This is a genomic window from Natronosalvus halobius (assembly GCF_024138145.1).
Taxonomy (GTDB): Archaea; Halobacteriota; Halobacteria; order Halobacteriales; family Natrialbaceae; genus Natronosalvus; species Natronosalvus halobius.
The window spans coordinates 2,933,152-3,046,319 of the sequence record NZ_CP099997.1 but is presented as its reverse complement, the minus strand read 5'-3'; the positions used below and the strand labels follow the sequence as shown (position 1 = coordinate 3,046,319).

Here is a 113,168-nt window from a genome sequence, read left to right as displayed (position 1 = left end):
TCGAAGGAGACACGCGTCCGGGTGCTGGGCTTCTGGAAGAGCATGCCCAGCGTTTGCCCCGGCAAGTCGGCGTGGCCCTCGCCGCGCGTCTGGGCGAGTTTGTAGTCGGCCGCCCGGTCCAGGACGGTAAACAGCTCCTCGCGAGAGAGGTCGTCGACGTCGAGCAGGTGGCGCACGTCACCCTCGTTTCCGGCCGCCGAGCGACTCGCGTGGGCGGGACGACCCGAGTCGTCCGTCATCACGCGTCCTCCCCCCGGAGCGTGTTCCCGACGCGTTCGAGGACCGCGATCGAGCACTCGTAGTCCGCGAGCGAGAGTCGTTCGTCGGGGGTGTGATCGAGGTTCGAGTCGCCGGGGCCGTAGGTAACCATCGGGCAGTCCCACGCGCCGGCGTAGAGATTCATGTCGCTCGTTCCGGTCTTCCGGAGGAGTCGCGGCTCGCCGCCTTCCTGCCGAATCGCGACGCGGAACGCCCGCGCGATTTCCGTGCGTGGACTCTCCATCACCGGTGGGATCGGCTCCCTCCAGGAGACGGTGCCGACCTCGAGCGTGGCCTCCGCGACCTCCCTGACCGCCTCGGCGTCGAGACTCGGCGGGATGCGGAGTTGTGCCTCGAGGGTCGCCTCGACGGAGAGGCCGTCCTCGGTGGTGCCGCCCTCAAGCGAGACGGGTTTGGCGGTCACTTGCTCGAAGACGGGTTCGTAATCGTCAGACTCGAAAGCCTCCTCGACGGCCGACCACCAGCGAATCGCCTGCTGGATGGCGTTCGGTTCGGGCCGGGAGGTGTGGCCGGACTCGCTGGTGGCGACGTAAGTGCCGGCCAGGAAGCCGCGATAGCCCAGTGTGATGCCGTCGGCGCCGGAGGGTTCGCCGTTGACCACGGCTTCGGGTGCGTCTCGCTCGGTGACGAGATGTCGTGCGCCCCGCGAGTCCGTCTCCTCGCCGACGACGCCGACGAAGGAGACGCCGGTGGTGACGGCGGCGACGGCCATTGCGGCCAGCGGGCCGGTGGCGTCGACGCTGCCGCGGCCCCAGAGGACGTCCTCGCCCGCGGCCGCGACCTCGGCGTCCACGTCCTCGTCGCTCGCCGGCTCGACCCGAACCGGAATCTCTCCCGGGACGGTATCGATGTGGGAGGTCAGGAGGACCGCGTCGTCGGCCGGTGCGTGCACGTTGCCGACCTCGTCGATCCGGACCTCGCGGTCGTGGGCTTCGAAGAAATCGACGAGCACTTCGGCTGCCGCGTCCTCCTCGCCCGAGGGTGAGGGAGTCGAGACGAGGTCGATCAGCAGTTCGTGTGCCGCCTTCCGCGAGACAGCCGCCGCGCTCGAGTCGAATTCGGCGCTCGTCTCGCTTCCGTCGGCCTCGTCTGCCTCGTCGGCAGGAGTAGCCGCCGTTTCGTCAGTCTCGTCCACGTCGTTCGCGTCCATTGCTGTCGTGGCCTGCGTCATTGTTCTTCCATGTCTCGAGTCATTGCTCTGCCGTGGGTGTGAGGATTGCCGACAGTGCGTCGACGACCTGGTCTGCGTGTTCGCGCTCGAGGACCAGCGGCGGGAGCAACCGAACGACGCTTCGGCCCGCTGGCAAGGCGAGTATCTGGTGCTCGAGTGCGAGGTCGCGAAGCACACGGTTGGCACCGCGCTTGACTTCGAGGCCGAGCATCAGGCCCTCGCCGCGGACGTCCCGGAGGGGCACGTCGGACGCCTTGAGTTCGTCTTTCAGGTAGTCGCCAACCTCCGCGGCGTTGGTCGACACATCCTCGTCGACGAGGACGTCGATGGTGGCGTTCGCGGCGGCAGAGACGAGCGGATTCCCCGAAAACGTCGAGCCGTGTGGACCGGCATCCTCGGCGATCCAGTCGGCACACAGGGTCGCCCCGAGCGGGAGCCCGCTGGCGAGCCCCTTCGCGGTCGTGAGGATGTCGGGTTCGACGGGTCCCCCGAGGGCCTCGTTCTGACAGGCCCACGTCGTCCCCGTCCGGCCGAGTCCCGTCTGAATCTCGTCGAAGATCAGCGCCGTCCCCGTCGCCTCGGTGACCTCGCGGGCCGCCTCGAGGTAGCCCGCCGGCGCGGGGTGGATGCCACCCTCGCCCTGGATGGGCTCGAGGATCACCGCGGCGGTGTCGTCGTCGACGGCCTCCGATAACTCGCCTGCGTCCCCGTAGGTGACGAACTCGACGTCCTGGAGCAGCGGCTCGAAGGGCTTCCTGTACTTCGGTTTCCACGTCGCGGAGAGCGTCCCCGCCGTCCGACCGTGGAAGGCGCGCTTGGCGGCGACGATCTTCGTCCCGCCGGTCGCGCTCCGTGCGAACTTCAGTGCCGCCTCGTTGGCTTCGGTGCCCGAATTGCAGAGCCAGACGTTTTCGAGGTCGCCGGGGGCGAGCGCGGCCAGTCTGGTGTGGAGATCGGTCCGGGACTTGACGGGGTACGAACCCTGGACGAACAGCAACTCGCCCGCCTGCTCCTGGATCGCCTCGACCACCTGCGGGTGGCAGTGTCCCGTCGGCGTGCAGGCGTAGCTCGCACCGAGGTCGAGGTAGTCGATTCCGTCCTCGCTCGTGAGGAACGCGCCCTCACCCGAGGCGATCGAGATGGGCTTCTCGGAGAAAACGAACCCGCTCATTGGTTGGTCACCTCGAGCGCCGCCTTCTCGTCCGCGTCGGTATCGTCCGTTTCGCCATCGTCCGCGTCGCCGCCGTCGAGCCCCAGACCCAGCGCGCCAGGGGTGATCGTCGTTCCGTGACCCGCGAGGGCGTTCGAAACGGGATCGTTCGCGTTCGCATCCGCGACCACGACCGAACTCGCGCCGGTCTCGAGGGCCTCTTTCGCGGCCATGACCTTCTTCGTCATGAAGCCCTCGGCGGCGTCCTGGACGGCCGCGAACGACTCTTCGTCCGTCGCTTCGTCGATCTTCGTCGCCTCGTCCTCGGGATCGGCGTAGATCCCCGAGACGTCCGTCAGGAGCACGAGGTCGGCCTCGAGCGCCCCCGCGACGGCCGCGGCCGTGCGGTCGGCGTCGGCGTTGACCGCGGTGTAGCCGCCGTCCTTCTCGGCACCGAGGACGGGTCCGCCCACGACGGGCACGTACCCGCCCGCGAGCAGGGTCTCGAGGAGATCCGAATTGACGTCCTCGATGGTTCCGGAGTGGTCGCCACGCTTGATCTTCTTCTTGCCGCCCTCCTGGACGCGGACAGCCGACTTCCGTTTCCCCGAGAGGAGCTGGCCGTCGACGCCCGAGAGACCGACGGCGTCGACGCCCTCGTTCTGCAGGGCCTCGACGAGGTCCGTATTCAACTTCCCGGGCATGACCATCTTGAACACGTCCATGGTGCGCTCGTCGGTAAAGCGTCCGACGACGCCGCCGGGGGTCTCGACGTAGGTGGGTTCCTCGCCCAGTTCCTCGAGGGTCTCGTCGACGGCGGTGGAGCCGCCGTGAACGACGATCACATCTTCACCGTTGGCGACGAGATGGGCCACGTCGGCCAGCGCTCCTGCAGGGTCGACGGCGCGAGCGCCGCCGATTTTCACGACTACCGTCTCGCCCTCAGTGTACGGATTCGTCGTCATCTCAGGGCGCCCCCACGGGATGCAATCCCGTAAACTCGAGTCCCGCGGTTTCCTCGAGCCCCAGCGCGATATTCGCGGCGTGGACGGCCTGGCCGGCCGACCCCTTCATCATGTTGTCGATAGCCGAGAAGACCACGATCCGTTTGTTCGAGGGGTCGAGTTCGAAGCCGACTTCGGCGATGTTCGTTCCCGCGACCGCTTTGGGTTCGGGGTAGCGATAGACGCCGGAGCCGCCGGCTGCCATGCGGACGAACGGTTCGTCCTCGTACGTTTCGCGGTAGGCTTTCCAAAGGTCGCCCTTCGAGACCGGCCCCGAGGGGAAGACGTGACTCGTCGCGCTCGCGCCCCGAACCATGTCCACCGCGTGGCAGGTGAACGCCACCGATGTGCCGAGGAACTGCTCGATCTCGGCCTCGTGACGGTGGCCCGTCGGGGCGTAGGGGCGGACGACGCCCGAACGTTCGGGGTGGCTCGAGGCCTCGCCGCCCCCGGCGCCGCCCTCCGAGGAGCCGACTTTCACGTCGACGACGATCTGTTCTCCCCCCTCGAGGATGCCGTGCTCGAACAGGGGGTACAGTCCCAGGATCGTGGCGGTGGCGTTACAACCGCCGCCGGCGATCAGGTCCGCGCCCGCGAGGTTCTCGCGGTTGATTTCGGGGAGGGCGTACTCCGCGCGCTCGAGGTACTCGGGCGCGCTGTGCCCGTCGTACCACTCGTCGTACTGTTTTTCACTACCGAGGCGGAAGTCCGCCGAGAGGTCGACCACGGTGTCTGCAACGTCGAGGAACTCGTCGATCTGGCCCATCGAGACACCGTGTGGCGTCGCCGTAAAGAGCACATCGACGGACTCGAGGTCCTCGGGGTCGCTGAAGCGCAGATCACTCCCGCGCAGGGGCGGGTGCTTCGAGCCGACGCTCTTTCCCGCCGCAGAGCGGCTCGTGGCCTGCCGAATCTCGAAGACGGGGTGGCCGGCGAGCAGACGGAGGAGTTCACCGCCCGTGAAGCCGGTGCCGCCGACGACGGAGGCGGTGACGGTCTCGGCGTCGGTCGCGGTCGCGTCGTCCGCGGCTTGTGCGCCTGTTGCCATCACAGCGTCACCTCGAGTTCGGCGTCGTTCGCCCCGTCCTCGTCGGTCGTGGCCTCGGCCTCGGCTTTCGCCTCGAGCCAGTCGACCACGGTCCCGGGGACGTCCACGTCGACGGCATCGTTGAGCGCCTTGAACTCGACGGTGTGGTTGACCTCGTGGACGGTGTATCCGTCATCGGCTTCCATGAGGTCGATACCCAATAGACCCCCGCCGACGGCGTTGCTGGCCTTCTCGACCAGCTCGAGCGCCTCGTCGTCGAGCTCGAAGGGGTCGGTCGTGGCGCCCTTCGCCGCGTTGGTGAGCCAGTGGTCCGAGGAACGAGCCATCGCCGCCACGGGTTCGCCGTCGACGGCCAGGACGCGCACGTCCCGGCCCGGTTTCTCGACGAACTCCTGGACGTAGAACACCTTGTGCTCGTAGTGACCCAGGGTCGCCTTGTGCTCGAGAATCGCCTCCGCGGCACTCTTCGAATCGATCTTGGCCATCAGGCGCCCCCACGAGCCCACGACGGGCTTGAGGACGCAGGGGTAGCCGAAGGATTCGATGGCCTCGAGAGCGCTCTCTTTGGTGAACGCTACTTTCGTCGCAGGCGTGGGGATACCCGCGGACTCGAGCGCAAGGCTGTTCTTCACTTTGTCGGCGCAGATTTCGGCCGTCTCGTTGCTGTTGACCACGGGAACGCCGTAGGCCTCACAGAAGCGCGTGGCGTAGAGGCTCCTGCTGGTGGCGAGACAGCGGTCGACGACGAGGTCGAGGTCAGCGAACGTCTCGCCGGCCTCGGCGACGTCGAAGGTCTCCGTGCGCACGTCGATCTTTTCGACCTCATGGCCGCGCTCGCGAAGCTCGTTGAGGAGGAGCTTCTCGTCCTTGCGGATCCGGGAGTAGAGGATTCCTACGTGCAAGGTCACTCACCCCAGTCCTCTTCGAGCTCGGGGGCTCGCTCGAGGACTGGCGGCTCGGTGTCGATGACTTCGAGTTCGGCTCCGCAGGTGGTACAGTCGACGATTTCTCCGACTTCCAGATCGTCGTGCAGGGTCAGGTCCGCCCCACACTCGACGCATTCTGTCATTGTACTCCCCTCTCGGGGACGATACACCTTAAATCCTTCGAACCTACCAAATATATTATGAAACTATACCCGACTCTAAAGGCGCCAAAATACTATTTTCCCGCAAATCTTGTTTCGAATGTCATCGAAATAGTATAGTGTCCCCCGGCGGGGACGGCGGCGATCGCGGCGGCCGTACCGCCCGGCCAGGACTGACGGGACGACGCTCACGCATACGTCATCACCTCGGACCGTAGCTCGTCGTGGGCCGTCTCGAGTGCGGTCTCGAGGTCGTCCACGGCCGCCTCGTGGCTCTCGAGCGCGTCGCGAGCGGACTCGAGCTGCGACTCGACGGCGTCGGGCGCTGGCCCACCCATCGAGTCGCGACTGGCCACGCTCGCTGCGGGGTCGAGCGCTGACCGGACCGCCCCGGAATCGGCGTAGGTCTCGAGCGGTTCGCCGAGTACGTCCTCGGCAGCCGCTTCGATGGCCGCGTAGTCGCCCCCGTTCTCGGCGGCGACGGCCACGATCTCGTGGGCCGTCCGGAACGGCACCCCGTTCGCCGCCAGCAGGTCCGCGACGCCGGTCGCCGTCGAGAAGCCAGCCCCTGCCTCCGCAGCGAGCGCCTCCTCGTTCCACTCGGCGGTGGCGACTGCACCCGCAGCGACTCGGGTCGCCTCCAGGACGGCGTCGACCGTCGACCACGCGTGCGGGGTGGCACGCTGGAGGTCGCGGTTGTACGCGCGTGGGAGTCCCTTGAGCGTCGTCGTCAGGCCCTGCACCCCGGCGGCTGCATCGCCCGCGACCGCGCGGACGAGTTCGAGCGTGTCGGGGTTCTTCTTCTGGGGCATGATCGACGACGTCGAGGAGTAATCGTCCGAGAGGTCGACGAAGCCGCGGTTGGCGAAGAGGATCACGTCCTCGGCCAGCCCCGACAGCGTCGTCGACAGCGTCGACAGCTCCTGGACGGTCTCGAGCAGGAAGTCCCGGCTCGAGGACGCGTCCATCGAATTCTCGATCACGCCGTCGAACCCGAGCAACTCGGCCGTCCGTTCGCGATCGATATCGAAGGTCGTCCCCGCGAACGCGGCCCCGCCCAGCGGCGAGACGTTGATCCGCGCGTAGGCTTCGAGCAGGCGCTCGGTGTCGCGGCGAATCGCCCCCTCGTAAGACAGCGCCCAGTGGGCGACGGTCGTCGGCTGGGCGGGCTGGAGGTGGGTGTAGCCGGGCATCGTCGTCTCGACGTGCTCGCTCGCGACTGCCGAGAGGGCCTCGCGCAGCGCGAGCGTCGCTTCGAGCGCCTCGAGGACGTCCTCACGGAGGCGGTACCTAATACAGGCCGCGACCTCGTCGTTGCGACTGCGGGCGGTGTGCATCTTCCCGCCGTCGGAACCGACCGCGTCGATGACGGCCGTCTCGATGGCCTCGTGGACGTCCTCGCCGTCGGGGAGGCTCGCGTGCCCGTCGACCTCGATGGCGTCGAGCGCGCGCAGAATGTCGCTCGCAGTGTCGTCCTCGACGACCGCGCTCTCGGCGAGCATTACGACGTGAGCGCGGTCGACCGCGAGGTCCGCCTCGAAGATGCGCTCGTCGGCCGCGAGCGAGGAGAGGAACCCGCGTGCGGGGCCGCCGCTGAAGCGATCGCGGCGGACGACGCTGTTGGCGTCGCTCTCGTCGGTCGAACTCGAGCGGGGCGCATCGGTGGCGTCCTGCAGGGAATCCTCTCCGGTCATGTTCACTCGTCGGTCGTCTCGTTGGCTCCGCCGTCAGTCGCCATCTCGAGGCTCTCGCCCTCGCCTTCGAGCGACTTGTTGGCCAGGCGGCGCTGGAAGCCGTGGTACTTCGCGACGCCCGTCGCGTCCTCCTGGTCGATCTTGCCGACGGTTTCGGTGTCGAAGGAGGCGTGGGCCGCCGAGTACGCCGCGTACTCGCTGTCGCGGGCGACGGGGCGGGCCTGGCCGCCCTCGAACTTGATCGTCACCGTGCCCGTGACGCGTTTCTGCGTCTCGGCGATGAAGCCCTCGAGCGCGCTCACGAGCGGCGCGTCGACCAGGCCCTCGTAGCCCTTCTGGGCCCATTGTTGGTCGACTTGTTGTTTGAACTGACGCTCCTCCTGGGTCAGGACGAGGCCCTCGAGCGACTCGTGGGCGTTGAGCAGCGTCGTCGCCGCGGGATGCTCGTAGTTCTCCCTGACCTTGAGCCCGAGCATGCGGTCTTCCATCACGTCCGTGCGGCCGACGCCGTGGGCGCCGGCGACCTCGTTGAGGTGCTCGATGAGGCTGACGGGGTCCATCGCCTCGCCATCGACGGCGACGGGGTACCCGTTCTCGAACTCGATCTCGATCAGTTCAGTTTCGCCGGTGGGCTCCTGGGTCCACTCGTAGATGTCCTCTGGCGGGACGTAGCTGGGGTCCTCGAGTTTGTCACCCTCGACCGAGCGACTCCAGAGGTTGGTGTCGATCGACCAGTCGCCCTCGTTGCCGCCCTCGACGGGGAGGCCCTTCTCCGCAGCGTACTCCTGTTCCCACGTGCGCGTGAGCCCGAGTTCGCGGATAGGCGCGATGACCTCGAGGTCCGAGTCGCGCCAGACGGCTTCGAACCGGAGCTGGTCGTTGCCCTTGCCGGTACAGCCGTGAGCGATGCCCGTACAGCCGTGTTCCTCGGCGACCTCGAGGATCTTCGAGGCGATCACGGGGCGAGCGAGTGCGGTTCCGAGCGGGTAGCCCTGGTAGGTCGCGTTCGCGCGAACGCCCTCGAGACAGAGCTGGGCGAATTCCGCTCGCGCGTCGACGACGTAGTGCTCGAGACCGAGGGCCTCGGCGGTTTCTTTGGCTTCGGCGAACTCCGAAGCGGGCTGACCGACGTCGACCGTGACGCCGATGACGTCGTCGTATCCGTATTCTTCCTCGAGCAGCGGGACGCAAATTGTCGTGTCCAGTCCGCCCGAGAACGCGAGTGCAACGCGTGTCATATCGTACTCGAGTGCAATCGCTTACGGGACTTAAATTCGTTGGTTTGTAGATTGTAAATTAATGATAGAGCGGGTGCTGACCGAGAAAAACAGGAATTCCTGCAAGGTTGAACAATACCGAAATCTGGGGATGAAGTAGTAGTGGGCCTAGAGGCCCGGTCGTCGTCGCGGGGCGACGGCACTCGCGCTACCGAAGAGAACGAGGACGGTAGTGGCGAGTGCGCTCATCTGGACGAACGTAGGATACTCGAGCTATTAAAGGCTACTGGGTGGGCAAATGTTACGTTTGCGCTCCGGGTCACGTATCCGACTCGTTCGCGGCGACGCCATTGGCCGACTCGGCCTCGTCCGCGAGCGTCAGTACGTTTTCCCGACCGATCCGGAACGCCTCGATCGTCCCCTCCTCGCGGAGCCCGCTGACGACCTGACTGGTCTTCGCCTCGGTCCACTCGAGCGTCGAGACCACCTCCTGTTGTTTCATCCGGCCGCCGTGTTGCTCGAGCAGGCGGACGACGCGCTCTTCGTTGCTCAATAACGCGTCCGGCGGCGTCGGCTGCTGGCGCCGAGGCGTCGACTCCGGCTCGGACGGCTCCGGCTCGGGTTGCTCCCTCCAGGATCGGGTTGCAAAGCCATTGGAATCACCGTTGCGCAGGGCGAACCAGCCCACCGCAGCCACGATCGCGAGGGCGAGGAGCCCGAGGGCCGCCAGCCACGATACCGGGAGGGGCGATTGCTCGTCCGATTCGGGCGGTGACGGCTCCGAGGTCTGCACCATGAGTTCGACGAACGGTTCGTCCTCGAGAAAGTCCGTCTCGTCACCGTTCCAGATGGCCGCCTGGTCGCGCCGGTCGTTGGGGAAGGGTTCGATCGTCTGAGCGCGGAAGTCCGCCGGCCAGGTGACGATCAACTGCGTACGGTCGTCGAGTTCGAGGTGGCCGAAGGCGTCGCCGATCCGGATCCGATGGTTGAGTTCGACGTTCGCGAACTCCTCCCACAAGAATTGGACGCGGACGTAGCCGGTTTCCTGAGGCGTCGACGTCTCCTCGAGCGAGACGCGGTAGCCGCTGGCGGTCATGTCCCGGCCCGTCTCCGCGGCGGCAGCGTCGACCCGCTCCGACCAGTTGGACTCGACGTTTTCGAGGTACGTCTCGTTTTCCGCCTCGATCGTCGACCGAACCGATTCCCACCGGTCGCTGGCGTTTTCCTCGCCGTCGAGTCGGTACCGGTACTCGAGGGTCCAGGTGGCCGATCCGTTCTCGTGGACCGTCACCTCGATCGAGAGTTCGTCGTAGCCGGGCGGCGTCGCTCCCGTAATCGCGCTCTCGTTACCGGTCTCGTTGGCCGTGGCACCGTCGGTCTCGTTGGCCGTGTTCTCATCCGTATCGTCGCTTTCGTTGGCGTCTCCGGCGTCGTTTGTGTCTCCGGTGTCGCTCTCGTCGTCGGTCTCGTTGGATTCCTCCTGGAGAGCAGTACTCTCGAGTGAGTACACCGGCAGTCCGGTCAGAACGGTCGCGTCGCTCACCGATCCTGTTGCCATCGCGGCGTCAGTCGAACCGTCCAGGACGAGGCGTGCACCCGCCTCGGCCTCGAGGTCGCCGCCGTCGGCGACAGCGATCGATGGAAATCCCGCGCACAGACACCCGAGCACGACGAGCACTCCGAGGAGCGCCCGGTGCTCCCTCGCATCCATCGTTCTCCATTGGCATGGCCGGACAAATAGGTCTTTCCGACCCGGAACCGGTTGCGTCCACTCGAGCGGCGCTCTTTCGCTCGTTCTCCCGACGGGTTTTGGGTGGGCTCGCGAGCAGTGTGGGACGGTCGACTCCTCGAGTAACTACTATACAAACTATAGTTTGGACGACTGTTCACCGAACACCGCCACGCTCATACCGTCCCAAGAAGTACCTCGAACCAGTGTACAGCGTCAACGTCCCCGTTCCCGGCCGCGTTCGGGCGCTCGCGGCCGACCTCTATCCGTCCCTGGTCGGCTTCGACACCGTGCGGGACGACCACTCCCTCCTACTCAAGCGTCTCGGCGACGCCCCCCAGGTCGACCGCCTCCAGCACCGCACCCACCGCGCCCTGGAGGGCGCCCCTGCAGTCGAGGCCGCGGTCACCGGCATCGACTACTTCCCGGAGCCGCCGCTCGGCTCGGCGCCCGTGGTCTACCTCGCCGTCGAGAGCCCCGGCCTCGAGCAGATTCACCGCGACCTCGCCGAGGTATTCGACCCCGTGGAGGGACTCGAGGGCCCCGACTACGTGCCGCACGTAACGCTAGCCCGGGGCGGCGACCTCGAAACGGCCCGCCGACTCGCCGACCACGAGATTGACCAGGTGACGTGGACCGTGAGCGAACTCGAGTTCTTCGACGGCCAGTATCGCCTGCCGGTGAGTCGGATTTCGTTGCCTGCTTAAGTACGGCCCTGAACCCGCGAGAGAGCACGAAAAACGGCGAGAGGCGGTGGGAGTCCACGCCGCCCTCTCAGGGTGCCGGCGGCTCCCCCGCGTACCGATCGTGGTCGCCGTAGAAGTTCATCATGGCGAACTTGAGCTTCTCGGGGTCCAGGTCCATCAGTTCTTCCCGTTCCTCGTGTGGGAACGTGCCGTTGACGCTGTAGGTTCCCAGGTCGGATTTGGCGCGCCTCGAGTACCGCCGGTCGAGGAGGGCGCGGACGCCGACGTCCTCGGGCGAGCGGATCACCCGGCCGAGCGCCTGCCGGGTCTTCCGAACGGTGGGGATCTCGACGGCGTAGCGCCACCCGGTGTCGGTCCCCTCGAAGGCGGTGTCGTAGGCCTCTTGCACTGCTTCGGCGCGATCGTCGAGGTGCGGGTAGGGAACGCCGACGACCAGCACCGTGTGGGCGTCGTCGCCGTCGAAGCTCACACCCTCGGCGAGGGTCCCCCAGAGCGATGTGCAGCAAACGGCACGGTCGTCGGCGACGAATTTCTGGCGAAGTTCCTCGGCGCCGACGCCCGGTTCGTCCAGGTAGACCGTCGCGTCGGTTCGAGACTCGAGACGCTCGGCGTACCGGGCGGCTTCGCCGTAGTTCGGGAAGAAGGCGAGCGTGTTCCCGGGGGTCATCCGGACGGCGTCGTAGATGGCCTCCTCGACCTCGTCCTGGACGTCGGGGTCGTCACGGACGGAGGCAAACAGCGCGGGCGTCTCGACGGCGTAGGTCCGCCTGCGCTCGGCGGGAAACTGCAGCCCGTAGGCCATCGTCACGCACTCCTCGAGGCCGAGGACGTCCTCGGTGACATCGAACGGCTGGATGGTCGCACTCATCAGGACCGTCCCGGAGACGGCCTCGAAGAGCTGTCCGGTGACGTGGCGGGGGAGACAGCTGTACAGCTCCGCCCGGCCGTAGACCTCGTCGGTGCCCGCATCCCGGCGGACGGAGACGACGGGGTACAGCCCCTGATCGGCCCCCTCGTCCATCCAGGCCGCGACGAACGCGGCCGCCTCGAGGGTTTGGCACTCGGTTCGGGTCGCGGTTTCGCCCTCGCGGTAGGCCTCCTCGTACTCCTCGTCGAGTTGCTGGCCAAGTTTACGCGCGGCCTCGAGGTCGCCCTCGATACCCTGGCCCGAGTACGCCTGCAGGAAGGCGAGCGTGAGGTCGTCTCGGCGGTCCTCGTTACTGATCGAGACGTCCTCCCAGTTGTCGCCGACCGACCCGCGCTGACCGAAGCCGAAGCTGTCCTCGTAGGTCTCGACCAGCGCGTCGCGAAACGCCTCGAGGACGTTCGTGGCGTCGTCAGCCCGCGGGTCGTCCGTTTCGGCGAGTTCGTCCAGCGCGCTGTCGAAGGTTCGCTCCGAGCAGGCGCGGCTGGCGTGGTCGCGCGCGGCGTCCTCGACGTTGTGGGCCTCGTCGAAGACGGCGATAACGTCGTCGGGGTCGCGCCCGAGCCAGCGGAAGAACTGCTCGCGGATCATCGGATCGAGCAGGTGGTGGTAGTTACAGACCACGAGGTCGACCCCCTCGAGGCCCTCCTTCAGCAGTTCGTAGCCACAGAGTTCGCGCTCGTCGGCGTACTCGTAGATCTCGTCGGGCGTGCGGACGTCCTCGAACAGCCAGCCGAAGAACTCGTCGGTGGCCTCGGTATCGAGCAGGTTGTTCCGGTAGTGGTCACAGACGTTGGCCTCCCCGAGGTCCTCGATCTGTTCCTCGAGGTTTTCGAGTTCGTCCATCACGGCGCTGCGGGCCTCCGCGGCCGACTCGCTGCCCGCCTGGCTCTCGGCCAGCAGGTCGCGCTGGCGCTGTTCGAGCTGGCTGTGGTCGCTCTCGGCCTCGACGAGCGCGCGGGTGTTGTCCCGCAGGGTCTGGCACTCCTCGTAGCCGACGTCGGTGTGACACATCGAAGCTTTCCCCTTGAAGACAACCGCGCGGATGGACTCCTCGCGGGTGATCGCCCGGGCCTCGGCGACGAACTGGCGCATCTGCTGGTGGACGTTCGTCGTGATGACGACCGTCTTGTCCTGTTCGCGGGCCACCTCGAGGGCGGGCACGAGCGCCGAGAGGGTCTTGCCGGTCCCGCAGGCGCCCTCGAAGAGAACGTTCTGTCCACGCACGAGGGTGTTGTAGATGCGGTCCATCGCCTCGCGCTGGTTCTCGTAGGGCTCCTCGTACGGGAAAAAGCGCAGGTACTGGCCCACTCCTGGCACGACTGATGATTGGGCACTCATCCGATAAAAGGGTTCGTCTCGCCCGTGAGTTCGTTCGGTCGAGTAGTCCGATGGGCTCGAGTTCAGTCAGGCCGACTCGAGTGCGGTCAGAGTGATACGAGTCCGGTCAGGACGATTCGGGTCCCGTCAGGGCGACCCGAGTCCCCCCGTCTCGGGTTCGATGTAGACGCGCTGGATCTGACCGTCGTGTTCGCGCAGGGCGTCCTCGATGTCCGTGATGCGGTCGTCGATGGTTTCCGTATCGAGAGTCGGATCGAACGCGACGTCGGCGGTGACCAGCAGTTCCTCGGGACCGAAGTAGACCGTCCGGAACTCGACCAGACTGACGACGCCGTCCCAGCCAGCGACGATGTCGCGAAGTTCGTCCTCGGCGGGCTCGGGGAGGCTTTCGCCGAGGATGAGCCGCTTGTTCTCCCAGGCCAGCGCGACCGCGAATCCCATGAGCAGGATACCGATGACGAGGGCCGCACCCGCGTCGTAGATTGGGTTCTCGAACGTTCTCGAGAGGTAGATCCCGAAGAGGGCGATGCCGGCGCCGGCGAGAGCGATGGCGTCCTCAGTGAGCGCGGTCAGCGTCGTCACGTCACTGGTCTTGCGGAAGGCCTCGCGTAGGGTCTCCCAGCCGTGCTCGTCCATCTGAGCGGTGATGCCCTGGTAGGCCTTCCAGAAGGCGTAGGTCTCGAAAACGATCGCCCCGATCAGGACCGCGTAGTTAATGTAGATCGGATCGACCGAGGCGCCGAGTATCGGTACGGGTTCGCTCGCTCGGTGGACCTCGCCCGCTTGCAGCGCCTGGTAGCCGTGTTTCGCGCTCTCCCAGCCGGCGATGCCGAAGAGCATGATGCTCACGAGAAAGCTGTAGAAGAACTGCGCCTTGCCGTGGCCGAACGGGTGCGACCGGTTCGCTTCCTGGGCGCCGTAGCGGATGCCAATCAGCAAGAAAACCTGGTTCCCGGTGTCGGAAATCGAGTGATAGGTCTCCGAAAGCATCGCAGGGCTCCCGGTGAGTGTGAAGCCAATGAATTTGAGGACGGCGATCGCCCCATTTGCGAACAGCGCGGCGAGCACGACGGAAGTGCTACTGGCCATCAACTTCCCTTCGAGACAGGTCACCAAAGAAGTATGCCAGTCGAATCGGGTCGAGTGATTTCGATCGGCCGTCACCGGAACGCCCCTCGAGCCGCGTCCCGAAAACGGACAGACACTTTTATCCGCTCGTTGCCCCGAGAGAGCACAATGGGAATCGGGAACACACGGGTTGCGGTCGTCGCTGCGTTCGTCGCGCTTATCGTCCTCTCGGGGACCGTCGCCGGGACCGTCGGTGCGGTCGCCCCCGCTGCGGACGCCAACGGGACCGACGGAACGACGCTCGAGAGGCAAACGGCAAACGAGATAGCGCTCGAGGGACAGACGGCGGATGGGACAACACTCGAGGGACAAACGGCCTCGTCCCTCGAGACCGCGACCACCCAGGACGACGGCGACCTCGTCCAGGCGTGCGCCGCGAACCCGCCGGACGATTTCGCCGCACCCGCGGACGGAAACGAAACCATCGGCTGGTTCGACGGCTACTGGTACAACCAGCCCCTCGAAGTCGACGCCTCCGACGGTCTGACCCAGGCGGAACTCGAGAAGGTCAGCGCCCGGACGGCCGCCCGAATCGAGGCACTCCGGTGTCTCTCCTTCGAGACGCTGCCGCCGGTCGAAATCGTCGACCGCGAGACGTTCGCCGAGGAGAGCGCCGGTCAGTACGAGGACGTCGACCAGCGAACTCGACAGTTCGACAACGCCCAGTTCGAAACCCTGCTGCTCATCGGAAGCAACGACGACGCAGTCGACGTGCGCCAGGCCGACCGAAGCGCGACCGTCGGCGGCTACTACGACTACGTGAACGACGAAATCGTCGTCATCTCCGAAAACAGCGAGCAACTGCAACTCGACGAGGCCATCCTGGCCCACGAACTCGGCCACGCCCTCCAGGACCAGCACTTCCCGCTCGAGGAGTACGTCCGCAACACCACCGACCGCGACAACGCCGTCCTCGGCGTCATCGAGGGCGACACCCACCGGATGGAACAGCAGTACCTCGAATACTGCGAGAACGACCGGTGGAACGAGCCCTGTATCCTCGACGACGGCGTCGACGGAGGGGAGGGCGAGCAATCACAGGCGCCCCCGAACTGGGGGCTGTACTTCATGCAGTTCCAGCCCTACAGCGACGGCCCCTCGTTCGTCCAGTCGGTCCACGACGAGGGCGGCTGGGATGCCGTCAACGCCCTCTACGACGACATGCCCGACTCGGCCGTCGAAGTGATCTACCCCGAGCGCTACGGCGAGTTCGAGGCGAACGACCTCGATGTGCCCGACCGATCGAGCGACGACTGGGATCGACTTGCGTTCGAGGAAGGGCCGAATTACAACGTGATCGGGCAGGCAGGCCTCTCGGCGATGTTCATGGACCCCGCCTACGACGGGACGCCGGTCGTTCCCCCGGAATCGTTCCTGAATCTCGAGGCCAGCGGTGAGATCAACACGACCAATCCCCTGAACTACGACCTCGAGCCCACGAGCGGCTGGCAGGGCGACAAACTGTACGCCTACGAGAACGGTAACGGCGAGACGGCGACCGTCTGGGCCCTGGAGTGGGAAGACGCCAACGAGGCCGCCACCTTCGTCGAGACCTACGAGCGACTGATCGACGTCCGGGGTGGCGATCGCGTCGACGGCACCGCTCACACCTACGCGTTCGGCGATGGCTCCGAGTTCGACATGGCGCTGACGATCTACCCCGAGGACGACCGGCTCTTGATCGTCACCGCGCCCACCGTCGACGACCTGACGGCCGTCCACGACGACATCGAGGTGCTCGAGGACGGCGAGAGTCCGCTCCTGGACGGCAACGGCGAGACCGACGATTCAAACGACTCGAACGACTCCGAGAACGACGCAGACGGTGACGACTTGAGCGCCGACGAATCGACTGACGACAGCATTCCCGGGTTCGGAATTGGTGCCGCCGTGAGCACCCTGCTCCTCTCGTTCGCCGGGCTCGCTCGCTTCCGGCGGAATCGATAGGAACGCCTTACTCGCTGGCCGCCCTCGAGGGCGACAATGCGAACGCGCGGCCACTTCGTTCTCGTTACCGTCGGCCTCACCCTCCTCGTCGTCCTCGCCGGTTGTGCAGCCCCCTTGACGGCGCCGAGCGACGCGCCCGCCTCCGCCGAGCGCGACCTCGGAACGATCTACGGCTACAACGCGACGAGCACGCTCGACGTCGACGATCCCGCGCGATTGAGCCCGGCCGAACTCGAGGCCGTCACCTACCGCGCGATGGCCCGCCTCGAGGAAATTCGCGGGCTTCGCTACACTGAGAACGTCGAGGTCGAGGTGTGGTCCCGCGAGGAACTTCGCGAGTGGTACGGCGAGAGCGAGCCCGCGGATGCGTTCACGAACGAACTCTGGCGCGCCGCGTTCGTCGTCGACGGCGAGACCGACGTCAACGCGGCGTTCGACTCGCTCTACGGCGATTCTGTGCTGGGCTTCTACGTCGACGATCGAATCGTCGTCGTCACCGACGACCCCGACGCCGACCGTCTCCAGATCGATCGCACCACGCTCGTCCACGAACTCGCCCACGCCCTCCAGGACCAGCAGTTCGGCCTCGAGCGCCGGGGAACGACCGTCGACGCGCGCCGCGCGGAAAACGGCCTCATCGAAGGCGAGGCGACGTTGCTCGCCCACCGCTACGAGCAGCGGTGTCGCGACGATCCAGCGTGGGAGTGTCTCCCCGAAACGAGCGACGGTGGGCTCGAGGGAGACGGCGGGTCGAAGAGCGGCGGCGAGCCATCGGACGGTGACGACGCCGGCGAAACGAGCCGGTCGCTGAACGTCGGGCTCTACCTCTCGATCTACGCGCCGTACGCCGAGGGACCGACGTTCGTCCAATCGATCTACGACGCCGGCGGCTGGGATGCCGTCGACGCTGCGTTCACCAATCGACCGACGAGCACCAGCCAGCTCGTCCACCCCGAGCGCTACCCCGACGACCGGCCGGTCGACCTCGCGGTCGACGATCGCTCGAGCCCCGCGTGGTCGCCGATCACCGACGACAACGGCGAAACCCGAACCGAGACTGTCGGCGAGGCAACCCTCTTTGGAGCGCTGTGGGCCAACGGCGTCCTGGACCACTCGCTGCTCGAGGAGGGAAGCGAGTTATCGCCGTACAACTACTCACATCCCGCCACTGCGGGGTGGGCTGGCGACACGTTCGTCGCCTACGAGGCGACGGACGGTGGTTCGACCGACGACGAGATCGGAGCCACCGGACACGTCTGGGCCCTCGAGTTCCGAACGCCTGCGGCCGCCGACCGCTTCGCCAGCGCTTACGAGCGCGTACTCGAGAACCGGGGTGCGGAGGCGGTCGCGGGGAACGGGACGGGCGAAACGTACCGAATTGGCGACGACGAGCCCTTCGCCGGCGCCTATCGAATAGAGGTCGACGACACCCGCGTCGAGCTGGTCGGGGCGCCGACGGTCGGCGACCTCGAGGCGATACGACCGGCCGATCGGGCGGCTGTGACGGCCAGTTCGAGCCTCGATCGGGCGTCACCCGCCCCCACCGGGGTGCCGACCGCCCTGATCTCGAGGGTCGGGTAGCAGGCGACGGCGACGAAGTTTATAACCGAGCAGGGCATAGGACCGTTCGACCGAATGGAAGAGAGTATTTCGGGATTCAAAGTCCGCGGCGACTGGGGCGACGTCGTCGAACACGGCGAGCGAATTACCCAGGCCCTCCGCGAGGCGGGCGTCGACGATCCCGACCTCGACGCAGGCGCACGGTTAGCCCGCGCGTTCGAGGAGTGGGACGAGTGGCGACCCAAGGCCCACGAGCGCCTCGAGACCGAGGTCAGCGAGAAGACGGCCGAACAGGCCAGCGTCGAAGAGGGCAAGGGCGAAAAGGCCGGCAAAAATCCCGACGAGGACCTGAAAACGGCCGGCGAAAAGCTCTCCGCCTCCTACGAGGCGCTCGAGGCCGACGAGGCCGACGAGGCCGTCGACAGCTGGCGGGAGTCGGTCGATTACGTCGCGCGCGCGGCCGACACCGCCGGTCGAAAGGCGATTCGGCGTGTCGAGGACACCGTCTACCAGAAGGTGATGACCCAGCTCGCGCCGTACTACTTCGACAACGAACTCGTCAGCGCGAACATCCAGCAGAGCGGCCGGGGTAACGCCGATCGGTTCGTCTTCGAGGTGAACGTCAACGACGACGTCCTCAAGTCCGACGTCTCGGAGCTACTTGCCGAGTTCGAAGACGAGGTCGACCGCTGGCACGTCGAGACCGAGAAGGACACGGAACGAGCCGAGGCCGTCGAGGGCGTCGAACCGCCGCCAGAGCCCAGCGACGGGTCCCGGTCGACGACGAACTGACAGCACCGTTCGATCGATTCACCCAGCTCGACCGGACGACCGCTACTGATCACGCCCCACCTTCAGTATCAACACCTGCCAATCGCATCGCTCCGTCCCGGCCGTGTCCGCTGGAAGCGGGCCCGGAGGTCGGCACACACTTGTATCCCCTTCGAGAATACGCGGGCAGATGGTCGAGATTGCGACTCTCCTGACCTTCGCCCTCGCCGCCCTCGCCAGCCTCTTCATGGCCTGGGCGATCGGCGCCGGCTCGAGCGGCTCCACCCCGTTTGCCCCGGCCGTTGGCGCGAACGCCATCTCGGTGATGCGAGCGGGCTTTCTGGTCGGGTTACTCGGATTCGCCGGTGCCGTCTTGCAGGGCGCGAACGTCTCCGAGGCGGTCGGCGCGGAACTCATCGACGGGGTCGTCCTCTCGCCGGCCGCCGCGACTATCGGGCTATCGATCGCCGCCGTCCTGGTCGCCATCGGCGTCTTCACGGGCTACCCCATAGCGACGGCGTTCACGGTGACGGGGTCGGTTATCGGCGTCGGCCTCGCAATGGGCGGGGCACCGGCCTGGCCCAAATACCAGGAGATTGCCGCACTGTGGCTGCTCACGCCGTTCGTCGGCGGCGGTATCGCGTACCTGATCGCCCGGCTACTCCGGGACGAGCCCGTCTCCGAGCGGACGCTCATCGTCGGCCTCGCCGGCCTCATCGGCGTTCTCCTCGCGAACATCGAGTTCGCCGCCTTCGGCGGGGCCGGCGAGAGCGCGTCGCTGGCACTCACAGTGGGCAACGCCGTTCCGGGTCCCGCACTCGTCGGCCTCCTCGCAGTGACCGCTCTCGTCGCCGTCTTCTGGGCGCTCCTCTTCTGGATCGACACGCGCGAGACGATCGAACGTGGGGAGCGACACTTCCTGCTCGTCCTCGGGGGACTGGTCGCATTCTCGGCGGGCGGCAGCCAGGTCGGTCTAGCAATCGGACCACTGATACCACTCTCGGGCGACCTCGAGATACCTCTCACGGCGCTGCTGGTCGGCGGCGGCGTCGGCCTCCTGGTCGGCTCCTGGACGGGCGCCCCGCGGATGATCAAGGCGATCTCCCAGGACTACTCCTCGCTCGGACCTCGTCGCTCGATCGCCGCGCTCATCCCCTCGTTCGCCATCGCGCAGACGGCCGTACTCTACGGCATCCCCGTCTCGTTCAACGAGATTATCGTTAGCGCGATCATCGGGAGCGGCTACGCCGCCTCGAGCGCCGACGGCGGCGGGGTGAGCGCCCGAAAGATGGGGTTGACCGTGCTGGCGTGGGTGCTCTCGCTGGCCGGGTCGGTCGTCCTCTCGTACGCGGGCTTTCGACTCGCTGACTGGGTCATCCTGTGATCGGACGCGGATCGAACGGATTTTGGTCGCTCGGGCCTGACATCGAGTATGGCAGACGCCCAGCCGATCCAGTGGCGGCGGGACGCGACGACCTCGCGCGCGGTGCGAGCGCTCTGGGCGTTCGGCGTCGGGACGTTCTTCGCGGTCATCTCGATCGTCGCCGTCTGGCGGGTATTCGACCTGCTCGGACAGGCCGGATCGACCATCCTCTCGGCGACCGTCGCCGGCACCGGGTTCGATCTGACGAGTCCACAGGCCGTCCTCGTCGCCGGCCTCCTCGGCCTCGCCGCGTCGATTCTCGCCCTCGCCGCAAGCGCCCACAGGCAGGCGCACATCGAGCGATTCTTTGCAGGTCTTCCGCTTCCGGTGTCGACTCCCAGCGAGCGCGGCCTCCAGCGAGCGATAGACGCCGCCCTCGGCACGCTCGCCATGGTCGGCGTCGTGGGCGCACTGATGCTCGCCGGCCGTCTCGTCTCTCAGGGCGACCTGCTCGCCGTTGGGGCCGGCCCGTTCACGTTTCTCGCCGCGTTCACGCTCCCGCTCGCACTGATCGCGCTCGTCGGCTCCTCGTTCCTGCGCTCCGTGGGGACCATTGACGCCGACGAGGGCGCCATCTACCTCCACGATCCCGAGGAACGGATCGCCCTCGAGCACCTCCAGGACGCGTCCGTACGAACGGTAGGCGACACCGCAATCGTCACCCTCGAGTACGCCACCCCCGAGGGGCGGTACGTGCCCGGCCCGCGGCGACTGGTCGTCCCGCCGGTCGTGGCGCAGGAACTCGAGCTTCTGGTTGGGCGGTCGCGGTAGCGCGGGATTCGGTTCCGATGTTCGAGCGTCTTTCCTCATCGCTCGAGTGTACCCCGTCATCGTCCAATGTTCGAGCGTGCCTCATCTCCGGTGTTCGAGCGTGTGCCTCATCTCCGGTGTTCGAGCGTGCCTCGTCGCTCGATGTTCGAGTATGCCTCCCCATCGTTTCGGCATTCGAAGTGCCTCCACACGACAGAACAGGGCCGCTTCGCGGGTCGGGTCCGTCGATCCGACCGATCACTCGTCTTCGATCGGTACGCTCTCGTCCGTGTCCGCGTTCTCGTCTCCGTTCCCGTTCCCGCCTCTGTTCCCGCTTCCATCGCCACCGTCGCTATCGTCACGAGGCTCGTCCCCGTCCATATCGGCCGCTTCTTCGTCATCCTCGAGGCCCAGTTTCTCGAGTCGGGCCTTCATGATCCGGGTGTTTTCGACCTCTTCGACGGTGATCTCGACGCCGCCGTCCTCGTCGTACATGATGGTTTCGCCCTCCTCCACCAGGCGCCCGGCACGGTTGAAGATGAACCCCGCGATGGTCTCGAACTCCTCGCCCTCCGGAAGTTCGATGCCGAGGGCCTCGTTGACCTCCTCGATGTTGACCTCGCCGCGGACGACGACGGTGTCCTCGTCGACCTCCTCGACCGGTTCCTCCTCGCCGCCCTCGAGGATCTCGCCGACGATCTCCTCGACCATGTCCTCCATCGTCACCAGCCCCTCCGTGGTGCCGAACTCGTCGATGACGATGGCCATATGCATCCGGTTTTCGCGCATCTCACCCAGCAGTTCGTCGACGTTCTTCGACTCCGGCACGTGCAGCGTCGGACGAATAACGTCGTCCATCGTGAGATCCGTCGACTCGCCGTAGTTCAGATCCCGGACGAGGTCCCGGATGTGGACGACCCCCTGGACGTTGTCCAGGCTACCCTCGTAGACCGGGATCCGGGCGTGACCACTCTGGATGCTCGTCTCGATTGCCTCGTCGATGCCGGCATCTCGCGGCACGGCCGTCATGTCGAGTCTGGGCGTCATCACCTCCTTGACGATGGTGTTGTTGAACCGGAAGATGCGGGTAAGCATCTCGTGTTCTTCCTCCTCTAAGACGCCCTCGCGCTCGCCGGATTCGATCATCTCCTGGATCTCGTCGCGGGTGACGTAGGGCGTCTCGATAGCGCCGGTCGCCGAGCCGGTCAGGCGGTTGATCTGGCGGGTGAGGTAGTCGAAGAGGACGACGAGCGGGTAGAGCAAGTACTCGGTCGCCTTGAGCGGTTTCGCCGTCCGAACGGACCAGGTTTCGGTGTGCTCGACGGCGTAGGACTTGGGAGCGCTTTCCCCGAACAGGAGGACGATGGCGGTGATGCCGAAAGTCGCGATCAACACGCCCACGAGGCCGCCGAAGTGGATGGACAGGACAGCGGTTGCGATGGACGACATGGCGATGTTGGCCACGTTGTTGCCGACCAGAATAGTTACGAGGAGGCGGTGTGGATCGGATTTGAGCGCTTGTACCCGTTCCGCACCGGGGACGCCCTCCTCGACCATCCCCTCGACGCGGTGTTTCGGCAGGGAGAACATCGCGATCTCCGATGAGGAGAAGAAGGCGGAGACCCCGATGAGCAAGATCACGGTGATCCCACCGAGGATCGTCACGATCGATTCGTCTATCTCCAGCCCCAGTCCTGGGACCGTGTACGCGAACACGACCGCTTCGAACAGCGAATACACCATTAACTCCCTGTGTGTTATCACCGGACTGATTAACGTTTTACCCTTTTGAGCCCCGACACCGTTTTTGCACTCGTCTCCCAATCGGGAGCTATGTCAACTCCGACCGACTCGCCGCGAACGCTGTACCGACTGCAAGGGTGTCCCTACTGCGAACGAGTCGTCTCCCGACTGCAGACATACGGCCTCGAGTACCGATCGCGCTTCGTCGAACCGATGCACTCGCGCCGGAACGCGGTCAAGCGCGAGGCCGGGGTCCGGTCGGTTCCCGTCCTCGTCGACGAGGAAACCGGAGTCACGATGGCCGAGAGTGCGAACATCGTCGACTACCTGGATTCGGTTTACAGTGACGGCGCTGGAGGGACTGTAGACGCTGCAGGCGCTGTGGAAAGCCGGGGTGACGACTAGTGGTCGACTTCGACGTCGTCGACCTCGGCCCGGCCGATCACCCCGAAACGGGAACGGCAGCGCCGGGCTTCACCCGACCGTTCGTCTCGAGTGAGTTCTGGGAGGATCGGTCGCTGTCCGACCTCGCGGCCGAGGAGGGTGGTGCAGTCGTCGTGTTCACCCCAATGATCGGCTCGTTCGTCGCCCAGTACGTCTGGACGGAACTCGCCGAGCGTGAGTGGGACGAACGCGCCCGCGTCGTCGGCGTCTCCGCTGCGAACCCCTACGGCATCGCCGGCTTCCTCGAGGAGCGTGATCTGCCGTTCGAGATCGCCGCCGATCCGGGCAACGACGTCGCCGAAGACTACGGAATCGCCCACGACCTGGACGGCATGGCCGGCCTCGGCGAGCCGCGAGTCGCTTTCTTCGCCGTCGATGCCGACCTCACGGTGACGGGGTCGTGGGTCGCCACCGAGTGGCCCGAGTTCCCCGACTACGACGCTCTCGAGGAGACGCTGGGACTCGAGTAGCGTACGGGCGCCCAGAAACTGTCCAGCAACCGGCCGTACGAACGCTCGAGTGCCCGAGCGCCGCAGAAACCGGTCCGGTACGAACGCCCGAGCGTCCGCTCACCGCGAGTCGAGGCCCGGATAATCCACGATGATCCCGTCGACACCGACCGATCGCAACTGGTCGAACTGGATCCAGGTGTCGACCGTCCAGACGTTGATCGCTCGTCCCTCGTCGCGAGCGACGTCGAGCAGGTCGGCCGTCGGCAGGGTCCTCGAGTCCCTCGAACCCGTCGAATCCGTCGGCAGCACCGTCCCGGCGATCGCATTTCGCGGCGGATGAATCGCCTCGCAGTCGTATTCGCGGGCGATCTCGAGGCCCATCTCGAGGTCGTCTTCGACGAGCGCGCCGATGGGATACTCGGGTGCCACGTTCCGGGTAGCCGCGAGCGCACCGACACAGAACGACGAGAAGAGCACATCGCCGGCGAAGCCGTCACAGACATCGACGACGCGCTCGACGAACGGCTCCCAGATCTCTCGGCGTCCGTCGTGCACACTCGACGACAGCAACTCCGCCGGACGGATCGACGGCGTCCCCGGATTCTTGAGTTCGACGTTGACGCCGACGCCGGGGCCGACGGCCTCGAGGAATGCCTCGAGGGTCGGGACCGCCTCGTCCGTCTCCAGGACGCGAGCGTTCGAGAGGGCTTCGAGAGTCTGTTCCCACACCAGCCCCTCGGAATCGGTGAGCGGACGCCCGTCGCGGGTCCCCTCGAGTCGGTCGTCGTGAATCACGACCGGCGTTCCGCAGGCGGCGGCCTGGACGTCGATCTCGATCATGTCCGTCGAGGGGTGCTCGCTGGCGACTCGTGCCGCCTCGATCGTGTTCTCGGGGGCGACGCCGGCGAATCCGCGGTGAGCGATGACCGCTGGCTCGGGCATGGCTGGCAGGATGGCCGGAGACGTGTTGTAGGTTCCGAGTCCGAACTACTCGCGAAGCGTCGCCAGCGTCGCCGCCGCCTCGTGGGCCGCCTCGAGGCACGCCTTCGCGTACCGTGGGTCGTCGGCCTCGGCGGCCGCCCGCGAGAATCGCTCGAGCGCAGTCACGAGTGCGTCGGTTCCGGCCTCGAGGTCGTTGCCGACGTCGATACCCGACCCAGGACCGCTTGACGAGACGGCCGACGGCGCTCGACTGGTTTCGGCGGTTTCGGGGGTGTCGGCCGTCTCGCGAGGGCCCCCCGGTCCTGGCCCCTCGTTCACCGTGCTGGAAGTGGCACGGGTTTCAGGCGTCGCGTCCGATCGGTCTGCGTCGCCAGCGTCGACGCTCGAGGCCGCGTGCTCGGGGTCGTTCGCGCCTCCCGTCTCCTCGGCAGGTACCTCGCTCGAGGGGTGTTCGTTCACGCTCGTCCCTCCAGTCGACCCCGCTGTCGTGGCGCGGTTCTCGTCGCTTGCACCGTGGTCGACCGACGCTTCAACGCCCTCTGGCCCGCCGTGACAGCTCGGGCAGAACGTAGTCCCCTGGTAGCGAAAGAGGGGATCACCGCAGACGTCGCAGTGGGTGTTGGTCATCGTGGCCCCCTTGAGCAGGAGGTCGCTCATCCGCTGGGTCGCCTCGCGGTCGGCCTCGTCGCGCTCGTACTTCTTTCGAAGCTTCTCGCGTTCGGCTTCCTTATCGAAGTCGCTCATATCCGGTGTGTGGGGGCCAAACGTCCAAAAAGCTACGGACTGGCACCGGATTCGAAGCCGAGTCGCCTTGCCCGCTCACTCCACTCGGCGATACATTCCCTTCGAGGCCGGCCGGGTCTCCTCGAAACCGAACCGCTCGTAGAACCCGTCGACGTCGGCCAGCAGGTTGACGTACGCTGACTCGGGCGCCGTCCCCTCGATGTAAGCCCACAGTCGGTTCATAATGTGCGTGCCCAGCCCCCGCCCCTGGTGATCGGGGTGGACGGCCATGTCTGAAATGTGATAAACTGCCCCATCGTCGCCGACGATGCGACCCATGCCGACCGGTTCGCCCGAGGGGTCGTGGATCACGTGCACCGCGAACACCGAATTCGCGAGGCCGCGCTCGACGGCCTCGAGCGATCGCGGGGCCATGTCCGCGGCCTCCCGGAGGGCGACTAACGCTTCGGGGTTCGGCGGCCGGGGAATGAGGGTGTACGGCCCCGGGAGGCCGGCTTCGAGCCCCTCGACCCACTCGGCCCCTTCAGCCCCCTCGGCTGCCGCGCCGGTCGTCTCACCGAGCACCGCTCGTTCGACCGCGTCGACGGCCGCAGTCGGCGTCTCGACGGTCTCGACGCCGGGAACGTCGTGGGTTTCGAGACCGACGACCGGGCGACCGTATACGAGGGCAAAGCCGATCTCCGAGAGCGTTCCAGGGCCGCCGGAAAGTGCGACAAGCGCGTCGCCGTTCAGCGGGACGAGCGCGTTCCGGGCGTGGCCCATTCCGGTCGCGATAACCGTCTCGACGAAGGGATTCGCATCCGCGCGCTCGCTCGAGGGGAGGATGCCGATGGTTTCGCCGCCGACCTCGCTCGCGCCGCGACAGACCGCCTCCATCGTTCCGCCGCGGCCGCCGCAGACGACCGCGTGGCCGCGCCGGCCCAGTTCGCGACCGACCGTGACCGCCCGTTCGGTCTCCTCGTCCGTGATCGACCCGCCGCCGATGACGCTGACGCGCATACTCGAGGGAGGGGTTCGAGCGACCAAGGCTGGTTCGGTTCCCGACGAATGCCAGCGACTCGAAGCGTGTCCGCCCACGGAGTTCGGCCGCCTGGACGGCTTCTCGAACCCGTCTTTCCGACGGATTTAACGCCCTGGCAGGTGACGAGGAACGTGGTATGACAAAAGTGAGCGTGGTCGGCGCGGCCGGCACCGTCGGGGCTGCAGCGGGCTACAACATCGCACTGCGTGGGATCGCTGACGAACTCGTCTTCGTCGACATTCCGGACAAGGAAGACGACACGGTCGGCCAGGCGGCCGACGTCAACCACGGCGTCGCCTACGATTCGAACACGGTCGTCCGCCAGGGCGGTTACGAGGACACCGCGGGATCGGACGTCGTCGTCATCACGGCCGGCATCCCCCGCCAGCCCGGCCAGACCCGGATCGACCTCGCGGGCGACAACGCCCCGATCATGGAGGACATCGGCTCCTCGCTCGCCGAACACAACGACGATTTCGTGACGATCACCACATCGAACCCGGTCGACCTGCTGAACCGGCACCTCTACGAGACGGGGGATCGAAGCCGGGAGCAAGTGATCGGCTTCGGCGGCCGCCTCGACTCCGCCCGGTTCCGGTACGTCCTCTCCCAGCGCTACGACGTCCCCGTCCAGAACGTCCAGGCGACGATTCTCGGCGAACACGGCGACGCACAGGTTCCCGTGTTCTCGAAAGTGCGCGTCGACGGCGAGGATCACTCGTTCTCGGACGACGAGAAGGAAGAGATCCTGAACGAACTTCAGACCTCTGCGATGAACGTCATCGAGAAGAAAGGCGCCACCGAGTGGGGGCCCGCCGCCGGCGTCGCTCACATGGTCGAGGCCGTCCTCCGTGACACCGGCGAAGTGCTGCCCGCCAGCGTCGTCCTCGAGGGCGAGTTCGGCCACGAGGACACCGCCTTCGGCGTCCCCGCGAAACTCGGCTCGAACGGCGTCGAAGAGGTCGTCGAGTGGGACCTCTCGGCCTACGAGCGCGAACAGCTGGGAGAGGCCGCCGAAAAGCTCACCGACCAGTACGGGAAGATTGCCTGAAACGGCCTCGAATCGCGTTTTGACGACGAATTTCGAGAGTGGACTCGATAACAGGGAGCGACAGGAGTGGAATCCGACTCAACGAGCGAATGAAGGGGACGATCGCGTCACCGAGAGAGCCGAACCAGCCGTCCTCGAGAGACCGCAACTGGCTTCTCAGAACGGGCCGCCGCCACCCATACCGCCCATGCCGCCGCCACCCTGCTGTTGCATCTGCTGCATCATCCGTTGCATCTCCTTGTCCGATCCCATTCCCTGGAACTGCTTGAGGGTCCGTTCCATCATCTTGAACTGCTGGAGGAGTTCCCGAACGCTCTCCTCCGAGGTCCCGGAACCGCGAGCAATCCGGCGAATCTGATCGGCGCCGATCGCCCGCGGGTACTCCTTCTCGGCGTCGGTCATCGAATCCATGATTACCTCGAAGGTCCGCATCCGATCCTGGGTGACGTCCATCGCGTCGTCGGGCAACTGGTCCTTGATCCCGCCGCCGAAGCCGGGGATCATGTCGAGCACCTGATCGAGGGGGCCCATGTTGTTCATCGCCTCCATCTGCTTTTGCATGTCCTTCAGCGTGAACTGTCCCTCGAGCATGTCCTCGGGGTCCCAGTCGTCTTCCTCCTCGCCGGTATGTTCCATCGCGCGCTCGACGCGCTCGGCGAGCTGGGCGAGGTCGCCCATCCCCAGAAGTCGGGAGATAAACCCGTTGGGTTCGAAGCGCTCGATGTCCTGGACCTCCTCGCCGGTCCCGAGAAAGGCGATGGAGGAGTCCGTCTGGTCGACCGCCGTCAGGGCGCCACCACCCTTCGCCGTTCCGTCGAGTTTGGTGATGACGACGCCGTCGATGCCCACAGACTCGTCGAACTGCTGGGCCTGGTCTTTCGCCCCCTGACCGATCGCGGCGTCGAGCACCAGCAGGCCGACGTCGGGGTCGACCACGTCCTCGATGTCCTCGATTTCGTCGATCAGATCGTCCTCCAGGGCGTGGCGACCTGCCGTGTCGACGATGTGAACGTCGGCCTCACTCGTCGCCTCGAGGCCGTCGCGGGCGATCTGGACCGGGTCGTCGCCGTCGGGGTCGCCGTAGAAGTCGACCTCCGCGCGGCGGCACATCTCTTTGGCCTGCTCGTAGGCACCGGGCCGGAACGTGTCGGTCTGGATCACGGCGGGCCGGAGCCCCTTCGTCGAGAACCACCACGCCATCTTCGCGGACGTAGTCGTCTTCCCCGACCCCTGGAGCCCCGCCAGCAGGATGGTCTGTTCCTCGAGGGGCAGGTCGGTCGACTCGCCGATGAGATCAACCAGTTCCTCGTAGACGATGCGGAGGACGAAATCGCGGGCGGGCGTTCCCGCTGGCGGCTCCTCCTCGAGCGCGCGGGTCTTGATGTTGTCCGAGAGCTCCATCACGAGGGAGACGTCGACGTCGGCCGACAGCAACGACCGCTGAATCTCCTTGACGACCTCCTCGACGTCCTCCTCGGAGATGCGTGACTTGCCGCGGAGTTTGTCGAGGGTGCCTCGGAGGGAACTTCCGAGATCGTCGAGTACCATTTGCATGCCGATAGGCGACGATGCGGTTAAAGCCTTGTCCGTTGGCCGCAGTCACAGCGCCGCCAGTTCGTCAGGCGCGCCAAAGGCGTGAATCCGGTCGCCTGCGCGAATCGGTTCGCGGCCCGCCGGGAACGGGTGGAGGCCGTCGTCGCGTTCGATCACCAGGACGGTTCCCGGAACCCACTCGACGAACTCGCCTTCGAGGTCGTTCCCGGGCTCGACCGTTCGCGTCGAAATTGTCTCTGGCGCGCGCTGGATCTGCCGAACCAGTTCTCGTCCGTCGTCGGAGTTCGCAGCCCGGATCGCGAGCCGGTAGCGGTGCTCGTCCTCGATATCCGCCGCCACACTGGCCTCGACGAGGATCGTCGCGGTAGGGCCGTCGACCCCGCACAGAACGCCCGTCGCGACGAGGCGACCGTCCTCGTCCCGGACCTCGAGGGGATCCCCGTCGCTCGCCGACTCGGCGTTCCGATTCTGGGCATTGTCTGCACCCGGTGTGACGCCGTTCCGTCGGGGCTCGAGGCCCGTCTCGGCGTCGAAGCGCTGGGGGCCATTCCCGAGGTGGAGGCGTCCTCGCCGCTGACCGCAGATGCTGCCACCGACGCGTTCGACCGCGTCGTCGACCGATTCGAGCGATTCGGGTTGACGACCGCCGGAAATGCCGACCGTGGACGACTCTCCTTCGGCGTCGACGGGGTCGACCGTGCGCTCGGCGGTGGCGTTCCGGCCGGATCGATCGTGACGCTGATGGCGCCACCCGCGAGCCAGGTCGAACACCTCCTCTACGGAGTTACGGCCGTTCGCGGCACGCTGTACATCGTAACCGATCGTTCGAAGGCGCAACTCGAGCGGGCGATTCGGCGGACGCCCCGGCGGACGGGGACGCCAACGATTCGATCGCTTATGGGCGAGCATACCGAGGACGACCTGGACCGGGTCCTCGAGTTACTGGAGAAGCTACCGGAGGGGGCGACGGTGATCGTCGACGTCGTGGATGCCCTCGAGCGGGCGGATTGACGAGTCTATCGAGAGTTTCTCTCGTCGGTGGCCGAACGAGTGGTCGAGACAGAGAGCGTGGTCGTCCTGTACGGTCTGTGTGACGGCCACGAGCCACGGAACCGGCGGCTGACGGTACAGGTATCGGACGTAGTGTTCGAGGTCTCGTCGCCGAATCGTGGTGGTGTCGTAGGAACCGATCCGCGGGTACGGGTCAGCAAGTGTCGTTTCGGGCGTACGATTGCCGAACCCGCCACCGGTGAACGGGGGTCGCTCGAGGAGCCGACGGCCACTGGAAACGAGGGTGATCCCGTCGAGTCCGATTGACTCTGGGACGGGTGATTCGGTGACTCGAGCGGTGCCGGTGTCGTCGGTCGAGTCCAGGTGGTATCGGCGAGTCCAGGCGGTGCTGGTCGGGTACAAGCGGTGTCCTCGGTCGGAGTACAGTATCAGGCCTCCCGCTCGAGCACCTCGACGCCGACCAGCGTGTCACCCGTGAGCGCCCGAACGTAGGCGCCGCCCGCGATGGAGACGTGAGAGAAGTCGGCCTCGTCGAGCCCGTACAGTTCGATAGCCCGTGAGGTGTCGCCGCCGCCGACGACCGAGAAGCAGTCGGTTTCGGCGATGGCCCCGAGGATCTCGACGGTCCCGTCCGCGAAGCGCTCGTCCTCGAAGACGCCCAGTGCGCCCTTCACGAAGACCGCCTCGGAGTCCTGGACGAGGTCGGCGTACGTGTCGGCGGTGTCGCTGCCCACGTCGAGGTAGGAGGTGTTCTTCTCGAGACCCTCGACGTCGGTTTCGGCGCGGTCACCGTCGTCGCCTTCGTAAGCGAGGTCCGTCGCGAGGGTGAGTCGGTCGCCGTAGGTCTCGAGGATGCGCTCGATGGTGTCAGCCTGGTCGCCCCACTGGTGGTCGAAGAACTCGGTGCCGTCGACGTCGTAACCCACGTCGTGGCCGGCCGCCCGGAGGAAGAGCTCGCCGACGATGCCACCCAGGCAGAAGCGGTCGACCGTCTCGTCGACCTGCTCGATGACCGGGATGAGGTCCTCGGCCTTGGTTCCGCCCAGTACCATCGTCACGGGGCCGTCGAACTCGCGGTCCTGGATGGCGGAGTTGGCGGTGTACTCGGCGTCCATCACCGGCCCCGCGTAGGCGTCCATCACGAGGGGGAAGCCGACGAGAGAGGCGTGGGCGCGGTGGGCCGCCGAGTAGGCGTCGTTGACGTAGGCGTCGAAGTGCGGGGCGAGGGTTCGTACGAACTCGCTGTCGGCGTGTTCCTCGGGGTCCTTCTCGGGGAGTTCGTCTTCGCACATACGGACGTTCTCGAGCACCAGGACGTCGCCGGCCTCGAGGTCGTCGATGGCCTCGAGGGCCGCCTCGCCGTAGGTGTCGGCGACGAAGTCGACGGGTCGGTCGAGGTGGCCGGCGAGGATTTCGGCGTGACTCTCGAGGGAGATGAACGTGTCCCGACCGGGTCGGCCCTGGTGAGCCATGATGGCGACGGCGTGGTCGTCCTCGAGCAGCGCGCGAATCGAGTCGGCGTGGCGAGCGAAGCGACGGTTGTCCTGGGCACGGCCGTCCTGGACGGGCGCGTTGAGGTCGACGCGGACGAGCAGTCGTTGGCCGGGTTCGATGTCGTCGATGGTGTCGAACATATCCGTACGCGCGTCACGCGATCGCTTAAAAGGGACGGAATTACCAGGTGTTTCGTCCGGACCGTCGCGAACGACGACTCGAGTGGGGCTACTGCGTCGGGGCTTCCGCTTCAGCCTCGTCCTCGGCGATCACGTACGTCGCGAGGTCGAGCATGCGGTTCGAGAAGCCGTACTCGTTGTCGTACCACGTGAGGATCTTCACGAGACCGTCCTCGAGCACCATCGCGGACTCGAGGTCGACGTACGAGGAGAACGGGAGGCCGACGATGTCCCGGGAGACGATTTCCTCGTCGGTGTAGCCGAGCACGCCGGCGAGGTCGCCGTCGGCGGCTTCGCGGATGGCGGCCTCGAGGTCCTCCCTGGTGACGTCGGCCTCGAGATCGACCGTCAGGTCGGTGATCGAGCCGTTGGGGACGGGGACGCGAATCGCCATGCCGTCGAGTTTCCCCTCGAGTTCGGGGAGGACTTCGGTCGTGGCGATGGCGGCGCCGGTCGTCGTGGGGATGATATTCTCGGCGGCGGCGCGACCGCGGCGGCGCTTCGATTCGGGGCCGTCGACGAGCGACTGCGTGCCGGTGTAGGCGTGGACCGTGGTGAGCAGGCCCGAGGCGATGCCGAACTCCTCGTCGAGTACCTTGGCGACGGGGGCGACGCTGTTCGTGGTACAGGAGGCGTTCGAGAGGATGTCCTCGCCCTCGTACTCGTCGTGGTTGACACCGTAGACGAACATCGAGACGTCCTTCTCGCCCTTCGGGGGTGCGGAGATGATGACCTTGTCGGCGCCGGCCTCGATGTGCATGGCAGCGTCGTCGTGGGAACGAAATAGGCCGGTCGCCTCGAAGGCGACGTCGACGTCGAACTCCTCCCACGGCAACTCGGTGGGGTCGCGCTCGTTGAGCAGTCGAATCTCCTGGTCACCGACGAATAGGGTGTCATCGTCGCGCTCGACGACGTCGAGTCGACCGTGGACGGAGTCGTACCGGAGCAGGTACTCCATGTCGTCGTTGTCCATCACGTCGTTGATGGCGACGATTTCGATCCCGTCGTACTCGAGGGATGCGCGCAGGACGTTCCGACCGATTCGGCCAAATCCGTTGAGGCCGACGCGAACCACGCCGTCCGTGGAAGTGTCTTCGGCGAATGAATGTTCACTCATATCTGAGTACTAAGCTATCCAGGGTTAAAGTAGTTGCCCTGGCCCTCGACACCGTCCAACGTACCTCGGGATCGATACGAACAGGCAGAGCGTAATTAACACCAGGAGTTTTCGAGCGTTCTATCACACGGGATCGACGTGCTGGAGGGTCGATATCGGAGTGGCTAAACCCCATTTATGAAAAAATTAAAAGATATGTGTTCGGCTGTGAGTGTCGTTACCAACCCGATGCTGTACGTCGATTATTCGCTAGAGTACTCAATTACGAGTTAACATCTATCAGTCTGTCCGAAACAATTATACCCGTCGCCGGTGGAGTGGACCTCGTATGCTCCGCGTCGGAATCAACGGATATGGAACCATCGGGAAACGCGTCGCGGACGCCGTCACGGCGCAGCCCGACATGGAACTCTGTGGCGTCGCCAAGGTCAGTCCTGATTACGTCGCCATCGGCGCCGTCGAGGCCGGCTACCCCCTCTACGTGGTCGACGAAACGCGGATCGATGAGTTTCGTGAGATCGGTGTCGACGTCGCCGGCACCGTCGACGAACTCGTCGAGGAAAGCGACGTCGTCGTCGACGCAACGCCCTCCGGGATCGGTGCCGAAAACCGCTCGCTCTACGAGCGCCACGACACGCCCGCGATCTTCCAGGGCGGCGAGGACGCTACCGTCGCCGAAGTGAGTTTCAACGCCCGCGTGAACTACGACGAGGCCGAAGACGCCGACTACGTCCGCGTCGTCTCCTGTAACACGACCGGACTCTCCCGACTCGTTGCCCCGCTCCAGGAGGCCTACGGCATCGAGAAGGTACGAGCGACATTGGTTCGACGCGGCGGCGACCCGAACCAGACCGGACGCGGCCCGATCAACGACGCCGTCCCCGACCCCGTCTCCATCCCCTCCCACCACGGCCCCGACGTACAGACGCTCTTCCCGAAACTCGACATCGACACCATCGGCCTGAAGGTGCCGACGACGATGATGCACGTCCACGCCATCAACGTCACCCTCGAGAACCCGCCTGCGAGCGAAGACGACGTGCGCGACCTGCTGGCGGCCCAGGAGCGAACTATCATGGTCCCCGAGTACGCCCGCATCGACGGCGCCGGGACGCTCAAGGACATGGCGGCCGACGCCGGTCGACCCCGCGGCGACATCTGGGAGAACTGCATCTGGGAGGAGTCGGTCACCCTCCAGGGTTCGGACCTCTACTGCATGCAGGCGATCCACCAGGAGTCCGACGTCGTTCCCGAGAACGTCGACGCCCTGCGTGCAATCTCCGGTCACCTGTCGGGTCCCGAAAGTCGGTCGCTAACGAACGAGACGCTCGGCATCGGCTTCGGAGGGCTTCGCGACCGTCCGGTGAAGCGACTCGATACGCAGACGGCCGACGACTGATTGCTGGCGGCTGAACCAACGGCTGACGGCTGACAACCCGACGCTGACGACTGCCGACTACCAACCACGTTCCATTCTCCACCACGCCGTTTCACACCGAGTCGCCAGCGACAGCAGAGTCGCCGTCACTCGAGCACATCGATCCCGTTCTCAGGATCTCGCCTCGAGGAATACCTTTTTGCACCTGCCACTTCTAGAGTCCCTCATGCGCCGAGACGACCGCGACGAACCCTTTGACGACCTCTTTCGAGAGATTGAGCGGATGATGAACGACATGATGGCTGGCGGAGACGTCGGCTTCGAGTCGCGGACGGACACCGACGCCGGCTTCGGCGCCGACACCCACGTCGACGTTCACGACACCGAGGAGGAAGTCCGCGTCATCGCCGACCTCCCCGGCGTCGAAAAGCAGAACATCGAACTCGAGTGCGACGGCAAGACGCTCACCATCTCCGCCCGGAGTGACCACCGTGAGTACGACGAGCGCGTCTCCCTTCCCCGCCGGGTCAACGAACACACCGCCTCCGCGACCTACAACAACGGGGTGCTCGAGGTCGTTTTCGAACCCGCCGAGCAGTCCTCGGACATCAGTCTCGAGTAACCGGTCTCGCCAGCGGTCTCGGTACGCAGTCGACTTTTTCTCGGTCCGTGCGATCAGTTCCCCACCAGCGATTACCAGCGGTCACCAGCGGTCGGCGAATCACCTACGGTCGTCGAACGCAGACGCACGCGCAACGATCAGTGACTGCAACTGTAAACAGTTATCCGACTGCGCGCGCAACCCACCCACAAGATGGCCAAGGACGTCAAACCCACCCGGAAAGAGTTGATGCAGATCGAGGATCGCATCGACCTCTCCGAGCGCGGGCACGGGACGCTCGAGAAGAAACGCGACGGGTTAATCATGGAGTTCATGGACATCCTGGACCAGGCCCAGGACGTCCGCGGCGAACTCTCGGAGGACTACGAGCGCGCCCAGAAGACGATCAACATGGCGCGTGCGATGGAAGGCGACGTCGCCGTTCGCGGGGCGGCCGCCGCCCTCCAGGAACATCCCGAGATCACGACCGAGTCGAAGAACATCATGGGCGTCGTCGTCCCCCAGATCGAGTCCTCGAAGGTCACGAAGAGCCTCGACCAGCGTGGCTACGGGATCATGGGCACCTCCGCGCGCATCGACGAGGCCGCCGAAGCCTACGAGGACCTCCTCCAGAGCATCATCCTCGCCGCCGAAGTCGAGACGGCGATGAAGAAGATGTTGCGGGAGATCGAGACCACCAAGCGCCGCGTCAACGCCCTCGAGTTCAAACTCCTGCCCGACCTCTACGAGAACAAGGAGTACATCGAGCAGAAACTCGAGGAGCAAGAACGCGAGGAGATTTTCCGGCTCAAGAAGATCAAGGAGAAGAAAGAGGCAGAGGAAGACGAAGAGGAGGAACTCGCCCGCACCCAGCGCGACGCCGAGGAGCGCGAACCCGCGACCGCCAGCGGCGTTCCCGGCACCAACTGAGGACCAGTACCGTCTCGAAGATCGTCGACACGTGTTTTCATTTCGATGAACTGCTCCTGTGACGTCGACCCGATCACCTTCGTGGTTTCGCCCTCGCTTCGAGCCTACGCTCCCGAAGAGACCGACACGGCGGCAATCTGTCCGCACTGCCTTCGCGTCGAGCCCGCCAGCTCCGGGGCGGGCGATCCCGACTTCTCGCGCGTGAGTGCTTCGTTTCCGTCGGGCGACGCCGGCGTCGCGCTCGCGCTCGCGATCGGTCTCTGTGAGTCACTAGCGACGAACCGCACGAAACTCGAGGGCGTCCTCGAGGCGGTCGAGCGCCACGGGGCCGACCCACTGCTGGCCATCGATCGGGTGCTCGCCGAGCCGTCGGTCGAGCCAGAGGTCGACCTCGAGCGCCGACGTCATCAGCTCGAACAGCTGCTGTACTGATCGGGCGAGCGGCGCTGCGAGCCACGGGGCTCAGGGGCTACAGGGTCTCGAGGCTACAGTGGCTACAGGGCTACTCGAGCGACGTCACTCGGTTCTGGAACTCGTGCACAGTCTACTCCGGCGGCTGCAACGCCGTCGCCGTAGAGCGAACCTGTCGAAACACCTCACGGCCCCACTCGTAGGCCGCCTGCGAGTCGTTCTCGATGACCCCCTGGACGTCACCCTCGTCCGTGAGAGTGACGAACGTGTACGTCTTCGCCGGCGTCTCGAGGACCGCCAGCCCGTACGGAATCTCCTCGACCGTCGCCGCTTCGAACGCATCCACCTCGAGGAAGCGCTTGAGGGCATCAGTGGAGGTCTCGAGGAGAAACGATATGAGGTCGTCCGTCAGAACTACCTCGACCGCGAGGTCGCCGTCGGCCGTTTGATCGGTAATGATGCGACGAAACTGCGGCGTGCGTTCGGTGGCGCCGAGTGCCCAGACCCGGTCCGCGTCTCGCATACGGTCAGCGATCCGTTCGACCGGGGCGTTCGGCACGTGCGAACTGGGTTCGTGGATCGTCGCCCCCTTCAGGACGGCCATCGATAGCGGCGCATCGGACGGGGCGAACTGCAGGACGTGACTGGCCGCCGTGATACACTCGAGTGCCTGCTGGCTCCGTCGATGCTCCTGGAGGGCGAGTCGACCCGCGCTGGTCAGCCGTACTGACCCGTCGCGACGCTCGAGGAAGTGGTAGGTCTCGAGTTCGCGGATGGCTCGGTCGAGCGTCGACGACGAGCAATCGACGGTGTCCTGGAGGTCGCCTTTCGCCCGCGGTCCCGGTTCGAGCGCTGCCAGCAGCGAGTGACGGCGGGACACCACCTCGAGCGGTTCGGCGGGCGAAGGTACGGTCATCGTTCGTCATCGACTCCTCTGCTCGCGGTAAAAAGTCTCTCGGTCGTTCACAGCTCGCGGTTCACGGACTCGTGCCCAGTGGCTCGAAACTCGTGATCCGTCGTTCCAACTGGCAACGGGTCGAGAGAGAGCTATTGGCGGCTACCGCCACTCGAGGAGGCGACAGGAGGGTCGGATCGCTAGCCGTCTAGAGGTAATTGCCTAAGCCGCCTAGATGCCCGTATCGTACCGGAGGATGCCCGCAATGCCGCCGAAGGCGTTATAGAGCTGTTCGCCCTTCTCGAAGTCACTCGAGATGAACTTGGTCTCGGTGCCGCGCTGTTCGGCGATGGTGATGAGGTGCTCGATGGAGTCCTCGCGGTCCTCGTCCGTGGCCTCGACATCGGTACCGCACTCACTGCACTCGTGAGAGGGCGTGGCCTTCCGGCGGTCGATCAGGTCGTAGTCGGTATTGTCACAGGCTTCGCAGTCGAAGGTGACGACGTCCTTGCGGAGGTCTTCGCTGATCAGAAGGGTCTCGACCGAACCCATCACGAGGTTTCGCCGGGTCTGGTCGAACCCGTAAGTGGCGAGTTCCCCGCTGTGGAGTTCCTTGAAGAAGCGCTCCATGTGCTTCTTGTCCTTCATCACCTCGGCGTCGGCCAGGGCGTCGGAGGCGTTGTCGACCAGGTCCTTCAGGCCGGACTCGTCCGTGTAGGAGACGTCGAATTTTCCGAGTACCGTATCTTGAATCTCGTGGTGGAGGTAGTCGCCGTCGAGGAACTCGTCCTTCGTCGGGGAGGGACCGCCGACCAGGACGCCGTCGAGTTCGTGACGCTTGGGGACGAACAGGTCGTTGGCCATCCCCGCGACCTCCTGGTAGAAGTTGTCGATGGCCTCGAGGCGCAGGCGGGCGAATCGCTGGGCGGACTGGCCACCTTTCCGCTGCTTGCCGGGGACGAGCGAGGAGGCGGACTTGACGGGTTCGATGCGCTTGCCCTTGAGCCAACCGACGTTGGCCTCCCGGCGGTCCAGGACGATCAGCCCGTAGAGGCCGTGGTCCTCGAGCATGTACTCGAGCGGGTCGGTCAGGAAGTTCGAGTCGCAGTGATACCGAAAGGACTCGACGGGATCGGGCGGGCTCTCGAGGACGCGCGTGATCATCTCGGTCTGGCCGCCGCCGGAGTCGACGGCGCCCGAGAAGAGGACCATACCGTTCTCCGGCGGAAAGGTGTCGTAGTAGCGGAGGCGATCCTTGATGCTCTTGAGGGCGTCCTGGACGTTCGTCCGGGTCTGTTTGGACTTGATGTTCGCCGCCTCGCTGTGTTCCTGGGTAACGTGGGCGACGACGTCGCTGACCTGGCGGTCCTCGGGGACGTAGATCGTTACGAGTTGCGTGCCCGACCCCTCGTAGTTGTCGAGGTCCTCGATGACCTTCCGGAACTCGTACTTTTTCCGGTCGGAACTGGCCTGCTCTCCCTCCTGACTCATTGTCTCTCTAGAACGGAGCCGCAGGTAAGTACCCTTTGACACGTCGTGGGATGCAGTGTCACCGGCTATCGGTGACGCCACCCGAAGCAAGCGCCACCACCCGAAACATTACGTTCAAGCGTGCTGTCACGACAGCCATGCAACGCCGCGCCCTCCTCACCGGGTCCGTCGCCACCCTCGTCGCCGGAGTCGCTGGAGTCGCCGGCTGTCTCGGTGAGATCGGACCGACCTCGAGCGCCCGAGCGAAGGGCATTGAGCGCGAACTCGCGCTGGTCGAACAGGATTCGGTCCCCGGCGAGTACGGGTTCTCGATCGAAGCGACGCTGCTCGAGGAGACAGTAACGGAAGATCGACCGGCACGGCTCGAGGTACGGACGACGAACGAGGGCGACGAACGGGCGCTCTCCGTGGGCGAAGCCGGGTGTAGTCTGTTCAACCGGTCGCGTGGCGGAAGCGACGACCCCGAGGGATTGTGGCTCTACAGGCACACCGACCACCTCGAGCGCGTCGACGGCAGGTGGGTCGAGAACCGCGATGCAGAGGAACTGCGAGCGTTCACGAATCAAGGCTGTCCGCCTCGAACGTACGACCCCGACGAGTCGGTCGTCACCGAGTACGAGGTGTGGCACGACTTCCAGGTGGAGGGCTACTTCGAGCCCGGAACATACCGCTGGAGCCAGCGCGTTTCGGGGTGGGACGGCCCGGACGTGAGAGGAGACGCGGACAAAGCCTTCTCGCTCGAGTGGGGGTTCGCGCTCCGGGTTTCGAACCGAGACTCGTGACGACAGCCGCACGAAGGGACGACAGCCGCACGAAGGGACGAACGTCTCCACCCACGAGCGAACGGAGTGAGCGAACGGCCTCTTTAACTACTGTGTACGTCCCGAAGCCGCTTTACCCCTCGAGACGCTTCCTCCGGTAATGAGCCAGCCGACGCCCGAGGTCTACGAGCAGGGCAAGGGCATGGACGCCCACAACCAGGTGATGCGCGAGGTTCGCTCGCGCAAAGAGAAGAGCTACGACCCCCACGAACCGACGCGGGTCTGGCTCGACGAGGACAACACGCCCAACGGCGTCAGGGAGAGCCTGACGATCATCCTCAACACCGGCGGCTGTCGCTGGGCGCGGGCGGGCGGCTGTACGATGTGTGGCTACGTCGCCGAGAGCGTCGACGGCGGGACGGTCCCCCACGAGGCGCTGATGGACCAGATCCAGGTCTGTCTGGATCACGAAGCCGACGAGGCCAACGAACCCGCGCCGCTGATCAAGATCTACACCTCCGGGTCGTTCCTCGACGAGCGCGAGGTGAGCGCCGAGTCCCGCAAGGCTATCGCCGAAACCTTCGGTGACCGCGAGCGCATCGTACTAGAGTCCCTGCCCGACTTCGTCGACCGCGAGAAGATCGGGGACTTCACGCAATACGGCCTCCAGACCGACGTGGCGATCGGGCTCGAGACGGCGACCGATCGGGTTCGCCGCGATTGCGTGAACAAGTACTTCGACTTCGAGGCGTTCGAGGACGCCTGTGCGGAAGCGGTCGCGGCGGACAAGGCTGGTGGCGCCGAAACCGATGTTGATGCCCATGTCGATGTCGACGTCGAACCTGACGCCACAGGCAACGAAACTGACAGCACAGGCGAAACCGGTGAAACCGGCGGCGCCGGCATCAAAGCCTACCTCCTCATGAAACCCCCCTTCCTCACCGAATCGGAGGCCCTCGAGGACATGGTCGCCTCCGTCGAACGCTGCCTGGCCGTCGACGGCTGTCACACCGTCTCGATGAACCCCTGCAACGTCCAGCGCTACACCATGGTCGACGACCTCTACTTCCAGGATGGCTACCGCCCGCCGTGGCTCTGGTCGGTCGCCGCCGTCCTCGAGCGGACGGCCGACGTGGCGGGCATCGTCGTCTCCGACCCCGTCGGCCACGGCACCGACCGCGGCGCCCACAACTGCGGGGAGTGCGACGACCTCGTCCAGAAGGCGATCAAGGACTTCGACCTGCGACAGGACCCGTCGGTGTTCGAGCAAGTTTCGTGTGAGTGTGAGGCGACCTGGGAGGCCGTTCTCGACCTCGAGACGGGGTTCAACCAGCCGCTCACAAGGTAGCGGGAAAGCAGAGCGACAGTGTCAGAACAGCGGGTAGAACAGGCCCCGACTCGAGTCCCAGTAGACGGTGTCGCCCTCGATGGGCAGCAAGTTCTCGAACTCGACCAGTGACTCGAACTGCACCCCCGACATGGTCACGTGGAACGGATTGCTACAGAGTCGGGGTTCGACATTGAGCGGCCCCGGTCGCCAGATGAAGCCAGCCTCGGGAATGTAGGGATAGGCCTCCACCTGGTAGGTGAGCGCGTCACGGGCTTCCACGACGGCGGGGACGCAGTAGAGGTTCAACATTCTCGCGAGTTGCTGATGGGCGTCGCCGAGTGCGATAACGTCTCCTCGCTCGTCGGCAGGGAGAGCGGCGTATCGAACCGTCTGGTCGACGGTGAGTCCCTGGGCAAACAGTCCGAGCAGTCGCTCGCGGTAGGCCGGATTCAGTTCGCCCGTTCCCCGGACGAACCCGCCGACGCTCCCGCGTTCGATGCAGGTCTCGCCTGCCTCGAGCGAATCGTACCCGTCGAGGAAGAAGAGCCGAACGTGTGATTGGTCGAGGGTCTCGAGTCGTAGCGTGCCGTCTGGACACGACAGTCCGTCTCGACAGTCGCCGACGAAGTGCAGGAAGTCGGCCCCCCGTTCGAATTGCTCGCGCAGGTCGGCACACGAGAGGTCGGTGCGAACCTCGAGGTCGATGTCTGCGGGGCCGGTGGCGCGGTAACGATTCACGGCAGCCCCACACTCGTCGGTTCGACTCGCGTCGTTGCAGACGACGACGACGCTTCCGGCGGTTTCCGCGCGGTCGACGTACTCGGGCCGGTTAACGAAGCCCGCCGGCGATGCGCGAAACAGCGTCGGATCCGGCGGCGCGCCGTCGGCCATCCAGACCGCGGCGCTCCCGTGAGGACCGCCCTCGACGAGTCGCCGTGGAACGGTGTCGGGTGCCCGTTGCCAGCGTCGATGTGCCTCGCCGCCGGACGTCGATCCCGGCACGGCCGCAGGATGGTAGATCGTCGCCAGGTACTGGAGCAGGTATGGGATCGCCTCGACGTGATCCAGCGTTGGCTCGACGTAGCCGACGAAGTGCCAGTCCGGCAGGGCGTGGCTGATTCGCTCGAAGTCGGCCTCAAGGTAGTACGCGAGCTGGGGGCCCGGTTCGAGGTCGACGCAAGTAGCGGGATCGAACTCGAGGAGCGAGAGCAAGTCGAGTTCCTGGGATGGAGTCTCGGTGTGCTGATCGCTTCGCACCAGCATGTCGAGCAGGAACACGCGTCTGAGCAGGGACGCACACTGGTACTGGAACCCCGGCATCGACTCGAACCGGTACCGTTCCGTACCGTCGATCGAGAGGACGGGATCGCCGGGTTCGAGGCGAATCCTGGCCCCCAGATAGTAGACGAGCGGGGCGGCAGAAAACAGGTACTCGAGACTGGATGGAACCCGCAGTTCGATTCCGGTTTCGGGGGTTCGATTGCGAACGGCATCCGGTACCTCAAGCGAGTCACCGTATCGGATTCTCGGCGGGTGAGGTCGGTTCATGGCCGTGACTTTTTGCGAATTAGACGCTCGAATCGACGCCGACATGTGTGAGAGTCCCGTCGCGATCCCCTCGGGCGTTCGTGGGACGGTGATCGTCTCTCGCGGGCGTTTGAGCCAGGTCGTGAAGCCGACGCTCACTCGCTGTGGGTGGGGAAACGAAATCGTGAGTTCGCCGTCGGTGGACCTGATCGTGGCCTCGCCGTCGAACCGGATCGTCACCTGGACCGGCGTCTCGATCAACATCTGGTACGAGCCGGAATCGATATCGAGTCGGCTTTCGTCGTCGATGGCGGCGCGTCGACGGGAGGTACCGTCGGCGAAGACTTCCGAGAGGAGTGGAAAGTTCGCTGGCAGCGTCAGTTCGGATACACGAGCAGAGATCACGTCGTCGACCGGTTCGACGAAGGTGTAGTGATTGTCGATGCGATCCCAGCCGACGACGTCGAGTTCGACGCTGTTGTCGGCCGGGTCGGTCGCACGGATAGTCGTATCGATCACCGAGATGTCGATCATTAGTTCCGATCACCAGCCCCGCCGGTCAGCGACTCGAGGCCACCGTGTCGACTCTCGTCAATCGAAATCTCGAAGCGAGCGCCGCCATCGGTGCCGTCGACGACGTCGACGCGCCACCCGTGTGCCGCCGCGATTTCGGAAACGATCGCCAGCCCGAACCCGTTTCCGCCCTGTCCTTTGGCCGTCGAGACGCCCATCTCCAGGACCTCGTCTTTCAATGCGTCCGGAATGCCCGGGCCGTCGTCTTCGACGTAGAAGCCGCCCTCGCTGGTCCCGACAGTAACGGAGACCTGGTCGCCTCCGTGAAGGACCGCGTTTCGAAACAGGTTCTCGAAGAGGTGCTGTAAGCGGTCGGCGTCGCCCTCGACCACTGGCACCGACTCGATCGACAGGGTCGCGTCGGCGGTGTCGACGCCGTCCCACGAGCGCTCGGCGACGGCCTCGAGGTCGATGGGTTCGATGTCGCCGATCGAGTCGCCCTGGCGAGCCAGTTGCAGCAGGTCTTCGATCATGTCGTACATTCGTTCGTGTTCCTCGGCGACGACGTGAAGGTGCTCGCGGTTCCCCGTGTCCAGGGCCGTCTCGAGGTAGCCGCTGGCGATGGACAGCGGGTTTCGCAGGTCGTGACTGACGACCGAGGCGAACGTATCGAGGCGTTCGTTCTGGCGCTCGAGTTGGCGTTCGCGCTCGACGAGTTCGCCGATGTCAGTGTAGATGAAGTAGCCGCGCTGGTCGTCGCCGTCGGTTCCTACGGGGGCGCTCCGGAGCAAGAACGGGGCGAGTCCGTCGACGCCCAGTCGGGTTACCTCCGCCTCGAGGCGTTCACCCTGGGCGACGGTGTTGTAGAGCGACCGAGCGGCCTCGAGCGCCTCGTCGTCGTCCGGGACCAGCAGGTCGCACGTCGACTGGCCGATGGCGTCCACCGGCTCGTAACCGAACAGCCGCACGAACGCCGCGTTGACGGCTTCGATGATGGGTTCGGGCTCGCCGGACTCGTCCGTCTCGACGACGTACTGGACCGCTGCATCCGGCACGTTCTGGAAGAGTGCCGCGAAGCGGTCGCGTTCGCGGGTGATCGTCCGGTCGTAGCGAACCCGTTCGATCGCGTGGGTGGCGTTGGAGACGAGCAGTTCGGCGAGTTCGCGATCGGTATCGCTGAAGGCACGAGGCTCGATCGACGCCGCCTGGAACACGCCAAACTCGCCGACCGGGATCGAGAGCCCAGACCGGTAGCGATCGTCGGTCGATCGGGCGACCGGGTCGTCGCGAATGTCGTCGACGACGATCGATTTACCCCGGCGAAGGGTCTCCCCGGCGATTCCGTCGTCGGCGGAGCGGTATTCGAGTGACTGAGATGGGTCCGACGCGGCCGCCGCGAGCGGGACGAGTTCGTCGTCCACCCGTTCGGTGATCGAACACGCGTCGAACTCGAGGACCTCGGCAGCAGTTTCGACCGTCCGTCGACAGATGAGAGACTCGTCGTCGTACTCGTCGAGTTCCGAAGCGATTGCCGAAAGGCGATCGAGTTTGTCCCGGGTCTCCCGGGGGGTCGTCTCCGGTACCGGTCGGTATCGGGCGATGCCGAATCGCCCCTCGAGGTCCGGTACGGGCATCGTTTCGACCGCGTACGGCCGTCCACGGAGTCGAAACTCCCGCCGACGAGCAGTTCCCTCGAGTGCGGCGACGTAGTTGGCCTCGAGGTGGGTGCAGGCCCCGGGGTCCAGGCCGGTCTCGGAGCGGTCGTCCGAGTCGACGGACCCGTCGGCTGCCAGCTCGTCGATCGCAACGCCCTCGAGCGACGACGCCTCGAGGCCGCGACCGAGCGCCCCGCCGACAGCGACGACGTGTCGTAACTTCGCGTCGAACAGGCAGTGAAGTGCCGCGTCGGTTCCGTGAGCTCCGTCGTACAGGGCACGCGAGGCGATCCGTTCCAGGACGTGGTCTCGAGCCACCTCGAGTCGCCGGCAGAGGAGCGGACCCCACGCCTCGATCGGTCCCGCCTGGACGACGTAATCGGTGGCCCCTGCCTCCAGAATCGCGGCCGGGTTGGAAGTGGGCTTGTTGGCGGGGTCTGGGTCTGGACCGGGGTCGGTGATGGGATCGGTGGTGAGGGAGGAATTGGAATCGAAATTAGAATTGGAATTAGAATTAGAATCAGAATCAGGAAGCAACGCCAGAACCGGAACCAGTGGTCGAGCCTCCTCGAGCGTCGAAACTGTCTCGTGGGGCGAATCCGTCGCCACGAGGAGACAGTCGACCGAGTCCGACGAATCCGCCACGAGTTGCGCGCGCGCATCCTCGACAGTCGATTCGGTTCGTACGGACCACCCCGCCTTCGACAGTACGGACGTGAGGTCGTCCCTGCAGGGGGGCGAACCGACCAGCAGGAGCGACATATTGGGGGTATCCATGATAATAGCGATCGATTCCCACTTACTAAAGCCGTTGTGGCTCTCGAATCGCCGTCGTGGCCCCTCGAATCAGTCGCTCGTCGCCGTACCGTCGATCGACGCTGACCTCGTCGGTACGTCTGCCGTCGGGATCTGCATCCTGACGACGGTCCCCCGGGGATCGTTCTCCTGGAAGGTCAACTGCCCGCCGGACTGGGTGATCACCCAGTTGACGAGCCACAGTCCGAGCCCGCTGGCGTGGCGGAGCTGGGTGATCTCTTCGTCTTCCTGCAAGAGCGCCCGTTCCTCCCCGGGAATGCCGGGGCCGTCGTCGGCGATTGTGAGCGTAAGCGTGTCGTCGTCGTCCACCTCGAGACCGATCTCGATCGTCGGTTCCGCCCGGTCGCTGTGTTCGATGGCGTTCTCGAGGACGTGAAAGATCGCGTCCCCGAGGAGTTCGTCGGCGCGAGCGTGCGCCCGGTCGGGGAGCGCACAGCCGATGTCCACGGCCGGGTACTCCGCGTCGATTCGGCCGAGGGCCGTTTCGACGCAGTCGACGACGTCGACGGGGCCGGCCGCTGCGCCGTCACGGTCCAGCGTTCGTTCGACCGCTCGCGTCTTTTCGGCGAGGCTGATGAGTTCGCCCGCCCGTTCCTGGATCGCTTCGGCAAAGTCCCGGTCGTCCTCGTCCTCGACGGCTTCCGCAAGCATCTCCGCGCAGCCGTTGATGATGTTCATGCCGTTTCGCAGGTCGTGTCGGAGGACGCGGTTCAGGATCTCGACGCGCTTTTGGTGCTGTTTCTGGGCCGTGATGTCGGTGTAGAGGCCGAAGGCTCGGTCGGTCGAGCCGTTCGTGTCCATCGGGACGACCCGCATCATGAAGTCGCGAAGCCCGTCGCTCGTTCGACGCTTGACCTCCGCCTCGACGGCTTCCCCTCGCGTCCCGCGTTCGTTGATCTCCTGGGCGTGCTCGAAGCGATCGGGGGGTACAATGAACGAGTCGAGCGGTTTCTCGAGCAGTTCGGACTCCTCGTACCCGAAGATTCGCTCGAACGCCGGGTTCACCTGCTCGACGATCGGACCGTCGGGGACGCGCTTCGTGCTGACGATCGCATCGGGGACGTTCTCGAAGAGCGCGGCGAAGCGGTCGCGTTCCGCCTTGAGTCGGGTTTCGAACGCGAGGCGGTCGAGCGTGTCAGAGACGTGCGAGAGCAACAACTCGGTCAGTTCCTGGTCGGCCCGATCGAACGCACCCACGTCCGTCGAGACCGCCTGGAAGATGCCGCGGTCACCGATCGGCGCGCTCAACACCGATCGGTAGGAGTCGCGTTCGGGCGTCGCCTCCTCGTCGGCTCTGAGGTCGTCGAGCCGGTACGTTCGGTCGTTTCGATAGGTCTTGCCCGCGATGCCCTCGTCGATCGGCGCGCGACTCGAGAACCCGTCCTCGTGGATCGTCGAGGAGACGGCGACGGTCTCGAGGTACTCGCCGTCGACGCGGTCGACGACGCAGACGTCGAACTCGAGAACGTCCTCGGCGGTTTCGACGGTGAGGTCGTAGACGTCCTGGGCCGTTTCACACGAGTCGAGGCGAGACGCGATCTCGTGAAGCTTCTCCATTTTCTCCCGGTGGTCGACGAGTTCCTGTTCCATCAGCTTGCGATCGGTGACGTCCCGGAGGATGCCGACGCTGCCGGAGAGGTCGCCCTCGCCCTCGAGGAGCGTAGTGTTGACCTCACAGGGGACGAGGTCGCCGCTCGCGGTGACGATGTCGACGTCGTAGGTCGCTACCTCGTCTCCGTCTCCGTCGCTGTCACCAGCAGCGAGTCGCTCGACTTCGCGGACCCCGCGCTCGAAACTCTCCTCGGTGAGGACCTCGGAGGCGTGGAGTCCGACGAGGGTGTTCCGGTCGTAGCCGGTGATCTCGACCATCGTGTCGTTGACCGTGACGAGCGTCCCCTCGGTGTCGACAGCGTACAGGCTGTCGCCAACGGCCTCGACGACCGTCTTCGCCCGCTCGAGTTCGCGTTTGCGGGCGGCCTGGTCGAAGGCGGCTTCGGCCGTCGCCGCGAGAATTCGTATCAGGGTGAGATCGATCTCCTCGATCGTGGCGGTGCCGGACGCGGCGACGGTCAGCAGACCGTAATCGCCGAGCGGGTAGATCACGGCGTTACCGACTTCGTCGGTGAGATCGTAGGGGACCATCTCCGCAGAGGCGTCCTCGATGACGGTCGGCGATCCCGAAGCGTACGTCGACCACAGCGGGTCGTCGCCGGGACCGACCGGCGTAAACTGTGCCGTCTGCTCCTGGAGTCGATCGCTCACCGCGACCAGGTCGAGTCGGTTCGCGTCCTCGTCGTAGACCCGAATACCGGCGAGGACGTCGTCGATAATCTCGTCCGTCGCGTCGATGACGAGCGCGCCGATTTCGGTCTCCGAGCTCGTCTGCATCAGCGCCTGGGTCGTCTCTTGGAGCGTCTCGAGTGCGAGCGAACGCCGGAACTCCGACGTCGCGTCGCGGACGAACGAGAGGGCCCCCCTGACGGTGCCGTCAGCGTCGACGAGGGGCGTCGTGGACCACTCGCACCGAAACGACGTTCCGTCTTTGTCGACGTTTCGCGAGATGCCGTGGTTCGTGCTCGGCTCGTCGTCGAGCCAGGTCGACCACCAGTCGGTAATCGCGTCGTGTCTCTCCTGGGGGACGACGAGGTCGGTCGCGTGACGACCGACAGCTTCCGCTGCGGTGTAGCCGAACAGGTCTGCCGCGGCTTCGTTCCAGTGGCGGACCTCGAATTCGGGGGTCCATTTGATGATCGCGAACGGCGACTGTTCGACGATGAGTTGGACGTGATCGGCCGACGACTCGAGGAACGGTTCGTTGCGCTCGTCGTGCGTTTTTGCGATCGAGAACGGATCGCTGGATTCGGAGTCGGGGTCGGGTTCGGAGTTGGAGTCGGATTCAGGGTCGGAGTTGGGGCCGGATTCGGAGTCGTGACCGATGTCAGCGCCGGTTTCCGTCTCGACGATCGCCTCGAGAACGCGAGTCACGAGGGTCTCGACGCCCTGTGACTTCGGAACGTAGCCGGCGACGCCGGCAGCGAGTGCCTCGCCTGCGATGGCTTCGTTGCCGGCGTCGGTGTAGAGCACGACCGGAACGTCCGGCGCTCGCCGACGAATCGCCCGGTAGAGGTCGAGGCCGGTTCTCGCGGCGGGTCCGAGGTCGTACTCCGTAATGACGCAATCGGCGGACTCGAGTCGGTCGAGACAGGCCTCATCGCTCTCGACGCACTCGAGGTCGAGACCGACTGCTCGAACGGCGGGGGCGACGCTATCGTTGCAGTCGGGGTCGACGTAGACGATGTGGGTTCGTGTGTCCATGACTCGAGTCCAGAACGGGTGCTGTCGTTCAGTTGTAATCTACCAAGGAACGGCCCCGTCTTTAGTGTTCGAGTCGACTCAGGGATTGAGTCCACTTTAAGCTATGGGAAATTAACGGTGATGGGGGCTCGCGAAGCGTTTTCCGGCTACCATCGCTGGAGACCATCGAAAGACCGCCGCGACAGCCTGCAACACATTTATAATCACTTGCGCAGTTAGTATTGTATAAGATGAGCAATACTGATATCGACGCGTCCGAGGTCGCGCGCCGCATCGTTGACGACGATACCGAGAACCTGTTCGTCCTCGACGTCCGCAACGAGGATGACTACGAGGAGTGGCAGATTCCAACCAGCACGAACGTCCCGGTCTACGACGAACTGCTCGAGTACGACTACTCGGGGCTCGAAGATCACCTCGAGGAACTCCCCGAAAACGAGGAGATCGCCGTCGTCTGCGTCGCGGGCGTCACGTCCGCCCGTGCCGCCGCGTTCCTCCGCGACCACGGGTTCGACGCGAAGTCGATCCCCGACGGGATGAACGACTGGGGCCGCGTCCACCTGGAGTACGAGATTCCCGATGCAGAAGGCGTCGTACAGATCGTCCGACCCGGTACCGGTTGCGTCTCCTACCTCGCACACGACGGCGAGGAAGCCGTCGCCGTCGATCCGACCCAGTACGTCGATCGGTACCTGGGCCTCGCCGACGACCATGACCTCGAAATCGTTGGCGTCGTCGACACGCACGCCCACGCCGACCACGTCTCCGGGGCGCGTCGACTGGCCGGCGAACTCGACGTCCCGTACCACCTCCACGCGGCGGATGCGGGCGAACTGGAGTCGATCACAGCTCTGGCAGACGGCGATACGATTTCGGTCGGCGACCGGGACCTCGAAACGATGCACACGCCCGGCCACACGCCCGGGAGCGTCTCGTTGCGCTTCGGCGACGCACTCCTCTCCGGGGACACGCTGTTCCTCCGGAGCGTCGGCCGCCCCGACCTCGAGGACGGGTCCGAGGACGCTATCCGCGAGGCGTCCGGCCAGTTGTTCGACAGCCTCGACGGACTCCTGGACCTCCCCAACGAGACCGTCGTCCTCCCCGGGCACTTCAGCGACGAGGACGTGCGCCCGCTCGCGACCGAACTCGGCGACCTCCGGGCGGAGACGACGAACGAACTCCTGGGGTACGTCGAAGACGGTAACGAGGAGGCGTTCGTCGAAACCATCGTCGAGAGCCTCTCCGACGAACCCGCGAACTACAACGAGATCAAGCAGATCAACTGGGGTAAAGAACAGCCCGGCGGCGACGTCGAAACCCTCGAACTCGGACCCAACAACTGCGCCGCCAACTGAGCCGTCGTCGATTACCGCTCGAGGTTGACCCCGTCGTCGTTCATCCGCTCGAGGTTGACCCCGTCGTCGATTACCGCTCGAGGGCCCGTTCGAACCCGCGCAGAATCTCCTGTCCGTCCGTCCCGCCGACGTCCGGGAGCGTCGCCCGTTCGGGGTGAGGCATCAATACCGCCACCGTCTCCGTCTCGCCCAAAACGCCCGCAACACTGTGTTTCGAGCCGTTCGGATTGGCGTCGTCGGTGAGGTTGCCCTCGGCGTCACAGTACCGAAAGAGGACGCGGTCCTCGGTCTCGAGGCGCGTGAGGCGATCCTCCTCGATCTCGAAGCGGCCCTCGCCGTGTGCGATCGGAATCTCGATCACGTCGCCCTCCTCGAAGGCGGCCGTCCAGGGCGTGTCGGTTCGCTCGACTCGCAGGAAGACGTGTTCACACTGGAAGCGGGCGCTCTCGTTCGTCGTGAACGCCCCCTCGGTCAGGCCGGACTCGCAGCCGACCTGGGCGCCGTTACAGATCCCGAGGACGGGGACGCCCTCGGCGGCGGCCTCACGTACCTCCTCCAGGATCGGGGATCGGGCGGCCATCGCGCCCGCGCGAAGGTAGTCGCCGTAGGAGAAGCCGCCGGGGAGGACGATCCCCGTCGTGTCCGTGGGGAGGCCGTCCTCGTGCCAGACGATTTCGGCGTCGATGTCCAGGTGCTCGAGGGCGGCTTCAGCGTCGCGGTCGCAGTTCGAGCCGCCGAAGCGGACGACGGCGACCGTCACCGTCGACACCCCCTGGTGTGGCGACTCCCGGTCGGCGTCGGGTTGACGGCGACCGTCACCGTCGGCACCGTCGGCTTCTCGGTGTGGCGACTCCCGGTCGGCGCCGGGTTGGCGGAAACAGTCATCTATCGCTCGTCGACCGCCACGTCGTAGTCGTGGATGGTCGGGTTCGCGAGCAGTCGTTCGGCCATCTCGTCGGCTCGATCGGCCGCCTCATCGGCCGACGCCGCCTCGAGGTCGATCTCGAAGCGATCGGCCGAGCGAAGCGCCTCGAGCGAGAACCCCAGTCGCTCGAGGGCACGACGGGTGGTCTCGGCCTCGGGGTCGAGGACGCCGCGTTTGAGTCGGACGGTCACCGTGGCGGTGTAGGCGGTCATCGTCTGAATCCCCGCATCCGTGCTCAAAAACGCTTTCGGGTTCGCCTCGTCATACACGTTCGTGGATAGCATCGACCGCCGCTCGAGATTCCGGCGGTTCCCGACTGCGGACTGGACGTTCGACGACCGAAGGGAGCGCCAGGGGTTCGGTTCGTGTCGTGGTAGCGGCCGTCTCTCGTTCGACGGCGTGGCTCGACGGATTTCGACGCAGAATCGAAAAGACGCCGTTCGTGAGGACGAAAACGGACGTCAGACCAGCGCGGCCTCGAGTTCGGCGACCGCGCCGTCGACGGCGTCCTGGTCCGCGTCCGGAATCGAAACGCGGTCACCCCGGAGGAGCGAGATGAGTTTCTGGCCCTGTCTGACCGTAATCGTGTCGTCGTCGGCCTCGATGGTCTCGACGACCTGGACGAGCCACGCCGGGATGGTTCGCTCGTCCTCGAGGTACGTGTCGGCACGCTGGACGAGGGCGTGGTGAACGACCCAGCGCTCTTCGCGCGAGAGGTCGACAGTGCGGCTATCGGCTTCCTGTGGAGGTGTACTCATCGTGTCACGGGTCGGCTCTACCGACCGCTGGCCGACAGTAAGGACCGTCCACTAATAAGCCTTGTCGCTTGTTAACATACCTGGCAGGTCGCTCACCGGGTATCCCGTCGCATCGCGATCTCGAACCAGGGGCACAGGCGAAGCTGTCGGTACCACTCGGGATGGGTCGAGAGCCGTTCGTACGGCACCCACATGAGCCCCGCGACCTCCTCCTCGTCCGGGTCGAGCGTCGTGTCGTGGAGTGTCACCTCCAGGACGGCACAGACCTCGTGTTCGACGCCCGCGTTCTCGAAGTACCGCTTGTACTCGAAGCGGTCGGTGAGGCGGACGTCCTCGTACTGATCCGGTGTGATGCCGAGTTCCTCCTCGAGTCGCTGGCGCGTCGCATCCTCCTGGCTCTGGCCCTCGACAGGGTGGGAGGCAACCGTCCCGTCCCAGTAGGTCCCCCAGAGGCGCTTTCCGGGGGCCCGCTGGGCGAGCAGGATGTTGTCGTCCTGGTCGAACACGAGCGACGTGAACGCCCGGTGGCGCGTCCCCTCGCCGGTGTGAGCCTCGAGACGGTTGACCAGGCCGAGTTCGGTGTCGTCAGCGTCGACCGCGATGACGTCCTGGGCGGCGTTCTTGTGTGGCAGTTCTCCGGATTCCGTCGACTCGTTCATACGACAACTGAACGGGGCTTCCGTGAAACCAGTATCGGCTTTCGGGAGGGGGAGACCTCGCGATTTGGGAGGAGGTAATCTCACGAGGTTCAGAGGAGGTAATCTCACGAGGTTCAGAGGAGGTAATCTCACGAGGTTCAGGGGAGGTAATCTCACGAGGTTCAGGGGAGCGGAAGGAGTCCCTCGAGGCCCGCCCTACCAGCCCGCACCCTCGGCATCCGGGTTCGACGCGTAGTTTTCGCCCACGACGACCGAAATCGCCCCCGGGAGAGTCTCGAGGTCGAGCTCCTCGGCCCCGAGAACCTCCCCGTCGAGGCTGTAGGTGATCGGTTCGTCGTGGAGGCTCTCGATCGTTACCCGCGGCACGCGGTGACGGACGATTCCGTCTGCATCCAGGTCGAAGAGGTGATCGAGTGCCGTCGCGCCGACCATCGACGGCATCGACGCGTTCTCGACGAGGGTCACCTCGAGCAACCCATCTTCGGCGTGGGCCTGCGCCTGGCGCCGGCCGAACCGGCGACAGTTCCCGATGAACGCGAGCGCGACGTCCCCCTCCCAGACGACGGACGTCTCTGCGTCGGCGTTCTCGAGGGTGACCCGCAACGGTGCCCCGTCGTAGTTCGTCGCCGTCTCGATCGTCTTGAGCACGTACGCGAGCACGCCGAATCGTCGTTTGCTCTCGGAGTCGGTCTCGAGGCTGGCTTCGGCGGTCAGCCCGCCGATACAGGAGTTGAGGAACGCGCGGTCGTTAGCCCGTCCGAGGTCGAGACGCCTTCGTCGGCCCGACTCTGCCAGCGAGAACGCCTCGCCGATGCTCTCGATGCCGAGGTTCGACGCGGCGTTGTTCCCCGTCCCGGCGGGGACGATCAGTAGCGTCGGCCAGTTCTCGACCCCGGAGTCGACGAACCCGCCGACGACCTCGTTCACCGTCCCGTCGCCGCCGGCCGCCGCGACGAGTTCCGTCCCGCTCTCTGCCGCTTCGAGAGCGTACTCGTGGGCGTCGCCTTCGGCTTCGGTCACGCGCAACTCCCATCCGCCGTCTGCCGCGAGGCCGTGAACCTGTTCGAGGTGGTCCTCGCTCCCACTCACCGGGTTGCAGATCACGACTCTGTCGGTCGGTTCGGCGACCCCAGAACCGTCTGCTCGGACCGATCCAGGAGGGACCCTCGGGACGTGCATGCCAACATCAACTGTCCCCAAAACAAAAACCCTCCCCCATCGTTGTCCAGGGTATGTTCGCCGTCGATTTACACGCACACACCCGGTTCTTCCACGGCCATCGGGGACTCGGGGATCGATACGATCCAATCGGCGTCTCGCTCCTCGCTCGAACCGCCCGCTGGCGCGGACTCGACGGCGTCGCGACGACCAACCACGACTACTACACCCCCTTCGAGCGCGAGACAGCAACCATCGTCCCCGGCATCGAGGTCACGACGACGCGCGGACACGTCCTGGTCGTCGGCCCGGATCCGCCAGAAGAGACGGTCCCGCTCGAGTACACCCCCGCAGAGGTGGTCGACATGGCCCACGACCGAGGTTGCGCGGCTATCGTCGCTCACCCGTTTCGAAACAGTACGGTGACCGACGTCTCGGACCTCCCGTTCGACGCCATCGAGATCAACGGCAAACACCCACGGACGCAGCCGCTGGTCGAGCGGCTCGTGGCCGAACACGACGTTCCGCTCGTCGCCGGGAGCGACGCCCACTATCCGGTCGAGGTCGGCCGGGCGTACACGCGAATCGACGCCGACGAATTGACCCCCGAGTCGGTCGTCGAGGCGATCCAGGACGGTCGGGTCGAGGCGGTCGTCGACCGACGGCCAGTCGACCGATTCATTCGACGCTGGTATCGGGCGATCCACAGCCGAAAACACCCGAACGACCTGCTCTCGAAGCCGACGCCCGGCGTCGGTGAACCACCGCAGAGCTAGTCGGGTTTCTCGAGACTCAGCCCCACCTTCTCCTCGAGACTCAGCCCAGTTTTTCCTCGAGGATCAGCCGCGTCTTCGTACTCACGACCTCCTCCTGCTCGCGCGCCTGCGTGATGAGTTCGTTGACGCTACGCGTGTCGGCGGCGTCGACGACGAGCACGATGTCCTGTTCGCCCGAGACCTGCCAGACGAAGTCGACTTCCGCCCACTCGGCCATGCGCTCGGAGACGCTCGCGGTGTCGACGTCGACGGCGACGCTGACCTCGATCATCGCCTTGACGTTCCCCGTGCGCGTGGTGACGGTGAATCGTTCGATCACGCCGTCGGCGTTCATGCGTTCGACGCGGTTTCTGACGGTCCCCTCGCTCGTTCCAACCTCCTCGGCGATCTCCGTGTACGGCGTGCGGGCGTCTCGCCGGAGGATGTTCAGGATGTGTCGGTCGAGATCGTCCATCGAGATCTAGCCCTACGGGCAGCGCCTACTTGGTGATTACGAATTTCGTAACTTCGCTTCGAAGACAACACTTATGGTGGACGGTACAATACGTATCTCGTAATGAACCCGGCCTACGTTGCGCTGGAGAGCGGTCACGTACTCGAGGGACGTGCTCGTGCTCCGGGTACCGCACGCGGGGAACTGGTTTTCACAACAGCATACACCGGCTACGAGGAGAGTCTCACCGACCCCTCCTACGAGGAACAGATCCTCACCTTCTCGTACCCGCTGATCGGCAACTACGGCGTCCGCGAAGAGCGCTTCGAGTCCGATCGAATCCACCCGCGAGCCGTCCTGGCCCGCGAGCTCACCGACGACGTCGCCGAGTGGCTCGCGTCCGAGGGCGTTCCGGCCGTCGACCACCTCGACACTCGCGACGTCGTCACCGACGTCCGCGAGGGCGGCGCCATGAAGTGTGGCATCGCCGTCGGCGAAGACGTCACCCCAGACGACGCCCGCGCGGAACTCGAGCAGTGTGAGGCGATGAGCGACCACACCGAGATCGGCGCACAGGTCAGCGTCGACGAACCCGTCGTCCGCGGCGTCGACAACGACGGCCCGACTGTCGCGCTCGTCGACTGCGGCGCGAAGGGATCGATCGTCGACTCGCTGGTCGCCCGCGACGCCACGGTTCACGTCGTCCCACACGACGCGAGCACCGCCGACGTCGAGGCCGTCGACCCGGACGTCCTGTTCGTCTCGAACGGTCCCGGCGACCCGGTCAACTTCGAGGCCGCGATCGACCTCGTCCAGGAATTCGTCGAGGACACGCCCGTGGCCGGCATCTGCCTCGGCCAGCAGATCGTCGCCGAGGCCCTGGGCGGGGCCACCGAGAAGATGACCTTCGGCCACCGCGGCGTCAACCAGCCCGTCCTGGACCTCGAGTCCGGCCGGGTCGTGATGACGACCCAGAACCACGGCTACACGGTCGCCGAACCCGGCGACCACCTCGAGGTCACCCAGATCAACGTCAACGACGACACGCCCGAAGGTCTCGACGGGATCGAGTACGACGTGCTCACCCGTCAGTACCACCCCGAAGCGAACCCCGGCCCCGAGGACACCCTCAACTTCTTCGACGACGTCCTCGCGATGGCGACCCCTCGACGCTCCCCTCGTGCGATCCCGGCTGACGACTGAGCGAACGCGTCAGCCGTAGGCCGGTTCGTCCCCGCCGAACCGATCACGACTCACGACGATCGTATTCTGATCTCCGACTCACCGTACACGGACACCGTATTCCGGTCAGCGTCGAACCGACGTCCACACGACAGTATGTCCACTGAAAAACGAAAGATGATAGCCGGGGAGCTGTACGACCCCGCCAACCCCGAACTCGTTGCCGAGCGCGAGCGCGCTCGAGCGCTCACGCGTCGCTACAACCGGGCAGGCGAGAGCGGTGGCAACGACGGTAACGACGACAGTGACGGCGACGACGACAGCGACGGTGACAGCGACCACCGACGACAGATACTCGAGGAACTCCTCGGATCGATCGGCGGCGAGTGCCGGATCGAGCCACCCTTTCGCTGCGATTACGGGTACAACGTCCACGTCGGCGAGGACTTCTTCGCGAACTACGACTGCGTCGTCCTGGACGTCTGTCCCGTGGAGTTCGGCCGAAACTGCCTGCTCGGGCCCGACGTCCACGTCTACACGGCGACGCACCCGCTCGAGGCCGCCGCGCGACGCGAGAGCCTCGAGTACGGCAAGCCGGTCGCGGTCGGCGACGACGTCTGGATCGGCGGGCGGGCGGTACTCACCCCTGGCGTGACGGTCGGCGACGGCGCCGTCGTCGCGGCCGGCGCGGTCGTCGTCGACGACGTGCCGGCGGGCGTCGTGGTCGGCGGGAATCCCGCGCGGGTGATCAGGGAGGTGCCGTCGGCGGAGGGAGTTGAAGCGAACGAGGGCGGAGACGGAGACGAGGCAGAAGAAGAAACGTAATCACTTGCGAAGGACCAGGGCGACCAGCACGACCGCCAGCAGCGCCGCCCCCAGCGCCGCCGCCGCGAGCCGTCGATCGACGACGAGGACGTCGCTCGCCGCCCAGCGGTAGAGGCCGACGGTCCCGAGTGCGACCGCGCCACCGGTCGCGACCGCGCTGAGCGCGTGGACGAGTTCGGCCCGCATCGTCGCCGCGTCCCGCCCGAGTTCGGCGCGGAGCCCGTCCGCGTACTCGCCGACGTCCCAGACGACGAACGCGCCGGCGGCCGTCCAGATCGCTGCCTCCGTCCGGCCGATGACCACGAGCGAACCAGCGAGACCGAGAATCGCCATCGCTGCCAGCGCCGAACCGACCGCCCGCGGCGGCAGGAGGCGAATCGCTCGAAGCAACGAGACCGTCCCGAACAGCGACGAGAGCATCCCCAGCGCAACGAGCAGGACGGCGACGACGAGCGCGATCGGCGGGAACTCGAGCAGCAGATCCGCGACCACCTGCGGTTCGATCTGGCGAACCAGGGCCTCGAGGGACGCCTCGACGGCAGGCGTGGCGAGCACCGACGCGAACACGAGCGTCAGCACGACCCCGCCGACCATCGGAGCCGCCAGTCGAGCGAGTACCACGGCCAGGCCGCGCCGTAGCGCCCGCCGAGACCACTCGAGGGCGGCCACGAGCACTGCGACGGCGAGGACGACGAGAAACAGGGTTCGAAGCTCCCGCGCGACGACGATCGCGGCCAGCGCCTCGCCTGCCGGTGCCGGTACGATTGTCGCGAGTTCCCGAGGCGAAAGCGGAACGTCCGAGAACTGCTCGAGCAGCGCCGGAAGCATCACGACCCCGGTGAGACCGACCAGCGTCGCACGAATCGCGATCGAGTTGCCGCGGCGAACGTCGCCGACGACTCGCGAGACGGTCTCGCGCCGATCGGGCGGGACGAGGCGTTCGATCGGGACGTAGCCGACCGTCACGAAGACGGTCGCGGCGGTCGCCAGGACCAGCCCGAAGAACGAGACGGTCGCCAGAGTCTGGCCTGGCTCGAGGAGGACGCCACTGGCGACCCCCGTCACTTCGGCAACCGCCGGCCCCACACGCTCCCTGACGCCGGCCTCGGGGAGCACGCGAACGACGACCACGGCCACGACCCCGAGTGCGGCGAGCATCGCGCCTCTGGCAGCCGCATGGACCCCGCCGTCGCCCAGTCGGTCCCAGGACGCCAGCGTCCCGGCGAGGGCGGCGACGACGAGCGACCAGACGGTCACCGCCGCGAACGGGCCGAAGCCGGCGACGCCGACGGCGAACGCCCAGGCGACCGTCACGGGAACGGCGACCAGGACGGCCGCGGGGACGGCGAGCGCCCCGCCGACGGCGCGACGAACTGGGCGATCGCTCCCGAGCAAGGTGGCGACCAGCGCCGCGCCGACGCCACCGACCGTCGCGACGGCCGCGAGACGGGTGCCGATCAGGGACCCGCCGACGGCGAGACAGATGGCGAGCGTGAGCAGGAGGGTCGCGACGTCGCTCGTCGTCGGCTGCGTCAGGGCGCTTCGAACGGCCCCGAGTAGGGCACTCGTTCCACGTTTCCCGGCCGCGCTCGCGGCGGTTCGGGCCGACTCGAGGCGCGAGTGGACGCGCGTCCCGTGATTGCCGCCCGAGACGACGCTCGAACTCGACCTCGTAGCCGAACCTGGACTCGTATTCGGATTCGAACGCGTATTGCCGACTCGAGGCGACGTACCTGGTTCGGCCCCGCCATCGGTCCGTGTGCGAGAGCCGCCTCCAGCGGCAGTCCCGTTTCGGACGGTTTCATCCGCACTCGCGTCCGGGTCGGACACCGTCATCGAGCACCCCCCATCGCACGGATCGCCCGGGCCAGCTCGACCGACAGTGGGTCGGCCAGGTCCCAGTCGACGACGACGGAGCCGAGTCCCCGCAGGTCGTCGACGCGATTCCGGCGTTCGATGCCGGCGATCGCCGTTCCTGACGACCGCTCGCCGCCGGACACGCTGGTCGTCATGTCCGGGCTCACGACGGTCACCGTCCGTCCACGGAGACGGAGCTGTTCGACCAGGTCGACCGCCGCGTCGTCCGTGAGTGGGCTACAGAGGACGACCTGCGCGTTGCGAGGGAGGCGCGTCTCGAGGTCGGTCGCCAGCGTCCCACCGTCGGCGGCGAGGCGGGTGGGGGCGCCATCGCCACCGGCCGACTCGCCGACCGCGTCGTCCACGCGCCGACGAACGTCGTCGCCCCCGCCGGGGTCGACCCACACGTCGTCCGCGAGCGTCGCGAACCCGGTTCGGTTGCCGTCCTGGAGGGAGGCGAGCACGCCGCGCGAGGCGGCGTACAGCGTCAGGTCGTGCGAGTCGGGGCCGCCAGAGCGCGACTCGCAGTGGACGCCGGCGCGGTCGTCGACGAGGAAGACCATCGTGACGGCGCGTTCCTCGCGGTGTTCGATCGTCGCGAGATCGCCCGTCCGGGCGAGGCGGTGCCAGTCGATCCGGTTGATCGGATCGCCGTGGCGGTACTCCCGGGCCGCGTAGAACTCGATCCCGCTCCCGCCCTCGTCGGTCGGCGTCCGCCCGACGAAGCGGATCGTCCGGTCGCGAACGGCGAACGAGTCCAGGAGCGTCTCGCAGGTTAGCGAGCCGTCGCCCCCAGCGTCGGGCTCGAGCGTCTCGAGCGCACTCGCGGCCAGGTTCCGGACGCGAACGCGGGGCGTGCCGAACGCGTACTGACCCCGGGGCGGCAGCACCACGTACTCGTGGCTGACGGTTTCCCCGGGTCGGATTGCGGTCGCGAACGCACTCGATCCGTCGACCACCGGCACGTTCTCGGGGACCGCATCGACGACTCGCACGTCAGGGAGCACCTGGTCGCCCTCGTTGGTCACCGAGAGGGTCACGCAAACCGGCTGGCCGGGCCGCGGTCGATCGTCGTCGAGGGTTCGCTCGACGGCGATGTCGGTCGACGGGGCGCCGCTCGCGACGCCGACCAGGACGTACCCCAGCGGAACGACGGCGACCACGAAGAGTGCGGGCGCCCCCAGCACCACGGCGAGGAGACAGATCGCGAGGGCGACGACGACCGCACCCTGCCAGCGGGGAACGCGGCTCATCGCGAGCCCTCGCGTCGTTTGCCTTCGATCCCCGCCCTCACAGGGCGCTCCCGAATCGCCTCGACGGCCTCGATCGCGTGCTCGAGCCCGCGCGTGAAGGGATCGGCCGTACTGCAGAGGTCGATCAGCCAGAGCGACAGCGGCGTCGACGGGCCGTCCTCGTCGGCGAGGAAGGCGGCCGCCCGCTGGTCGTCAGTCCAGGTACCCGCCCGGATCGCCGCCAGCGCGTCCGCCCGGTCCAGCCCGGCGCGAGTCGCGTAGGTGTCGGCCGCGACCAAACGAAGCGCGTCGACGAGTTCCGTTCGAGCTCGTTCGCGAACCGAACGGGGCTCGTCGTCGTACGCCGTCGCGCGGTCGATCCAGTCGTCGTAGACCGCACCAGCGAGTCGGGACGAGGTATCGGACAGCGAGCGAGCGCCGGCGAACGGCTCGGTCGAACTCGCATCGAGTGGCCGCGGCGCGTCGACCCGGAACCGGCCAGCAGCCGTGATCGTCGGGGCGACGACCAGGAGGACGAGCGCGAACGCCAGCACCAGGTGGGTCGGGTCCAGCGTCGAGAGCGCCGCCTCGAGTTCGGGAACCGCCTCGAGCACCGTCGCCGGGCGGTACAGCAGGCCCGTACCGAGTGCGAGCAGTCCGGTCGCGAGGGCGGTTCCGGCGAGCAGACCGAGCGTCGACGGGCGACGGCTCACGGGTCACCCGTCGAGTTCTCGCTCTCGTCACCGTTCGCGTCGTTCGTTGCATCGTCCGCCGATTCGTCGCTCGTTGCGTCGTCCATCGACTCGTCGTCCGCCGCCAGCGACGACCGAATCGTCGCTCGAGCGGCCGTCGTTCGCTCGAGTCGCCGTTCCGGATCCCGTCCACCGTACTCGACGTCGCGGAAAGCGTCCGTAATGGTGTCGACCGGTTCGACCGGCACGCCCCGGGCCTTCGCCCCCTCGGCGACGTCCGTGGGGGTCGCGACCCGCACTCGGGACACGGTCGATATCGTGGCCACGTCCGCGAACGCCTCGCGGATGCGCACGCGAGCGGTCGGTCGGTCGCCTGGCGTGGCGGTCCCGGCGTCGGTTCCGGTCGCCTCGTCGCCGACGAGCGGGAGCGACGCCCGTACGGACCGAGCTTTCGTCCTCACTTCCGCGAGGATCCCGGCAACCGCTCCGAAGAGGAGTCCCGGCAACTCGGCGATCGATCGAAGTCCGCACAGCGCCGCGTAGGCCCGCTCGAGTGCTCGCGAGCAGGCGACGACGACGCCCATCGCGAGCGCCAGGAGGCGGCCGGGGAGCGCTCGAAGCGTCGCGATCGGGTCGTCCGTTCGCAGGAAGACGTAGCCGACGACGACCGCCAGCGCGACGGCCAGGAGCGTCAGTATCGGTCGCTCGCCAGCCGGCCCCAGCGAATTTTCGAGCGAGTCGGTCACGCTGTTCGTGTCTTCCTTGGCGCTATCCGATTCTTCATCTTCTGCGCCATTTGTCTCGTCATTCGAAGCGTCCGAAGCGTCCGAAGCGTCGGTAGCGCCGGTGGCGTCGCTCGCGCTCGAGTCTTCGGTTCCGCCCGACGTCTCGGGGTCCGACTCGCCGCTGCCCCGACTCGCGTCCAGGTCGTCGGTCGAGCCGTCGTCGGGGACAGCGCCCTCGTCCCACGCCTCGTCGCCGGCGTTCGCGTCGAACCCGTCGCCCGAGTCGGGTTCGTCGCCCGTACTCGAGCCATCGGTCGCCTGGTCGTCGCCCCACGGGGACTCGCTATCGAGGCTCCCACCATCGCGGCTTTCGCCATCGAGACCCCCATTAGAACCGGTTACCGTCGTCTCGCCGCCGGCCCCATCGCCCTCGAGCGAAATCGACCCGGCGCGCTGGTCGGTCACGAGGTCGCCGTAGCCGCCCTCGAGTCCGTTCGCCGAGGTCGGCACGTCGAGCAATCCGCCGGACGTCGTCGGCTCGTCGCCCATCCCAACCGCGTCTTCGGGAGCGGTTCCCTCGAGATTCTCGGGGTCGTCGTATGCACTCGGCTCTAGGTCCCCGGGGTCGTCGTACGCGCCGGGATCGGAATCGGCGGCACCGGCGGCGAAATCGCCCGGCGAGCCACCGATAGCGGCGTAGATGCCCGCGAGTCCGAACAACGCGTCGCTCACGACGGGATTCGTCAGGAGGTCGTGCTGGCCCTCCATCGCCGAGAGGGCCGCTGCCTGTACGAGTTGGTTGTCGAGGGCGCCAGCACCAGCACCGCCACTGGCGCCAGCTCCTGTACCAGCACCGGAACCCCCCGTTCGAAGTCCGTCGCCGTCCGCGCCCGACGCTCCGAGTTCGTCAGCCCGTCCAGCGAGGTCGCCATCGCCCTCCGCGGCCGCCTCGAGCATCGCCTCCTGGATCGCCCGGTCGCGCTCTGCGCTCGTCTCACCGTCGCCGAGCGCGGTCGCCACCGGGGAGTCCGCGGCGAGCATCGGCATCGCGCTCGCGGCCAGGACGATCCCGCCGATGGCACAGCCGACGGCGAGAACGGCGAGGAGGCGAGGTGCTCCGTCCGATCCAATCGTCATTCACGTGTGACATACCAGCAGGTCTACTTACGTCTTATTGCAGTTTGCAGTGCGCAAGCGACGACCGAAGAATACGTGGCGGCGGCTCTACGAAGGGTCTGTCCACCCTGGCAGCCCGCTCAGGAGCCCCAGAAGTTCTCGCGACTGCCGAGTTGCTCGCGTCGTGGGCGACGCCCGCCCCGCTCGGAAGCGTCTTCCTCGTTGTCGGCGTCCGCCCCGTCGGCGTTCTCGTCGTCGTCATCGTCATCCTCGTCGTTATCCTCGTCCTCGGACTCCTCGGGCTCGAGCGGCAGTCGCTCGAGGACGTCGGCACGTGCGTGATTACTGTGGACGCGGGTGATTTCGGCCTTGACCCGGGCCTCCGGGAGGACGCCGTCGATCATGACGATGAACCCGTCCTCGGTTCGGCCGACGCCGGCGCCGCTCTCGTGCATGTCGACGACGTCGACGACCACTTCCTCGCCGGATTTGACCGGCTGGGTCTTGAGGTCCTGGATCGGCTGGTTGTAGTGGTTACACCACTCTTTGCCGCCGCGGTCGCCGTAGTGCGTACACCCCATTCCGCTGATTCGCTCGGAAAAGCTGGGGCAGTCGTCTGCGAGTGGACAGTCCGCCATGGACCCTAGTACCTGTGGTATCGTTAAACCGCTTCCGGAACCGGCTTCCGGAATCGAGACGAACGCCGGGAAAACCCACCGTAGACGCGTCCGGAAGCGTGATACTCTCGGTCGGTGAGAGACAGTCGCGAGTCCAGGCGAACCCGAATCAACTGAAGGTCCACGACGCGCGGTTTCGAAAACGTTTACGCCCGGGGGAGCACAACCAACGATGATGAAGGTACTCGTACCGGTCAAAGAGGTTGCAACCGTCGAAGACGAGTTCGAAATCGACGGCACGACCATCGACGAGCGGTATCTCGGCGCCGATCTCAACGAGTGGGACGACTACGCCATCGAGGAGGCCGTCCAGCTCGAAGAAGACGGCGTCGTCGACGAGGTCGTCACCGTCACCATCGGCGACGAGGAGACCGAACAGACCATCCGCCAGGCGCTCGCCAAGGGCGCCGACCGCGCCATCCGCGTCTGGGACGACGCCCTCGAGGACGTCGACCTCCTGGACGTCGGTGCGAAGGTCGCCATCCTCGAGGCGGTCGTCGAAGCCGAGGATCCCGACCTGGTGCTGACGGGCGTCCAGTCGGGCGACGACAGCTTCGGTGCGACGGGCGTCGCCCTCGCGGAAGCCGTCGGCTACCAGTGGGGCGCCGTCGTCAACCAGCTCGACCTGGAGGCCGGGGACGAGACGGCGTCGGTCCACCGCGAACTCGAGGGCGGGATCGAGGAACTAACTGACATCGACCTGCCCGCCGTATTTACGATCCAGACGGGGATCAACGAGCCCCGCTACGCTAGCCTTCGCGGGATTCGGATGGCTCAGCGCAAGGACCTCGACCACCAGACGCTCGCCGACCTCGGTGTCGAGGCCGACGCCGTCGCGGGCGACCTCCGACTGACGGCGATGAACGAGCCCGAGAGCGAGAGCGACACCACCGTCTTCGAGGGAGGGGCCGACGAGACGGCTACGCAGTTAGCTGATCTCCTGCGGGAGAAGGGGGTGGCCCAATGAGCGCCGACGTGCTGGCCGTCGCCGAGCATCGCCAGGGCGACCTCCGGGACGTCAGCCGCGAGGTCGTCACCGCGGGCGCCGAACTCGCCGGCGAAACCGGCGGCGACCTCCACGTGGCCGTCGTCGGCGGCGACGTCGAGACCTTTGCCGACGCCCTGAATCTGGAGGGCGTCGACACCGTCCACACCGTCGCCTACGGCGAGGAGTTCAACCACGACGTCTACACGCAGGCCATCACCCAGCTGGCGGACGCGCTCGAGCCCGCCTACCTGGTGATGCCCAACAGCGTCAACGGGCTGGACTACGCGCCTGCGGTCGCCACGCGTCTCGATATTCCGCTCGTCACCGACGCCGTCGGCCTCGCGACCGAGGGCGACACCCTCGTCGGCACGCGCGAGATGTACGGTGGCAAGGTCGAGACGACCACCGAGGTCGACGCCGACAAGGTCGCCGTTACGATCCGCGGGGCCGAGTGGGAACCCACCGAGGCCGCGGGCGAAGCTGTGGTTGAGGCCTTCGAGGCCGACATCGACGAGGACGCCATTGGCTCCTCGGTGACGGGATTTGAGGAGGTTGCCGGCGGCGACGTCGACATCAGCGAGGCCGATCTCCTGGTCTCCATCGGACGCGGCATCGAAGAAGAGGAGAACCTGGACCTGATTCGCGAGTTGGTCGAGGCGCTGGACGCGACGCTCTCGTCGTCGCGACCGATCGTCGACGCGGGCTGGCTCCCGGCCAACCGTCAGGTCGGGCAGTCCGGCAAGGTCGTCACGCCCGACGTCTACATCGCCATCGGTATCTCCGGAGCGGTGCAGCACGTCGCCGGGATGAAGGGCTCCGACACTATCGTCGCGATCAACACGGACCCGAACGCGCCGATCATGGACATCGCCGATTACGCGATCCACGACGACCTCTTCGATGTCGTGCCGGCGCTGATCGAGCAGTTCTCCTGAGCACCCGCGCGAGCGGTGCGCGGTGCGGACGCGAGCGCGGTTTTTCGATCCACACTCACACCAGAGATTCTAGAGCAGAAACTCGAGTCCGCGATTCCACGTCACCTCGAACCGAATATTACGCGGATGGCAGGGCTTTTACCCACCCGTGGCATGAGCAAGAGGTGATGTCTACTGCACCTCTCGAGCGGTGGTGGTGTCGATGACGACCGATCTGACCGAGATCACGGTCGTCGGAGACGACGACACCGGGCTAATCGCCAACGTCACGACACTCCTGTTCGAGCGCGGGTGTAACATCGAGGACCTCGACCAGGCGGTTCGCGACGGCGTCTTTCGGATGAACCTCGCCATCGACACCTCCGGGATGGTCTGCACGGAGGCCAAACTCCGGGCAGATCTCGAGGACCTGGGCGACGACCTGGGACTGGACGTCCAGGTCCGGTTCCCGACCGACCGCGACAGCCAGCAGATCGCCGTCCTGGTCACGAAGGAGAGCCACTGCCTCGAGGCGCTGTTCGAGGCCTGGGCTAACGACCGCCTGGGCGCCGACATCGGCGTCGTGATCGGCAACCACGACACCCTCGAGCCCCTGGCCGACCACTACGACGTGCCCTTCCACGATGTCGGGACGGAGAACGGCCAGCAGGACGAAGAACACCTCCTCGAGTTGCTCGCCGAGTACGACGCCGACCTGATCGTCCTCGCGCGGTACATGCGGATCCTGAGCCCCAACGTCGTGTTCCGCTACGAGGATCGCATCATCAACGTCCACCCCTCCCTGTTGCCGTCGTTCCCCGGCGCCGAGGCCTACCGGCAGGCCATCGAGGAAGGCGTCCGTGTCGCCGGCGTCACCGCCCACTACGTTACGACGGACCTCGACCAGGGCCCGATCATCACCCAGCGGGCCTTCGACGTCCCCGACGATGCCGACCTCGCGGAGATGAAAGCCCGCGGGCAGCCACTCGAGGCCGAAGCGTTACTCGAGGCGGTCCAGCTCCACCTGAACGGCGACGTCTCGGTCCACCGCGGCCGGACGACGGTGCGGGAAAACGGCGACGCCTATCAGCTCGGATTGCCCAGGGAACTCGAGGACGTGACCCCCGACCGGCCGATCGACGGGATCACGAGCGCACTCGACGACTGAGGTTACGGCGAGTCGCGTTCGATTTTTTCGTCGCTCGCTCACTCGCCGTTCGTTCACTCGTTCACTCACTCGAGCGACTGCCACGTTCGGCCATCATCCGGGCCGCTTTAGCCGCCCAGTCGCGCTCGAGGTACGCCCAGGAGACGACACACAACGCCCAGAGGTAGTACAGGAAGACGCCGGCCGCGACGCCGAAGACGCCCCAGTCGAGCGAGATTGCGGCGACGTAGGAGAAACAGAGGTAGAACAGGAACAGGCCACTCGAGCGCGCCAGCAAGGGGTAGATCGTCTCGCTAGCACCCTGGAGCGCGCCCGCGATGGCGACGTAGACGACGAGAAACGGCGCGCTGAGGCCGTAGGCTCGAGCGAAGGTGACAGCGTGGTCGGCGGTTTCCGGATCGTCGGTGAAGATTCGGACGAACTGGGGCGCGAAGACCGCGAGGAACAGCCCGATGACGCCGACCGTCGCCAGTCCCAGGCCGGCGATCGCCCAGCCGTCGAACCGGGCCGTGTCCGGATTGCCTTCCCCGAGGTGCTGGCCGACGACGATGCTCGCAGCGACGTGGTAGCCCCGGGAGAGGGGACTCGAAATCTGTTGGTAGACCCGACGGCCGATCTGGTAGGCCGCGTTGGCCTCCGTGCTGATCAGGAGGAGGATCGAGTTGAACGGGAACTCGATGGCGGTCGCGATCAGGCCCTCGGCGATGCGCGGCGCGCTCACCGCGAGCAGTTGCTTCGCGATGATCCAGTCGGTGGGCCTGACGAGCGAACTCGCTCGCCACGGCCCCGCGAGTATCCCTAGCAATGCCAGCGCCGTGAACACGTTGGCACCGGCCGTCGCGAGGCCGACGCCGACGACCTCGAGGCGCGGAGCGCCGAGCAGGCCGAGTCCCAGCACGACCGACCCGGTCACGTTGAGGACGTTAGCGAGGACGTTGACGACCATCGGCGAGATCGTGTCGCCGGTCCCCTGGAGGGCTCTCGCGGCGATGATGCCGACGTGGCGGGCGGGCGCGGTGGCCATGATGATCGCGAGGTACACCGATCCGTACGTCACGACCGCCGATTCGGCGCCGAGAACCGCGATCGCGTACTCGCTGAGCAGGATGCCGAAGAGCACGAACGGGACGCCGGCGATGGCTCCGAGAAGGATCGCCTGGGTGATCGCCTCGTCACGGGTTTCGGTCGCGCCGCTGCCGGTGTCCTGACTCGAAAGCGCGATGGCGCCGCCGCCGAGGCCGAGGCCGATTCGGAGCGGCAGGCGAGCGTAGAGGTCCGCGAGGCCGATGGCAGCGATGGCGGCCGGCGAAAAGAGGCCGGTCACGATGATGTCGACGGTCCGCATCAGCGTCCGCGTCGTCTGCTCGGCCATGATCGGCCACGCGAGTGCGAGGACTCGTTTCCAGACCGAGAGCACCCGCTCGCGTCCCGATGGTTCACCGCCGGACCCACTCGCGCCCATATGGCCGAACCGTTTCCGGGGGCGTTTATACCTCCGAAAGGAGCAAGCTGCGCGAGTTTTAGTTCACGCGGTAGAAGTGGCAAGAAGGAGTATCTGACGTGTCACCGAGGCACGAACGACAACCGTCTGCTACCCGTCAGACGCCAGTTTCACCCCGCTCCCGTCTATCGATTACACTTTCGCTCCGGCTGCATGAGATTTATATATCTCCGGTCCTCCTATACAGTCGCACGTCACACGCCGTGCATACCCTGTATTCCCTGTCGTGCTGTCGCTTCTGACAGCACGTTTTCCACACGAGGCCAGCGGCGCTGTTGTCTCCGACCGGATCGGCGAACAGCTGGGCCGTCGCCAACAGCAATCCTTTACAATACTTGCCCGATACTCGCAGGTATGCTCGAGCTTGCCGACGTCCTCGAGGCCCGCGAACGGGTTCGAGAGACCTCGCGTCACACCCCGCTGACGTACTCACACACCTACTCCGACATGACCGGCGCGGCGATCCACCTGAAACTCGAGAACTTCCAGCGGACCGGCGCGTTCAAGATCCGTGGGGCGACCAACCGCATTCAGACGCTCTCGCCCGAAGAGCAGGCCGCCGGCGTCGTTACGGCCAGCGCGGGCAACCACGCCCAGGGCGTCGCGCTCGCGGCCACGCGGGCGGGCGTCGACTCGAAGATCGTCATGCCCGAACAGGCCCCGATCGCGAAGGTCAAGGCGACCCGGAGCTACGGCGCCGAGGTCGTCCTCGCAGGGGCCGACTACGACGCGGCCGCCGAACGCGCCCACGAGATCGAGCGTGAAGACGGCCGAACTTACGTCCACGCCTTCGACGACGAGTACGTGATGGCCGGCCAGGGGACGATCGGCCTCGAGATCCTCGAGGACTGTCCCGACGTCGAGACTGTGGTCGTCCCAATCGGCGGCGGCGGCCTCATCGCCGGCATCGCAACGGCCGTCGAGGCAAAACGGCCCGACGTCCGCGTCGTCGGCGTCCAGTCGGCAGGTGCCTCGAGCATCGCGGCGTCCCTCGAGAAGGGGTCGGTCGTCACCATCGACGGGGTCGACACGATCGCGGACGGGATCGCGACCAGGAGCGTCGGCGAAAAGACGTTCTCGGTCATCCAGGAGCGCGTCGACGAAGTCGTCACCGTCACCGATGAACAGATCGCGATGGCCGTCGCCCACCTCCTGGAGCGCTCGAAGACCGTCGTCGAGGGCGCGGGTGCCGTCCCGCTCGCGGCGATTCTCTTCGAGGCGTTCGACTACGACGACGGCGAGGTGATCGTTCCGCTCCTCTCGGGAGGGAACATCGACCTCAACATGCTCACCACGGTGATCGTTCGCGGGTTGATCGAAACCGGCCGCTACCTGAAGATCCAGACCGTGCTCAAAGACCAGCCAGGTGCGCTCGAGGAACTCCTGGCGATCATCTCGGGCCACCGCGCGAACATCTACGGGATCCAGCACGATCGCACCTCCAGGGACATCAAGATGAGCGACACCGAAGTCGAGATCGACCTCGAGACGCGCGGCCACGACCACGTCGAGGAGTTGCTCGCGGCCATCGAGAATCACGGGTACGCGGTCGAAGTCCTGGTATAGTCCCGAGAATCGAGCGTCGTCCGAGGAGGAAGTCGAAGCCGTTCCGAACCCTATTTAGTGTCGCCGAACGTGAATGTTCCCTCGGTGTCGGGCCCCGAGTCGTCTGCAGTTTCGCGCTCATCCTCGACGTCCTCGATGGTTTCGTCTTTGTCTTCGTCTCCGTCTCCACCCACCTGCACGGGTTCGTCACCAGTCGAGTCGTGGGGCGATTCCGTTGCCGACGCGTCGTCGAACTCGAGCGGCTCGTCCGACGCCGTCGATGCGTGGGCTGTATCGGAGTCCGGAAGGGCCCCAGCCCCAGAGCCGTCGATCCCGACGCCCGCACCATCCGTCTCGAAGCGCTCGAGGGCGGCGCTCAACTGGCTCGCCTGGTCAGTGAGCGAACTCGCGGAGGTCGTCACTTCGGAAATCGCGGAGGTCTGTTCCTCGGCTGCGGCGGCGACGTGCTGTGACTCGTTCGAGGTCGCCTGGGAGATCTCGGTTGCGTTCGAGACCATCGCTACGGCCTCCTGGGTCGAGGCCGCCTGTTCCTCAGTCGCCGCCGAGATCTCCTGGACGCCATCGTTCGTCCGCTGGGCGAACTCGGCGATCTCGTCGAGTGCCGTCACCGCGTTCTCGATCGACTCGCTGTGCTCGTCGATGCGCGTCGCCGTACCCTCGATCTGGGCAGCCGTCTCGTGGGTTTGAGAACTGATCGACTCGATGCGCTCCTCGATGTCCTCGGCCGTCTCCTTGGCGTCGGCGGCCAGTTCCTTGACCTGCGCGGCGACGACCGCGAACCCGCCGTCTTCGTCGCCGCTAGTTCCGCCGCGGGAGGCCTCGATGTTCGCGTTGAGCGCCAGCATGTTCGTCTCCCTGGCGATGTCAGAGATGAACTCGACCAGGTGGTCGATCTGGGCCATCTCCGCCTCGAGGGCGTCGATCGCCTCGACAGCCTCCTCGGACTCCGCCTCGATCTCGTCCATGCCGTCTTTGGCCGCCTGAGCGGCCTGCTTCCCGCGGCGGCCGGTTTCCGCCGTCCGCGCCGCGATGTCGGCGACCTCGTTCGAGGAGGCCGCGATCTCCTCGGTCGTCGTCGAGAGGCCCTCCATCTCCCCGGAGACGGCCTGCAGTTCCTCGTGCTGTCTGTCCGCACCGTCCGAAATCGCCTGGATCGACTGCGTGACCTGCTCACTCGCGGAGCGCACCTCCTCGCTCGAGGCCGTGACCTGCTCACTCGCGGTGGCGACCTCGTGGGCGAATCGCTTGACACCGTCGGTCGTCTCCTCGAGTTCCTCGAGCATTGCATTGAACGAGTGAGCGATGTCGGTCATCGCCTCGCTCCGGCTCTCGGGGTCGAGTCGTCGGGTGAGGTCGCCGTCGGCGGCCTCCTCCATCACGACGCGGTACTCGTCGGCTTTCGTCTCGAGGTGACGGGCCATCGCCTCGGATTCGGCGCGGGCTTTCTCGGCGTCCGTCCGCGCCCGCTCGGCCTCACGAATCTGCTCGCGAAGCGACGTTCGCATGCTGTCGAACGCCACGAACAGCTGTCCGATCTCGTCGACGCGGTTCGTCTCGAGGTCGACCTCGAGGTCCCCGCGTTCCATGTCCGCCGCTCGATCCCGGAGGCGCCCGAGCGGGGCGACCGTCTGCCGCCCGAGGACGACTGCGACGAGCCCCAGCGCGAGCAGGCTCACCAGGAGCATCGCGAGGACGTTCTGGCCCACGTCCGTTGCCACGCCGTAGGCCGCGTCGGTGGGCACGCTCGAGACGGCGACCCACTGAGTGTCAGCGACGGGGACGTACGCGCGGACGTAGTCGCCCTCGTTCTCGACCGTCATCCGTCCGCCGAGGGCCGCTTCGACGGCTTCCCCGTCGAGGTCGTCGCCGTCGAACGCGAGCGATCCCGGCGCCAGCACCCCGTTTCGGTCGCCGTCGACGATCATCGTCGTCGACGCCGCGCCGGGCTGGTCGAGCTGGTTGACGCGGTACTCGAGGGTGCCGATCAGCACCACCACGCGATCGTCGTCGCCAGCGACCGGGCTGACGAAGGCCATCACCTGATCGCCCAGAGCCTCTGACTCGTAGGCCTCCTCGGTGTTCCAGACCGCTTCCTCGTTGCCGAGTTCGCTCGCGAAGTCGGCGTCTGTCCAGGGCTCCGAGACCGACTCGAGGGAGACGTCCCGGTACTGGGAACTCGTGCTGGTCTCGATCGTTCCCGTCTCTGCGTTCACGACGTGGATCGCCCGGACGTCGACGGAGAGGCGCGCCTGCGATTCGACGATCGCCCCCTGCACTTCTTGCACGTCCTCGGAACGCAGGGTCTCGTCGGTCGAACTCGTTCGCGTCTGGACGCGCATCGACTCGACCCAGTCGCCGATCCCCTCCGCCTGCAACTCGGCCGTCGAGGCGAGCTGGTCGGTCGCGTCGTCGCGAACCGTTCGGTCGATCTCCGTGTAGCTGACCGCGCCGACGGCGCCGATCACGAGCGTCACGGCGAGAATCGAGATGACGAATTTGAGCAGGTACCGCCGGCGAATCGGGCCCGGAACGAGTCGCGAGAGACGGCTCATTCGAGACTCACCTCGTCCAGACTGGCGATGCCGCCGTCGGCACTTTCGTCGAACTCCCAGTACTCGAACGTCGCGTCCACCGTATCACCGTTCGTATCGAAGACCACGGAACTCGAGGCCCCCTGGTACTCGACGGGGTCGCCGGCGGCGGCTCGCTCGAGGCCGTCTGCGAGGCTCGCGGGCGTCACGGTCGTTCCGGACCCGCTCGTGACGGCGTACATCGCGCTCCGGATGGCCGTCCCGTCGTTCTGCCCGGCGTACGCGTTTGCGAGCAACAGCGCGGCCGACGCGTCGTAGGCGTGGGCGGTGAAGATGCCCGGATCGGCGTCGTAGGCATCCGTAAAGAGGTCGGCGAACTCGTCGGCGTACGGACCGGCCGAGAGCGGGGCCGTCCCCCGGATGCCGTCGAGGGAGTGATCGACGGCCTCGTGGAGCGTCGGATCCCGCATCCCTTCGGTCACCAGCACGTCTGCCTCCCCGCCGGCGTCGAAGAAGTTCGTGAGGATCCGCGCGCCAGTGAGCGGGTAGCCGATGAGCACCAGCAACTCCGTATCGTCGGCCTGAGCGGACTCGAGTTCGTCCTCGTACGATCGGTCGTCCCCCTCGTCCTCGAGGGGTTCGAACGGCACCCGGTTCGTCACCGTTCCGTCGTGTTCCGTCTCGAACGCCTGGGTGAACGCCTGACTCAACTGCCAGCCGTAGTCGTTGTTGACGTACAGGACCGCCGCGCTGTCGTGGCCCAGGTCGCTCGCAGCGCGTTCGGCGAGGACGACCGCCTGCATGGAGTCCGAGAGCGCCGTCCGAAAGACCAGCCCACCGTCGTTCAGCGACGTAATTGTCGGGGTCGTACTCGCCGGCGAGCAACAGACTGCCCGGTACGGAATCAAGACCTGCTGGGTCGCCTGCAACGTGACGTCTGAAGCGGCCGGTCCGTTCACCATCGGGTACCCCGCCTCGACGAGTTCGACGGCCCGCTGGACGCCGGTCACCTGATCGGCGGCGGTGTCGACGACGCTGTAGTCGACACCCATATCGACCGCGTCGGCGACCTGATCTGCAGGCAGGATCGCCGCGTCCCGAATCGGCTTCCCCACTGCCTCGAGGTCGCCCGTCAGTGGTTGCATCACGCCGAGTTTGATCGTTCGATCCGTTTCATCCTGGCTCTGGCCGTCGCTCGAGGGAACGAACTCGCGAACGTCGTTCAGGCAGCCGGCCAGCGCGGTCAGACTGCCGGCACCAACGGCAGCGAGCACCGCACGCCTAGGGGGTGAAGTCATACCGCTGTATTAGAGGTCATATTAATAATTGTTTATACAAACATTGGGGATATTACAGCAATTGTGAGATAACGAATGTATTTGTGAAGAGATATTACAGCAGTTGTTCAGCAAAGGTTCTGCACCGAAAAGCCGCTCACTTACGCCGCTCGCTCACGGGTCGAACACTACGCCAGCGGCGTCCGCTCGACTACCTGGCCGTCGTACGTCGGATACTGCTCGACGATCTCGCCGTCGTCGACGTCGCCCGCCTCGATCATCTCCTCGAGCAGCCACCAGGCGACTTCGACGTGGTTCGACTTCACGGTGTAGAACTCCTCGGGGACCCCGAGCGCCTCGAATCTCGAGGGGGCGGCCCGCGTCTTTCCATAAACGAGCGTCCCGTCGTCGGTGACGTCGTCGAATTCCCGGCGGACCGTGCGGGCCATTCGCTTGAGTCGCCGCCGGTGCTGGGCCGCGTCCTTGAACACCGAGGTGCAGAAGTAGACCTTCGGGTGATCGCCCATCACCTCCAGGATGCCGTCGCGGTCGTTGTCGACGGCGCTCATGTGCCCCTCTTTGAGTTCGAAGCCCTCCGCCTGCATCCGGCGGTAGTTGCCGTGGGACATCTCGAACTCGTTGACGTTACAGAAGTCGGCAGCGCCCTCGTCCAGAAAGTCGAGGAACTCCGTCTCGGGGCGAATGCCGGGGATCTCGAAGGCGGGGGTGAGCCCCTCCTCCCGGGCGACGTAGAGGATGTCCTCCCACTCGGTGCCGTGGAGGTCGCCCCACTGCTCGAGCGGTGGGTGGAATCGAATCTCGTCGAGGCCGGCCTCCGAGAGCCGTCGCATATTCTCTCGGCCCCCCGGAATGCCGGTGTAGAGGTGGGTGTGGTGGTCCTCGCCGAACTCGTCTTTCAGCAAGGAAAGGTAGTGGCAGGTTCGCTCGAGGGCCTCCTGGGGTTCGCCGCCGGTGATGGAGGTGCCGAGGGCGTCCATCCGGTGGGCCTCGGTGAGCACGTCCTCGTCGGACTCGACGAGGCGCTCGTTGGCGTAGACGTCCGTGACGTTCTTGCGGTTCTCGCCGAGCGGGCAGTAGAAGCAGTCGCGCTGGTCGCAATAGCCGTAGACGAACAGCACCATCTTGCCGCCTTTCGCACACTGCTCACAGCCCTTCGAGATCATTCAATAGCATCGGTTCGGTCTCGAGGGCCAAAAGCGGTGCGAATCGCCGCGTGCGAATTGTTCTCGTACGTTCTCCGTGGTCTTCCCCGATCGTCTCCATGAAGGGAGGCGAACGAACCGACAGGAGTTCCGGCCGGTGTCGAAGTACATCGAGAATTTCGTGATTTTATACCGGCCGGGTCCGTGTCGTCGACGCATGAAGTCCGTACGCGTTTCCCTCGGTCACGATGCGGAGGCGCTCGCGCCGATTCACGCGGCCATCTGCGAATCGCCCGCCATCGACCGCGAGGTCGTCCTCGGCGGGCAAGCAGTCGACGGTGTCGAGACGATTACCTCGTTCGTGTACGGGAACGTCGACGCCTACGAATCGATCCTGGACGCCCTCGAGACGGTTCGCGAGTACGACACGACGCCCACCGAGGACGGGTTCTTCCTCTACCTCCGTCGAGACCTCGGGCCCGAAGGGACGTCGTTGCTCGACGCGCTCTCACAGGAGACCGTCGTCGTGGTTCCGCCGATCGAAATTCGGTCCGATCGGACGATCCGAGCGACCCTCGTCGGCCACTCGAACGACCTCGCGACCGTGATCGAGGAACTCGCGGGCGGCGTCGCGGTCGACGTCCGCTGGACGAGCGATTCCGTGACGGTGAACGAAACGGTGGCTTCGCAGCGACAGTTGACGGCGCTCGAGACCGCCTGGGAGGTCGGCTACTACGAGGTTCCTCGCCGCAACGGCATCGAAGCGGTCGCCGACGAACTCGGGTGTGCCGTGTCGACGGCCTCGGAACTGCTCAGGCGTGGCGAGGCGAACGTCGTCGGTCGGGTGCTCGAGACGCGACGGTGATCGCACGGGCGTCCGCTAGCGGTCGTCTCGAGCGGTGGAATCGGCGTCGATACCCGGATCGACACCGACGTCCGGGTCGTCACCAACCCCCGGATCGACACCGACGTCCGGGTCGCCACCGACCCCCGGATCGTCTCGAGCGCCCGCGTCGACACCGCCATCCTGATCGAGAGCCTTCCGACACCGTACCGTGTACCCGATTCCCGCGGCGTACGTCGCGACAGTCTCGCGCTCGTCGAAGACCGCCCGGAGCGACTCGTCGACGTCGCCGTCGGGATTCCAGTTCGCGTACCAGCGAAGGAACCACCGGAGGAACGGATTCGCGACCCGGGCAGGCCCCGCCGAGACGACCCCGAGGTCGAACACGACGAACGATCCGCCGGGAACGAGGAGTCGGTGCACGTTCTCCACCGCCAGGCGCACATCGGGCATGACGCTCATCGAGAGGGTCGCGACAGCGGCGTCGAACCGCTCGTCGAACGCGACGGTCGTCGCGTCGGCGCGACGAACCTCGACGTTTTCCCACCCCTGTCGGTCGATCCGGTCTCGAGCCTTCGCGACCATCGCCGGACTGTAGTCGACGGCGACGAGGCGTCCGTCCTCCCCGATCGCCCGCAGGATCGGTTCGAAGTTCACTCCTGGACCGCAGCCGACGTCGAGCACCAGATCCCCCGGCCGAAGGTCCAGGTGGTCGATCGCGGCCTCGCGGATCGGCTCGAAGTCGCGTTCGCTCATCGCGTACCAGTCGCTCCAGCGGTTCCACACCTTCCGACTGCGTTCCAGGTGAGCCTCGCGTTCGGCGTTCGAGACGTCACCGTCCGCTCCCGTCGCGTCCCTCGACCCCGTCGGTTCGCTGCCCATAGTCGTGGTTTCGGCTGTATCGGCCGAGTAGCTGCTCGCGAAGCCTATCGGTCAGTTATATACTAGCGAACCCGAATTCACGTCACTCGAGCGGACACTCACGAAAAACCTCGCAGAAATTCAAGCCATTCGCCGGTGACCGGAGTGTATGGAAGAAGTCAAACTCAGCCGCGTCGAACACGCCCTCTCGGAGCTCTCGTACCCGATCACGCGAGCCGACGCTGCCGTCGAGTTGAACGACGTGACGCTGTTGCTCGCCGACGGCGAGGCCAACCTCGGGTCGCTCGTCGAAGACACGCACAGCGAGGAGTACGACTCCGCGGACCAACTCGAGGATTCGCTGTACAACGCCCTGCCGATGGAGGCCGTGGGCGAACCCTACCAGTCCGAGGGGGAAGGATAGATCGGCTCCGCCCTGGTCCCCGTTTCCGCTCTCGCTTCCGCCGTCGCTCGCGCCCTCGCCCGGCGTTCGCGTCAATTTCCGGTGTACGTGTCCACGTCCGGTGTTCGCGTCCATCCGTACGACCATTCGCCCGCTTGCCCGTTCGTCCGACCACCCGCCCACACACCGCCGACTCGAGGCCACTGGACCCGTCGAATAGGGAACGCTCGAAGGAAACTCGAAACCCGCCGTGAGAATCGACCGAGATACTGAAACCGTGCAAATGAGTCCATCCAAAAGACTGACGTCGCCAGACGGAGGTTCGAATAGTATGACCGAACGTTCCGCGATCGTGCTCGCGGCCGGGGAGGGAAGCCGTCTCAGACCGCTGACCAAACACCGGCCGAAGCCGATGTTGCCGGCGGCGACGAAGCCGATCCTGGAGCACGTCTTCGACGCGCTAATCGACGCGGGCGTGACCGAGATCACGACAGTCGTGGGCTACCAGCGAAACCGCGTCCAGTCACACTTCGGGCCGACTTACCGCAACGTCCCGATCAGATACGTCAAACAGGAGAAGTTGCTGGGAAGCGGCCACGCGCTCTTGGCCGCGGAAGACGCCCATCGGGACCACCGAGGGCCGACGCTCGTCGTCTACGGCGACCAGCTCGTCGACGGCGACATCGTCGCGGACGTGCTCGAGTCCCACGACGAGGGATCGGTCGCGACGCTCGGCCTGATCCCGACCGACGACGTCGGCGAGTACGGCGGCGTCCTCACGGACGACGGCGAGGTGATCGAGATTGTCGAACGACCGCTCGACGACCGGGAGTACACCCTCAACGCCGGCGTCTACGTCTTCGACGAGCGCATCTTCGAGGCGATTCGCGGGGTCGACCCGCGCGTGGGCGAACAGTCGCTCATCGACGGCATCTCGAGCCTGATCGGCGACGAGACAGCCAGCGTTCAGGGTGTCGTCTCCGACGGCCTCTGGGTCGACGCGACCTACCCGTGGGACTTACTGACTATCGCCGAGGACCTCCTCGCCAGCGGCGGCGTCGAGAGCCAGGTCTCAGCGGACGCCTACGTCCACGAGTCCGCGACGATCGTCGACCCCGTCGTCGTCCCCGCCGATTGCGTCGTCGGAGCGGGGTCAGTCGTGGGGCCGAACGTCTGTCTCGGCGAGAACGTGACGGTCGGGTCGAACGTTTCCCTCACGCACGCCGTCGTCGACGCCGACACGCGAATCGAAGACGGGGCGACGGTTCGCGACTGCGTCACCGGTCGCGGGGCGCGAATCGGCCCCGGGTCGACCGTCGTCGGCGGGCCGAGCGACGTGCAGATCAACGACTCGGTCCACCGCGACGTCGACTTCGGCGCGCTGTTCGCCGACCACGCCCACGACGAGGGCGGGTCGACGTTCGCCCCCGGCGTAATCGTCGGCGCCGACGCCTACGTCCAGGCGGGGTCGACGCTTCGCGGAACGATCGAGGACGACGTGGAGGTGCGTTCCTGATGTGTGGCATCATCGGCTTCGTCGGCAACGGCGAGCACGACACCGACGCGCTCGACGTCCTGATGACCGGACTTTCGGGCCTCGAGTACCGGGGGTACGACTCCGCCGGCGTCGCTCTCGGGGATATGGACCTCCGCGTCCACAAACGCCAGGGCGAGGTGTCCTCGCTCGAGGAGACCCTGGAGGCGAACGAACCGGGCGGCGAGTCCGTCGGCATCGGCCACACCCGCTGGAGCACCCACGGCCCGCCATCGGACGTGAACGCCCACCCGCACACCGACGCGGAGGGCCGGGTCGCCGTTGTCCACAACGGCATCATCGAGAACTACCAGTCGCTCCGGACGGAACTGCGCGAGGCCGGCGTCACGTTCCAGAGTGACACCGACACCGAAGTCGTTCCCCACCTGATCGCCCGCGGCCTCGAGGACGGCCTCGACCCCGAGACGGCGTTCCGGGCGGCCATCGAGCGCCTCGAGGGGAGTTACGCCATCGCCGCCGTCTTCGAGGGGTCGGAGACGGTGTACGCAGCCCGTCACGAGTCGCCGCTGGTGCTCGGCCTGGGCGAGGACGGCCACTACCTGGCGAGCGACGTCCCGGCGTTCATCGAGTACACCGACCGCGTGATCTACCTCGACGACGGCGAGTTCGCGACGCTCACCGGCGACTCGATCCGGATCACCGATTCGGCAGGCGAGGTCGTCGAGAGTAGCGTCGAGACCATCGAGTGGGACGCCGAAGACGCCGGCAAGAGCGGCTACGACCACTACATGCTCAAGGAGATTCACGAACAACCCACCGCGATCCGGGAGTGTCTCCGCGGGCGACTCAACGAACTCACCGGCCGGATCGAACTCGAGGAACTGGCGGACATCGCCTTCGACGGCCCCGTGACGTTCGTCGCCTGCGGGACCTCCTACCACGCCGCGATGTTCGGCGTCTCGCTGTTGAACCGCTGGGGCGTCCCCGCCCAGGCGGCCCTGGCGAGCGAATTTACGGCCGAGACGATGCCGCTCACGGACCAGTCGCTCGTCGTCGGCGTCACCCAGAGTGGCGAAACCGCCGACACGATGCGCGCCCTCCGGGAGGCGAACCGGGCGGGCGCGACGACGCTCGCCGTGACGAACGTCGTCGGCAGTTCGGCCGCCCGCGAGACCGATCACGTCCTCTACATCCGGGCCGGCCCGGAGATCGGTGTCGCCGCCACGAAGACGTTCGCGAGCCAGCAGGCCGCCCTCACCATGGTCGCCGCCGCGCTGAGCGACCACCGTTCTCGCGAACTGATCCAGTCGCTCCGATCGATCGCCGACGCCATCCAGCAGGTGCTCGACACCTCGAGCGCCCGGGAGATCGCCCAGGTCTACGCCGACGCCGACGCGTACTTCTTCATCGGTCGCGGCCTCCACTATCCCGTCGCGCTCGAGGGGGCGCTGAAGCTCAAGGAAATCTCCTATGAGCACGCCGAGGGCTTCGCGGCGGGCGAGTTGAAACACGGTCCGCTCGCGCTCGTCGGCCCGAACACGCCGGTCTTCGCGCTCGTGACCGGCGACGGCGAGGAAGCCGAGAAGACCATCGGTAACGTCAAGGAAGTCGAGGCCCGCGGCGTTCCCATCGTCGCGGTCACGGATGGCCAATCGGATGTCGAACGTTACGCGGATCACGTCCTGGAGATCCCAGCGCTCGAGCACGTTGCGAGTTCGGTCGTGGCAAACGTTCAGCTCCAGCTTGTATCGTACTGGATCGCCAACGAACTGGGGCGGTCGATCGATAAGCCCCGTCACCTGGCAAAGAGCGTGACCGTCGAGTAGCAGTTTGACTCGTCGAGACTCGACCCATCGATTTGCCGATCTACCGATCTACTGATCTACCGACCTACCGACCTACCGATCTACCGACCTACCGACCAAGCCACTCGAGCGGGCGCGTAACCAGCGGTCGGTAGTCCTCGTGGGGATCGTAGGCGGCGAACGAGAGGCTATTCGTCATGACGCTCACGCTCGAGGTCGCCATCGCCAGGCCGGCCAGGGCGGGGTTGAGCAGTCCGAGCGAGGCGATCGGAATCAGCGTGGTGTTGTAGATCAACGCCCAGAAGAGGTTCTGTCGAACCTTCGTGATCGTCGCCTCCGAGATGCGGATCGCCTTGAGTACGTCGGCGGGGTCGTCACGCATCAACGTTACGTCGGCCGATTCGATGGCCACGTCGGTCCCGGACCCGATGGCGACACCGACGTGGGCCGTCGTGAGCGCGGGGGCGTCGTTGACGCCGTCGCCGACCATCATCACTCGCGTGCCGTCGCTGCCGTCGCCGCCAGCCGACTGTAGGTCCTCGACGTGGTCCGCCTTGTCCTCCGGCAGCACGCCTGCCCGGACGTTCTCGGGGTCTATACCCACTCGCTCCGCGACCGCTCGAGCGGTTCGCTCGTTGTCGCCGGTCAGCATGACGACCTGGATGCCCCGCGCTCGCAGGGCGGCGACGGTCTCCGTCGCGCTCTCGCGAACCTCGTCCGCCACCGCGACGACGCCCAGCAACGCGCCGTCGACGGCGACCGGAATCGCGGTCTTCCCCTCGCGCTCGAGGCGCTCGAGGGTCTCTTCGGCTGGCTCGGGGTCGATCCCCTCGTCCTCGAGCAGCTTTCGTCGGCCGACCACGACCGTCCCGCGGACCGTCTCCGCGCGGATCCCGTGACCGGGGACGTTCTCGAAGTCCTCCAGGTCACCCATCTCGACGCCGCGCTCAGTGGCGCCCTCGACGATGGCGCGTCCAATGGGGTGTTCCGAGCCCGATTCGGCGGCCGCCGCGGCCCCCAGGACGAACGATTCGAGGGATTCCTCGCGCGTCTCGAGGAGGCCGCCGTCGGCGCGGGAGTCGGTACCGCCGTCCGCTGCGACTCCGCTCGCTTCGTCGTGCAGGACGACCACGTCGGTCAGCGTCATCTCGCCGTGGGTCAGCGTCCCGGTCTTGTCGAAGACGACGGTGTCGATCCCACGGACCTGCTCGAGGACGTCGCCGCCCTTGAAGAGGACGCCGTTGGTCGCGCTCAGCGTGGATCCGACCATCGTCGCCGCGGGCGTCGCCAGCCCGAGCGCGCAGGGACAGGCGATCAACAGCGCTGAGGCGAGCACGACGACCGAGAACTCGAGGACGGGCACGCCGCCCACAACCGGGCCGCCCCCGACCGGCTCGAGGATGGGGATCCAGGAGCCGAGCCAGGCCGAGGCGCCGTGGAGGGCGTCGGGGAACAGCGCCCAGAGGACCGCCCAGACCACGGCGTTGACGATCACCGCGGGGACGAAGTAGGCGCTCACTGTGTCGACCACCCGCTGTATTTCGGGCTGGCGCGACTGGGCCTCCTTGACCCGGTCGACGATCTGTTGTAAGGCCGTCTCGGAGCCGACTTTGGTCGCCTCGACCAGCAGGACGCCGTTCTCGTTGATCGTGCTCCCCACGACGTCGTCGCCCTCGCCCTTCTCGACGGGAACGGATTCGCCGGTCAGCATCGACTCGTCGACGGCGCTCTGGCCCTCGCGGACGACGCCGTCGGTCGGAATCCGCTCGCCCGGTCTGACCTTGAGTACGTCGCCGACCTGGACGTCTTCGAGGGGGACCTGCACTTCAGTACCGTCTCGCACGACCGTGGCGTCCTCGGCCTCCATCTCGAGGAGTTCCCGCAGGGCGTTGCCCGCCCGCGCCTTCGAGCGGACCTCGAGCCAGTTGCCCAGCGTGATGAACCAGAGGATGAACGCGACAGCCTCGAAGTAGAGGTTGCCGGTCAACCCGATCGTGAGCACGGCCGTCGAATAGACGTAGCCCGCGAGGGTGCCGACGGCGACGAGGGTGTCCATGTTCGCCCGTCGGTTGTGCGCAAACGCACGATAGGCGCCGACGAGAAACTCGCGGCCGAGGGTCGCCATCATGACCGTCGCGATGGCGAACTCGGTCCAGTCGACGACTCCCTCGCCGATTCCGAGCACTTCGTGGAGAGGCGGGATCAGCCCGAGCATCGCGAGCATGATCGGGACGAACGGCAGGGTGAGCAGGCCGCCGCCGATCACCAGCCGTCGCTGCCGGGACAGTTCGCGCTCGACAGCGCGCTCGCGCTGGCCCTCGTCTTCCTCGTCCTCGCCGCCCGCAGGTTCGTACCCCGCCTCCTCGATCGCTCGTCGGATTTCGGCCAGCGAGACGTCCGACGGGTTGTATCGAATCCGGGCCTCGTCCGAGGCGAAGTTCACGTCCGCCGCAACGACCCCGGGAAGGGCCTCCGTCGCCTCCTGGACGGTCCCCGAACAGGTTGCACAGGACATCCCCATTACGGGAATCGAGGTGGTTTCGGTCGCGACCTCGTAGCCCGCGTTCGATACCGCCTCGACGATCGCCTCCAGGCTGACCACGTCGGGATCGTACGCGACGACCCCCTCGTCGGTCGCGAAGTTCGCGCTCGCCTCCTCGACCCCCTCGAGATCGCTCAGGGCGTCCTGGACGGTCCCCGAACACGTCGCACAGGACATTCCGGTGATTTCGAGGTGGGCGCGTCGTTTCGTCATGGTGGAGACTACGGGCTACGGATTCAAGCGAGTTGTGCCTTTCAATTACACGTTATTCCACCATCCGAATTTCGATTGTAAACCACCACGCCCGGTGGATTGATGAAGTGAAAGTGAGTGGGCCACTCGTCGTCTCGAAAAAGAACCCGCCGCTCGAAGAACACAGCGGGCGAAATTACGCGACCGGGCTACATCGAGTTCTCGTCCGATCCGAGCTCCTCGGCTCCTTTGAGTACTACCTGGTCGTCGGTCACGCGCTCGATCTCCGTGGCATCGACGGGGAAGGCATCGTCGTTGACGTCGCCCCAGTCGAGCGCGGCTTTGATCTTCTCGGTGATCCCCGGGTGGGCATCGACGTACATCGTTTCGCCGCCGTCTTCGACGTCGGTAACCATTCCGAGTTCCTCGCCCGCGGTGTCGACGACCGCTTTTCCGATTTCGTCGTCGGAGAGGGTTACTCGCTCGGCCCCCTCCGTAAATTCACCTTCAGAGGCCCCCATCGGTTCTCCTTCGGTGGCCCCCATCGGTTCTCCTTCGGTAGCCCCCATCGGTTCCTCTTCGGTAGCCCCCATCGGTTCCTCTTCGGTAGCTCCCATCGACTCCCCTTCGGCACCCTCGACGACCCCGCCCTCGGTCGTGCCGGTCGGCATCGTTCCGGATTCCTCGGTAACGATGTCCTCGGTGTGAACGGTCTCCATCGCCAGGAGTTCGCCTCCGGTCACGTCGGCGTACAGGCGCTTCCGGTCGACCACCTCGTCCTCGACGACGTGTTCGCGGGTGAAGTAGGTGTGAATTCGGTTGTCTTCCCTCACCTCGGATTCGATCTCGTACTCCGTGAGCACGTTGTCGGTCGACACGTCGACGTCGAGAAGATTGCTCTCGGCGATTGTGCGCTGGAGTCCCTCGATATCGATGTCGCGGTCCTCGACGGTGTCGGTTTCAACCACATCGGTGCCCGCGACGTGGCTCTCGACAGTGAATCGTTCGGTGAACTCGCGAGTGACCGACCACATCTCCTCGACGTCGAGTTCGGCGGAGTACGGGACGTCGGTAGTGGACTCGATGGAGCCTGCCCCGGTGTCTGCGGGCACGGGCTCTGACCCCGTACGGTCGACCGCGTCGTAGTAACGGTCCTCGTCGAACCAGTCCGCGTGATCACGATCACTCCCTCCCTCGTCGACGAGCGTACAGCCCGTACACTCACGTTGCAGGAGTTCGACGTCGACCACGCTCTCGTCGATCACCTCGGTGTCGACGAGTTCGCTCTCGATACTCGTCTCCTCGACGACGACGCTCTCGACGACGGTGGTCTCGGTAATCTCCGTCGTCACCGTCTCGCCCTCCAGGAGGCGCTCTTTCAGGTCCTCTCGATCGACGCTGCTTCGCGTGAGGGCCTCTTCGCGACGGGTCACTTCGAAGGGGTCGGACGCCTCCGTACCGTGGTAGATTACGACCTGGTCGCCTTCGTCGAGTCGGCCGAAGAAATCGTCCCACTCGACCGTCTCGTGGGACCCCATCGTTTCGGACTCCGGGAGGATGCGATAGCGATCCGGTTCGTCCTCGTGTCGAACGGGGGTCGCGGTGTGTTCGTCCGCCCAGCGGCGGATCGTCTCTCGGTCTGCCGACAATCGACTCTCCTGGGGTTGGTCTGTGGGTTCGTCCATAACACCTTCGAGATGCACGGTCGGACGTAAAGCGAGGCGGATCGTTTCGTCCAAAGATCGATATTAGAAACCGGAAACTGACGGATGCAATCGACTACGAACGGGTAAAAGTGCGCTTACCGATCGAGAGCTGAGTGATGGACTCGCTGGAGTAATCGAGCCGTTGCCCGCTTCGAAAGCGATGAAACCTCGGTCGCCCGCTTCACTAGAGTGTTTTCGAGACGGGCCAGAAAAATCTCGACCGCGGATTAGTTTCCACGTCTCGACAGTCGACTGTAGGCCTTCGACTCACTTCCCTCTCAATTTCCGTTAACCGTTCCGTAATCAGTGTACTCGAGAGCCGATTCCCGGAATCGGACTAATCGAGCTGGCGATTTCTCCGTCGACTCGGGACGATGCGACCTCGCCTGAATCGGGCAAACGCGGAGCAGTTGCGATGGAAAGACAGTTCCCGCCGCGCATCCAATGACCAGTAAATGCGTCTCGCCGTCCCCAACAAGGGCCGCCTGCACGACCCGACCATCGACCTCCTGGAGCGGGCCGGCCTCCACCTCGAAAACGGCGCCGCCAGAAAGCTCTACGCCGACACCGTCGACCCCGAGGTCACCATCCTCTTCGCCCGGGCCGCCGACATCCCCGAGTACGTCGCCGACGGGGCAGCCGACCTCGGAATCACCGGCTACGACCAGTACCGGGAAGCCGACATCGCCACCGTCTCGGAACTGCTCGACCTCGAGTTCGGCCGCTGTCGACTCGTGCTCGCGGCGCCCGAGGACGGAGACATCGACACCGTCGAAGACCTGGCGGGCAAGACCGTCGCCACCGAGTTCCCGACCGTCACCCGGCAGTTCTTCGACGAACGCGGGCTCGAACCCGCAATCGTCGAGGTTACGGGCGCGACCGAGCTGACGCCGCACGTCGAGATGGCCGACGCCATCGTCGACATCACCAGCACGGGGACGACCCTGAAGATGAACCGCCTCGCCATCGTGGAGGAGGTCCTCTCGAGTTCCGTCCGCCTGTTCGCCCGCGAGGACGTCCTCGAAGAACCCAAGGTACAAGAGATTCGAACCGCACTCTCGTCGGTGCTGGCCGCCGACGGCAAACGGTACCTGATGATGAACGTTCCCAGAGACCGGCTCCAGGACGTCCGCGAAGTCATCCCCGGCATGGGTGGCCCGACGATCATGGACATCGCCAACGGCGGCGGCGAGTCCGTCGCCGTCCACGCCGTCGTCGACGAGCGCGAGGTGTTCGAGACTATCACCGACGTGAAGAACGCCGGCGCGAGCGACATCCTGGTCACCGAAATCGAGCGACTGGTCGAGTAGGGCTCCTCGAACGCGACCGATAAATCGCGGCAACACGGCAGGTTCAGAACGTTCATTGTCCTCCTCCTACATCCTCAACCAGTGAGCGACGAGTCAGACGCCTCGAGCGACCGGCCAGTCCAGGACGGCGACGGCGACGCCGACGTCGGCGACGATGGCAACGACGACGCCCCAGCCGACCACACTCCCGCCGACACCAGCGCATCGATCACCGAGGGCAGCCTCGTCCGACCGCTCTTTCGCCTCGCCTGGCCCATCGTCGTCATCCAGTTGCTGCAGGTCACCTACAACGTCGTCGACACTCTCTACCTCGGCCGGCTCTCCGCCGAGGCCGTCGGCGCGATCAGCCTCGCCTTCCCGCTCATATTCTTACTTATCGCTATCGCCGGCGGCTTCACCACCGCCGGCGCGATTCTCGTCGCTCAGTACACCGGTGCAAAAGGGGATCGATCCGCGGGTCTCGTCGCCGGCCAGACCCTCTCGTTCGTCGGCCTCCTCTCGGTGTTCATCGGCATCGCCGGCTACTTCTACACCCGCCCCGCCCTCGAGCTCCTGCCCAGCGACCAGGAGACCGCCGCGTCGGTGATTCCGCTGGCCGCAGACTACATGGAGGTCATCTTTCTCGGCATCCCCCTCATGTTCGGCTTCTTCGTCTTCTCGGCGCTCATGCGCGGCTACGGCGACACCCGAACCCCGATGCTCGTGATGGTCGTCTCCGTCTTCCTCAACGTCCTGCTCGACCCGTTCTTCATCTTCGGGTTCGCCGACAACCCCCTGTTCGTCTGGCTCAACCTCGAGGGCCTCGAGGCCGCCCTCTACGCCTGGACCGGCTTTTCTGGCCTGGGGATCCAGGGCGCCGCGTTCGCGACGATCGCCGCCCGTGGCGTCGCGACCGTGATGGGACTGTGGATCCTCTTCACCACCGCGAGCGGGCCGGCCGTGCGCTTCGAGCACCTTCCACTGGACCGCGAGATCATCGGGGACATCGTTCGCCTCGGCGTGCCGAGCACGGTCGAACAGACCACGAGCGCGATGGCGATGATCACGCTCACCGCCATGATCGTCACGTTCTCGCCGCCGGTGGTCGCCGCCTACGGCCTGGGCAACCGGCTGATCTCGCTCGTCTTCCTGCCCGCGATGGGGCTCGGCCGCGCCATCGACACCATGGTCGGCCAGAACCTCGGTGCCGACCGGAGCGACCGCGCCGAACGCTCGGTCTGGCTCGCCGCCTCGACTGGCGCCGGCGTAATGGTCGTCGTCGCCGTGATCGCCGTCGCCTTCACCGAACCCATCGTTAGCGTCTTCCTCGGCGACGTCCCCGACGCCCCCGCGACCATCGCCTACGGCGTCGAGTACGTCCGCATCCGCTCCGTCGAGTTCGCCTTTATCGGTGTCTCACAGGTGATCCTCGGCGCCTTCCGCGGCGCCGGCAACACGAAGACCGCGATGGTCATCTCGATGCTCACCCTCTGGGTCGGTCGCGTCGTGAGCGTCCTCGTGCTGGCGTTCTCCTGGTCGGTCACGATTCCTGGCGTCGGGATTACCCTGGCCGCTCTCGGCTGGGGCGAAACCGGCGTCTGGACCGGCATGGCCCTGGGGAACGTCCTCGGCGCCACCGTGGGGGTCGCCTGGTTCACCCGCGGTACCTGGAAGGAGAAGTACATCGACGACGCGGACGTGGGTGATGTCGGGGAGGACCAGGGGCTCGAGGTGGGTGCTGAAGGCGACGCAGTAGGAGAAGCGGAAGCAAAAGGAGACGGTGGCAAAGTGGGAGACGAAGTAGGAGAAAACACAACCAAGGCCGAACCCGAAACCGAACCAACGACCGCTCGAGACGAAGACTAGCCGACGACAGAAACGTTATACAGTCGTAGTCAATCTGTACCGACGAGGGCGCGTAGCTCAGTGGACAGAGTCCCTGGTTCCGGACCAGGATGTCGCGGGTTCAAATCCCGTCGCGCCCGTCATCCTATCGAACGATTCCGAACCAACAGACGATGTCGACTCCTTTTTAAGTAGAGACATTGGTTCGGAATTGAGTTGATGATGTTCACTCGCGAGGGTCGCTCTCCTCATGCGGTCTATAAGAACCAATCACGGCAAGCTTACATATTCTTTAGGGTCTCAGGTTGGGAATCTGGTAGTGGATTTGGAGGTCATCTCCATATTCTGGAACGCAATACCGAAAAGTGAATTCAGCTATATCATCAGGGAGGGTGGCTAATTTGAATGGGCATCAGTGGAAGGTGCTCCTATGGAGGCTTGTCGTTAGTACCCAACACACGGTTGGAAACGTTTGACACACGGTCAATGAGAAAACGGTCAGCACACGGTACACACGGTTCACCGTGTGGAAATAAAATTATGAAAGGGAACTCATCTTCGTCGCTTCAAAAAGGCATTCTGTAGATTAGACGAATCAAGAGTGTCCTAATTCGTATAATTCCTCAACTATGTCATCATCCCAATTGTGGACCGCTTTTGTTTGCTTGTGGTAGCGTATTACGCCTATATCCTCAAGACATGGTAAATGACTATGTATGAGTCTAAGACGAATCGCTTTGTGGCTCATATGTTGTTCACTGTTTTCCGAGATGTAATCGATAAGTTCTGCTTGAGTACACCAACCATTCGCGTGTGAATACAGGAACTCAATGAGAAGTCGTCGTTGCTCGTCGGCACACAATGCGTGCATTACGGATTTGCTGGGGAAATCGTCCTTAGTAGTTGTAGAACCCATAATATATGTACGTCATTTATTACTATTAAATTATTGTGAATGTGGTATAAATATGGGGTTCAAGGATAACGGGCCACAACTATACACACCATGTCTCCACGCTAGAATCCAGTTGGTCGGGAGCAAGCGCATAGAATCAACTCAAACATCCGTCCAATGCCCACCCTATAACTCGCCGTTTGTGCCATCAAATAGAAATTGTAAAGTCAAGGACAAATATTCGTTCTTGAATAGAATCTACTTCGCAGGCCCTTTTCTGCTGGAAATCAACGGTATACACTCGGATTGAGGGGTGTTGGAGACCCCACTATTTTTGAAAATTGATTATTCTGTAATTCAATCTAAAAACGGTAATCACATCTAATTCCAAAAGCATTCAAATTCCAAAACCTCACACCATCTCAGTTATATAATTATACTATAGAGAACATTAGGTGTGGAAGTGTAGAAGAACAGGTAACAGTTTTACTCGACTTGGTCGAAAAGTACCACCGAAATAAGGTGCTGAAAGCAGCGTACTCCGCTGATAATAAAACTGGCCCGTGACTAAACGACCCCCAACGCTGTCAAGAGAATATATTGAGTCTAATTAGCGCCAGTTAGATGTAACATGGCCGCAATGGCAGATATATGACTATAGAGGATGCAGATAGAATTCGTAGTACACTCGAAGATGCGATTGACCTGCTCGATGATGTCGCAATGGAGGAGGAAAGGTCTGCAGACGAGCGACGGACGTACTCAAGGACAGCTGGTCGTCTGAGGAAGATTGCTAAGTCAATACCTGAGGCAAGAGAAGAGCAATAGGACCGTTATAATCCCTTCAAATCGGCTAGCGGGTCAAATTTCTTGCTATCTTCGTCTTCATTATCGTCAGCTATCCTGGTCTCTACTTCGTCAGCTATCTTGTCGAACGGACTCACATACTGGTTATCCTCAGTCTCGTTATCGTCACCGTCAGCTATCCTGGCCTCTACTTCGTCAGCTATCTTGTCGAACGGACTCACGTACTGGTCATCCTCAGTCTCGTTATCGTCATCGTTTGGCGTCTTTGCCATAGTCAATACATCCGCCCAGAGGTGATATAATTAATCATCAATTAGCATTTAGAGTTAATAGACCTAAGTATCCTTAGAAACCTCTAGAACCTAAGTATCCTTAGAAACCTCTAGAACCTAAGTATCCTTAGAAACCTCTAGAACCTAAGTATCCTTAGGAACCTAAGGTTGTCTAAATATCGTATGCACAACAACAGCAATGAGATAATGGGCTTGGAAGATGGCGGGTTTACTACCCCCTCCTATTTGATTATAATAATTGATGAAATGAAAATGGACGTCTGAGATAGCGGGAGAAGCCATCTAACAAGTTGTATAGAAGAGATAAACAGAGCATCTATAATATTTGATGACACTCAATCAGGCATGCCCGAACGTGAATCACCGTTTGAATCCTTAGAACAGTTCGATGTATTTGACCTTGAGGATATGGTCCAACGGCGTCTTGCTGCTTATGCTCTCCGTGATTTCTATGGTTCATCAATGAGTAAAATTGGTCAGGAGTACTTGGAGTTTCCTCCAGATTTCCGAAAACGGAGCCCAAAATTTCAATGGATTAAAATCAAAACCCGATTAGAATGGGTAGACGGAGTAGATGTTCCAAACAATATAGACTCTCATCCAATTGTTGTGAACAAAGTAAGCAATGACGTAGACCATGACTTCGATGAAAACCCGCCGATTGAACCCCTACAAAATGCCCGAGATAAAGCACAAGATTGGTACGAGTGGTTGTTAGACGAAGCGAAGAGATACCGAGAGAGTGTTGCCAATATGAACTCTCGTGAGATGATGTTACGAATGGCAAGAGAGAAAATTAAGTCTGCTAAAGAAGACCCCAGTAGTCGATTTAGTGGTCTTCAGAATCAGCAAAATGACCTGAATCAAGAGGCAGAAGCTCTCCAGGAAAGGTTGGAGGTAGTTGAAGAAAAAACAGAGAGAATCCCCAGTGAATTGGTTCTGATTCTAACAGAGGCTCTTGAGATTGAGCAGTGGGAAAATTCCTTGAACGACATTGAAGAAGACATGGCACGAGATGCAGCTTTATCAGATAAGTACGATATGTATAAGGGGAGATAAGTTGCCCTGATTAGGCGGGTTTATAAGAATACCCGATGCGTAGTTGAGATAAGATGGGTCAGTACGAGATTGCGAAAATGCTCTACAGTTCTGATAGAGAGGTTCGCTTTGAAAAAATCCAGCGGCATACTGGTAATGTTGAGTCATCTGTCCGAACATCTCTACATAAATTGATGAAAAAGGACCTCGTGGTCGAGGAGAAATCTGGGAAAGTCTACAAGTGGAACCCAGAGGCCACTAAAGAGGATTTAGAATCAATTCGTACGTATACGATAGATGAGTTGCGGGATTGACTCGATAATATGTTAGATGCCGAGCAGACGAATGAAGATTATCTATCTGAAGACGTATCTATCGCGAATATCGTTGCTTCTGCTCGGTTTGATATGGAAATCGAGTTATCTGCAGTAGCTGGAGAATTAGTATCACTTGAGAGTGGATTGGTGGAAAAATTTGAACACCGATACGAAAAAGGCAACAGACTCATAATAAGTATATCTAACAATAATGCAGTAGTCATACTCACCGCTTCGGGCGTACATGTTCTTACAGGCGCAAAATCCCATGAGGAACTGATTGATGCTCGGCAAAAATTCTACCTAGTACTAGAGGAAATCAGCTTACTTCACTCAGCTGAAGTCGAGGATATTAGATTCATAGACAAATTTAGCGTGAGAAACCTGGTTTGTGTAGGTGAACTCGACTCAGAGGTGAATCTAAATGCTGCATCAATTGAATTGGGTCTCGAGAATACGGAATACGAACCCGAGCAATTTCCAGGGCTGATATATCGTCCTGATGGAAGTTCTGAGACTCTCTTAATATTTGCATCTGGTAAAATAGTTATCACTGGTAGCAGTGACACAGAAACATCTCAAGAGCTCTTCGAACAACTCAGGAATAGGTTGAGTGAATTGTTAGAATAGACCTCTGCTCGTGAAGAGGTAAGGTTAGTTACTTCGAATCGAACTCGTATTTCCAGACTCGCTCAGTGCTCACCTTGTCGTCCCCGTCCTCTTGGTAGACTTCGAACTCGAACAGGTAGAAGTGGCCGTTGTCGTCCAGTTTGACGGCGAGTGTTTCTACTGAGTTCGGATAGTCCGACTTGTGTTCGATACCTCGGGTGTTACGGATGAGCTGGTTGCGATTCAGAGTTTCACCAGCACCTTTGGCTTCCACCGCGAGCGCGTGGTGGTTATCTTCTTCATCGACACCGACATAGAGGTCGTCCAGTTCAGCTTCGCGACCCTTAACTCGCATCCGCAGGTGGCTCTGCAGATGGTACGTCTCCAGACCTGTGAAGTCATCTAGCAGCCCTGCGTACCGTACTTGCGTGAGTGCTCCCTGTTCGTCTTTCCCGATGTACTCCTGCACGGGACCAGGTAGGTCCCCAGCGCTTGTGGTGAACGTTGCGTCGATTTCATCATCATCGGGGACAGGAATCAACTGTTCCTGCTTGGTGAACATGTATGTTGGGTCAGACCCTTCACGAGTGTCATCGATGATGACAGCGGTGTATCCGTACTCTGCGATATCCCTGGGAAGGGGACGGCGGCTTCGGTAGGCGTACGGGATATCTGGTACGTTTCCCACGCTGATATCCAACTCGTCCATTGCGTCTTCAATATCACTACGACGGAACGGAATTTCCTCCTCCGTTCCGAACTCTTCGGCCTTCTTCTCGAAGACCCGCCTGATAACGGGTTCGTATTTTGCCATTACGACCAGACATTCACAGAGAGGGGCACTAAACATGTCGTCGATTTTACATACGTTCAAAGTCATATAACAGAAGACTTTGAAGAAACTCGGTAGACGAAAAAAGAAAACTTAGAAATCAGCCGTGCCTGCGTCCTCAAACATAAAATGGTAATCGTCGGGAACTAATTCGAACTTAAGCGACTTCCCGTCCTTTGGTACCGAGAATTCTTTCCTAGGGCGGTTTCCAGGACCACGCACGGTCTTTGATTCAAGAAGCCCTATGTTCTCAAGTCGGTTTAGGTTGTTCACTATACTCTCAGCTGTAATATTGAATTCACCTGATTTAGCTAAATCAGGTGCAGAGATTGGCTCCCCTTCCGCTGCTTTCTTCAGGAGCCGCAAGCGAACCTCTGAGGCGAGAACCTTGTATATGGATTCTTGAAAGGTGAAATCCTCCGCTTCATCAGTCATAGTAGCGCATCCAGAGCGTGAGTTTAAAACACCATTCTTGATTTGACCTATATAAAAAGTTATATCAAGACTCTCTTCATAGAGTCTCGGTAGTAGAGTCGAAAGATAGCAAAGAGAAGAACCAAAAAGACCTACTCGAAACCATGAATACGACTCAAAACAACGAGGTTGATACGTTGAAGCACCAGAGCAATATTGGACGACTCGATGATGTGAGTATTCATAGTTGGTATAGATTTGTCTATGCGTACTCAGATAGGGTAATTACAGGGTTAGCTGAGGAATTTGGTATCACTCAGGATGACCTAATCTTAGACCCATTTAACGGGACAGGGACCACCGCTCTCGCGGCGAAAAAGCTCGGTATAGATGCGATTGGTACTGATACCAGTCCAGCCAGTGTGCTATCTGCGCGTGCGAAGACGAACTGGGACGTTGACTTAGACAAATTCAGGAAACGACGGACCGAGCTATTAGACACACTTGAGCCTATTTTCCGTCAGATTAGTTCAGAGGAGAATAAGACGCTTTCCGATTTCACCGACGAAGAAAAGGAAGAAATCTCGCTCGAGAAATACGATTTTAGCGAGCCAAAGAAAATACCCAAAGGCTGGTTGAGCGAGAAGCCTTTGAAGAAGATGAAGGTCTTGCGATATCACGTCGAGGAAATGCCAGACGATGAGGTAACAGACCTATTCAAATTGGCGATGATTGCCATCCTCCCTGAGGATGTAGGCAATGTCCGCTTCGGCCCTGAAGCTACTCGCGACCGTAAGCAAGAGGGTGACAAGGATGTTTTCATGTTCTTCGAGCAAAAGCTGCGCCAGATGGAGGACGACCTCAAGAAAGTCCAGCGAACCATGCACAAGGATAATGTGCAACTTGGCAAAGTTGAAATCATCCAAGGTGACGCTAGGAAGATTGGTGACAAACTCAAGGAGGAGTCTAAGCTTCTGAACAGTGAGAAGCACGAAGGTGAAATAGACTATCTCATCACCTCACCGCCTTATCCTGCCGAACACGACTATACCAGAAACCAGCGCCTCGAACTCATCTGGTTAGGTGCTGCCGATAACAATAAAGAATTGCAGAAAATCAAGAAGTCGAATATTCGCTCTCATACGAAGAACATCTATGTAGCTGATAATGAAGGAGAGCAGGTCAACATCCGCGAGAACGACCACATTAATGAAATCGTTACGAAGATGGAGAACTACATCGTGGATGAAGATATTTCACACGGGTTTGGAAATTACTATCCTCGGGTGATTGAGGAGTACTTTGCGGGTATGCAGCATCACTTCGAACAGGTCTACGATATCATGGCTCCAGGTGGGAAAGCTGCCTATGTTGTCGGCGACTCGGGCTCCTACTGGCAGTTCGAAGTCCCGACCGCGAAAATCCTCGGGGAGCTTGCTGAGAACCGTGTTGGTTTCGCAGATACAGAAATCAACCTCTGGAGAAACATGGCGGCCACTACAGCAGACTACGACGACATCGAAGAGAATATTCTCATTCTCACGATGCCCGAGTAGACTACTCTTGTGGCTCAGGTGCGTGGCTTAGCAACACCAAAAGAGGCTGATTTTGTTACTCGCTTTCGAGAAGTTCCTCGGCGGGAGTATCGCCTGAGCTAATGATTGAAGTATTGATTTGAACGGTAGAGTCAGAAATCTCTCGACCACGGGTTGTGACTCTTCGACGCTCGCCATCTCGCTTTGGCTTATAACCTGTCTGTCGTTCACCCATCAGTACTTGCTTCAGATTCGTTCCACTGGTTGACTCATTAAGCGGTCGGCCAGATTCGTCAGACCCACCCGTGATTTTGAGTGTGTATCCGTCAAGTCCCACTGCATCACCGTCGACTTCGTCATTGATTGATTTCCCGACGAATCTATTAGCATCCTGACCATCTACTTCAAGCTGGTACGACGAGCCTGTATCGGAATCACCGACCACAATAGTGTAACTAACCATACTTGTGAAAAACAGGCAGCAGCCAAAAATACGTCGATAGAGGATACGGTGGTCCAGACTGAGTTTCATCTGGGTCTATGAAAATACTCATTGTGGGATTAGGTGCCATCACGGGGGCACATCTGTCTATGCATTTGGGGTGTGTTGAGTCGACTGGTCGGACATATTCTGTTGAGGAGTACCAGTCGCTTTCCCATTTCATTTCTAATGGGAAAACAAATCCGTTCAAATCATCTATTCAGCCCTAATCAGGCCAAAATCACCCACCAAAAATACCCGACATATTTACATTCTTCCCATTCGTCTAGACTAGTGGGAAATGAGAGTTGAACGGAACGCGGATGGAACGTACAACGTGTGGATGAGTCGCAATGAGTATCAGCGATTAGTCCGCTGCACCGAATCCACTGAAGAGGAAATCGCTCTTCGATTGATGGGGGACTGTGGTCTTCGCAGCAAAGAGGTCCTCAACGCTCGTTATTCAGACGTCAAACGCTCTGGAAACGGTAACAGCTACTTCCTCCGTGTTCGGCACGGGAAGGATAGCACGGGAGAGAAGCTTGGTGGTAAGTACCGTGAGACCTGGCTTCCCGACGACCTCGAAATGCGTTTGTATAAATTCAAGGAAGAAAATGACCTCGAACATGATGAACCACTTGTCCAGGTCTCACGTCGAACCCTGAACAACTGGGTGTCCTACGCTGGCAATGATGCAGCCAACCAATACAACGACGAGGATTACCACAAGGTCTCGACACACGACCTCCGTCGACAGTGGGCACAGCATCTGTTGGTCGAACAGCGTGTGAACCCTCGTGTGGTCATGTCTCTTGGTGGGTGGGGGTCATATTCGGCCATCGAGCCATATCTGAACGCGCCATCGGAGAAGCACATCGTTGAGGAGATGCACGGGATTCTGTGAGTTACAACCGTCTATTTTTAAATAATGGAATGAGAATTGACTGTATGTTTTCGGAACCTATTGAACGCAAATCTGTGAAGGTAGACCTCTTCGACACGTCCGCGGATGTCGAGGTCTGCCTGACAGAGTCAGGGTCAATCAACACCAATATTCCTGAGAAGGTAGCGATAGACCCCGATGAAGATGTAAACGATTTCTTTGGGAAGAATGAACCGAAGTTGTACAAATTTAATGGAGAAACCGATTCTGGAGTGTCAGTAGAATTTCAGAAAACGATTCTTGGTACTAATATTACGCTCGGTCCGAATGGTGGTCTCTTTGTAAAAGAGATGAGTCCTGCTATCATGGTTTTTAACTCATCAGAGAACTTTCCAATAGTTAACAGCAAGGTCACTGTCGAATTTGACTTTCTCTGTCTCAAGCCAACTATACCATTTATCGAACGCAGCGAACCTGTGACGCTGCTGGAACGGGACGGATGGTCTATCTCCGCAGAATCCTTGGAAGACAGAGAGGAACGTGTAGACCTAATTAAGGAGTATCGACGTCCGTTACGAACAGCAACTTTGGAAGTTACCCAAGAAGTGAGTGGACCACCATGTATTCAGGTTGAGCGGGCTCTCGATACACTAGGAGATATCATCGAATTGTTGTCCTTTGTCCAGGGAGTGAAGCCGTGTCCATTCCGCGCAAGAGTAACCAGAATAGATGGGCAAGAGACAGACTTCAGATACGAGAAATGGATTACCAATTACAGCAAGGCAGTCGGGCATGCTTTCGTAGGACCGAGAATCGTTTGGTCATCTGATATCACACAGTTCCTTGATGAAGCGTACGATGATTATGCTGAGGGTTCTCGGGACCGATACCGACTCAATATGGTTATCAACTGGTATCTTGACGCACTAAATAACACTCGTACAATAGATGCGAAATTTGCGTCTATCTGTTCAGGTATTGAACTCCTTGCAAAGAGGTACTCTGACCTCGGTCCTGAGCACTCAGCGACGGAAGACCGAATAAAGCATTTGGTAAATGAACTTGGTGTAGAGGTTCGAGATTTAGCCGAGTTCGCAGGTTCGTTCGAGAATTCGAAACTTGATGATGATGAGTACGCGAATGAGTATTTCCACTACCAAGCGCGACAATACGTGATGCATGGAGATAATCTCCGTATTCCCTCTAACGGGTTGTTCAAAGACTACGAAGCAGGAATCCGTTACTTCCAGCGGTTATTACGGAATCAGCTCGTTGACCCAGGCGACCTTGATAAGTATAGTAGCCTCAGCGAACTAATGCCAGAAGATAATAGATACAAATGATAGTATTTTAGAGCACAAATTCGGTCTGAAACGTTCTTGAACCCGTGGCAGAGCATCATACTATAGGGTTTCTTGACAGTCTAAGAAATAGCATAGACGCTAGTTTTGAAGTCAAGAATTTAAATATGAAAACGCGGCCAGTCCTGTTCATGACTTGTTACGGTTTGGGAAATCACGTTCGTATTGATATTCCTGATACAACAGACCCTGACTTCAGATATCACGGAGAGAACGGTATCGTAACTGGTGTTGACATCGATGAATTGGGGATACGTTACGAGGTCGGGTTAAAGGACTACAACATAACAATTGACGCACGTCCGCATGATATCAGACCCCCGTTCTACGAGACTACGAACAGGAGTTATAGTAAAATAGAACGGAAGTAATGATACTCTCTATGTTCACAATACTACCCGAATCCGTGGTCATGCTTCTTCCAGCTCTCTCGCTACTCTTCATTGGTCACGCTGTGGAACGTCACTATGTTGGGAGGATTACGTGCTTCACAAATAGTCTGGCCCTCGTAGTGCACTATGTCACGGTCGATGACCCTGGACTTCTGCTAAGACTGCATGCAAACATCGGGCTTCTCCTCGGTGTTATCGGATTCATCGCGTACTACAAGCATCGGTCACTACCAGGGGCGTACTATTCACTTTCATATCTCGGATATGGTTCGCTGGTTGTTGGCACTATCATACTCTATCCACAAATTCTCTGGTTGTTTGGGCTTATATTCACTAATTCAGCCCCAGGGGCGGCATTATTCGCCTTCCTAGTGATAGTCTACAACACAGGATTGCTGTTATTCACGGGAGGGGCGCTTATTCACATGGGAGCACGTCCAGCATCTGTTGATGAATTCATACAACGATACGAGGTTGCAGTGCCTGATGGTCGAGGGTACGTGGTCATGACGCCGCTCACTCACTGGTTTGACGACTAGGAGAAGCGACGGAACCGAAGGTGTGTCTACGAACCGTCTTAATTCTTCGTCGCAGTAACTTCACCTCGAGTCGAAAATTCCACGACATCGAATTCATTGTTAATGCATCGTTCCCAAGCCTTACTAAGTATATCTGGGAGGTGAGTACACTTATTGTAGTAGGGGCAATGTCGGTTTTGGAATGTGGATGAATGGGAGTTTTTCTACGAACTGGTTGGGTAGTGGAGAGGAGTTGTACGAGTCTCCTATGATAGACATAGAGGCGGGCAGCACCTGCCCTTCAGTCCTGCACGGCGTGGTAGCTGACCTGGCCGAGCAGTTGCGTCAGCGCGTGTTCGAACGACAGGGTCTGGTCTGGCGCTCCGCTCATCGGGTGGGCCACCTCGTGGAGAACGGTGGCGAGGAACTCTTTCGGGTCGGCTAGCACGTCTCGCTTGACGATGATGCGTCCCTCGACGCCCTCCCAGACGCCGAGCGTGCTGTCCTCGTCGTGCATATCAGTCACCCGTAGCGTCTCAGAAATCCGCATATCCTTAACGAGTGGCGGGCGGTTCACTATCTCGAACAGCGGCTCTTGGAGCTCCCACACTTCTCTCTCTGCGTCCGTGAGGTCGGTTTCATCGACCCACTCGTACTCAAAGCTCTCGTTGTACTCCGTCCGATACAGGTCTAAATCGCGGATGATGTCACCCTCAGTGTCGACTTCGTCAGCGATAGCGTCGCGGACGCGGTTCGGTATCGTTACTACCTCGTATCCGTCCTGATGTGCGTGCGTCACCAAGTCGCGGTGTGCACCCTGTTCTTCGGCGGTCGCGACAACGACGTCGCGCCGCGCGTTCAACACCTTCACCGCGTGGACCTGGATGGGCTTCCATTGTAGCTCATCGTGGGTCGTCCCATCGAGGAAATTCTCCATATCGTCCGTGAGTGCTGTGGCGACCACTTCGGACTCGCACGCCTGAAGTATCCGCTTCACTCGCGCTGTGTACGCCGTGCGCCCGACGTTCGACCGCTCACGGTTCAACGCGTCGCGAATCTGCTTCGTCGTGTTGGTGATGTTATAGCTGAAGAGAAAGTTCTCTTCAGTTGCAACCTTGAGACCAGTGACGTAGATGGCCGACTCCTTGTCGGGGTCGGAGCGGTACACCTCGCCGAACCGCGTCTCCTCTAATCTCTCCTCATCGGAAAAACGGAGGAAGTTCTGCTTCGCCGCCTCGACCTGTTCGTCGATTATCCCATCGAGGACGACTTCTGTCCCTTCGATATCCTTCTGAGGCTCCTGGACGTGGACGTGTAGCGTCGAAATGTCTTCGAAGCCGTGTTTCGGCGCATGTTCGAGGGAAAACGTGTGGTACGTGGAGTGAATGGTGATGTCGATACCGTGACGGTGGCACGTCGCGAGCGAATCCTTGAGCCCGACGCCGAATTTGCCGATGACCGTGTCGGGGTTGGCGAGTTTCTCCTCGTCTTCGGACTGCGTCAAGTGGTCGTAGCGGAGACCGCGCCCGTAGTCGCGGATGTGCCAGCAGCCATCCCGTTTGAACACCTCTGGTTCGGCGGTGTCCGTGAGTGCCTGCTCGTCGAGTGCGTTGGCGAGCAGTTCGCGGAGCGCGTCTGCGGGACCCCACGCCTCCAGCACTTCCTCCATGTTGAGGTCGAACTTCCCCGTGGCTGTCGATGCCATGCCAAGAATAGCATTTGCGGACAACATATAGATTCCTCCACAAGTAAATCCTTATTCGAATATCGGGATGTAATTATCCCTAGCGCACCGTGGACACGCGGTCAGCACTCGAACCTGTTCCTACATCCTCTCGTCACAATTGCTGACATTCACGAAGGAGGTGCGAGTGCCCGCCCAGAGGACAGTACAGCATTGAATGAGTGGGTTAGGTCAAGAGATGGCGAAACGTACTCAGGTCGAAGCTTGGTGCTCGCTAAGCTGTCACGACTTGCGGAGACATTGGGCCTACTGGAACGCCGATGAATGAAATATTAACGTGCGAGTGTTGATGGAACTTGACGGATGGTCCTCCTTTGTCAAGCCGTATCTGAGTAAATCGAGCGAGGAGACTATCATTCAGGAGATGGCCCGTAGCAAAAGTTGACCGTCCAAAGTATAGACCACCCCCGCCCTGGGGACTTGACCTCTCGAAAGGGTGTATCAGCCCCCCGCCCCGCACCCGACCCATTATATAACCAACATAAATATATGATGAAAGTACAACACCATCGTATTGTTAACGTGCGACCCCGTTTAAATTTGTCATACAATATGAATCAATTGATTAAATTAGATAACTAGTTGTGAACCAAAGTAGAAGCGTTTTATCATACAATCAACTTGCCTCTTCGTATAATCCACTAGGGGCGGGGGGTCGTAACACCTCTTCGAGCGCCCCCATATTATATATGGGGTTGTTTTTAATAATAATTGTTAAAACCCCATAGATAGTTCGCCTTCTGAATTCAATATTGGGAGAGCGTGGCTGGTTAGCGGTAATTATAAATGGTATGGAGTTTAATAATATAATTGGGGATAGGGCGATTCACATTTTCGCTCCTGTCATTATCTTCGCAGCTGTGGCTGTATCTCCGTTACGATGTGATACGGTTACTAAGTATCTTCTAACTATGCTTAATTCTATTAATTGGCGGTACTTATTTATTCAAATAAATCTTACTAAATAATGGCAATGTATGCCCCTATCCCCACTACTGTTAGCACAGTGGTAACGGAAATGACAGTACAGTATCCAAACAGAGTTACAGAGAACACCGCCATTATGGCAGGTGGTCGATATGTCTGAAGCTACCGAACCAGAGTGGTTAGACAAGGCCGTACCTGCGTATCGTAATCGGCATCAGCACGGAACGAACAAAGACCTCACGGAATTGGTTATTGACCATTACGTGGAAACGGAAGAGGCTATCGAGCCGACCGATGATGGTGATGTGGTGCTCAACCTCAGTGAGGTTGATAATTCTAATGTGAGGTCTGAGCTCGTCATAGACCATCCTCTAATTACGCTGTCGGCGCTATCAGCCTGGGCTCGTCATCACGATGATTATGCGAATAACGCGGTCGCGACCGTGTGTGGCGACTCAGAAGATGCGCGTGACCTACGAAGCCTTCGACAGAGCGACACCAATAATCTCGTTAAGGTGCGTGCCCGTGTGATGGATACGACAGACGTTAAAACAAATCGAATTGTGGCGACATTCGAATGTCAACAAGGACATGCTGTTGCTAAACATCAGTCCCGAGCGTCTCCAAACCTAAAGAAACCACCAAGTTGCCCTCATACAGAAGCAAGTGATGACGACCGCTGCGGTGCTCCGATTATGGGGCTCATCAGAGGTCGTGAAACTGTACTACGTGACAGCCAGCAGGTCATCCTAGCCGAGCCTAACGAAGACGACCGTAACAGTCGTAAGATTGTCGGTGAGGTGGATACTCCTCTAATTGATATTGTCAACCGTGATGATGTCGTGACGGTCTGGGCGATACCTACTATCCCCGACGTAGAGACGCAAAAAACTGAGTTGTACCTGCATATCGTCGGCATGACGCACGTAGAATCAGATGAGATTGAAGTGACTAAAGAGGATATCGAAGAACTCGAGAGGATTTCAAAGGAGGCAGATAATGCTCCAGAGACGGTCGCACAGTCTATCGCTCCTGAGATTGTTAACCGAGGTGGGCATAACTCGGCCCGTTTAGCTCTAGCTTGCAGTCTAGTCGGTGGGAACGACTCTCGCTTGCATACGCTACTAATGGGTGAGCCTGGCAGTGCCAAGTCTGAGATGATACGAGCAGCCCGTAAGGTTGTAAATGGATACTATGTCGATATGTCACAGACGACAAAGGCGGGTCTCACGGGTGCGGTAAGTTATAATGGACTCATCCAGGATGAGGATACGGTGCTACTGGAGGCAGGTGCAATACCACGGGCGCACCAGTCGGTCCTCGCGGTTGACGAATTAGATAAGTCGCACATCGAGTCGCAGACGGCATTGAATACACCGATGGAGCATGGAGAGGTACACATCACTAAGCACGGCAAGGGCGTGCTAGAGGCTGATACGACACTGGTGGCTGCGTGCAATCCTGAAAAGGAGGTATTTGACAGTAGTATCGCCCCAATCGCTCAGCAGCCCCTCAAAGACTCCGTATTTAGTCGATTTGACCTCTGTGTCGTCGTTAACGACTCGGTTGAGGATACAGTCGCAAAGGAGCGAGCCGAACTCGAGGAGATAATGGTACGTCGTCGGGGTGAGTTTAGAGATGAAATCCTCGACAATGAGACGCTGCGTAAGTTCATCGCTCACGCACAGACTCTCGAACCCGAGCTATCTGGAGCAGCAGAGGATTATGTGCTCGACAAGCTCGCTGAGTTGCGTGTAAGGGTATCCCGCGTCTCTCCTGATGGGATGCAGGTCAGCGGTCGAGTGCGTGAAACGCTCATCGGTCTCTCCGAGGCGATGGCTAAGCTCCGTCTGGGTGAGACGGTGACTGCACACGATGCGGAGCGAGCGTACGCACTAATGGCGGAGTGCTGGCAGGGCTTAGCCATGGAGGACCTCGGTCTTGAGACAGCGGAAGAGGCAGCTGTCGCTCACTCGCTAGCTTCCTCTTCGATACAGCAACAGGTAGTGCACCAAGCGATTGCAACTCTCAGGTTACACGAAGGTCGAGAATTCGACGTGAACATAATGTACGACGCTATCGATGCTGAGGGCTCTGTCGTGGATTGGGTACTGGAGACGTTCGCGGATAGAGGACATATACACAGAGACGATGAGATAATCGACGTCATCGACCTGCCTGCGTAGAGTTCAAAGGGCTATATTTAAAACGATTATACAAATCGGCGATAGGAATAAATACCCTCTCTCCTCGGATTCTAATACAGCTATACAAGTGATTGATAGTAATGAACGAAACACCGACAATGGCCAACTAGAATGGATTGAGAGTGTCAGCAATGAGCTAGTCGAACAGCTGAGGGCGGACATAGTGAAAAGCGGAGAATCACTGGAGCCAATTACACCGTCAGAAGCTTTAGACGAATTCATAGATGAAAAAGAGAGGAGTGATGAACTGGCAGAGGCGACGATACTTTCGTACAAAAGCCGTTTAAAATTCTTCATTAAGTGGTGTAGTGCAAATAATATAGGTGATATGAATGATGTTACAGGCAGGCAATTACAGGCTTATCGAATGTGGCGAGAAGAGGGGTTGAGCATAAAGAGTAAAAATACTCAGCAAAAGACTCTCCGCCAGTTTATCAGGTTCTGTGGGACAATTGAAGCGGTTCCGACAGACTTGTGGAAAAAAGTGAAAGTACCATCTGTCAACAAAGAAGACGAGGTCCGCGATGAGCAGGTAACTGGGGAGCGTGCAGAAGAAATCCTCAGCTACCTATCAAAATATCATTATGCCTCACGTGAGCACGTTGTTTGGATGTTGCTTCTTGAGGGTGGCCATCGACGAGGGACTATACATGCTCTCGATAAAGACGACTATTATCCTGATGCCGAGGTACCCTGTCTCGATTTGAGACACCGTCCAGAGGAAGGAACACCGCTCAAGAACGGAGACGCATCAGAACGTAAAGTAAGCATCTCCCCAGACGTCTGTGAGGTTCTTGATGATTACATTGCTGACAGACGTATCGAAGTTGCAGATGAACACGGGAGAGAGCCGCTTATTACCTCATCATTGGGGCGTCTATCCAAATCAACCATACAGAAGTACATATACAAATGGACTCGACCATGCGCGACCTCGGGTAAATGCCCACATGGAAAGACCGTCGAGGAATGCTCTGCTGCCCAAAATGTGGATGAAGCTTCGAAATGCCCCTCATCACGCAGCTCTCATCCTGTACGACGTGGGTACATTACCCATTGCCTCAGTAAAGGCGTACAAACAGAGGTTCTGACTGGCCGATGTGATGTGACACGTAATACTCTGGAGAAACACTACGATGCACGGACGGAGGAAGAAAAGATGAAACTGCGAAATCAAATACTGGGGGAAGTGCTCGGCAATGGGTCCAGGTTTGGTGAATCGGGCTCAACTGCGCGACCGACGTCCGATTAAAAGCAGAGAGGTGTCAGAGAATAGTTCCCACGGAATAATTCCAGCAACTTTTCGGCAAACGAGTCGGTGCGGAATGTGTTAACCTTGCGGTTGGTACTTGTATTTGCTATTGGAAGGAGTAGCAACATCTCTCCTTTCACTACCTCTACTGAAGGAACGGTACCGTTCAGGCCAGCCCAGCAGGGGAGTTACCACCTGTTGGACAGAACCCAAGGGAGACAGCGTGCCCCTCTGCCTTTATTTCGGCTATGTGACTGGGAGCAGGTTTGACCCATATCCCGTAGATGCTATCTCTCCTCATAGAAGAAATGTAGTATGTATTGATAAATATTTTTACTGTACTGACCATTCGTAGGACACCAGAATAGGGGATAGTTCTTCTATGACGCCCTCAGCAGTGGCATCGGCTTTTCCAACCGTATTCTTTCTATTAGTTAGAAATCAAGCGGTTTCAGAGTCAACCACTAAAGTACTCTCTCCGTTGTTCCATTTTCTCTTTCTCACTACGGTTATCATAGTGCTGCTCGAGCACATCTTGACTTACCTGTGCTCGGTCGCTAATCGCTTTTTCAGGTACGTCTTGCTGGAGATTCGCAGTGATTGAGCCTCGACGCAGAGCATGCGGGCTCCGACTGCTAGGGCATTTAGATGCTGAATCAGGCTCCACAGCCTCACATGAGTCAACTGTCCTTCCATGTGGACACGCACTCGTGTACTCGCAGGGTCGAGTCATCAGATAGCAATAATGCTGAATAGTACTGTAATGGATGCGCCCCTGAGATGTCGCCAATAGTGGTTTGCGACCGTAATCGTCGTGCACTTCTGGGCGGTTCATCTCTATCCAGTCATCAAGCAGAGTACACACGTCATCTGACAGGGCGATAAGCCGTTCTCCATTCTCGTCGTTTTTTAGGGGTGTTTCGGATTCGGGTCGATGCTTGACCTCCAGATATTGTTCGGTGGGGTGATAGTCGCTAATGTCCAGTGCTCGGAGAGCACCACGACGCATCATTGTTTGCCAGAGGAGAGCCACAGTCACGTGTTTTATCGACGCATATGCATATTTGTCAAGGTAAGAGAGCACCATCTGTGCATCCTCATGGGAGAGCATCACATCTCGGGTGTTATCTTCACGGCTTAGCAAGGGTGAGCGCACTTTGACATGGAGGTCTGGCTCGACCCCTTCGATAGATTCGAGCCATTTGATGAATACCCGAATTGTATCCATCTGCGTTTTCTCCGTGGCTTTCGAAAGGTTACCATCGCGTCGCCGCCAGAGACGAAACTCTTGTAATTTCCGTCCTGTGAGGATGTTGAGGTTGGTGATGTTGTTCTCATCGCACCAACGGACAAAGTGGCCAAGTCTGGATTTGTGCGAGTATATCGTTGCGACGGCGAGTTCCGTTTCGCGGTCAGCGAGGTACAGTTCAAGCGCTTGTTCTGGACTGATTGGTTCTAATGACATGGGTGTGAGGTAGACCCATGAGTGAGAGCTGGAGCGGAAGTATTCGATTCCGTCCTAGGTGCGACTTCGCAGTGTAGCGGATATCCTCGATAGAGTGCCAGGTGCCCGTCGCGCCCGCTACGTTTCGTCACGGTTCAAATCCACTAGCCGGCGGCATGGTGTATATGAACAAAGTACCGCTATCCAGCTGGCGTTCGTCACGATTCGTGTTCACCCGTCTCCGTCATACAATTCGTTAGAGGAAATGACGCTCCGTAGCCAACGGTCCGGACCCGCACCATCGTCTGTCAGAAGTGCGAGACCATCGAAACAGTAGCCACACGGATCACCGCCGGCCGTGAAATCGAACCCAATGTGTATTGGACAGAAACTTATGCGGGTTCAGAATAATGGCTGCCACGATGAGTTCATCGTCCGACTCAGAGACGGAGCTTCACACCCGCATTCATCAGCAGAAAGTCGTTTCTTCGCTGGGAAGGCGGGCTCTCGAGACGGACGACATCGATCGACTCATGCACGACGCGGCGGCGACGGTCGCGGAGACGCTCGACTGCGAGTACTGCAAAGTGCTCGAGTTGCTCCCCTCCGGGAACGTCTTCCTTCGACAGGGGGTCGGCTGGCAGGAGGGGATCGTCGGGGAGGCGGAGATCCCGACGGATACGAACTCGCAAGCCGGGTACACGCTCCTCTCGGAGGAACCGGTCGTCGTCGACGATCTGCGAACCGAAGAGCGATTCAGTGGCCCGGATCTCCTCACCGATCACGACGTAGTGAGTGGCATCAGCGTCATCATCGGCACCGTCGACGACCCGTGGGGGATCCTGGGCCTCCATACGACGGACGAGATCGCGTTCACCGACCACGACGTCGACTTCGTCCAGAGCGTCGCCAACCTCCTCGCCGCAGCGATCGAGCGCCACACCTACCAGGACGAACTCGAGGAGACGGTCGCGGAACTCCAGGAGCTGAACACGCGCCTCGAGAAGTTCGCCAGCATGCTCGCCCACGAACTTCGGAACCCGGTGACGATCGGTCAGATCTACGCCCAGCACCTGCCGGAGGAGGCTGCGCCGAAGGCGGTCGAAAACGTCGTGGAGTCGTTCGACCGGATCGAGAACATGATCGACGTGATGCTCGTGTTGACGCGGCGTGGGGACGCCGTCGGGAAGCGTGCACCCGTTTCCCTCGCCGAGATGGCCCGGGACGTCTGGGACGACGTGGAGACCCGCGAGGCGACTTTGGTGGTCGACGTCGACCTCGTGATCGAAGCGGACGAGGTGTACGTACGACACCTGTTCAGGAACCTGTTCGAGAACGCGATTCGACACGGCGGATCGGACGTGATAATCGAGGTCGGAACGGTGGCGGACGGGTTCTACGTGGCCGACGACGGGGACGGCATCCCACCCGAGGACAGGGAGATGGTGTTCAAGCCGGGGTTCACGACGACCGCCGATAGAGATGGGACCGGGCTCGGACTGGCGTTCGTCGACCGACTGGCCGGCGTCTACGGCTGGGAGCGGCGATTGATCGAGAGCGACGCCGGTGGGGCGCGATTCGAGTTTCGGGACGTCGCCGTCAGCGACCAGTCGGGCTGACCGGCCTGGTTCGCGGACGATGGCTCGTGAATCGGTGTGACTGTCGATAGTGGCATGGCCGCCACTCGAGCAAAAAGAGTCCACACCCGTTTCCTCACCGCTATACCAGCCCGCGAAACGCCACGACAGCGAGGATGCCGCCACACAGCGCCAGGAGGATGTTCTCAGTTCGCCACGCGATTGCCAGGACGACGATTCCAGCGGCCCACTCGGACGGTCCGCCCGACGCCAGTTCCGGGCCCAGGATCGCGATCACGATCGCCCCCGGGAGCACCGACAGTCCGGCCTCGAGGCGGTCGCTCACCTCGAGTCGGCTCAGAACCCAGAGTCCGCCGACCTTCGTGAGGTAGGTGAGGACGGCCATCGCGAGGACGACGGCGACGACGAACGGGTCGAGCGAGAGCCATCCCTCACGCATCGTAGCGGATCACCTCGAGGGCCGCCGCGGCGAGTCCGCCGAGGAGGATGTACCAGCGACCGGGAAGCACCGACGAGGCGACCAACGCCGTGGCGAGGGCGACGAGCCAGGGGACGAACGTCGACCGGCCCTCCCACAGGTCGGCCGCGAGCGCGAGGAAGACGGCGGCGAGGATGAAGTCGAAGCCGTACCTGGCCGGATCGCCGATGACGCCCCCGGCGAGGACGCCGAGGACCGTCGAGGCGACCCAGAACGTCCAGACTGCGATGCCGCTGCCGAGGAGGAAGGCGCCGCGGCCGCTCCCGGTTTTCAGGTCGCGAACGGTGAGTGCCCAGTTCTCGTCGGCCATCAGGAAGAGGCTACCGTAGACCTGGGCGGGCGAGAGGTGACGAAACCAGCGCTCCAGGGCGGCGCCCATGAGCGAGTATCGGAGGTTGACGGCGACGGTCGTCACGAGAATTGCGGTCACCGGGAGAGGATCGGCCCAGAGTTCCACTGCGATGAGCTGGGAGGCGCCGGCGACGACTGTCGCGCTCATCAGTGCGGCTTCGGCGACGCTGAGGCCAGCCTGGTTCGCGACGACGCCGAAGGCGACGCCGTAGCCGGCGACCCCGAGCGCGACCGGGATGCAGGTCAAGAATCCGACGCGGACGCCCTCGAGAGAGAACCTGACGGCGGAATCGGAGGCGGAGTCTGCCGGTGCGGTGTGGTCGTGAGATGGTGCCATTGGGTGGTATACTGTGCGCTCGAGTGGAGGGTACTGAGCGCGAAAACCGTCTCGGTTCCCCCAACAACTGACCGCTTTCTGTGAATCGAGGATCCAAACTGGCTACAGCGGGTCCCGAAGCGCCCACACGTCCTGGAGCGGGTCCAGTCGGTGTGGTTCGGCGCCGCGCTCGGTCAGGATGCCGGTGTGATACAGCATCGCCTTCAACTGAAACACCGTCGGCGCGTGGTAAACTGATCCCTCCTCGAGCGCGGCCGGCTGCAGTTCGCCGTCGACGGTGAGCACCCGGCTTCGAACCGCGCGGTCTCCCCTGACGAACAGCTCGACGGTGAAACTGGGGTGTAACGCGTGCAACCGTCGAACGAGGTCGACCAGCGACGGCTCGAGGGCGCCGTCGTCGTGCAGTGCCTGGAGTTCGGTGACGAGCAGTTTCGTCGCCGGGTAGGCGTAGACGATTCGGCGTGCTAGCTGCCCCCAGGCGGGGGCGAGGTCGACGAACCGCGTTCGCGAGCGGTACCAGTCAGCGAACTTCTCGAGGGCGGCCTCGACCGTGCCGTGACGGGCGAGGGCAAAGCGGACGACCTCCCGGCCGAGGGGCGTGAGTCCGGGCTCCTCGAGAGAGTCGGCGTTCGCCTCGACCAGCCCCAGGAACGCCGCACCCCGCCTCGCCTCGTCGACGGCGCCGACCACGTCGCACGTCTCGAGCAGCGTCGCGGTGTCGCCGTCGGCGTAGCTGGCCAGCGGATAGCCGAGGTAGTTCTTCGGGTGGTTGAGCCCGAACGAGCGGTCGGTCACGCCCTGGGCGCTCGCCTGAAACCGGATCGCGTTCGCCTCAGTAGTCGTCCGGTTGCCGACGACGCGGGGCACCTCGAGCGGCTCGACCGCCCCAGAGGGGGTTACGCCGAGGATACCCACGTTCAACTCGCGGGCGAGGGTTCGATCCGTCTGGGAGACGACGGCCGCTGGCGCGGCAAGGTAGGCCGCGTTGGCCTCGTGGAGCCGGTCGTAGGCCTGGACGATGCCCCGCTCGGTGTCGACGCCGCTCGTCGCGTAGCCTTTGGCCTCAACGGCGATCAGCGGTGGTTCGTCGCCGAAGCGTTCGACCGCGAGCAGGTCCGACTCGAGACGCCTCACGCCGACGAGGTCGGGATACCCGCCGCCGACCTGGACGCGATTGAACGGGGCGAGCGTCTCCAGGAGGTCCGTCTCGAGGCGCTGGCCGGGCCGCCACTCCCGCGTCGAAAACTGCGTGTCGACGACGGCGTAGGTGTCGGCGTCTCCCGCCGGAAACAGCGCGCGCTTGGTGTGGGCGAGCACCTGCGGTTCCGCGAGCGAGTCGGCCGCGCTGCTCATAGCGCAACATGCGAGTCCTGGAGCAAGAACCTTCGCCTCTGGCGATCGTCTCGCGGCCCGATCCGGTTCGTACCGGTCGAAACTCGAGTTATCTACCGCTCAAACCACGGGAAGGGACGCGATCTCGCGGTCGAAACCGTCGCCCGTGCGTGACAATCCCTCTGTCTGACGTAGACTTAAGTGAATTCGGTTCTGTAGTACGTTCAGACACACTCGCAAGTGTGGAGGATCTCCAGGATGGGATTGTTTACAGGACTCAAAGATAGCATCTCTCGCGCGACGGATCGGCTCTTCTCCGAGCAGGAGCCAAAGCGAATCGGCATCTACGGGCCGCCTAACGCCGGAAAAACCACGTTAGCAAACCGCATAGCTCGTGACTGGACCGGTGACGCCATCGGCACCGAAAGCCACATTCCTCACGAAACCCGGCGCGCTCGCCGGAAGGAAGACGTCGAAATCGAGCGTAACGGCAAGTCGGTGACCATCGACATCGTCGACACCCCCGGCGTGACGACGAAAGTCGACTACGAGGAGTTCACCGACGAGATGGAGAAAGACGACGCGATCAGACGCTCTCGAGAGGCCACGGAAGGGGTCGCAGAGGCCATGCACTGGCTTCGCGAGGACGTCGACGGCGTCATCTACGTACTCGACAGCGCCGAAGACCCGATTACGCAGGTCAACACGATGCTGATCGGTATCATCGAATCGCGCGACCTGCCCGTACTCATCTTCGCGAACAAGATCGACCTCCCCGAATCGAGCGTCAAGCGGATCGAGGACGCCTTCCCCCAGCACAAGACGGTCCCGCTGTCGGCGAAAGAAGGAGAGAACATGGACGAAGTGTACGAAAACATCGCGGAGTACTTCGGGTAATCATGCCGGAAGCAACCAAAGCCGACGACGACCGCCACGACGGCGTCCAGATCGACCTCATCAGCGGAGAGCGCATGGAGGGTCTAGCGAGCATGGAGAAGATCCGGATGATCCTCGACGGCGTTCACGACGGTAACATCGTCATCCTCGAGGAAGGGCTCACTCCGGACGAGGAGAGTCGCCTGATCGAGGTGACGATGGCCGAGATCAGCCCGGACGAGTTCAACGGTATCGAGATCGAAACCTACCCCAAGTCCGGTACCCGCGACTCCTCGCTACTCGGTCGGATCATGGGCAACGACGAGTCGCCGAAGAAACTCACCGTCATCGGGCCGGCGAACCAGATCGAGACCCTGCACAAGGACGAGACGCTCATCAGCGCGCTCGTCTCCCGGAGCTAGCGACGACGAATGCCACACCAGTGTACCACCTGCGGTCAGACGTTTCCCGACGGATCCAAAGAGATGCTCTCGGGATGTCCGAACTGTGGCGGCAACAAGTTCCAGTTTGCGCCGGCGTCGTCCGCCACCGCGACTTCGAGTGGGGCCGACACCGACACCGACACCAGGTCAGCCACCGGCGGTCAGTCCGGTGGTATCACGCGAGAGTCCGAGTCGGCGTCCTCGAGTGACGGTGACGAACGTGGGATTACGCAGTCAGGGTCGACGTCCGGGTCCAGATCCGAATCCGAATCCGAATCCAGATCCGAGTCTGAAGCCGGAACTGGAACTGGAACTGGAACTGGAACCGGAACCGTATCCGAGTCTGGATCCAGGTCCGGGTCCAGGACCACCTCGACATCGGAATCGACATCGACGTCGGAATCGGCGTCCACATCGATGTCGACGAACCGCACCTGGCCTCGAACCGCGAGCGAACCTCCCTCGTCCGAGCACGACGACGTGCCGGCGGAGTTCTCTGAGTGGCCCGAATCGGCACGACGACCCGACGACCAGGACCAAACGGAGAAACACACCGAGCAATCCGCGCCTCGAACGGACGACTCGACGGTCGAAGCCGGTGACACCCCCACCGAACTCGAGGGAAGCGACGGGGACGAGGACGCTGCCCAGGCGAGCGCACGGAGCGACGTCGTCTCGAGCGACGAACTCCCCGCCTCGAGTGCGACCAATCCGGCCGACGAGAAGGCAGGGCCCGACGTCGAAAACGGCCGCGTCGTCAGCGAACCGACCGACGACGACCGCCCCTCGCTCGACGACCTTCGCGAGGAACTCAACGAACAGTTCGAGAGCATCAAGATCCTCAAACCCGGCCAGTACGAACTCAACCTGATGGAACTCTACGACCGCGAGGAGTACATCGTCTCTCTGCAGGAAGACGGCCGCTACGTGATCAACGTGCCGGACTCCTGGCGCGACGGCGGCGATTCCGGGCAGTGAATCCAGGAAAGGAATGCACAAGGAGTGTGAACGCTAACCCGTGGTCATGAACACCTTGAAGCGGACCGACGGGTACGCTCGGTCGGTTGCCGTCGCCGCCCTGTTGACGGTGGGCGGAATTCTCATGTCGCAACTACTGACGCTTCCCGCGATCCTGGCCGAGCCAGGGTTAATCGACGAGCCAACGCAGACGTCTTACGAGATCAGATCGCTCTTTTTCATCCTGAACTTTGCCGGGTTCGTCGTCGCCGGCGCCGCCTACCTCTGGTGGACAGACCGCGGCTGGTCGTTCGTCGACCTCTCGACCCCCGACCGTCGCGGGTGGCTCATCGGGGTAGCTGGCGTCGTCGCAAGTATCGCGTTCGTGATCCTCGTCGGGTTACTCTTCCAGGGTCTCGGCATCGAATCGACGTCGAATAGCGTGCTGGATTTCGTCGGCACGGACTCGACCATGGTCCTCATCATGATCGTTATCGTATTCCTGTTCAACGCCCCGGCCGAGGAGTTTCTCTTTCGAGGCGTCATCCAGAAACGTCTCTACGAGGGGTTCACGAAAACCCAGGCCGTGGTTCTGACGAGCGTGATATTCGGGCTCGTACACATCCCAAATTTCGCCCTTAGCGGCGCCCCCATGATGGCCGCGGTCGCCTCGCTGCTCGTCGTCACTGGTGGCTCGATCATCTTCGGCTACCTGTACGCCATCACCGACAACCTCTTGGTACCGATCACCGCCCACGCGATGTTCAACGCGTTCCAATTCGGCCAGTTATACTTGATCTTCGAGTACGGCGACGAGGAAATGATCGAAGAAGTGACCTCGGGGACGGCAATGGTACTCGAGGTCGCGACGACGCTCGGTTAGAAACGGGGTTCGACGTCGAGTCAGCGATTCCAGTCCTGGACGCCCGTGACGTGCGTCTGTTCGTGAGCCGGGAAGATCGACCCGAGCGCCGCCTCCCCGTCGCGCTCGGCGATGAGCGCTCGTAACTCGCCCTCGTAATCCGCCCGTGTGATCTCCTCGCTCGGTCCGACCGTCACGTCGAGCGTCGACTCGACCAGCCGATCGACCGCCTGGCGGCCGAATCCCGACAGCGGCGCGATGTAGTCGACGTCGTGGCGATCCTCGAGGCTCTGGGCCTGGGCACGCGAGACCGTTGGCACTCGATCGTCGCGTCGCGTTCCGTCGGCGACGGCGTCGAAGTCCATCTCCGCCAGGCGTTCGAGGGCGTGCTGGTGGACCCGCTGGATTCCATTTCGCGGAAAGCCGTCGGTGCGAATCGTCTCGACGGCCTCGGTCGCGACGTCGGGATCGAGCTCGAGCTTCTCGAACGTGAAGCCGAGCGAACGGGCGGTGTCTCGTGCGTAGGTCCAGTCGTCGGTGACGCCGAAGGTGGCCGTCGTCAGCGTCACGTCGTAGAAGTCCTCGAGCAAAAGTGCGGCGAGCGTCGAGTCCTTGCCGCCGCTGTAGAGGAGCCCGAGACGGAGTGAGGCAGGCGTCGACTCGTCCATTCTAGCGGCGCTTGATGTCGAAGCGCTTTTTCTCGGGTTTGAGCTCCTTGAGCAACTGCTCCATCTTCTGGTCGTCGATCTTGCCCTGGATGCGCCCGCTCTGGGCGAGGGCGACGACCTGGCGTTCGACCTGCTCGCCGAACTGCTGTTTGCTCATCTTGACGGTGTTCAGGCGCTTTCGCGCGTCGTCGGTGAGGTACTGGCGTAACAGGGCCTGGCGCTGGGCGTCTGCCTGTTGCTGGGCGGCCTCCTGGGCCTCCGCGTCGACTTGCCCCTGTCCCTGCCCCTGCCCACCCTGGGAATCGGCGCGGTCCTGTAGCTGCTCGAGTTTCTTCCGGCGCAGTTCTTCGAGATCGTCGTCCGATTGTCCGCCGTTCATAGACGCGTGTTGTCGGGCGACGGAGAAAATGATTACGGACGCGTGTAGGTACGTGCACCTGGAGGTGGAGGTCGAAACCCGTAGGATGGGGGCGAGAATCGGGCCGTTGGGTCGCTCTCGAGCGACTGCGCCGTCTCACTGTCAGATTGCGCCGACGCTCGCCGTCCGACTG

At 63.0% G+C, this 113,168-nt stretch carries 103 protein-coding genes, 1 tRNA gene and 1 pseudogene (1 of these 105 running past the window's edge); 47 read left to right on the top strand and 58 right to left on the bottom strand.

All coding sequences use genetic code 11. The annotated features are described in order from the left end of the window. From argF to NGM15_RS14790, 10 genes are all read right to left on the bottom strand, one after another. Positions 1 to 239 carry the 5' portion of an ornithine carbamoyltransferase gene (gene argF / locus NGM15_RS14835; RefSeq protein WP_253432559.1) on the bottom strand. It extends 727 nt beyond the left edge of the window, so the window shows 239 of its 966 coding nt (coding positions 1-239); the start codon lies at positions 237 to 239; the stop codon falls past the left edge of the window. Then, a complete protein-coding gene (locus tag NGM15_RS14830; protein ID WP_253432556.1) occupies positions 239 to 1,450 on the bottom strand; it encodes a [LysW]-lysine hydrolase in 1,212 nt (403 codons plus the stop codon). The genes argF and NGM15_RS14830 overlap by 1 nt, the downstream gene beginning before the upstream one ends. A gap of 19 nt (positions 1,451 to 1,469) precedes the next feature. After that, positions 1,470 to 2,621, bottom strand: a complete 1,152-nt coding sequence (locus NGM15_RS14825; protein WP_253432553.1) for an aspartate aminotransferase family protein — start codon at positions 2,619 to 2,621, stop codon at positions 1,470 to 1,472. Further along, entirely contained in the window at positions 2,618 to 3,565 is a 948-nt protein-coding gene (locus tag NGM15_RS14820; RefSeq protein ID WP_253432550.1) for an acetylglutamate/acetylaminoadipate kinase, read from the bottom strand. The genes NGM15_RS14825 and NGM15_RS14820 overlap by 4 nt, the downstream gene beginning before the upstream one ends. 1 nt (position 3,566) lies before the next feature. After that, entirely contained in the window at positions 3,567 to 4,652 is a 1,086-nt protein-coding gene (argC, locus tag NGM15_RS14815) for an N-acetyl-gamma-glutamyl-phosphate reductase (RefSeq protein ID WP_253432548.1), read from the bottom strand. Beyond that, positions 4,652 to 5,560 (bottom strand): lysine biosynthesis protein LysX, encoded by a 909-nt coding sequence (gene lysX / locus NGM15_RS14810; RefSeq protein ID WP_253432545.1) that lies wholly within the window; start codon positions 5,558 to 5,560, stop codon positions 4,652 to 4,654. Before lysX ends, argC begins: the two co-directional genes overlap by 1 nt. Then, positions 5,557 to 5,721, bottom strand: a complete 165-nt coding sequence (gene lysW, locus NGM15_RS14805; RefSeq protein WP_253432542.1) for a lysine biosynthesis protein LysW — start codon at positions 5,719 to 5,721, stop codon at positions 5,557 to 5,559. The genes lysX and lysW overlap by 4 nt, the downstream gene beginning before the upstream one ends. 206 nt (positions 5,722 to 5,927) lie before the next feature. Further along, entirely contained in the window at positions 5,928 to 7,433 is a 1,506-nt protein-coding gene (argH, locus tag NGM15_RS14800; RefSeq protein ID WP_253432539.1) for an argininosuccinate lyase, read from the bottom strand. A gap of 2 nt (positions 7,434 to 7,435) precedes the next feature. Next, positions 7,436 to 8,671: an argininosuccinate synthase gene (locus NGM15_RS14795; protein WP_253432536.1), complete on the bottom strand. Its 1,236-nt coding sequence runs from the start codon at positions 8,669 to 8,671 to the stop codon at positions 7,436 to 7,438. Between the two features lie 298 nt (positions 8,672 to 8,969). After that, a complete protein-coding gene (locus tag NGM15_RS14790) occupies positions 8,970 to 10,361 on the bottom strand; it encodes a helix-turn-helix transcriptional regulator (RefSeq protein ID WP_253432534.1) in 1,392 nt (463 codons plus the stop codon). 224 nt (positions 10,362 to 10,585) lie between these two features. Between NGM15_RS14790 and NGM15_RS14785 the strand changes: the two genes are divergently transcribed. After that, complete coding sequence (locus NGM15_RS14785) at positions 10,586 to 11,086, top strand: 2'-5' RNA ligase family protein (RefSeq protein ID WP_253432531.1); 501 nt, start codon at positions 10,586 to 10,588, stop codon at positions 11,084 to 11,086. A 67-nt stretch (positions 11,087 to 11,153) separates the two neighbouring features. On the opposite strand, the gene NGM15_RS14780 is transcribed toward NGM15_RS14785, so the two are convergent. Together NGM15_RS14780 and NGM15_RS14775 are read right to left on the bottom strand one after the other, a co-directional pair. Then, the gene (locus tag NGM15_RS14780; protein ID WP_256498874.1) at positions 11,154 to 13,331 is read right to left on the bottom strand and encodes an ATP-dependent DNA helicase; all 2,178 of its coding nucleotides are present in this window, start codon (positions 13,329 to 13,331) and stop codon (positions 11,154 to 11,156) included. A 147-nt stretch (positions 13,332 to 13,478) separates the two neighbouring features. Beyond that, positions 13,479 to 14,441, bottom strand: a complete 963-nt coding sequence (locus tag NGM15_RS14775; RefSeq protein WP_253432528.1) for a cation diffusion facilitator family transporter — start codon at positions 14,439 to 14,441, stop codon at positions 13,479 to 13,481. Between the two features lie 147 nt (positions 14,442 to 14,588). On the opposite strand from NGM15_RS14775, the gene NGM15_RS14770 reads away from it, so the two are divergent. The 5 genes from NGM15_RS14770 to NGM15_RS14750 all read left to right on the top strand — a co-directional run bounded on the left by NGM15_RS14770 (position 14,589) and on the right by NGM15_RS14750 (position 20,952). Then, the gene (locus NGM15_RS14770; RefSeq protein WP_253432525.1) at positions 14,589 to 16,427 is read left to right on the top strand and encodes an Hvo_1808 family surface protein; all 1,839 of its coding nucleotides are present in this window, start codon (positions 14,589 to 14,591) and stop codon (positions 16,425 to 16,427) included. 36 nt (positions 16,428 to 16,463) lie between these two features. After that, entirely contained in the window at positions 16,464 to 18,008 is a 1,545-nt protein-coding gene (locus tag NGM15_RS14765; protein WP_253432523.1) for an Hvo_1808 family surface protein, read from the top strand. 54 nt (positions 18,009 to 18,062) lie between these two features. Continuing rightward, on the top strand, positions 18,063 to 18,779 hold the full coding sequence (locus NGM15_RS14760) for a DUF5828 family protein (protein ID WP_253432520.1): 717 nt from the start codon (positions 18,063 to 18,065) through the stop codon (positions 18,777 to 18,779). Positions 18,780 to 18,948: 169 nt separating this feature from the next. Then, positions 18,949 to 20,142 carry an inorganic phosphate transporter gene (locus NGM15_RS14755; RefSeq protein WP_253432517.1) on the top strand — a complete coding sequence of 398 codons (1,194 nt, stop codon included), beginning with the start codon at positions 18,949 to 18,951 and terminating at the stop codon, positions 20,140 to 20,142. Between the two features lie 48 nt (positions 20,143 to 20,190). Next, on the top strand, positions 20,191 to 20,952 hold the full coding sequence (locus NGM15_RS14750) for a hypothetical protein (protein WP_253432515.1): 762 nt from the start codon (positions 20,191 to 20,193) through the stop codon (positions 20,950 to 20,952). 237 nt (positions 20,953 to 21,189) lie between these two features. Here NGM15_RS14750 and NGM15_RS14745 read toward each other — a convergent pair whose 3' ends face one another. Continuing rightward, positions 21,190 to 22,674: a hemolysin family protein gene (locus tag NGM15_RS14745; RefSeq protein WP_253432512.1), complete on the bottom strand. Its 1,485-nt coding sequence runs from the start codon at positions 22,672 to 22,674 to the stop codon at positions 21,190 to 21,192. Positions 22,675 to 22,764: 90 nt separating this feature from the next. Here NGM15_RS14745 and NGM15_RS14740 point away from each other — a divergent pair, with 90 nt between their 5' ends. Continuing rightward, positions 22,765 to 23,079, top strand: coding sequence for a glutaredoxin family protein (locus tag NGM15_RS14740; RefSeq protein WP_253432510.1), 315 nt, complete (start codon positions 22,765 to 22,767; stop codon positions 23,077 to 23,079). After that, entirely contained in the window at positions 23,079 to 23,588 is a 510-nt protein-coding gene (locus NGM15_RS14735) for a redoxin domain-containing protein (RefSeq protein ID WP_253432507.1), read from the top strand. The genes NGM15_RS14740 and NGM15_RS14735 overlap by 1 nt, the downstream gene beginning before the upstream one ends. Before the next feature lie 99 nt (positions 23,589 to 23,687). On the opposite strand, the gene NGM15_RS14730 is transcribed toward NGM15_RS14735, so the two are convergent. The 4 genes and pseudogenes from NGM15_RS14730 to NGM15_RS14715 all read right to left on the bottom strand — a co-directional run. Continuing rightward, on the bottom strand, positions 23,688 to 24,512 hold the full coding sequence (locus NGM15_RS14730; RefSeq protein ID WP_253432504.1) for a glycerophosphodiester phosphodiesterase: 825 nt from the start codon (positions 24,510 to 24,512) through the stop codon (positions 23,688 to 23,690). A gap of 45 nt (positions 24,513 to 24,557) precedes the next feature. Further along, positions 24,558 to 25,256, bottom strand: coding sequence for an Sjogren's syndrome/scleroderma autoantigen 1 family protein (locus NGM15_RS14725; protein ID WP_253432501.1), 699 nt, complete (start codon positions 25,254 to 25,256; stop codon positions 24,558 to 24,560). 75 nt (positions 25,257 to 25,331) lie between these two features. Beyond that, positions 25,332 to 25,724 (bottom strand): GNAT family N-acetyltransferase, encoded by a 393-nt coding sequence (locus NGM15_RS14720; RefSeq protein WP_253438126.1) that lies wholly within the window; start codon positions 25,722 to 25,724, stop codon positions 25,332 to 25,334. 84 nt (positions 25,725 to 25,808) lie between these two features. Beyond that, positions 25,809 to 26,255, bottom strand: a pseudogene (locus tag NGM15_RS14715) (TIGR00725 family protein); the annotation flags it as partial. Between the two features lie 158 nt (positions 26,256 to 26,413). Between NGM15_RS14715 and mdh the strand changes: the two are divergent. Further along, positions 26,414 to 27,328 (top strand): malate dehydrogenase, encoded by a 915-nt coding sequence (gene mdh, locus NGM15_RS14710; protein ID WP_253432498.1) that lies wholly within the window; start codon positions 26,414 to 26,416, stop codon positions 27,326 to 27,328. A gap of 156 nt (positions 27,329 to 27,484) precedes the next feature. Here the strand turns inward: mdh and NGM15_RS14705 are convergent, their stop codons facing one another. Together NGM15_RS14705 and NGM15_RS14700 are read right to left on the bottom strand one after the other, a co-directional pair. After that, positions 27,485 to 28,876 carry a signal recognition particle protein Srp54 gene (locus tag NGM15_RS14705; RefSeq protein ID WP_253432495.1) on the bottom strand — a complete coding sequence of 464 codons (1,392 nt, stop codon included), beginning with the start codon at positions 28,874 to 28,876 and terminating at the stop codon, positions 27,485 to 27,487. A 51-nt stretch (positions 28,877 to 28,927) separates the two neighbouring features. Then, positions 28,928 to 29,221: a hypothetical protein gene (locus NGM15_RS14700; RefSeq protein WP_253432493.1), complete on the bottom strand. Its 294-nt coding sequence runs from the start codon at positions 29,219 to 29,221 to the stop codon at positions 28,928 to 28,930. Here NGM15_RS14700 and NGM15_RS14695 point away from each other — a divergent pair. After that, positions 29,195 to 29,893 carry a DUF7125 family protein gene (locus NGM15_RS14695; protein ID WP_253432491.1) on the top strand — a complete coding sequence of 233 codons (699 nt, stop codon included), beginning with the start codon at positions 29,195 to 29,197 and terminating at the stop codon, positions 29,891 to 29,893. The genes NGM15_RS14700 and NGM15_RS14695 overlap by 27 nt on opposite strands. On the opposite strand, the gene NGM15_RS14690 is transcribed toward NGM15_RS14695, so the two are convergent. The 3 genes from NGM15_RS14690 to gap form a co-directional block, all read right to left on the bottom strand. Then, positions 29,834 to 30,295: a hypothetical protein gene (locus tag NGM15_RS14690; RefSeq protein ID WP_253432488.1), complete on the bottom strand. Its 462-nt coding sequence runs from the start codon at positions 30,293 to 30,295 to the stop codon at positions 29,834 to 29,836. The two genes, NGM15_RS14695 and NGM15_RS14690, sit on opposite strands and share 60 nt — an antisense overlap. 26 nt (positions 30,296 to 30,321) lie before the next feature. Further along, the gene (locus tag NGM15_RS14685) at positions 30,322 to 31,527 is read right to left on the bottom strand and encodes a phosphoglycerate kinase (protein ID WP_253432486.1); all 1,206 of its coding nucleotides are present in this window, start codon (positions 31,525 to 31,527) and stop codon (positions 30,322 to 30,324) included. A gap of 88 nt (positions 31,528 to 31,615) precedes the next feature. Continuing rightward, a complete protein-coding gene (gap, locus tag NGM15_RS14680) occupies positions 31,616 to 32,683 on the bottom strand; it encodes a type I glyceraldehyde-3-phosphate dehydrogenase (RefSeq protein WP_253432484.1) in 1,068 nt (355 codons plus the stop codon). Between the two features lie 328 nt (positions 32,684 to 33,011). On the opposite strand from gap, the gene NGM15_RS14675 reads away from it, so the two are divergent. The 4 genes from NGM15_RS14675 to NGM15_RS14660 all read left to right on the top strand — a co-directional run bounded on the left by NGM15_RS14675 (position 33,012) and on the right by NGM15_RS14660 (position 36,024). Beyond that, positions 33,012 to 34,082 (top strand): type II glyceraldehyde-3-phosphate dehydrogenase, encoded by a 1,071-nt coding sequence (locus NGM15_RS14675; RefSeq protein ID WP_253432481.1) that lies wholly within the window; start codon positions 33,012 to 33,014, stop codon positions 34,080 to 34,082. Positions 34,083 to 34,287: 205 nt separating this feature from the next. Next, on the top strand, positions 34,288 to 34,683 hold the full coding sequence (locus tag NGM15_RS14670) for an Hsp20/alpha crystallin family protein (protein WP_253432479.1): 396 nt from the start codon (positions 34,288 to 34,290) through the stop codon (positions 34,681 to 34,683). A 192-nt stretch (positions 34,684 to 34,875) separates the two neighbouring features. Continuing rightward, entirely contained in the window at positions 34,876 to 35,592 is a 717-nt protein-coding gene (locus tag NGM15_RS14665) for a V-type ATP synthase subunit D (RefSeq protein WP_253432476.1), read from the top strand. Positions 35,593 to 35,637: 45 nt separating this feature from the next. Continuing rightward, entirely contained in the window at positions 35,638 to 36,024 is a 387-nt protein-coding gene (locus tag NGM15_RS14660) for a DUF6276 family protein (RefSeq protein ID WP_253432473.1), read from the top strand. A 112-nt stretch (positions 36,025 to 36,136) separates the two neighbouring features. Here the strand turns inward: NGM15_RS14660 and NGM15_RS14655 are convergent, their stop codons facing one another. Further along, a complete protein-coding gene (locus tag NGM15_RS14655; RefSeq protein ID WP_253432470.1) occupies positions 36,137 to 36,919 on the bottom strand; it encodes a helix-turn-helix transcriptional regulator in 783 nt (260 codons plus the stop codon). Between the two features lie 210 nt (positions 36,920 to 37,129). Then, the gene (gene prf1 / locus NGM15_RS14650) at positions 37,130 to 38,389 is read right to left on the bottom strand and encodes a peptide chain release factor aRF-1 (protein ID WP_253432468.1); all 1,260 of its coding nucleotides are present in this window, start codon (positions 38,387 to 38,389) and stop codon (positions 37,130 to 37,132) included. A 137-nt stretch (positions 38,390 to 38,526) separates the two neighbouring features. On the opposite strand from prf1, the gene NGM15_RS14645 reads away from it, so the two are divergent. Together NGM15_RS14645 and NGM15_RS14640 are read left to right on the top strand one after the other, a co-directional pair. Continuing rightward, positions 38,527 to 39,171 (top strand): hypothetical protein, encoded by a 645-nt coding sequence (locus NGM15_RS14645; RefSeq protein WP_253432465.1) that lies wholly within the window; start codon positions 38,527 to 38,529, stop codon positions 39,169 to 39,171. Positions 39,172 to 39,310: 139 nt separating this feature from the next. Then, the gene (locus tag NGM15_RS14640; protein ID WP_253432462.1) at positions 39,311 to 40,498 is read left to right on the top strand and encodes an archaeosine biosynthesis radical SAM protein RaSEA; all 1,188 of its coding nucleotides are present in this window, start codon (positions 39,311 to 39,313) and stop codon (positions 40,496 to 40,498) included. A gap of 21 nt (positions 40,499 to 40,519) precedes the next feature. Here the strand turns inward: NGM15_RS14640 and NGM15_RS14635 are convergent, their stop codons facing one another. The 3 genes from NGM15_RS14635 to NGM15_RS14625 form a co-directional block, all read right to left on the bottom strand. Continuing rightward, positions 40,520 to 42,541, bottom strand: a complete 2,022-nt coding sequence (locus NGM15_RS14635) for a hypothetical protein (protein ID WP_253432460.1) — start codon at positions 42,539 to 42,541, stop codon at positions 40,520 to 40,522. Continuing rightward, the gene (locus tag NGM15_RS14630; protein ID WP_253432457.1) at positions 42,541 to 44,952 is read right to left on the bottom strand and encodes a GAF domain-containing sensor histidine kinase; all 2,412 of its coding nucleotides are present in this window, start codon (positions 44,950 to 44,952) and stop codon (positions 42,541 to 42,543) included. The genes NGM15_RS14635 and NGM15_RS14630 overlap by 1 nt, the downstream gene beginning before the upstream one ends. Before the next feature lie 69 nt (positions 44,953 to 45,021). Continuing rightward, positions 45,022 to 48,306, bottom strand: coding sequence for a PAS domain S-box protein (locus NGM15_RS14625; protein ID WP_253432454.1), 3,285 nt, complete (start codon positions 48,304 to 48,306; stop codon positions 45,022 to 45,024). A gap of 230 nt (positions 48,307 to 48,536) precedes the next feature. On the opposite strand from NGM15_RS14625, the gene NGM15_RS14620 reads away from it, so the two are divergent. Further along, the gene (locus NGM15_RS14620; protein WP_253432452.1) at positions 48,537 to 49,661 is read left to right on the top strand and encodes an MBL fold metallo-hydrolase; all 1,125 of its coding nucleotides are present in this window, start codon (positions 48,537 to 48,539) and stop codon (positions 49,659 to 49,661) included. 70 nt (positions 49,662 to 49,731) lie between these two features. On the opposite strand, the gene purQ is transcribed toward NGM15_RS14620, so the two are convergent. The 6 genes from purQ to NGM15_RS14595 all read right to left on the bottom strand — a co-directional run bounded on the left by purQ (position 49,732) and on the right by NGM15_RS14595 (position 53,182). After that, entirely contained in the window at positions 49,732 to 50,421 is a 690-nt protein-coding gene (gene purQ, locus NGM15_RS14615) for a phosphoribosylformylglycinamidine synthase I (RefSeq protein ID WP_253432449.1), read from the bottom strand. After that, complete coding sequence (locus NGM15_RS18750; RefSeq protein ID WP_256498873.1) at positions 50,418 to 50,546, bottom strand: hypothetical protein; 129 nt, start codon at positions 50,544 to 50,546, stop codon at positions 50,418 to 50,420. Before NGM15_RS18750 ends, purQ begins: the two co-directional genes overlap by 4 nt. Beyond that, positions 50,547 to 50,798 carry a phosphoribosylformylglycinamidine synthase subunit PurS gene (purS, locus tag NGM15_RS14610; protein WP_253432447.1) on the bottom strand — a complete coding sequence of 84 codons (252 nt, stop codon included), beginning with the start codon at positions 50,796 to 50,798 and terminating at the stop codon, positions 50,547 to 50,549. It abuts the gene before it with no gap. 249 nt (positions 50,799 to 51,047) lie between these two features. Beyond that, positions 51,048 to 51,344, bottom strand: a complete 297-nt coding sequence (locus NGM15_RS14605; RefSeq protein ID WP_253432445.1) for a DUF7853 family protein — start codon at positions 51,342 to 51,344, stop codon at positions 51,048 to 51,050. A gap of 92 nt (positions 51,345 to 51,436) precedes the next feature. Continuing rightward, the gene (locus NGM15_RS14600) at positions 51,437 to 52,003 is read right to left on the bottom strand and encodes an NUDIX hydrolase (protein WP_253432443.1); all 567 of its coding nucleotides are present in this window, start codon (positions 52,001 to 52,003) and stop codon (positions 51,437 to 51,439) included. A 195-nt stretch (positions 52,004 to 52,198) separates the two neighbouring features. Continuing rightward, the gene (locus NGM15_RS14595; protein ID WP_253432442.1) at positions 52,199 to 53,182 is read right to left on the bottom strand and encodes a diacylglycerol/lipid kinase family protein; all 984 of its coding nucleotides are present in this window, start codon (positions 53,180 to 53,182) and stop codon (positions 52,199 to 52,201) included. Positions 53,183 to 53,235: 53 nt separating this feature from the next. Here NGM15_RS14595 and NGM15_RS14590 point away from each other — a divergent pair, with 53 nt between their 5' ends. After that, positions 53,236 to 53,937 (top strand): PHP domain-containing protein, encoded by a 702-nt coding sequence (locus tag NGM15_RS14590; RefSeq protein ID WP_253432440.1) that lies wholly within the window; start codon positions 53,236 to 53,238, stop codon positions 53,935 to 53,937. Positions 53,938 to 53,977: 40 nt separating this feature from the next. Here NGM15_RS14590 and NGM15_RS14585 read toward each other — a convergent pair whose 3' ends face one another. Next, positions 53,978 to 54,391 (bottom strand): Lrp/AsnC family transcriptional regulator, encoded by a 414-nt coding sequence (locus NGM15_RS14585; protein WP_253432438.1) that lies wholly within the window; start codon positions 54,389 to 54,391, stop codon positions 53,978 to 53,980. 102 nt (positions 54,392 to 54,493) lie between these two features. Between NGM15_RS14585 and carA the strand changes: the two genes are divergently transcribed. Together carA and NGM15_RS14575 are read left to right on the top strand one after the other, a co-directional pair. Then, on the top strand, positions 54,494 to 55,573 hold the full coding sequence (gene carA, locus NGM15_RS14580) for a glutamine-hydrolyzing carbamoyl-phosphate synthase small subunit (RefSeq protein WP_253432436.1): 1,080 nt from the start codon (positions 54,494 to 54,496) through the stop codon (positions 55,571 to 55,573). A 135-nt stretch (positions 55,574 to 55,708) separates the two neighbouring features. Then, positions 55,709 to 56,377, top strand: a complete 669-nt coding sequence (locus NGM15_RS14575; protein WP_253432434.1) for a maltose acetyltransferase domain-containing protein — start codon at positions 55,709 to 55,711, stop codon at positions 56,375 to 56,377. On the opposite strand, the gene NGM15_RS14570 is transcribed toward NGM15_RS14575, so the two are convergent. From NGM15_RS14570 to NGM15_RS14550, 5 genes are all read right to left on the bottom strand, one after another. Continuing rightward, on the bottom strand, positions 56,378 to 58,213 hold the full coding sequence (locus tag NGM15_RS14570; protein ID WP_253432432.1) for a DUF7519 family protein: 1,836 nt from the start codon (positions 58,211 to 58,213) through the stop codon (positions 56,378 to 56,380). Then, positions 58,210 to 59,487, bottom strand: coding sequence for a DUF58 domain-containing protein (locus NGM15_RS14565; RefSeq protein ID WP_253432429.1), 1,278 nt, complete (start codon positions 59,485 to 59,487; stop codon positions 58,210 to 58,212). The genes NGM15_RS14570 and NGM15_RS14565 overlap by 4 nt, the downstream gene beginning before the upstream one ends. Continuing rightward, positions 59,484 to 60,179: a DUF7269 family protein gene (locus NGM15_RS14560; RefSeq protein ID WP_253432426.1), complete on the bottom strand. Its 696-nt coding sequence runs from the start codon at positions 60,177 to 60,179 to the stop codon at positions 59,484 to 59,486. The genes NGM15_RS14565 and NGM15_RS14560 overlap by 4 nt, the downstream gene beginning before the upstream one ends. Further along, positions 60,176 to 62,020, bottom strand: a complete 1,845-nt coding sequence (locus tag NGM15_RS14555; protein ID WP_253432424.1) for an ICP22 family protein — start codon at positions 62,018 to 62,020, stop codon at positions 60,176 to 60,178. Before NGM15_RS14555 ends, NGM15_RS14560 begins: the two co-directional genes overlap by 4 nt. A 119-nt stretch (positions 62,021 to 62,139) precedes the next feature. After that, a complete protein-coding gene (locus NGM15_RS14550) occupies positions 62,140 to 62,637 on the bottom strand; it encodes a TRAM domain-containing protein (protein WP_253432421.1) in 498 nt (165 codons plus the stop codon). Positions 62,638 to 62,851: 214 nt separating this feature from the next. Here NGM15_RS14550 and NGM15_RS14545 point away from each other — a divergent pair, with 214 nt between their 5' ends. The 3 genes from NGM15_RS14545 to NGM15_RS14535 all read left to right on the top strand — a co-directional run bounded on the left by NGM15_RS14545 (position 62,852) and on the right by NGM15_RS14535 (position 65,746). Beyond that, a complete protein-coding gene (locus tag NGM15_RS14545; protein ID WP_253432418.1) occupies positions 62,852 to 63,643 on the top strand; it encodes an electron transfer flavoprotein subunit beta/FixA family protein in 792 nt (263 codons plus the stop codon). Continuing rightward, positions 63,640 to 64,599, top strand: a complete 960-nt coding sequence (locus NGM15_RS14540) for an electron transfer flavoprotein subunit alpha/FixB family protein (protein ID WP_253432416.1) — start codon at positions 63,640 to 63,642, stop codon at positions 64,597 to 64,599. Before NGM15_RS14545 ends, NGM15_RS14540 begins: the two co-directional genes overlap by 4 nt. Positions 64,600 to 64,801: 202 nt before the next feature. Next, on the top strand, positions 64,802 to 65,746 hold the full coding sequence (locus tag NGM15_RS14535) for a formyltetrahydrofolate deformylase (RefSeq protein ID WP_253432413.1): 945 nt from the start codon (positions 64,802 to 64,804) through the stop codon (positions 65,744 to 65,746). A gap of 61 nt (positions 65,747 to 65,807) precedes the next feature. Here NGM15_RS14535 and NGM15_RS14530 read toward each other — a convergent pair whose 3' ends face one another. Beyond that, the gene (locus NGM15_RS14530) at positions 65,808 to 67,208 is read right to left on the bottom strand and encodes an MATE family efflux transporter (protein WP_253432410.1); all 1,401 of its coding nucleotides are present in this window, start codon (positions 67,206 to 67,208) and stop codon (positions 65,808 to 65,810) included. A gap of 393 nt (positions 67,209 to 67,601) precedes the next feature. Here NGM15_RS14530 and ilvA point away from each other — a divergent pair, with 393 nt between their 5' ends. After that, complete coding sequence (gene ilvA / locus NGM15_RS14525; RefSeq protein WP_253432407.1) at positions 67,602 to 68,813, top strand: threonine ammonia-lyase; 1,212 nt, start codon at positions 67,602 to 67,604, stop codon at positions 68,811 to 68,813. Between the two features lie 50 nt (positions 68,814 to 68,863). Here ilvA and NGM15_RS14520 read toward each other — a convergent pair whose 3' ends face one another. From NGM15_RS14520 to NGM15_RS14510, 3 genes are all read right to left on the bottom strand, one after another. Continuing rightward, entirely contained in the window at positions 68,864 to 71,365 is a 2,502-nt protein-coding gene (locus NGM15_RS14520) for a methyl-accepting chemotaxis protein (RefSeq protein WP_253432404.1), read from the bottom strand. Continuing rightward, positions 71,362 to 72,642 (bottom strand): ABC transporter substrate-binding protein, encoded by a 1,281-nt coding sequence (locus NGM15_RS14515; protein ID WP_253432401.1) that lies wholly within the window; start codon positions 72,640 to 72,642, stop codon positions 71,362 to 71,364. Before NGM15_RS14515 ends, NGM15_RS14520 begins: the two co-directional genes overlap by 4 nt. 167 nt (positions 72,643 to 72,809) lie before the next feature. Further along, positions 72,810 to 73,805 (bottom strand): radical SAM protein, encoded by a 996-nt coding sequence (locus tag NGM15_RS14510; RefSeq protein ID WP_253432398.1) that lies wholly within the window; start codon positions 73,803 to 73,805, stop codon positions 72,810 to 72,812. A 196-nt stretch (positions 73,806 to 74,001) separates the two neighbouring features. Here NGM15_RS14510 and NGM15_RS14505 point away from each other — a divergent pair, with 196 nt between their 5' ends. Continuing rightward, complete coding sequence (locus tag NGM15_RS14505; RefSeq protein WP_253432396.1) at positions 74,002 to 74,649, top strand: helix-turn-helix domain-containing protein; 648 nt, start codon at positions 74,002 to 74,004, stop codon at positions 74,647 to 74,649. A 15-nt stretch (positions 74,650 to 74,664) separates the two neighbouring features. Here NGM15_RS14505 and NGM15_RS14500 read toward each other — a convergent pair whose 3' ends face one another. Next, a complete protein-coding gene (locus NGM15_RS14500) occupies positions 74,665 to 75,510 on the bottom strand; it encodes a class I SAM-dependent methyltransferase (RefSeq protein WP_425494452.1) in 846 nt (281 codons plus the stop codon). A 148-nt stretch (positions 75,511 to 75,658) separates the two neighbouring features. Here NGM15_RS14500 and NGM15_RS14495 point away from each other — a divergent pair, with 148 nt between their 5' ends. From NGM15_RS14495 to glmS, 3 genes are all read left to right on the top strand, one after another. After that, positions 75,659 to 75,913 (top strand): DUF5789 family protein, encoded by a 255-nt coding sequence (locus tag NGM15_RS14495; protein WP_253432393.1) that lies wholly within the window; start codon positions 75,659 to 75,661, stop codon positions 75,911 to 75,913. Between the two features lie 310 nt (positions 75,914 to 76,223). After that, positions 76,224 to 77,408, top strand: a complete 1,185-nt coding sequence (locus NGM15_RS14490) for a sugar phosphate nucleotidyltransferase (RefSeq protein ID WP_253432390.1) — start codon at positions 76,224 to 76,226, stop codon at positions 77,406 to 77,408. Continuing rightward, on the top strand, positions 77,408 to 79,213 hold the full coding sequence (gene glmS, locus NGM15_RS14485; protein ID WP_253432387.1) for a glutamine--fructose-6-phosphate transaminase (isomerizing): 1,806 nt from the start codon (positions 77,408 to 77,410) through the stop codon (positions 79,211 to 79,213). The genes NGM15_RS14490 and glmS overlap by 1 nt, the downstream gene beginning before the upstream one ends. 88 nt (positions 79,214 to 79,301) lie before the next feature. Here glmS and NGM15_RS14480 read toward each other — a convergent pair whose 3' ends face one another. Together NGM15_RS14480 and NGM15_RS14475 are read right to left on the bottom strand one after the other, a co-directional pair. Beyond that, on the bottom strand, positions 79,302 to 81,947 hold the full coding sequence (locus NGM15_RS14480) for a heavy metal translocating P-type ATPase (RefSeq protein ID WP_253432383.1): 2,646 nt from the start codon (positions 81,945 to 81,947) through the stop codon (positions 79,302 to 79,304). A gap of 188 nt (positions 81,948 to 82,135) precedes the next feature. Further along, positions 82,136 to 83,611 (bottom strand): hypothetical protein, encoded by a 1,476-nt coding sequence (locus tag NGM15_RS14475; RefSeq protein WP_253432380.1) that lies wholly within the window; start codon positions 83,609 to 83,611, stop codon positions 82,136 to 82,138. A 476-nt stretch (positions 83,612 to 84,087) separates the two neighbouring features. Here NGM15_RS14475 and hisG point away from each other — a divergent pair, with 476 nt between their 5' ends. From hisG to NGM15_RS14460, 3 genes are all read left to right on the top strand, one after another. Next, a complete protein-coding gene (hisG, locus tag NGM15_RS14470; RefSeq protein WP_253432377.1) occupies positions 84,088 to 84,942 on the top strand; it encodes an ATP phosphoribosyltransferase in 855 nt (284 codons plus the stop codon). Positions 84,943 to 85,023: 81 nt separating this feature from the next. After that, positions 85,024 to 86,787 (top strand): MATE family efflux transporter, encoded by a 1,764-nt coding sequence (locus NGM15_RS14465; protein ID WP_425494451.1) that lies wholly within the window; start codon positions 85,024 to 85,026, stop codon positions 86,785 to 86,787. Positions 86,788 to 86,833: 46 nt separating this feature from the next. After that, positions 86,834 to 86,906 (top strand) — tRNA-Arg (locus NGM15_RS14460). Between the two features lie 455 nt (positions 86,907 to 87,361). Here the strand turns inward: NGM15_RS14460 and NGM15_RS18945 are convergent. Next, a complete protein-coding gene (locus NGM15_RS18945) occupies positions 87,362 to 87,637 on the bottom strand; it encodes a DUF7344 domain-containing protein (RefSeq protein WP_425494483.1) in 276 nt (91 codons plus the stop codon). Between the two features lie 675 nt (positions 87,638 to 88,312). On the opposite strand from NGM15_RS18945, the gene NGM15_RS14455 reads away from it, so the two are divergent. Continuing rightward, a complete protein-coding gene (locus NGM15_RS14455) occupies positions 88,313 to 88,489 on the top strand; it encodes a hypothetical protein (protein ID WP_253432375.1) in 177 nt (58 codons plus the stop codon). A 5-nt stretch (positions 88,490 to 88,494) separates the two neighbouring features. Here NGM15_RS14455 and NGM15_RS14450 read toward each other — a convergent pair whose 3' ends face one another. Next, positions 88,495 to 88,740, bottom strand: coding sequence for a hypothetical protein (locus NGM15_RS14450; RefSeq protein ID WP_253432373.1), 246 nt, complete (start codon positions 88,738 to 88,740; stop codon positions 88,495 to 88,497). A gap of 366 nt (positions 88,741 to 89,106) precedes the next feature. On the opposite strand from NGM15_RS14450, the gene NGM15_RS14445 reads away from it, so the two are divergent. The 3 genes from NGM15_RS14445 to NGM15_RS14435 are packed head-to-tail and all read left to right on the top strand — an operon-like array spanning position 89,107 to position 90,746. Further along, positions 89,107 to 89,820 carry a hypothetical protein gene (locus NGM15_RS14445; RefSeq protein WP_253432371.1) on the top strand — a complete coding sequence of 238 codons (714 nt, stop codon included), beginning with the start codon at positions 89,107 to 89,109 and terminating at the stop codon, positions 89,818 to 89,820. A 53-nt stretch (positions 89,821 to 89,873) separates the two neighbouring features. Next, the gene (locus tag NGM15_RS14440; RefSeq protein WP_253432369.1) at positions 89,874 to 90,113 is read left to right on the top strand and encodes a BlaI/MecI/CopY family transcriptional regulator; all 240 of its coding nucleotides are present in this window, start codon (positions 89,874 to 89,876) and stop codon (positions 90,111 to 90,113) included. Between the two features lie 9 nt (positions 90,114 to 90,122). Next, complete coding sequence (locus NGM15_RS14435; protein ID WP_253432368.1) at positions 90,123 to 90,746, top strand: TATA-box-binding protein; 624 nt, start codon at positions 90,123 to 90,125, stop codon at positions 90,744 to 90,746. Between the two features lie 28 nt (positions 90,747 to 90,774). On the opposite strand, the gene NGM15_RS14430 is transcribed toward NGM15_RS14435, so the two are convergent. Continuing rightward, positions 90,775 to 91,539, bottom strand: a complete 765-nt coding sequence (locus NGM15_RS14430; RefSeq protein ID WP_253432366.1) for a hypothetical protein — start codon at positions 91,537 to 91,539, stop codon at positions 90,775 to 90,777. A gap of 111 nt (positions 91,540 to 91,650) precedes the next feature. Next, a complete protein-coding gene (locus tag NGM15_RS14425; RefSeq protein WP_253432364.1) occupies positions 91,651 to 91,992 on the bottom strand; it encodes a helix-turn-helix domain-containing protein in 342 nt (113 codons plus the stop codon). A gap of 143 nt (positions 91,993 to 92,135) precedes the next feature. Between NGM15_RS14425 and NGM15_RS14420 the strand changes: the two genes are divergently transcribed. Continuing rightward, positions 92,136 to 93,527, top strand: a complete 1,392-nt coding sequence (locus tag NGM15_RS14420; RefSeq protein WP_253432362.1) for a DNA methyltransferase — start codon at positions 92,136 to 92,138, stop codon at positions 93,525 to 93,527. Between the two features lie 55 nt (positions 93,528 to 93,582). On the opposite strand, the gene NGM15_RS14415 is transcribed toward NGM15_RS14420, so the two are convergent. Then, a complete protein-coding gene (locus tag NGM15_RS14415; RefSeq protein ID WP_253438120.1) occupies positions 93,583 to 93,969 on the bottom strand; it encodes a 30S ribosomal protein S6e in 387 nt (128 codons plus the stop codon). A 319-nt stretch (positions 93,970 to 94,288) separates the two neighbouring features. On the opposite strand from NGM15_RS14415, the gene NGM15_RS14410 reads away from it, so the two are divergent. The 4 genes from NGM15_RS14410 (at position 94,289) to NGM15_RS14400 (ending at position 97,162) form a co-directional block, all read left to right on the top strand. Further along, positions 94,289 to 94,891: a site-specific integrase gene (locus NGM15_RS14410; RefSeq protein WP_253432360.1), complete on the top strand. Its 603-nt coding sequence runs from the start codon at positions 94,289 to 94,291 to the stop codon at positions 94,889 to 94,891. A gap of 44 nt (positions 94,892 to 94,935) precedes the next feature. Beyond that, the gene (locus tag NGM15_RS14405) at positions 94,936 to 96,213 is read left to right on the top strand and encodes a hypothetical protein (protein WP_253432357.1); all 1,278 of its coding nucleotides are present in this window, start codon (positions 94,936 to 94,938) and stop codon (positions 96,211 to 96,213) included. A 125-nt stretch (positions 96,214 to 96,338) separates the two neighbouring features. Continuing rightward, positions 96,339 to 96,602 carry a DUF8139 family protein gene (locus tag NGM15_RS19005; protein WP_484549592.1) on the top strand — a complete coding sequence of 88 codons (264 nt, stop codon included), beginning with the start codon at positions 96,339 to 96,341 and terminating at the stop codon, positions 96,600 to 96,602. An 11-nt stretch (positions 96,603 to 96,613) separates the two neighbouring features. Then, positions 96,614 to 97,162, top strand: a complete 549-nt coding sequence (locus NGM15_RS14400) for a hypothetical protein (RefSeq protein ID WP_253432355.1) — start codon at positions 96,614 to 96,616, stop codon at positions 97,160 to 97,162. 280 nt (positions 97,163 to 97,442) lie between these two features. Here the strand turns inward: NGM15_RS14400 and NGM15_RS14395 are convergent, their stop codons facing one another. Beyond that, positions 97,443 to 98,846: an ATP-binding protein gene (locus NGM15_RS14395; RefSeq protein ID WP_253432352.1), complete on the bottom strand. Its 1,404-nt coding sequence runs from the start codon at positions 98,844 to 98,846 to the stop codon at positions 97,443 to 97,445. A 1,118-nt stretch (positions 98,847 to 99,964) separates the two neighbouring features. Between NGM15_RS14395 and NGM15_RS14390 the strand changes: the two genes are divergently transcribed. Together NGM15_RS14390 and NGM15_RS14385 are read left to right on the top strand one after the other, a co-directional pair. After that, positions 99,965 to 101,998, top strand: a complete 2,034-nt coding sequence (locus NGM15_RS14390; protein WP_253432349.1) for an AAA family ATPase — start codon at positions 99,965 to 99,967, stop codon at positions 101,996 to 101,998. A gap of 88 nt (positions 101,999 to 102,086) precedes the next feature. Continuing rightward, entirely contained in the window at positions 102,087 to 103,271 is a 1,185-nt protein-coding gene (locus tag NGM15_RS14385; protein ID WP_253432346.1) for a tyrosine-type recombinase/integrase, read from the top strand. Between the two features lie 457 nt (positions 103,272 to 103,728). Here NGM15_RS14385 and NGM15_RS14380 read toward each other — a convergent pair whose 3' ends face one another. After that, the gene (locus tag NGM15_RS14380) at positions 103,729 to 104,736 is read right to left on the bottom strand and encodes a tyrosine-type recombinase/integrase (RefSeq protein ID WP_253432343.1); all 1,008 of its coding nucleotides are present in this window, start codon (positions 104,734 to 104,736) and stop codon (positions 103,729 to 103,731) included. A gap of 401 nt (positions 104,737 to 105,137) precedes the next feature. Between NGM15_RS14380 and NGM15_RS14375 the strand changes: the two genes are divergently transcribed. Then, positions 105,138 to 106,334: a sensor histidine kinase gene (locus NGM15_RS14375; RefSeq protein WP_253432340.1), complete on the top strand. Its 1,197-nt coding sequence runs from the start codon at positions 105,138 to 105,140 to the stop codon at positions 106,332 to 106,334. A 100-nt stretch (positions 106,335 to 106,434) separates the two neighbouring features. Here the strand turns inward: NGM15_RS14375 and NGM15_RS14370 are convergent, their stop codons facing one another. From NGM15_RS14370 to NGM15_RS14360, 3 genes are all read right to left on the bottom strand, one after another. Beyond that, positions 106,435 to 106,752 (bottom strand): AzlD family protein, encoded by a 318-nt coding sequence (locus NGM15_RS14370; RefSeq protein ID WP_253432338.1) that lies wholly within the window; start codon positions 106,750 to 106,752, stop codon positions 106,435 to 106,437. After that, positions 106,745 to 107,479 carry an AzlC family ABC transporter permease gene (locus NGM15_RS14365; protein WP_253432335.1) on the bottom strand — a complete coding sequence of 245 codons (735 nt, stop codon included), beginning with the start codon at positions 107,477 to 107,479 and terminating at the stop codon, positions 106,745 to 106,747. Before NGM15_RS14365 ends, NGM15_RS14370 begins: the two co-directional genes overlap by 8 nt. 102 nt (positions 107,480 to 107,581) lie before the next feature. Further along, positions 107,582 to 108,832, bottom strand: a complete 1,251-nt coding sequence (locus NGM15_RS14360) for a hypothetical protein (protein ID WP_253432332.1) — start codon at positions 108,830 to 108,832, stop codon at positions 107,582 to 107,584. Between the two features lie 237 nt (positions 108,833 to 109,069). Here NGM15_RS14360 and NGM15_RS14355 point away from each other — a divergent pair, with 237 nt between their 5' ends. The 4 genes from NGM15_RS14355 to NGM15_RS14330 are packed head-to-tail and all read left to right on the top strand — an operon-like array spanning position 109,070 to position 111,970. Further along, a complete protein-coding gene (locus NGM15_RS14355; protein ID WP_253432329.1) occupies positions 109,070 to 109,708 on the top strand; it encodes an Era-like GTP-binding protein in 639 nt (212 codons plus the stop codon). A 2-nt stretch (positions 109,709 to 109,710) separates the two neighbouring features. Then, the gene (locus tag NGM15_RS14350) at positions 109,711 to 110,109 is read left to right on the top strand and encodes a DUF2073 domain-containing protein (protein WP_253432326.1); all 399 of its coding nucleotides are present in this window, start codon (positions 109,711 to 109,713) and stop codon (positions 110,107 to 110,109) included. 9 nt (positions 110,110 to 110,118) lie between these two features. Next, positions 110,119 to 111,108 (top strand): Zn-ribbon domain-containing protein, encoded by a 990-nt coding sequence (locus NGM15_RS18940; RefSeq protein ID WP_305882001.1) that lies wholly within the window; start codon positions 110,119 to 110,121, stop codon positions 111,106 to 111,108. 46 nt (positions 111,109 to 111,154) lie between these two features. Next, complete coding sequence (locus tag NGM15_RS14330; RefSeq protein ID WP_253432323.1) at positions 111,155 to 111,970, top strand: CPBP family intramembrane glutamic endopeptidase; 816 nt, start codon at positions 111,155 to 111,157, stop codon at positions 111,968 to 111,970. A gap of 20 nt (positions 111,971 to 111,990) precedes the next feature. Here NGM15_RS14330 and NGM15_RS14325 read toward each other — a convergent pair whose 3' ends face one another. After that, on the bottom strand, positions 111,991 to 112,617 hold the full coding sequence (locus NGM15_RS14325) for a DUF7411 family protein (protein ID WP_253432320.1): 627 nt from the start codon (positions 112,615 to 112,617) through the stop codon (positions 111,991 to 111,993). 1 nt (position 112,618) lies between these two features. After that, entirely contained in the window at positions 112,619 to 112,996 is a 378-nt protein-coding gene (locus NGM15_RS14320) for a DNA-binding protein (protein ID WP_253432317.1), read from the bottom strand. Positions 112,997 to 113,168 lie beyond the last annotated feature (172 nt).

What these genes read in the sequence shown, in the direction of transcription:
- NGM15_RS14830 (WP_253432556.1), bottom strand. Translation starts at nt 1,450, where the DNA reads ATGACGCAGGCCACGACAGCAATGGACGCGAACGACGTGGACGAGACT.
- NGM15_RS14825 (WP_253432553.1), bottom strand. Translation starts at nt 2,621, where the DNA reads ATGAGCGGGTTCGTTTTCTCCGAGAAGCCCATCTCGATCGCCTCGGGT.
- NGM15_RS14820 (WP_253432550.1), bottom strand. Translation starts at nt 3,565, where the DNA reads ATGACGACGAATCCGTACACTGAGGGCGAGACGGTAGTCGTGAAAATC.
- argC (WP_253432548.1), bottom strand. Translation starts at nt 4,652, where the DNA reads ATGGCAACAGGCGCACAAGCCGCGGACGACGCGACCGCGACCGACGCC.
- lysW (WP_253432542.1), bottom strand. Translation starts at nt 5,721, where the DNA reads ATGACAGAATGCGTCGAGTGTGGGGCGGACCTGACCCTGCACGACGAT.
- argH (WP_253432539.1), bottom strand. Translation starts at nt 7,433, where the DNA reads ATGACCGGAGAGGATTCCCTGCAGGACGCCACCGATGCGCCCCGCTCG.
- NGM15_RS14795 (WP_253432536.1), bottom strand. Translation starts at nt 8,671, where the DNA reads ATGACACGCGTTGCACTCGCGTTCTCGGGCGGACTGGACACGACAATT.
- NGM15_RS14790 (WP_253432534.1), bottom strand. Translation starts at nt 10,361, where the DNA reads ATGGATGCGAGGGAGCACCGGGCGCTCCTCGGAGTGCTCGTCGTGCTC.
- NGM15_RS14775 (WP_253432528.1), bottom strand. Translation starts at nt 14,441, where the DNA reads ATGGCCAGTAGCACTTCCGTCGTGCTCGCCGCGCTGTTCGCAAATGGG.
- NGM15_RS14770 (WP_253432525.1), top strand. Translation starts at nt 14,589, where the DNA reads ATGGGAATCGGGAACACACGGGTTGCGGTCGTCGCTGCGTTCGTCGCG.
- NGM15_RS14765 (WP_253432523.1), top strand. Translation starts at nt 16,464, where the DNA reads ATGCGAACGCGCGGCCACTTCGTTCTCGTTACCGTCGGCCTCACCCTC.
- NGM15_RS14760 (WP_253432520.1), top strand. Translation starts at nt 18,063, where the DNA reads ATGGAAGAGAGTATTTCGGGATTCAAAGTCCGCGGCGACTGGGGCGAC.
- NGM15_RS14755 (WP_253432517.1), top strand. Translation starts at nt 18,949, where the DNA reads ATGGTCGAGATTGCGACTCTCCTGACCTTCGCCCTCGCCGCCCTCGCC.
- NGM15_RS14750 (WP_253432515.1), top strand. Translation starts at nt 20,191, where the DNA reads ATGGCAGACGCCCAGCCGATCCAGTGGCGGCGGGACGCGACGACCTCG.
- NGM15_RS14745 (WP_253432512.1), bottom strand. Translation starts at nt 22,674, where the DNA reads ATGGTGTATTCGCTGTTCGAAGCGGTCGTGTTCGCGTACACGGTCCCA.
- NGM15_RS14740 (WP_253432510.1), top strand. Translation starts at nt 22,765, where the DNA reads ATGTCAACTCCGACCGACTCGCCGCGAACGCTGTACCGACTGCAAGGG.
- NGM15_RS14730 (WP_253432504.1), bottom strand. Translation starts at nt 24,512, where the DNA reads ATGCCCGAGCCAGCGGTCATCGCTCACCGCGGATTCGCCGGCGTCGCC.
- NGM15_RS14725 (WP_253432501.1), bottom strand. Translation starts at nt 25,256, where the DNA reads ATGAGCGACTTCGATAAGGAAGCCGAACGCGAGAAGCTTCGAAAGAAG.
- mdh (WP_253432498.1), top strand. Translation starts at nt 26,414, where the DNA reads ATGACAAAAGTGAGCGTGGTCGGCGCGGCCGGCACCGTCGGGGCTGCA.
- NGM15_RS14705 (WP_253432495.1), bottom strand. Translation starts at nt 28,876, where the DNA reads ATGGTACTCGACGATCTCGGAAGTTCCCTCCGAGGCACCCTCGACAAA.
- NGM15_RS14685 (WP_253432486.1), bottom strand. Translation starts at nt 31,527, where the DNA reads ATGTTCGACACCATCGACGACATCGAACCCGGCCAACGACTGCTCGTC.
- gap (WP_253432484.1), bottom strand. Translation starts at nt 32,683, where the DNA reads ATGAGTGAACATTCATTCGCCGAAGACACTTCCACGGACGGCGTGGTT.
- NGM15_RS14675 (WP_253432481.1), top strand. Translation starts at nt 33,012, where the DNA reads ATGCTCCGCGTCGGAATCAACGGATATGGAACCATCGGGAAACGCGTC.
- NGM15_RS14670 (WP_253432479.1), top strand. Translation starts at nt 34,288, where the DNA reads ATGCGCCGAGACGACCGCGACGAACCCTTTGACGACCTCTTTCGAGAG.
- NGM15_RS14665 (WP_253432476.1), top strand. Translation starts at nt 34,876, where the DNA reads ATGGCCAAGGACGTCAAACCCACCCGGAAAGAGTTGATGCAGATCGAG.
- NGM15_RS14660 (WP_253432473.1), top strand. Translation starts at nt 35,638, where the DNA reads ATGAACTGCTCCTGTGACGTCGACCCGATCACCTTCGTGGTTTCGCCC.
- NGM15_RS14655 (WP_253432470.1), bottom strand. Translation starts at nt 36,919, where the DNA reads ATGACCGTACCTTCGCCCGCCGAACCGCTCGAGGTGGTGTCCCGCCGT.
- prf1 (WP_253432468.1), bottom strand. Translation starts at nt 38,389, where the DNA reads ATGAGTCAGGAGGGAGAGCAGGCCAGTTCCGACCGGAAAAAGTACGAG.
- NGM15_RS14645 (WP_253432465.1), top strand. Translation starts at nt 38,527, where the DNA reads ATGCAACGCCGCGCCCTCCTCACCGGGTCCGTCGCCACCCTCGTCGCC.
- NGM15_RS14640 (WP_253432462.1), top strand. Translation starts at nt 39,311, where the DNA reads ATGAGCCAGCCGACGCCCGAGGTCTACGAGCAGGGCAAGGGCATGGAC.
- NGM15_RS14635 (WP_253432460.1), bottom strand. Translation starts at nt 42,541, where the DNA reads ATGATCGACATCTCGGTGATCGATACGACTATCCGTGCGACCGACCCG.
- NGM15_RS14630 (WP_253432457.1), bottom strand. Translation starts at nt 44,952, where the DNA reads ATGGATACCCCCAATATGTCGCTCCTGCTGGTCGGTTCGCCCCCCTGC.
- NGM15_RS14625 (WP_253432454.1), bottom strand. Translation starts at nt 48,306, where the DNA reads ATGGACACACGAACCCACATCGTCTACGTCGACCCCGACTGCAACGAT.
- NGM15_RS14620 (WP_253432452.1), top strand. Translation starts at nt 48,537, where the DNA reads ATGAGCAATACTGATATCGACGCGTCCGAGGTCGCGCGCCGCATCGTT.
- NGM15_RS18750 (WP_256498873.1), bottom strand. Translation starts at nt 50,546, where the DNA reads ATGACTGTTTCCGCCAACCCGGCGCCGACCGGGAGTCGCCACACCGAG.
- purS (WP_253432447.1), bottom strand. Translation starts at nt 50,798, where the DNA reads ATGACCGCCTACACCGCCACGGTGACCGTCCGACTCAAACGCGGCGTC.
- NGM15_RS14605 (WP_253432445.1), bottom strand. Translation starts at nt 51,344, where the DNA reads ATGAGTACACCTCCACAGGAAGCCGATAGCCGCACTGTCGACCTCTCG.
- NGM15_RS14600 (WP_253432443.1), bottom strand. Translation starts at nt 52,003, where the DNA reads ATGAACGAGTCGACGGAATCCGGAGAACTGCCACACAAGAACGCCGCC.
- NGM15_RS14595 (WP_253432442.1), bottom strand. Translation starts at nt 53,182, where the DNA reads ATGCACGTCCCGAGGGTCCCTCCTGGATCGGTCCGAGCAGACGGTTCT.
- NGM15_RS14590 (WP_253432440.1), top strand. Translation starts at nt 53,236, where the DNA reads ATGTTCGCCGTCGATTTACACGCACACACCCGGTTCTTCCACGGCCAT.
- NGM15_RS14585 (WP_253432438.1), bottom strand. Translation starts at nt 54,391, where the DNA reads ATGGACGATCTCGACCGACACATCCTGAACATCCTCCGGCGAGACGCC.
- carA (WP_253432436.1), top strand. Translation starts at nt 54,494, where the DNA reads ATGAACCCGGCCTACGTTGCGCTGGAGAGCGGTCACGTACTCGAGGGA.
- NGM15_RS14575 (WP_253432434.1), top strand. Translation starts at nt 55,709, where the DNA reads ATGTCCACTGAAAAACGAAAGATGATAGCCGGGGAGCTGTACGACCCC.
- NGM15_RS14570 (WP_253432432.1), bottom strand. Translation starts at nt 58,213, where the DNA reads ATGACGGTGTCCGACCCGGACGCGAGTGCGGATGAAACCGTCCGAAAC.
- NGM15_RS14565 (WP_253432429.1), bottom strand. Translation starts at nt 59,487, where the DNA reads ATGAGCCGCGTTCCCCGCTGGCAGGGTGCGGTCGTCGTCGCCCTCGCG.
- NGM15_RS14555 (WP_253432424.1), bottom strand. Translation starts at nt 62,020, where the DNA reads ATGACGATTGGATCGGACGGAGCACCTCGCCTCCTCGCCGTTCTCGCC.
- NGM15_RS14550 (WP_253432421.1), bottom strand. Translation starts at nt 62,637, where the DNA reads ATGGCGGACTGTCCACTCGCAGACGACTGCCCCAGCTTTTCCGAGCGA.
- NGM15_RS14545 (WP_253432418.1), top strand. Translation starts at nt 62,852, where the DNA reads ATGAAGGTACTCGTACCGGTCAAAGAGGTTGCAACCGTCGAAGACGAG.
- NGM15_RS14540 (WP_253432416.1), top strand. Translation starts at nt 63,640, where the DNA reads ATGAGCGCCGACGTGCTGGCCGTCGCCGAGCATCGCCAGGGCGACCTC.
- NGM15_RS14535 (WP_253432413.1), top strand. Translation starts at nt 64,802, where the DNA reads ATGACGACCGATCTGACCGAGATCACGGTCGTCGGAGACGACGACACC.
- NGM15_RS14530 (WP_253432410.1), bottom strand. Translation starts at nt 67,208, where the DNA reads ATGGGCGCGAGTGGGTCCGGCGGTGAACCATCGGGACGCGAGCGGGTG.
- ilvA (WP_253432407.1), top strand. Translation starts at nt 67,602, where the DNA reads ATGCTCGAGCTTGCCGACGTCCTCGAGGCCCGCGAACGGGTTCGAGAG.
- NGM15_RS14520 (WP_253432404.1), bottom strand. Translation starts at nt 71,365, where the DNA reads ATGAGCCGTCTCTCGCGACTCGTTCCGGGCCCGATTCGCCGGCGGTAC.
- NGM15_RS14515 (WP_253432401.1), bottom strand. Translation starts at nt 72,642, where the DNA reads ATGACTTCACCCCCTAGGCGTGCGGTGCTCGCTGCCGTTGGTGCCGGC.
- NGM15_RS14510 (WP_253432398.1), bottom strand. Translation starts at nt 73,805, where the DNA reads ATGATCTCGAAGGGCTGTGAGCAGTGTGCGAAAGGCGGCAAGATGGTG.
- NGM15_RS14505 (WP_253432396.1), top strand. Translation starts at nt 74,002, where the DNA reads ATGAAGTCCGTACGCGTTTCCCTCGGTCACGATGCGGAGGCGCTCGCG.
- NGM15_RS14500 (WP_425494452.1), bottom strand. Translation starts at nt 75,510, where the DNA reads ATGGGCAGCGAACCGACGGGGTCGAGGGACGCGACGGGAGCGGACGGT.
- NGM15_RS14495 (WP_253432393.1), top strand. Translation starts at nt 75,659, where the DNA reads ATGGAAGAAGTCAAACTCAGCCGCGTCGAACACGCCCTCTCGGAGCTC.
- NGM15_RS14490 (WP_253432390.1), top strand. Translation starts at nt 76,224, where the DNA reads ATGACCGAACGTTCCGCGATCGTGCTCGCGGCCGGGGAGGGAAGCCGT.
- glmS (WP_253432387.1), top strand. Translation starts at nt 77,408, where the DNA reads ATGTGTGGCATCATCGGCTTCGTCGGCAACGGCGAGCACGACACCGAC.
- NGM15_RS14480 (WP_253432383.1), bottom strand. Translation starts at nt 81,947, where the DNA reads ATGACGAAACGACGCGCCCACCTCGAAATCACCGGAATGTCCTGTGCG.
- NGM15_RS14475 (WP_253432380.1), bottom strand. Translation starts at nt 83,611, where the DNA reads ATGGACGAACCCACAGACCAACCCCAGGAGAGTCGATTGTCGGCAGAC.
- hisG (WP_253432377.1), top strand. Translation starts at nt 84,088, where the DNA reads ATGCGTCTCGCCGTCCCCAACAAGGGCCGCCTGCACGACCCGACCATC.
- NGM15_RS18945 (WP_425494483.1), bottom strand. Translation starts at nt 87,637, where the DNA reads ATGCACGCATTGTGTGCCGACGAGCAACGACGACTTCTCATTGAGTTC.
- NGM15_RS14455 (WP_253432375.1), top strand. Translation starts at nt 88,313, where the DNA reads ATGACTATAGAGGATGCAGATAGAATTCGTAGTACACTCGAAGATGCG.
- NGM15_RS14450 (WP_253432373.1), bottom strand. Translation starts at nt 88,740, where the DNA reads ATGGCAAAGACGCCAAACGATGACGATAACGAGACTGAGGATGACCAG.
- NGM15_RS14445 (WP_253432371.1), top strand. Translation starts at nt 89,107, where the DNA reads ATGCCCGAACGTGAATCACCGTTTGAATCCTTAGAACAGTTCGATGTA.
- NGM15_RS14440 (WP_253432369.1), top strand. Translation starts at nt 89,874, where the DNA reads ATGGGTCAGTACGAGATTGCGAAAATGCTCTACAGTTCTGATAGAGAG.
- NGM15_RS14435 (WP_253432368.1), top strand. Translation starts at nt 90,123, where the DNA reads ATGTTAGATGCCGAGCAGACGAATGAAGATTATCTATCTGAAGACGTA.
- NGM15_RS14430 (WP_253432366.1), bottom strand. Translation starts at nt 91,539, where the DNA reads ATGGCAAAATACGAACCCGTTATCAGGCGGGTCTTCGAGAAGAAGGCC.
- NGM15_RS14425 (WP_253432364.1), bottom strand. Translation starts at nt 91,992, where the DNA reads ATGACTGATGAAGCGGAGGATTTCACCTTTCAAGAATCCATATACAAG.
- NGM15_RS14420 (WP_253432362.1), top strand. Translation starts at nt 92,136, where the DNA reads ATGAATACGACTCAAAACAACGAGGTTGATACGTTGAAGCACCAGAGC.
- NGM15_RS14415 (WP_253438120.1), bottom strand. Translation starts at nt 93,969, where the DNA reads ATGGTTAGTTACACTATTGTGGTCGGTGATTCCGATACAGGCTCGTCG.
- NGM15_RS14410 (WP_253432360.1), top strand. Translation starts at nt 94,289, where the DNA reads ATGAGAGTTGAACGGAACGCGGATGGAACGTACAACGTGTGGATGAGT.
- NGM15_RS14405 (WP_253432357.1), top strand. Translation starts at nt 94,936, where the DNA reads ATGTTTTCGGAACCTATTGAACGCAAATCTGTGAAGGTAGACCTCTTC.
- NGM15_RS19005 (WP_484549592.1), top strand. Translation starts at nt 96,339, where the DNA reads ATGAAAACGCGGCCAGTCCTGTTCATGACTTGTTACGGTTTGGGAAAT.
- NGM15_RS14400 (WP_253432355.1), top strand. Translation starts at nt 96,614, where the DNA reads ATGTTCACAATACTACCCGAATCCGTGGTCATGCTTCTTCCAGCTCTC.
- NGM15_RS14395 (WP_253432352.1), bottom strand. Translation starts at nt 98,846, where the DNA reads ATGGCATCGACAGCCACGGGGAAGTTCGACCTCAACATGGAGGAAGTG.
- NGM15_RS14390 (WP_253432349.1), top strand. Translation starts at nt 99,965, where the DNA reads ATGTCTGAAGCTACCGAACCAGAGTGGTTAGACAAGGCCGTACCTGCG.
- NGM15_RS14380 (WP_253432343.1), bottom strand. Translation starts at nt 104,736, where the DNA reads ATGTCATTAGAACCAATCAGTCCAGAACAAGCGCTTGAACTGTACCTC.
- NGM15_RS14375 (WP_253432340.1), top strand. Translation starts at nt 105,138, where the DNA reads ATGAGTTCATCGTCCGACTCAGAGACGGAGCTTCACACCCGCATTCAT.
- NGM15_RS14370 (WP_253432338.1), bottom strand. Translation starts at nt 106,752, where the DNA reads ATGCGTGAGGGATGGCTCTCGCTCGACCCGTTCGTCGTCGCCGTCGTC.
- NGM15_RS14365 (WP_253432335.1), bottom strand. Translation starts at nt 107,479, where the DNA reads ATGGCACCATCTCACGACCACACCGCACCGGCAGACTCCGCCTCCGAT.
- NGM15_RS14360 (WP_253432332.1), bottom strand. Translation starts at nt 108,832, where the DNA reads ATGAGCAGCGCGGCCGACTCGCTCGCGGAACCGCAGGTGCTCGCCCAC.
- NGM15_RS14355 (WP_253432329.1), top strand. Translation starts at nt 109,070, where the DNA reads ATGGGATTGTTTACAGGACTCAAAGATAGCATCTCTCGCGCGACGGAT.
- NGM15_RS14350 (WP_253432326.1), top strand. Translation starts at nt 109,711, where the DNA reads ATGCCGGAAGCAACCAAAGCCGACGACGACCGCCACGACGGCGTCCAG.
- NGM15_RS18940 (WP_305882001.1), top strand. Translation starts at nt 110,119, where the DNA reads ATGCCACACCAGTGTACCACCTGCGGTCAGACGTTTCCCGACGGATCC.
- NGM15_RS14330 (WP_253432323.1), top strand. Translation starts at nt 111,155, where the DNA reads ATGAACACCTTGAAGCGGACCGACGGGTACGCTCGGTCGGTTGCCGTC.
- NGM15_RS14325 (WP_253432320.1), bottom strand. Translation starts at nt 112,617, where the DNA reads ATGGACGAGTCGACGCCTGCCTCACTCCGTCTCGGGCTCCTCTACAGC.
- NGM15_RS14320 (WP_253432317.1), bottom strand. Translation starts at nt 112,996, where the DNA reads ATGAACGGCGGACAATCGGACGACGATCTCGAAGAACTGCGCCGGAAG.